The sequence below is a fragment of the Mesorhizobium sp. C268A genome (genome assembly GCF_040324475.1).
In the GTDB taxonomy this organism is placed as follows: Bacteria; Pseudomonadota; Alphaproteobacteria; order Rhizobiales; family Rhizobiaceae; genus Mesorhizobium.
In genome coordinates this window covers 3,680,006-3,795,348 of record NZ_JAMYVX010000001.1, presented here as the reverse complement: position 1 = coordinate 3,795,348, position 115,343 = coordinate 3,680,006, and the positions used below count along the sequence as shown (strand labels likewise).

Genomic DNA, 115,343 nt, shown 5'->3' with positions numbered 1-115,343 from the left:
ATGCTTCAAACCTGATCCCGAGCGTCCGGCTTCTTCTCAAGCGAAGGTCTTGGCGAAGGCGTCGATCTCGGCCTTCAGCTTGGCGCGCAGATCGTCCGACAGCGCCTTTTCCTTGCGGATGCCGTCCAGCACGTCCTTGCCGGCCGAGCGCATATGGCTGAGCAGGCCGTGCTCGAACTTGCCGACCTGGTTCAGCGCCAGCTTGTCGAGATAGCCGTTGACGCCGGCGAAGATCACCGTGACCTGCTCCTCGACCTTGAGCGGCGAGAACTGCGGCTGCTTCAGAAGTTCGGTCAGGCGCGAGCCGCGGTTGAGCAGGCGCTGCGTGGCGGCGTCGAGATCGGAGCCGAACTGCGCGAACGCAGCCATTTCGCGGTACTGCGCGAGCTCGCCCTTGATCGAGCCGGCGACCTGCTTCATCGCCTTGATTTGCGCCGACGAACCGACGCGCGACACCGACAGGCCGACGTTGACCGCCGGACGGATGCCCTGGAAGAACAGGTTGGTTTCGAGGAAGATCTGACCGTCGGTGATCGAGATCACGTTGGTCGGAATGTAGGCCGACACGTCGTTGGCCTGGGTCTCGATGATCGGCAGCGCGGTCAGCGAACCGCCGCCCAGATCGTCGTTGAGCTTGGCGGCGCGCTCGAGCAGGCGCGAATGCAGATAGAACACGTCGCCCGGATAGGCTTCGCGGCCCGGCGGGCGGCGCAGCAACAGCGACATCTGGCGATAGGCGACGGCCTGCTTCGACAGATCGTCATAGCTGATCAGCGCATGCATGCCGTTGTCGCGGAAATATTCGCCCATGGTGGCGCCGGTGAACGGCGCCAGGAACTGCATCGGCGCCGGATCGGAAGCGGTGGCGGCGACGATGATCGAATATTCAAGCGCGCCGCGCTCTTCGAGAACCTTCACGAACTGCGCGACCGTCGAGCGCTTCTGCCCGATGGCGACGTAGACGCAGTAGAGCTTTTCCTTTTCCGGCCCGTTGTCGTGCACGGCCTTCTGGTTGAGCATCGTGTCGAGGATGATCGCGGTCTTGCCGGTCTGGCGATCGCCGATGACCAGCTCGCGCTGGCCGCGGCCAACGGGGATCAGCGCATCGATGGCCTTGAGGCCGGTCGACATCGGCTCGTTGACCGACTTGCGCGGGATGATGCCTGGCGCCTTGACGTCGACGCGCTTGCGTTCGGTCGCCTTGATCGGGCCCTTGCCGTCGATCGGATTGCCGAGCGCGTCGACGACGCGGCCGAGCAGGCCCATGCCGACAGGCGTATCGACGATGGCGCCGGTGCGCTTGACGATGTCGCCTTCCTTGATGTCGCGGTCGGCGCCGAAGATGACGACGCCGACATTGTCGGCTTCGAGGTTGAGCGCCATGCCGCGGATGCCGCCGGGGAACTCGACCATTTCGCCGGCCTGGACATTGTCGAGGCCGTAGACGCGAGCGATACCGTCACCGACGGACAGCACCTGGCCGACTTCGGAGACCTCGGCCTCCTTGCCGAAATTCTTGATCTGGTCTTTGAGAATTGCGGAAATTTCCGCGGCGCGGATGTCCATCAGCCGACCTCTTTCAGTGCAAGCTTGAGCGAATTGAGTTTGGTTTTGAGCGACGTATCGATCAGGCGCGAGCCCATCTTGACCACCAGCCCACCGAGCAGCGACGGATCGACGGTGACGGAGATGGCCACGTCCTTGCCGGCGACGCCTTTCAGCGCGGCCTTGAGTTCGGTCTGCTGGGCAGCCGTCAGTTCATGCGCCGAAGTGACCTCGGCTGATGTCTCACCGCGCTGTTCGGCGGCGATCTTGCGAAAAGCCTTGACCATGCCGGGCACCGCGAAGAGCCGGCGGTTGCGGGCGACGACGCGCAGGAAATTGCCGGTCAGGCCGGTGATGCCGGCCTTGTCGGCGATCGACGCGATTGCCTTGGCCTGGTCCTCGCTGGAGAACACCGGGCTGTTGATGAGGCGCGTCAGGTCGGCGCTGTCATCCAGCATCTTGGCGAAACTGTTGAGGTCGGCCTCGACCTTGGCCACCGAATTCGACTGCAGCGCAAGTTCGAACAGCGAACCCGCGTAGCGTTCTGCGACACCTGAGATTGGCGATGACGATTGAGCCACGGACCGTCTTTTCTCTTGTCTGAGGGGCCGCAGATTGTTGGCGCGAGCAAAAACTCTGGCTAAATCTTTGACCTTACTAAGTTTTTCCAAGCACGGAGGCGCGGCTTCCGCTATCCCCGGCCGAAAGTCGATTGCCGTCTAGCACAGGCATTTTAAGACCGCAATGCGTCGTTCCGCATGCTTTTCGGGCACTATTGTCGCATCCGGCCGTAGAGTTCAACCGAAGCCTTTGGATTGGCTGCCGATTCAGGGCAGAAAGCCGAAGACGAAGGCGAGCGGCAACGCGGCCAGGACGAGTTCGACGACGATCGACGCCCAGTTGAAAGGCGTGTTGGCGCCGTCCGACATCATCGACAGCAAACGGCCAAAAGCGGTGAACAGCCAGGAAAAGCCGAGTGCCATATAGAGCCACGGCTGCGCCAACAGAATGCAGCACAGGCTGACGCCGAGATAGAAGCCCGACATGCGGCCGCGCCCTTCCGCGATTGCCGCTGCCCTTTCGGGCCGGACCTGCAGCCGCAGAATCCGAAATGCCAGCCCTGGCGCGAGGAAAAACAGCAGACCGAGCGCCAAGGTGACGACGGCGCTGGACCAAGCCAGCCATTCGCCCTGGCTGGTCGGCCAAGGAAACGCGAATTCCATCTTGCTTTCATCCCCTCACAGCAATGCCGGATGCATTGAATGTCGCTGCAAAAAGAAGTCAAGCGCGCGGCAGTTTCGGCGCGCAATTCGTGAAGGAGCGGAAGGCTGTTTAGGCCGCGCACGCGTCCGGCCAGCATCGTGGCCAACCTGTATTGTCAGGCGACGCCTCCCTCCTATCTGCAGGACCGGTTTTGCACAGCCAAAGGCCCCGACACCGGTCGCCTTTATTTCCTGACCGGGCACCTCAATCTGGCCGGCACGGAAGCAGATCGATGGAAGCTGAAAGTGGCCGGCAGCGGCAATGTCGCCGTGGCTGCCCAGCCCTGATCCTTGTTTTGACCCTTCAGGGCAGCATGAATGCGACCGCCGCCTCGGCATGGATGCGCGTGGTGTCGAACACCGGAATGTCGAAATCGCGCTCGCCAATCAACATGGTGATCTCGGTGCAGCCCATGATGACGCCATCGATCTTCTCATCGCGCCGCAGACGGGCGACCTCGTCGATATAGGCCGCCTTCGATGCCGCGCTGACGATGCCCCGGCAAAGCTCGTCGTAGATTACCTGGTGCACCATGTCGCGCCCGGCCTGGTCCGGCACCACGGGCTGCAGCCCGTATTTCTCCGTCAGCCGGCCCTTGTAGAAATCCTGCTCCATGGTGAAGCGCGTCGCCAGCAGCGCCGGCCGCTTGACGCCGGCGCCCTTGACCGCGACTGCCGTGGCGTCGGCAATGTGGATAAGCGGGATCGGCACCGCCGCCTGCACCCGGTCGGCGAGCTTGTGCATGGTGTTGGTGCAGATCAAAAGCCCCTCTGCGCCGCCCGCCTCCAGCTTGCGCGCCGCATCCGCCAGCAGCACGCCCGCACTGTCCCAGTCGCCATGATGCTGCCGGTCGGCGATTTCGGCGAAGTCGAAGGAATAGAGCAACAGCTTTGCCGAATGCAGCCCGCCGAGCCGCTCGCGCACGATCTCGTTGAGCAAGCGGTAATAGATGGCGGTCGATTCCCAGCTCATGCCACCGAGCAGGCCAAGGGTTTTCATAGCGTCATTGCTCCGCTGAAAATTGCGCCATCAATCTTACAAAAAGCTCTGCGGGTCGATGTCGACCTGCACGCGGACCGAGCCGCGTTGCTTCGGCCCTTCAGCCAGCATGGTGCGGATGAAGCCTTGCATGTCGGCCCGCCGCTCGCCCTGGATCAGCAAGCGGAAGCGGTGGCGCCCGCCAAGCAGCGACAGCGGCGCCTCAGCCGGGCCGAGCACGAACAGGTCACTGGCCTGGGGTGCTGCGCGGCGCAGGCCGCGCGCATGTCCCTCGGCCTCCGCCCGGGTCACCGCGCTGACGATGACGCCGGCGAGCCTGCCGAAGGGCGGCAGTGCGGCCCGTTCGCGCTCATTGATCTCGCGTTCGTAAAACGCCTCTGCGTCGCCCGACACGATCGCCCGCATCACCGGATGGTCCGGCTGGAAAGTCTGCAGCAGGCCGAGGCTCTTCTTGCCGGTGCGGCCGGCGCGTCCAGTCACCTGGCTGAGCAATTGGAAGGTGCGCTCAGCGGCGCGCGGATCGCCATTGGCGAGGCCGAGATCGGCATCGACGACGCCGACCAGCGTCATGTTGGGAAAGTTATGGCCCTTGGCGACCAGCTGCGTGCCGATGACGATGTCGGCCTCGCCATTGGCGATGGCCTCGAGCTCCAGCCGCAGCCGGCGCACCCCGCCCATCAAATCGGATGACAGGACGATCGTGCGCGCGTCGGGGAAATGCGCCACGACTTCTTCAGCTATCCGCTCGACGCCAGGCCCGCAGGCGACCAGATGGTCGAGCGTGCCGCATTCCGGACAAGCCTCCGGCCGCTTCTCGTTGTGCCCGCAATGATGGCAGACGAGTTGGCCGCGAAAGCGGTGCTCGACCAGCCAGGCCGAACAAACCGGGCAGCCGAAGCGGTGGCCGCAGACACGGCACAGCGTCAGCGGCGCATAGCCGCGCCGGTTGAGGAACAGCAGCGACTGCTCCTTCTTCTCCAGCGTGCGCTGCATCTCTCCAATCAGCAGCGGCGACAGAAACCCCCCGCGCGCCGGCGGCGCGCGGCGCATGTCGATCGATTTGAGATGCGGAAGCGCCGCCTCCGCGAAGCGGGCAGAGAGAACCGCTCTATCGTATTTACCTTGGCTCGCATTGACCCGGCTTTCGACCGACGGCGTCGCCGACGCCAGCACCACCGGAAAGCCGCTGATATGGCCGCGCACCACCGCCATGTCGCGGGCATTGTAGAAGACGCGGTCCTCCTGCTTGTAGGCGGGGTCGTGTTCCTCGTCGACGACGATCAGACCGAGTTCGCAAAACGGCAGGAACAGCGCCGAGCGCGCACCGGCGACGACCCGCACGCCGCCTTCCGCCACCTGTCGCCAGACCTTTTCGCGCATTCTGGGCGGCAGGTCGGAATGCCATTCCGCCGGCTTGGCGCCGAAGCGCTGCTGGAAGCGTTCGAGGAAGGCATGCGTCAGCGCGATTTCCGGCAGCAGGATCAGCACCTGCTTGCCCTGGTCTAGAGCGGCCGCCACCGCCTCAAAATAAACCTCCGTCTTACCCGATCCGGTGACGCCGTCGAGCAGCGTGACGTTGAAAGCGGCAGCCGCGACATTGGCGCGCAGCATGGCGGCGGCATCGGCCTGGTCCGGCATCAGCTCCGGCATGGCGTAGGAGGGATCGGGCGCTGCGACCACCGGTCGCGGCGGGATCATCACCGTCTCGAACACGCCTTGCGCCTTGAGCCCCTCGATCACCGTCGACGACACGCCCGCCGCATGCGCCAGGCCCGAGCGCGTCCAGGCAAGCCCGCCTTCGGCCGTCTCCAGCACGCGCGTCCTGGCATCCGTCATCCGGTCTGGCATGAGAAGGGTCCGCTGCAGGCCCTCGATCCACGGTTCGGGGTCAAAGGCCTCCGGCGCCCTGAGCAGCATGCGCGCCACCATGCCGGGCGGCGACAGCGTGTAATGCGCCAGCCAGTCGACAAAGCGGCGCATGCCGCGATCAATCGGCGGACAGTCGAAAACCTGCTCGATCGGCCGCAATTTCCTGGCGTCGACCTTTTCGACCACGCCGTCCCAGACGATGCCGGCAACCTGGCGCGGACCGAGCGGCACGCGCACGATGGAGCCCGGCACCACGCGCATGCCGGCGGGCACAGCGTAGGTGTAGGGCCGTTCGGCCGGCATCGGCACCAGCACCGGCGCGGCTGCGACAAAGGGCGAATCTTCGATCATCGGGCGTGACCTTGCCCCGACTTTGGTCTAGATCAAAGGGCAACCCCGAATGTGCATGACGTGCACATGGAAATCTTTCAGGAGACCCCCATGAAATTTTTTGTCGACACCGCTGACATCAAGGACATCAAGGAACTGAACGATTTGGGGCTGCTCGACGGCGTCACCACCAATCCCTCGCTGATCCTGAAATCCGGCGGCAAGATCGCCGAGGTCACCAAGCAGATCTGCGACATCGTCAAGGGTCCTGTCTCGGCCGAGGTCGTGGCGTCCGAATACAAGGACATGATGGCCGAGGCCAAGGTCCTGGCCAAGATCGCCGACAATATCTGCATCAAGGTGCCGCTGACGCTGGACGGTTTGCGTGCCTGCAGGACGATCCGCACCGAAATGAACCGCATGGTCAATGTGACGCTGTGCTTCTCGGCCAATCAGGCGCTGCTCGCCGCGAAGGCCGGCGCCTCCTTCATCTCGCCCTTCGTCGGCCGCGTCGACGACACCGGCGCGGACGGCATGGAGCTGATCCAGGAGATCCGGCAGATCTACGACAATTACGATTTCGACACCGAGATCCTCGTCGCTTCGGTTCGCACCGTGAACCACGTCAAGCAGGCAGCCCTGATCGGCGCCGATGTCGTTACCGCGCCGGCCGCGACGCTGAAGGCGCTGGTCAAGCACCCGTTGACCGACAAGGGCCTGGATCAGTTCGCGGCCGACTGGGCCAAGACCGGCCAGAAGATCGGCTGAGATCGGGTTCGATACAAACGAAAAAGGCCGGGAAACCGGCCTTTTTATTGCGGAACTGCTAAAGTCGAGTTGGCAAGGCCACGGAATGCTCAGGCCTTCTTGCCGTGCCTGACCAAGTCCTGGGCGACCGACAGGCTCACCATTTCAGCCAGTTCGCGCGCGGCACGGTTTTCGGCGTCGATCTGCGCCCGGTAGGAGGCGAACTCCTGGGTCGGCTTGTCGAAGGATGACGGGATCGAACGTTTGCCGGTGGCAATGACCGCGCCGGTTTTGGCATCGGTCAGCACATAGTTTGCGGTCAGCGTCACCGTGCCCGCCGTCGGCTCGTCTTCGTCGGTCTGGATCTGCACTTGCGCTGCCGATTCGACCAGTTCGGTGACGCCGAGATCGAGCATGTAGACCGGCGCCGGCGGCTCACCGGCGCCCTGGCCAAAGGCAAAGATCAGATTGTTGCGGACCTGTTGGGCATAGCGCGTCTTGACCGGCTTGACCGCGATCGACGCCATTTCAGCTGAAGCGCTGACGGTCGAGCCTGCCGTCAGCGGCGCGCTGGAATAGAGCGGCCTGACCGTGCAGGCCGAAACCAGCACCATCGAGACGACCATGCCGTACAGCGCTGCGCGGCGCAGCAAACGCGTCGTCTTTTCGAGATCAGGCCCCATCCTTCTGAAGTCAAGCAACGACATTGACGATCCTCTGCGGCACGATGATCACCTTGCGGGGCGCCTTACCTTCCAGCGCTTTCTGCACGAAGTCGAGGGCCAGCACCGCTTTTTCGACCGCACCTTGGTCCGCGTCGCGAGCAATTGTCAAATCGCCGCGCTTCTTGCCGTTGACCTGGACCGGCAGCACGATCTCGTTGTCGACGACGAGCGAGGGATCATAGACCGGCCACGGCCGTTCGGCGACCAGATCGGCGCCGGCCAGCGTATGCCAGCACTCCTCCGCCAGATGCGGCATGACCGGCGCCACCACATGCACCAAGATTTCCACCGCCTCGCGGCAGGCGCCTTTCAGCGCCGCATCGGCCTCGCCCTCGGCAACGTCGTTGAGCGGCGTGGTCAAGGCATTGGCCAGTTCGTAGATGCGGGCGATGGCGCGGTTGAAGCCGAGCTTCTCGATGTCCTCGCCAATGGCCTTCAGGATCTTGTGCGCGGCCTTGGAAACGGCACCCGCCTCGCCCTCCTTCGCCGCCTGCGGCTTGACCCCGTCCAGCGTTTCGGCGGCGATCGACACCAGGCGCCAGACGCGCTGGATGAAGCGATGCGCGCCGGCGGCGCCATCGTCGGTCCATTCGACGTCGCGCTCGGGCGGCGAATCCGACAGCATGAACCAACGCGCGGTGTCGGCGCCGTAGCCGTCGGTGATGTCTTCCGGGCTCACCGTGTTCTTCTTCGACTTCGACATCTTTTCGAGCGAGCCGATTGCCGCCTCTTCGCCGGTGGCGATCTCGATGGCGCGGCGCTTGCCGCCGACGTCCTCGATCCTGACCTCCGCCGGCGACAGCCAGCGGCCATTGTTCGACGCGCCGCCGACGCGGTAGGTCTCGTGCACCACCATGCCTTGCGTAAACAGGCCCTTGAACGGTTCGGCCAGGTCCAGATGTCCGGTCTCGCGCATGGCGCGGGTGAAGAAGCGCGAATAGAGCAAATGCAGGATCGCGTGTTCGATGCCGCCAATATACTGGTCGACCGCCAGCCAGTCATCGGCAGCCTTCGGCTCGGTCGGCTCATTGGCCCAGGGCGCGGTGAAGCGCGCGAAATACCACGACGAATCGACGAACGTGTCCATCGTGTCGGTCTCGCGCCGCGCATCCCTGCCGCATTGCGGGCATTTGACATGACGCCAGGTTGGGTGACGGTCGAGCGGATTGCCGGGACGGTCGAACTCGATGTCGTCCGGCAGCTTGACCGGCAGGTCGGCCTTCGGCACCGGCACCACGCCGCAATCCTCGCAATGGATCATCGGGATCGGGCAGCCCCAGTAGCGCTGGCGCGAAATGCCCCAGTCGCGCAGGCGGAAGTTCACCTTGCGCTCGGCCATCAGCCGGCCGCCGATGGTCTTCTGCTCCAAGAGCTTTGCGACTTCGTCGAATGCCTGCTCCGGTTTCATGCCGTCGAGGAAGCGCGAATTGATCATCACGCCGTCATCGACATAGGCCTCTTCCGTGATCTGGAAGGTCTTTGCGTCGGCATCTTCCGGCATCACCACCGGAATGACCGGCAGGCCGTATTTGTTGGCGAAGTCGAGGTCGCGCTGGTCACCCGACGGGCAGCCGAAGATGGCGCCGGTGCCGTATTCCATCAGCACGAAATTGGCGACATAGACCGGCAGCGTCCATGAGTCGTCGAACGGATGGACGACGCGAATGCCGGTGTCGAAGCCCTTCTTCTCGGCCGTCTCAAGTGCGGCCACCGACGTGCCCATGTGACGGACCTCGTCGATGAACTTGGCCAGCTCGACATTGGTCTCGGCCGCCTTTTTGGCCAGCGGATGGTCGGCGGCAACCGCCATGAACGACGCGCCGAAGATGGTGTCGGGCCGGGTCGTGTAGACTTCCAGTTCGTGCGTGTCGCCTACCGGGGCGGCCAGCGGCCAACGGATCAGCAGCCCTTCCGAGCGGCCGATCCAGTTCTGCTGCATCAGCTTGACCTTTTCTGGCCACTCGCCGAGCCCGTTCAGCGAATCCAGCAAATCCTGCGCGTAGTCGGTGATCTTGAAGAACCACTGCGTCAGCTCGCGCTGTTCTACCAGCGCACCCGAGCGCCAACCGCGGCCGTCGATAACCTGCTCGTTGGCGAGCACCGTCATGTCCTCCGGGTCCCAATTGACCTTGGAGGATTTGCGCGTCACCAGCCCCTTCTCGACGAAATCGAGGAACAGCATCTGCTGGCGGTGGTAATAGTCGACGTCGCAGGTGGCGAATTCACGCGCCCAGTCCAGCGACAGGCCCATCATCTTGAGCTGCTCGCGCATGGCGGCGATGTTGGCGTAGGTCCATTCCTTGGGATGGACCTTGTTCTGCATGGCGGCATTTTCGGCCGGCATGCCGAAGGCGTCCCAACCCATCGGGTGCAGCACGTTGAAGCCCTTGGCCCGCTTGTAGCGCGCCACCACGTCGCCCATCGTGTAGTTGCGGGTGTGCCCGATATGAATCTTCCCCGACGGATAGGGGAACATCTCCAGCACGTAGTATTTCGGCTTCGGGTCGTTGTTGTGCGCTTCGAACAGCTTCTTTTCAGCCCAGGCTTTCTGCCATTTGGGCTCTGACGCGCGCGGATTGTATCGTTCGGTTGCCATCGGATGATTTTCACTTAAAAGCAGGCGCAGACCGCCGGACAAGGCCCGGTGGCCAAGATAAATATCGTCGCGGTGTTCACCATGGATTGCCGGACCCGTCAACTGCGGTGAGCCGGCCAAGACGATTAAAGACAGGCAGGATATAGGCATGGCCAGCGCCGTCGAACAGTTTTTCGCCGTCAGGACGAGGATCACTGCTGCCGAGCGCGAGGCCGGCCGCGGCGCCGGTTCCGTGACACTGGTTGCGGTGTCGAAGACTTTTGAGGCCGACGCCATCCGCCCGGTCATCGAGGCAGGCCAGCGCGTCTTCGGCGAAAACCGCGTTCAGGAAGCGCAAGGTAAATGGCCGGCGTTGAAAGCCGAATTCCCCGACATCGAGTTGCATCTCATCGGCCCGCTGCAGTCGAACAAGGCGAAGGAAGCCGTTGCCTTGGCAGACGTTATCGAGACCGTCGACCGCGAGAAGATCGCCGCCGAACTCGCCAAGGAGATCATGCGCCAGGGCCGGAAACCAAAGCTCTATGTCCAGGTCAACACCGGCTCGGAGCCGCAAAAGGCCGGCATCGAGCCGCGCGACGCCGTTGCCTTCGTCGCCCGTTGCCGCGACGTCCACGGGCTCGCCATTGAGGGCCTGATGTGCATTCCGCCGGCGGATGAAAACCCCGGCCCGCATTTCGCCCTGCTGGAAAAGCTCGGCAAGGAGGCCGGGGTCGCAAAACTGTCGATGGGCATGTCCGGCGACTTCGAGACCGCCATAGCCTTCGGCGCCACCAGCGTCCGCGTCGGCTCGGCGATTTTTGGGAGCCGGTAAGCCAATTTCGACGATATACGATTGGCAGCGGGCGATCGTGCTTTCGTCATCCTATGGCGAAGCAAGGAGCGAAGCGACGCGGCGCAGACCATAGGATCCATGCCGCGACATCTGAGCTCCGCTGCAGTGAAGAATTTCTGCTCCGCCGCGCCCTTTGGTCAGGGTCGCGGCATGGATCCTCGGGTCTTCGCGACGCCGCTCCGCGGCTGCTCCGCCCGTGGATGACGAAGTGAGAAACGTTTCGGCTAATCTCCAACGTTTCCGTTCCGAGCAATTATGATCCACCGGACAACCCCAGCGAATGCCCGGCGTGGCTAAGGTTCCATGATGCCAGACGCGACGCGTCCATTGTGCCACCACTGGAAACGAAACGCACCGTTCCTATTTGCTTGGCGTCATCACCAATCTGCTGGAGCTGCACCCATGCGCTACAACCAACTCGGAAATACGGGGATGTTCGTCTCCGAACTGTGCCTCGGCACCATGACTTTCGGCGCCGCCGGCGAGAATGCCCAATGGGGCCTCATCGCCAGTCTCGACCAGAAGGGCGTCAACGACATCGTTGCCCGCTCCATTGCCGCCGGCGTCAATTTCTTCGACACGGCCGACGTCTATTCCTTCGGTGACTCAGAACGCCTGCTCGGCCAGTCGCTCAGGGATCTCGGCGTCAAGCGCTCCGACGTCGTCATCGCCACCAAGGTTCACGGCGCCATGGGCCAGGGTCCGAATGAACGCGGCTCGTCGCGCGGCCACATCATGGATTCGGTCGAGGGCAGCCTCGAACGTTTGCAGCTCGATCATATCGATCTCTACCAGTTGCATGGCACCGACACGGTGACGCCTATCGACGAGACGCTGCGGGCGTTCGACGATCTCGTCGCCAGCGGCAAGGTCCGTTATGTCGGCGTCTCTAACTGGCAGGCCTGGCGCATCGCCAAGGCACTGGGCATTGCCGAGCGCAAGGGTTTCTCCCGTTTTGAGACCATCCAGTCCTACTATTCGATCGCCGGCCGCGACCTCGAACGTGAGATCGTGCCGCTGATCAACGAGGAGAAGCTCGGGCTGATGGTGTGGTCGCCGATGGCCGGCGGCCTGCTGTCGGGCAAATACGGCCCCGGCGCGCCCGGCAATGGCGAAGGCCGCCGCGCCGCCTTCAACTTCCCACCTGTAAACGAGGATCGCGCCTGGGCAGCGGTCGCCGTCATGCGCGACATCGCCAGGAAGCACGATGTCAGCGTCGCGACGGTGGCGCTCGGCTATGTCCTGGCCAAACCCTTCGTCATGAGTGTCATCATCGGCGCCAGCCGCATGGAGCAGCTGGAACAGAACCTTGCCGCCGCCGAAGTGAAGCTCGACGCCGACGATCTCGCCAAGCTCGATGAGGTTAGCGCCCTGCCTTCCGAATATCCCGGCTGGATGCTGGAGCGCCAGGGCGCCGGCCGCCGCCCTGCGCCGTTCACGCCGAAGAAGTAGTCGCCTTCAATTGGATACTTGGGGGCCCATTGGGCTCCCCAAAATCGTTCAGGCTCTATTTTTGTTTGAGCATGATCTTCTCCGAAAACCGGATTCCACTTTTCGGGATCATGCTCCCATCCGCACGCTTTCGACCAGAAAGTCGAGACAGGCCCGCACCCGTGCCGGCAGATGCCGGCCCTGTCCGACATAGACGGCGTGTGTAGGCTCCTCGTCGCCCGGATTGAAATCCTCCAGCAGCGCCGTCAGCCGCCCCGCCGCAATGTCATCGGCCACATGCCAGTGCGCCAGCCGCGCGATGCCGGCGCCGCCAACCGCCATCAGCCGCATCGACTCGCCATCGCCAACCACTGTGTTTCCCGCAATTGGAGCCATGACGGCATTGCCGGCTGCGTCCACAAACGGCCAGCCGTCGACATGCCTGATAAAGCCGAAAGCCATGCGATTGTGCCGGTCGAGGTCGGCTGGTGTCAGCGGCGTGCCATGCATTACGAGATAGGAAGGCGCGGCCACGACCGCCATCCGGCTTTGTCCAAGCTTGCGCGCCACCAGCCGCGACTCGCCGAGCGGTCCGGCGCGGATCGCGACGTCGGCGCGCTCAGCCATCAGGTCGATGACGCTGTCGGTCAGCACCAGATCAACCGAAATCTCGGGATAGCGTTCGAGGAAGCGTGGCAACAGCGGGATCAGCCGGTGAACCCCGAACGGCACGTAGCTGTTGACGCGCAGCCGTCCGCGCGGCGCCGCGCCCACGGCGGCTTCGCGCTCGGCTGCCGCCATGTCGGCCAGGATGCGCACCCCGCTGTCGTAGAAGGCCGTGCCTTCCGGCGTCATTTGCAGCTTGCGCGTCGAGCGGCTGACCAATCGTGCACCGAGCCGCGCCTCCAGCCGCGCGATCAATTTGCTGACCGCCGACGGCGTCATGCGCAGCGCACGCGCCGCCGCCGAGAAGCTGCCCGCCTCGACGACGCGCACGAACACTTCGATCTCGCCGGAACGGTTGATATCGGGTCTGGCCATTTGTGAATCTATTTCACAGGAAATATGCCCAAGGCAAGTCTGGTTCACAAGGCATGGCAACACGATCTCTGCGGTCGGGGCGCGGGTCTGGTCGCGTTCATCGAGTTCGAACTGGAAACCGCCATGCCTCTTGCTCTCTACGCCCTCGCTGCCGGCGCCTTCGGCATCGGTGTCACCGAATTCGTCATCATGGGGCTGCTGATCGATGTCAGCAAAGATCTCGGAGTCTCGATCTCGGCCGCCGGCCAGTTGATTTCGGGCTACGCGTTGGGCGTCGTCATCGGCGCGCCGCTTTTGACCATCGCCACCGGCAACTGGCCCCGCAAGACCGTCCTTCTGGCCCTTATGGCGATCTTCACGCTCGGCAACCTCGCCTGTGCGATCGCCCCCGACTACTGGACGCTGATGGGCGCCCGCATCATCACCGCCTTTGCCCATGGCACTTTCTTTGGCGTCGGCTCGGTGGTCGCCACCGGCCTGGTCGCGCCCAACAAGAAAGCCTCGGCGATCGCGCTGATGTTCACCGGCCTGACTATCGCCAACATCCTCGGCGTGCCCTTCGGCACTTGGCTCGGCCAGACCTTCGGCTGGCGCGCCACCTTCTGGGCCGTAACCCTGGTCGGCTTGGCAGCCTTTGCCGTCATCCTGCTTCTGGTGCCGCGCAGCAAGGAAGCGCCCGAGAAGACCAATCTGCGCGCCGACCTCGCAGTGCTGCGCCGCACGCCGGTGCTGCTCGGCCTCGCCACCACCGTGCTCGGCTATGCCGGCGTCTTCGCCGTCTTCACCTACATCGCCCCGCTGCTCACCGAGATCACCGGTTTTGGGGAAGCCGCCGTGTCGCCGATCCTGCTCGTCTTCGGTGGCGGTCTTATCGCCGGCAATCTGCTTGGCGGCAAGGTCGCCGACCGCTGGCTGGTGCCGGCGGTGCTCGGCAGCCTCGTGGTGCTGGCGTTGGTGCTGGCCACAATGACCTTCGCCGTCCACAGCCAAATCCTGGCCGTCATCTATGTCGGCCTGCTTGGTGCCGCCGCCTTCGCCACCGTGGCGCCGCTGCAGATGTGGGTGCTGGAAAAGGCGCAAGGCGCGGGCCAGAGCCTCGCCTCGTCCTTCAACATCGCCGCCTTCAACCTCGGCAATGCCGCCGGCGCTTGGCTTGGCGGCGCGGTGATTGCCCATGACCTCGGCCTCGGCTCACTAACCTGGATCGCCGCTTTGCTGCCGGTCGCGGCTCTTGGCGTCGCTGCCCTGGCGCTGCGCCTCGATCGCGCCCCCACAATCGGGGTGCCGGTCTGCGCCCAGTCATGAGCATCACGCGCAATCCTTCTTCGACATCATCAAGGAGCATAAAATGGATTATCGACGTCTCGGCGCATCGGGCCTGAAAGTGCCCGCACTCTCTTTCGGCGCCGGCACTTTCGGCGGCTCCGGGCCGCTGTTCGGGGCCTGGGGCAACAGCGATGCCAAGGAAGCGCGGCGGCTGATCGACATCTGCCTCGAGGCCGGCGTCAATCTGTTCGACACCGCCGATGTCAATTCGAACGGCGCCTCCGAGGAAGTGCTTGGCGAAGCCATCAAAGGCCGCCGCGACGCGGTGCTGATCTCGACCAAGACTTCGCTGCCGATGGGCGACAGACCGGCCGACTACGGCTCGTCGCGCTCGCGGCTGATCAAAGCCGTCGACGCCGCCCTGAAGCGCATGGGCACCGATTACATCGACCTGTTGCAGCTGCACGCCTTCGATGCCGGCACGCCGATCGAGGAGGTGTTGTCGACGCTGGACGACCTCGTGCGCGCCGGCAAGCTGCGCTATGTCGGCGTCTCCAACTTCTCCGGCTGGCAGGTGATGAAATCGCTGGCGGAAGCCGACAAGCATGGCTACCCGCGCTACGCCGCGCATCAGGTCTACTACTCGCTGGTCGGTCGCGACTATGAATGGGAGCTGATGCCGCTCGGTATCGACCAGGGCATCGGCGCGCTGGTGTGGAGCCCGCTCGGCTGGGGCCGCCTGACCGGCGAGATCCGCCGCGGCCAGCCCCTGCCGGAAAAGAGCCGGCTGCACGACACCGCCGATTTCGGCCCGCCGGTCGCGGACGAACATCTCTACCGGGTCATGGATGCGCTTGATGCGATGGCTGAAGAGACCGGCAAGACCGTGCCGCAGATCGCCATCAACTGGCTGTTGCGGCGCCCGACCGTGTCCTCCGTCATCATCGGCGCCCGCAACGAGGAACAGCTGCGCCAGAACCTCGGCGCCGTCGGCTGGGCGTTGACGCCGGAGCAGGTCAAAAAGCTCGACATGGCAAGCGAAGTGACCGCGCCCTACCCGTACTTCCCCTATCTCCGCCAGGAAGGTTTCGCCCGGCTGAACCCGCCTGCGGTGTGATCACACGACGTTGAAGCTGCCAATCTCCCCCCTTGCGGGGGAGATCAGCTATACTGCCGCTCAGTGCAGCACGAACTCCCCATCCACCTTCCGCCATTCGTTCGGCGCGATCAGCTTCTGGTGCGTGTAGCTGATCGAATGCAGCGGCCCGTCGAGCCTGGCCTTCCAGAACTCGATGAACTTGATCAGCACCGGAAACTTCGGCGCCAGATCGTAATCCTGCCAGATGAAGCTCTGCAGCAGATGCGGGTGGTCGGGAAAATGGTACAGAATCTTGGCCGTGGTCAGGCCATACCCCTTGAGCATCAGGTCCATTTCGGAATGATCGCGCATGACAGCCCCTTGGCCTAGTTGATTCTCCATTCCTCCCAACACCGAATTGTGCGCGCCGTTCCTTAACTGTCTATGATTTTCCTGATCCCAGTCGGGTTTTATGCACGAAAACATGCAGTTAGCAGCGACCGCTGCCGAGTGCTGATGCAACCGAAACGGGAGCTGCGGCATCCCGCCACGCGAATCCAACGTCTAATGTTGCCGTCAGCGCGGAACTGTTAATAATGCCGCCGAATTCGCGGCTGCGTCGCCGTGATCCTGGCTGAGGTCAAGCCGGCGGGCTCGTTTGGGAGGAAAGTGAAGACATGTCCGAGGTGAAGATCCACCGCGTCCAGCCGGCGTGGAAGAAGAATGCGCTGATCGACAACGACACCTACCTCAAATGGTATGCCGACAGCGTGAAGAATCCGGACAAGTTCTGGGGCAAGCACGGCAAGCGCATCGACTGGTTCAAGCCGTTCAGCAAGGTCAAGAACACCTCCTTCGAGGGCAAGGTCTCGATCAAATGGTTTGAGGACGGCGAAACCAACGTCTCCTACAACTGCATCGACCGCCATTTGAAGAAGCGCGGCAACCAGACAGCCATCATCTGGGAAGGCGACAATCCCTACGACGACAAGAAGATCACCTACAACGAGCTCTACGAGCATGTCTGCCGGCTCGCCAATGTGATGAAGAAGCACGGCGTCAGGAAGGGCGACCGCGTCACCATCTACATGCCGATGATCCCGGAAGCGGCCTACGCGATGCTGGCTTGCACCCGCATCGGCGCCATCCACTCGATCGTCTTCGGCGGCTTTTCACCGGACGCGCTGGCCGGCCGCATCGATGACTGCAAGTCGACCTTCGTCATCACGGCCGACGAGGGCCTGCGCGGCGGCAAGCCGATCCCGCTGAAGGAAAACACCGACAGAGCGATCGAAATCGCCGCCAAGGCCGGCACCAAGGTCGATAAGGTGGTCGTCGTGCGCCGCACCGGCGGCAAGACCGGCTGGGTTCAGGGACGCGACATCTGGTACCATGACGAGATCGCCACGGTGAAAGGCGACTGCAAGCCGGAGAAGATGAAGGCCGAGGATCCGCTGTTCATCCTCTATACCTCAGGCTCGACCGGCAAGCCGAAGGGCGTGCTGCACACCACCGCCGGCTATCTCGTCTATGTCTCGATGACCCACCAATATGTCTTCGACTACCATGATGGCGATATCTACTGGTGCACCGCCGATGTCGGTTGGGTCACCGGCCACAGCTACATCGTCTATGGCCCGCTCGCCAACGGCGCCACCACGCTGATGTTCGAGGGCGTGCCGAATTACCCCTCGCAGTCGCGCTTCTGGGAAGTCATCGACAAGCACAAGGTCAACATCTTCTACACTGCGCCGACGGCACTGCGCGCGCTGATGGGCGCCGGCGACGAACCGGTGAAGAAGACCTCGCGCAAGTCGCTGCGCGTGCTGGGCTCAGTCGGCGAACCGATCAATCCGGAAGCCTGGGAGTGGTATTTCAACATCGTCGGCAACGGCAAGGTGCCGATCGTCGACACATGGTGGCAGACCGAGACCGGCGGCATCCTGATCACGCCGCTGCCCGGCGCCACCGACCTCAAGGCTGGTTCGGCGACGCGGCCCTTCTTCGGCATCAGGCCGCAGCTGGTCGACGGCGAAGGTAGGGTGCTGGAAGGGGCGGCCGACGGCAATCTCTGCATCGCCGATTCCTGGCCCGGCCAGATGCGCACCGTCTATGGCGATCATGACCGCTTCGTGCAGACCTATTTCTCCACCTACAAGGGCAAATACTTCACCGGTGACGGCTGTCGCCGCGACGCCGATGGCTATTACTGGATCACCGGCCGCGTCGACGACGTCATCAACGTTTCCGGCCACCGCATGGGAACGGCCGAGGTCGAATCGGCGCTCGTCAGCCATGAGAAGGTGTCGGAAGCAGCTGTCGTCGGCTATCCCCACGACATCAAGGGCCAGGGCATCTACAGCTACGTTACCTTGATGAAAGGCGTGGAGCCGAGCGAGGAACTGCGCAAGGAGCTCGTGGCCCATGTCCGCAAGGAGATCGGCGCCATCGCCTCGCCCGACAAGCTGCAGTTCGCACCCGGACTGCCGAAAACCCGCTCCGGCAAGATCATGCGCCGTATCCTGCGCAAGATCGCCGAGGACGATTTTTCCGCGCTCGGCGATACCTCGACACTGGCCGATCCGGCCGTGGTCGATGATCTGATCGCCAACCGCCAGAACAAGAAGGGCTGAGGGGATTTGATGGCTGCACTGGGCGCAGTCACGGAGCTCTGGCGTTACCCCGCAAGTTCGCTTGCCGGCGAACGCCAGGACGCCATTTCGGTCGGCCTTGAAACCATCGACGGCGACCGGCTGTTCGGCCTTGTCGATGTCTCGGACAATGAGATCGCGCGGCCCGACCGCGACGCCAAGTGGCACAAGGTGCCGCGCATCTGCACCCGGCTCACCAACGATCGCGAGCTGGAGATCGCCGTTCCCGACGGCGACTGGCTGGCAGTGCCGGGTGTGGAATGCGACCAAGCCATCTCGGCCTATCTCGGCTTCGCCGCCTCGATCCGGCCGTTCAGCCAGGACAACGCCCCCGGCTACACCGGCCCGCTCACCGCGGCGCGCTACCGCAAAGCGCCGATCCATCTCTTGACCACCGCATCGCTGGCGCGGCTAAAGGCGCTGCACCCCGAAGGCATTCCCGATCCGCGCCGCTTCCGCCCCAACATTGTCGTCGACATGGCGGCGGTCGAGAGCTCGTTTCCCGAGACCGAATGGATTGGCCGCAAGCTTGCCATCGGCGACCTGCTGGTGACCGTCTCGGAGCCGTGCCGCCGCTGCGGCTTCACCATCATCAGCCAGGACGGCTTCGACCACGATCCCGGCATCCTGCGCAATCTGGTCCGCCACAACGCCCATAATCTCGGCGTCTATTGCACTGTGGACAGGCCTGCCGGCGTCGAGATCGGCGCGCCGATGCGGTTCGTGTAGGCCTCTACCGCGAGGCAGCGAATCGCAGACCTTGGAAAGCGTGGGGTTCGGCCCCGAATCCTATCTCTACCGATACAGATCCGCCCGTGTCGGCGGCAGCCCGCTCAGGCCGCGTGCGCGTTTGGTGACGACGGTCTGAAAAATCTGCGCCGAGGCGCGCTCGAAGGTGATCGAGCAGCCGGTGAGATAAAGCAGCCACAGCCGTGCCTTGGCCTCGCCGACTTCGGCGACCGCCTCGTCGAAGCGAGCCTGTAGCCGCTGGGCCCACAGCCGGCAGGTGCGCGCATAGTGCTCGCGCAGATTCTCGACGTCGTAGACCAGGAAGCCATGCGCCTCCAGATTGCCCAGCGTCATGCCGATCGTGTCGAGTTCCCCGCCGGGGAAAATGTATTTGAGCAGCGCCTTGAACTCCGGCCCCTTGCGCAAGGTTTTCTTCAAGTCGCCCTTGCTTCGCCTGGTGATGGCGTGGTGCAGATAGATGCCGCCGGGCTTCAGCAAGCGATGGATGGTCTTGAAATAGGTGGCGTGGTTGGCGAGGCCGAGATGCTCGAACATGCCGATCGACGATATCTTGTCGAAGGAGCCTTTGAGTTCCGCATAGGATTTGATCTCGATGGTGATGCGGTCCTGCAGCCCTTCGGCGCGGATGCGCTCGCGGGCGAGATCGGTCTGCGCCTGCGACAGCGACACGCCATGGCCGACGACGCCGTAATTTTTGGCCGCATGGATCAGCATGGCGCCCCAGCCGCAGCCGATGTCGAGCAGCTTTTCGCCCGATTTCAGCCTGAGCTTGCGGCAGATATGGTCGAGCTTGTCGGCCTGCGCTTGGTCGATGCCATCGGCGAAATCCTTAAAGTAGCCGCAGCTGTAGACCATGCGCTCGTCGAGGAAGAGCCGGTAAAAGGCATTCGAAATGTCGTAGTGATGCTGGATCGCCTCCTGGCTCGACCCGCTGACATAGGGGTTGCGACCCGACAGATCGGTGCGTGCACTCATCTGCTTGCGTGACAGGAGCACCGCCGGCAGGTCGCGCAGGATCGCCAGCTTCGGCAGCGACTTGAGCTTGGTCCTGAGCTTGCCTTGCGACGGCAGTGCATAAAAATCGAAAATCGTCCCGTCTTCGACGTCTATCGTCTTGGAGATCCACATCTCGATCAGCGTCGACAGTGATGGCCGCTTCACCACCTGCCAGACGATGTCCTGGTCGTTGATGGTGAGCACGGGCCCGGTGGCGGGACCGATCCGCTCGCCGGTCCACAGCTTGACCGCAAAACCCGGCTTCAGCGTTTCGATCACCGTTCGCACGATGCGCGCGGCCTTCTCGGCTGCCTCCATGGCCATCCTCCCGAGTCCTGACAATCCACCTTGCATGGATTTTGCCCGCCCTCGCGGCTCTTCGCAACCCGGCGCAAAAGGCGGCTCGCCAGCTATTTCAAATCGGCATCTTGTTTTTTGCTGCAACGCACCCCATCATCTGTGCGTGTTCAACAAATCGAAAGGACGTGATCCGATGTCGAGTGATTTCGTTTTCCAGAACGTGGCCTCAGCGGATTGCACTTTCGGGAAGCAGTCTTCCCGTTAAGGCGCGCGAAGCGCGGCGGGTGACTCCGGTCGCCGCCATTGGCCGCGCCACGGACGGAAACACGGAAGGCCGCCGGCTTCGTCAAGAAGCGGCGGCCTTTTCCATTCCGGATTGTGTGTCGAAGCGGATCAGAATCCGGTCACGCCAGCATCCGCGCGCTCACCGTCTTGTCGACGCCGTGATAGGGCGGGTTGAACAGATTGCCTTCCTGCTCGTAGGTCCAGACCTTGAACAGCGAAAGTTGGTGCGGGCCGAAGCTGTGCAGCAGCGGGACATCCGTGGCATCACGACCGCGCGCGATGACGACGCGGCCTATCCTCGGACGATTATGACGCGGGTCGAACGTGTACCATTTGCCGTCGAGGAACACTTCCATCCAGGCCGAAAAATCCATCGGCGCCGGGTCGGCCGGTACGCCGATGTCGCCGAGATAACCGTTCACATAGCGGGCCGGGATGTTCATGCAGCGGCAGAGCGTGATCGCCAGATGGGCGAAGTCGCGGCATACACCAACCTGCTCCTCATGCGCTTGGGCTGCGGTGCGCGTCGACCGCGCATAGCCATAGCCGAAGGACAGCCGGTTGTGGACATAGTCGACGATCGCCTGCACCCGCGCCCAGCCGGAGGGAACATGGCCGAAAAGCTGCCAGGCCAGACTGCTCAGATGATCGGTCTCGCAATAGCGGCTGCCGAGGAGGTAGCCGAGCACATCGTCCGGCAGTTCCGCCACCGGCACTTCCCTGGCCAGCGTGTTGACCGCGTCAGGCTCCCCGCTGTCCTCGACGGCTGCGTCATAGAGAATGCGGAAACTGCCGGCGGGTGCGGTGAAGCGGCGGCAGGTATTGCCGAACAGATCGTGATAGACCTTGCTCGGCACTGAAGGCGACGTCAGCACGCGCGTCTGCCGTTTGATGTCGGCCTGACGATCCCTGTGGATATCAAGCAGCGAGATGACCGGCGTGGCGCCGACGCATTCAATGGCGATTTCGTAGCCGAGCCGGATCAGCACAATGATTGCCCCTTCGATCCCGTGGAAAACAGTATGCTCAAAACGCCAGAGGCGGGACCATGGTTCCCTGGAACTATCGAAAAGGCTCTCGCGCGGCTTCCCAGGCAGGCGTGGCGACGTTACGGTCGCACGACATGTTTCGACCCTCCCGAAACGATCCCTAACCCCATGGAAAATCGGATGTTTGCAGGCAGAAAATTCGCCGCGTTCCTGTTCGATATGGATGGCACGGTGCTCAATTCGATCGCCTCGGCCGAGCGCGTCTGGGCGGCGTGGGCGCTTAAGCACGGTCTCGACGTCGAAGCCTTCCTGCCGACGATCCATGGCGTGCGGGCGGTCGAGACCATCACCAGGCTGGCGCTTCCCGGCGTCGACCCTGTTCATGAGGCGTTTGTGCTGTTGCAGGCCGAGTCGGACGATGTCGAAGGCGTGCTGCCGATCGCTGGCGCCGTGCCGTTCCTCAACGCTTTGCCGCCAGAGCGCTGGGCGATCGTCACCTCGGCGCCGCGCCCGTTGGCGCTGCTGCGCATGCGGGCCGCCGGCATCCCGGTTCCCGCCTTGGTGGTCGCGGCCGAGGATGTGTCGCACGGCAAGCCGGCGCCCGACTGTTTCCTGCTGGCGGCAAAACGGCTCGGCGTCGATATCGGCGACTGTCTGGTCTTCGAGGACGCACCGGCCGGTATCGCGGCGGCGGAAGCAGCGGGCGCGTCGGTGATGGTGATCAGCGCCACTCACCAGCATCCAATGACGACTCAGCACAACTCGATTGGCGGCTACGAAACCGTCTCCATCACGATCGATGACAGCGGCTGGATGACGTTGGGGGCACAGCGCAGCGCGGCCTGAGAACTGGAGAACTGGAGAACTGCTGTGCGCCTTTTTCTTCAACTCTTCAGCTCACCAGTTCCCCAGTTCTTCCGTTCCTGAACCCCTAGAAATCGCTAGCCAGTCCCTTCACTTCCCAGTCGCCGTAGCGGCCGGGTTCCTTGCCGCCGCGGCCGCCGATTTCCTTCGGCAACGCAGCTTCCTTCTGGCGATACGCTTCACGGCGCGCCTCGGCTTCAGCCAGCGCTCGGCTGGCCGCCGGCGTCAGGTCCTTCTCCCGGTCGGCATCGGCTTTGCTGGGTTGGTCGGTCATGCGATAGTCCGGGCGGATTGAAACAAAGGGCGGCGTTTCCCATCATATAGCCATGAGTTCACCCCGATCGACCTTTTTTTGCCACGGCCGCACAGGGAGCAGATGATGAGCACGCTACGCACCACCATGCTTCTGGCCGCGATGACGGCGCTGTTCATGGGCGTCGGCTTTCTGATCGGCGGCACCGGCGGCATGATGATCGCCTTCCTGGTCGCCGCGGGCACCAATCTGTTCAGCTACTGGAATGCCGACAAGATGGTGCTGTCGATGAACCGCGCCGTCGAGGTCAACGCGAAGAACGCGCCCGAATTCCACGCCATCGTCGAGGCGTTGGCCCAGCAGGCCGGCCTGCCGATGCCCAAGACCTATCTGATCGACAATCCGCAGCCGAACGCCTTCGCCACCGGCCGCAATCCCGAGAACGCCGCGGTCGCGGCCTCGACCGGGCTGCTGGAGCGCCTGTCGCATGAGGAGGTGGCGGCAGTCATGGCGCATGAGCTGGCCCACATCCAGCATCGAGACACGCTGACCATGACCATTGTCGCGACACTCGCCGGCGCCATCTCGATGCTCGGCAATTTCGCCTTCTTCTTCGGCGGCAGCCGCGACAACAACAACCCGTTCGGCTTTGTCGGCGTGCTGGTGGCGATGCTGGTCGCGCCCTTCGCCGCCATGATCGTGCAGATGGCGGTCAGCCGCACCCGCGAATACGAAGCCGACCGGCGCGGCGCCGAAATCGTTGGAAATCCGCTTTGGCTGGCATCAGCGCTTGACAAGATCGCCCGCGGCGCCGAACGCATCCGCAACCCGGATGCCGAACGCAATCCCGCGACCGCGCATCTCTTCATCATCAATCCCCTTCACGGCGAGCGAATGGACAGCCTGTTTTCGACCCACCCGAACACCGACAACCGCATCGCCGCGCTGCAGGCGATGGCGCGCGACATGGCAGGCCGCCAGCCGGCGCCGCGCCAGGCGCCGACGCCAGAGCAAACAGAAGAATTCCCGGCCGATGTCGAGCAAGGCCCGTGGGGCAAGGCAGCACAACCCACGCCGCCGACCAAACCGGCCAAGCCGAAAGCCAATCCGTGGGGCCGCAACCCGACCGGACCCAAAGGTCGGTGGTCGTGAGCGGCGCCAGACCCCGGCCCGCACATTCAGGCGTTCGCGAAAACAGCTCGGACGAATTCGTCGCCGGCCTCGCCGCGCGCAAGGCAGCGGCGCGGCTCCTGGCCGCCGTTATCGACGCCAAAACGCCGCTCGACGGGCTGACGGACCACGAGAACGGCCATCCGCAATACAAGGTGCTCGACCTGCGCGACCGCGGCCTGGTGCGCGCCATACTGGTGACCGCGCTGCGCTACCGCATGACCATTGCCGGGCTCCTCGCCCGCCGCCTTGAAAAGCCGCTGCCGCCCAACGCCACAGCTTTGTCGCACATCCTGCATGTTGCGGCGGCGCAGATCCTGTTCCTCGACATCCCCGACAGCGCCGCCGTCGATTTGGCTGTGACCCACGCCAAGTCGGACCCACGCACGCAGCGCTTTTCCGGCCTCGTTAATGGCGTGCTGCGCACTTTGGTGCGCGCCAAGGAGACCGAACTGCCGGCAGCTCTTGCCGCCACCGACGAGGCGCCAAAATGGTTCTCCGACCGGCTGAAGGCCGCCTATGGCGCCGAGATGACCAGACAGATCCTGGCGGCGCATCGCGTTGAGGCGCCGGTCGATTTCACGGTCAAGGCCGATCCCGAATTGTGGGCCGAAAAGTTCGGCGGCATCGTGCTGCCGACCGGCACGGTGCGAGTGGAAAAGCTCAGCGCCTCCGTCACCGAACTGCCGGGCTTCAGCGAAGGCGCATGGTGGGTCCAGGACGCCGCCGCCAGTTTTCCGGCGCGGCTGTTCGGCGATGTCAAAGGATTACGCGTCGCCGACCTCTGCGCCGCCCCCGGCGGCAAGACCGCTCAGCTTATCCTTGCCGGCGCCAAAGTCACCGCCTTGGACACCTCGAAGAACCGGCTGGCGCGGCTGACGCAGAACCTCGAACGGCTTGGGCTGTCCGCCGAGATCGTGCAGGCCGATCTGCTGAAATACCAGCCGGCGGAGCTTTTCGACGCCATCCTGCTCGACGCGCCCTGCTCTTCCACCGGCACGGTTCGGCGCCACCCGGACGTGCCATGGACCAAGACGGTAGCCGACGTCGAAAAGCTAGCCGATCTGCAAGCAAAGCTGCTCGCCCGCGCCGTCACTTTGGTCAAACCGGGCGGCCGGATTGTTTTTTCCAACTGTTCGCTGGACCCGATCGAAGGCGAGGATCTGTATCGCGCCTTTCTGGCCGGCAACAAGACCGTCGCCGACGATCCGCTGCAGCCCGGCGAAATCGCTGGCATCGACGCCTTCCTGACCCCGCAAGGCACGCTGCGCACCACACCCGCCGATCTTGACCTTGGTTCGCCAGGGGTTTCCGGCCTGGACGGCTTCTTCGCCGCCCGCATGCGACGTGTCGCCTAGGATTTTGTCGGCAGAGCCGCAGCCCTTCGTGACTTCGTCATCCACGGGCGGAGCAAGGAGCGTAGCGACGCAGCGCAGACCCGAGGATGCCATGCCGCGACACATGAGCGCCGCTACGACGCAGAATTCTGCTCCGCTGCAACCCACGGCCAAGGTCACGGAATGGATCCCAGGGCCTCCGCGACGGAGCTTCGCTCCTGCTTCGCCCTGGGATGACGAAGTGCGAATGCCTCGACTAATCCCGAACGGCTGCGCCCCCTAAAGCATGTCGTCCAGGGACCAGTGCTTCCCCCACCTTGCATCGATCTCATCATCGACATTCTGGTAGCGGATATCGGTGGAGAGCCGGATACGCCCCTCCGCACTCTGGTTGGTCGTCGAGGCGTGGATCATGTAGGGCGAGTGGAGGACGACATCGCCGGCCTCGAAGTCCGCGATCAGCCAGCGTGTATCGAACCGCTCCGCCATGTCGGGCAGGTCCTTCGACACCCAGCCGCCCTCGCTCATGTTCCTGTTGTAGGCGCTGATGCGCTCCTGCGGGCTCAGCCCGGCATTGTCCCTGGCGAACCGGGCCTCCATGTCGAGGCCGATGGCGTGCGATCCCTCGAGATAAACCAGGCCGCCCATGTCGACGGGAACGTCGCCGATCGGGATCCAGGCCGTGACGATGCGGCTGGTGCCGCCGCGAAGATAGACGAGATCGTAATGCGCCGGCGTCGCCACGGTGGTGCCCGGTTGGGTGAAGCGCATGATCTTGCGCTTGTGCAAATAGGACAGCCCGCCGACGAACGCATCCATCAGCCGGGCCATCCGGGGCTGTGCGCAGAACCCTTCATAGGCGGTGGAGCGAACCAGCGCCATCAACCGGCGATCGGCGAGCTGACGGTCGAACGTGCCGGCCGCCAGGCCAAGCGCGGGATCGGACCCGGGCTGCAGCAAGCCGGTGTCGGCCAGATACGAAAACACCCAGCCGCGAAAATCTATGACGTCGCGGCGCGGCAGGATACCTTTCAGCCAGACATAGCCTTGCTCGGCAAGGAGGCCTCGAATGGCATCGATGCCGATCCCGGCGTCGGTTGGCACGAGATGACCCAACCGGTTCGGCGCCATCGATAATGTCTTGCCGTTGGCGTTCAGATCGATTGACGCAACAGGACTCCGTCGTTGCATGCCACCTGTTGAGCTTGACATTTCAGCCACCTGCGATTTTCCATCCTTAGCTGGAAATGCCATACTGTTTGCACACTCGCCCATGGACGTAACGAAGCCATGGACTTTTCGCTCATGAACGATCTCTCTTACGCACTCTACAGATCCGCACCGGCCGCGGCCGGCGGCCTGTCGGTTACAGGGATTGGTCGGCATCGCGTCACGCAGGCGATCCAAGCGCGCAAATTGCCGGAATTCGCCGTGGTGCTGATTGAGAACGGTCAAGGCTGGCTTGAAACCAGGACTGCCGGCATGCAGACGATCCAAGCGCCGGCCCTGTTCTGGCTGCTTCCCGGGAGAATGCATTCCTACGGGCCGGACGCATCGGGCTGGCTCGAACGCTGGGCGCTCTTCGACGGGGCCTTGATACGCGATTTCACCCGGCTGCGGCTGATCGCCGAGGACGCCCCTGTCGTCCCCTTGCGCGACCTCGGCAAAATGCAGCGGCTGTTCGACAGGCTGCACGGTGAGCTGTCGCTCGATACGATGCTGAGCCAGGCAGAAGCCGCCGCCACGATGCATCGCATCGTCGTGCGTGCTGCCCGCCAGGCAATGGATTGGAACAACCGTCAACGAAATCCCGGCTTCCAGCATGCCGACATGCAGCCCATCATCGACGAATTGCGCCGCTGCGCGTGCGACCCGGTGGATCTCGATGCCTTCGCCGCGAAATTCTCGATGTCGCCGGCAACCTTGCGGCGCAGATTTGCGCGGGCAGCCGGCATGTCGCCCAAGGCCTTCCAACTGCGCACGAGGCTCGACCGCGCCAAACAGATGCTGGCCGCCTCCGATTCGCCCATCGAGTCCATTGCGGCCGCCGTCGGCATCCACGACGCCTTCTATTTCTCCCGTCTGTTTCGCGACCGCGAAAACTGTTCGCCCAGCGAATTTCGGTCTCGCCACAACCGCAAGTGAGTGCCGGATTGCCGGGCTTAAGCCCGCGAAGCGCTTGACTTTTTTCGGGGTGGGTCGGTGGCCGGCAGCGTGAGGCGCTTCACGTCGGCGGAATTCGACTTCGCATAAGTTCTTGAATCATATAAGCTTGTGCTGGGGTACCGGAACATGATGCCGAAAAGTGTGACGCGGTTTTCGGGCGACAGCATGCTCTATCTCCAGGCGACGAGGAGGGGTTTTGGCACTGGCTGCCGGCAGCACGACACGTCTGTGGACGCTTGTCGCTAAGGAGTTTTGGCGCAAGACGCGCCGGCGCCTTCGCGCGGGGCCAGTTTATCGCTGGCGCTATTCCGGGCGCACGCCCGAACGCGTCCTGATTGCACCGCCCGACCTCAGGCTCGCCGATCCGCAGATCGCGCTCGAGATCTACTATGGCCGCTATCCGCTGTCGGGACATCTGGTCGAGACCGGCGGCAAATCGCCATTCCAGATCGATGTCGCCAATCGCGGCTGGGTGAAGACGCTGCACGGCTTTCGCTGGCTGCGCCATATGCGCGCCGCCGGCACCGAGCTGGCCGCCGCCAATGCACGCGCGCTTGTCTCCGACTGGATCGCCATGCATGGCAACCAGATTTCCGGCATAGCCTGGGAGCCCGGCACCACCGCCAAGCGAGTCATTGCCTGGTTGCAACACTCCTCGGTTGTCCTACAAGGGGCCGAATTTCCGTTCTATCGCGCCTTCCTGAAATCGCTCGCCGTGCAGATCCGCTATCTCCGCTCGATGGCGCGCGAGATGCCGGACGGCAAGGACAGGCTGCGCGCTCGTATCGCGCTTGCCTTCGCCGCGCTGTCGCTGCCGGCGCCGGCCTCGGCACTGCGCGGCGCCACCCGCAACCTGGCGGAAGAACTCGACCGCCAGATCCTTCCCGATGGCGGCCATATTTCGCGCAACCCGATGGCGGTGCTCGAATTGCTCGCCGATCTCCTGCCGCTGCGTCAGACCTATGCCAACCAGGCCGAAACGCCACCGGCCGCCCTGATGGGCGCCATCGACCGCATGCTGCCGGCGCTGCGCTTCTTCCGCCATCAGGATGGCAGCCTCGCCCGCTTCAACGGCATGGGCGCCACCATCCACGACCGTATAGCCACCATCTTGCGCCACGACGACACCGCCGGCGCGCCGCTGTTGCACGCGCCGCATTCCGGCTATGAGCGCCTGTCGATGGGCGGCGTGACGGTGATTGCCGATACCGGCCCGTCGCCGGCCGTCGATGTGTCCAACGCCGCGCATGCCGGGTGCCTGGCCTTCGAACTCTCGTCCGGTCGCCAGCATTATATCGTCAATGCCGGCATCGACACCTATGGCGCTGCCGAGTTCCGGCCGCTGGCCCGTGCCACCGCGGCGCATTCGACCGCCACCATCAACGACACCTCGTCGGCGCGGTTTTCCCATTCGCTGCGCGTCAACGACCTGCTCGGCTCACCCTTGCTCGGCGGCCCGCAGCATGTGCCTTGCAAGCGCATCGACCAGAAGGGCACGCAAGGCTTCATCGCCCGCCATGACGGCTATATGCAGCGCTTTGGCTTCCTGCATGAGCGCGAGCTGAAACTGTCGAGCGAGGGCAATGTGCTCGCCGGCAGGGATCGCTTCCTCCGCCCGGGCGGTGCGGCGATCCGCAACAATGGCCGCGACTTCGTCGTGGTGCGCTTCCACATCCACCCTGATATCAACCTTTTGCAGGACGAGCATGACCGCCTGGTGCTGACCGCCGACCAGGCCGACACATGGGTGTTCACCTGCACCGAAGTGGTGCCGGAGGTCGAGGAATCGATCTATTTCGCCGGCCTTGGCGGCCCGCGCCGCAGCCGCCAGATCGTGCTCGCCTTCAAGGCCTCGGAGATCGCCGAGGTGCATTGGCAGCTCACGCGCACCGGCATCGCCGGCTATCCCGAGAACAGCTGAGCGTCGTTGCCGGCGCCGGCTTGATCGAGCTTCCGGCTTGATTTCCTGACCTCATGTGCTACGGCCCGGCAACGCTCTCCAATCAGCCCTGAAAGGCCGCCAGCCCATGGCCGTCGCCGCCAAGAACATTCCGGCACCCGACCTCCTTCCGGTCCGCCGCGCCCTGCTTTCCGTCTTCGACAAGACCGGCCTGACCGACTTCGCCAAAGGGCTGGTCGCGGCCGGCGTCGAGCTGGTCTCGACCGGAGGTACGGCAAAGGCGATCGCCGAGGCGGGGCTGGCGGTGCGTGACGTCTCGGAACTGACAGGCTTTCCCGAGATCATGGACGGCCGCGTCAAGACGCTGCACCCGTCGGTGCATGGCGCACTGCTCGGCGTGCGCGACGATCCCGAACACGCCAAGGCGATGCACGATCACGGCATCGAGCCGATCGATCTGCTCGTCTCCAATCTCTACCCGTTCGAGGAGGTCCGCCGCTCCGGCGCCGACTATGCCGCTGTTGTCGAGAACATCGACATTGGCGGCCCGGCGATGATCCGCGCTTCGGCCAAGAATCACGCCTATGTCGCCATCGTCACCGATCCCGGCGATTATGCCTCGGTGCTGAACGCGCTGGAGATGAACATCGGCTCGCTGTCGCTGGATTTCCGCCAGAAGCTGGCGGCCAAGGCCTTTGCCCGCACCGCCAGCTACGACGCGGCGATCTCCGGCTGGTTCGCCGAAACGCTTGAGATCGAGCACCCGACCTGGCGCGCCTTCGGGGCAGGCTGGAAAGTGTCATGCGCTATGGCGAGAACCCGCATCAGAGCGCCGGCTTCTATGTCAATGGCGACAAGCGGCCGGGGGTCGCCACGGCGCGCCAGCTGCAGGGCAAGCAGCTGTCCTACAACAACATCAACGACACCGACGCCGCCTTCGAGCTGGTCGGCGAGTTCGACCCCAACCGCTGCGCCGCCGTTGCCATCATCAAGCACGCCAATCCGTGCGGCGTCGCCGAGGGCGCTTCACTGGCCGCGGCCTATGCCAGGGCGCTGGCTTGCGACCCGGTCTCGGCCTTCGGCGGCATCGTCGCCATGAACCGCATCCTCGACGCCGAAGCGGCGGAAGAGATCGTAAAAACCTTCACCGAGGTGATCATCGCGCCGAACGCGTCGGAGGACGCTGTCCGCATCATCGCCGCCAAAAAGAATTTGCGCCTGCTGGTCACCGGCGGTCTGCCCGATCCGCACGCCGGCGGCATCACGGTGAAATCCGTCGCCGGCGGCATGCTCGTCCAGGGCCGCGACAACGCGGTGGTCGACGATTTCGAACTGAAGGTGGTGACCAGGCGCGCGCCGACGGCGGCCGAGATGGCCGACCTCAAATTCGCTTTCCGCATCGCCAAGCACGTCAAGTCGAACGCCATCGTCTATGCAAAAGACGGCGCTACCGTCGGCATCGGCGCCGGCCAGATGAGCCGCGTCGATTCCTCGCGCATCGCCGCCCGCAAGGCGCTCGACGCCGCCGAGGCGGCGGGCTTGGCCGAGCCGCTGACGCAAGGCTCGGTGGTCGCCTCCGACGCGTTCTTCCCCTTCGCCGACGGGCTTATATCTGCGATCGAAGCCGGCGCCACGGCGGTGATCCAGCCCGGCGGCTCGATGCGCGACGAAGACGTCATCGCCGCCGCCGATGCGCATGGCATTGCCATGGTGTTTACGGGCGTAAGGCATTTCAGGCATTGACTGTGTGGCAGGTTAGTTAGGAAGGGCCTCACTCAGCTTTGCGGCTATCTGCGCAACGTCCGCCAGTCAAGGAGATTGCCTATACGGGTATTGATCGTGGAACTCGCGTCCGCAGTACCACCATCCTCTTCATGATTCCAAAGGGCCCGACGGCGCCCGCCTCCCATAAAGTATTCCACTTTATGTTCGTTGAGGTCGCGGAGCCGCTTGATATTCGCCGCGTGGGCGTTGAGTTCGGTCGTGAGGGCTGCGTCAAGCGCACCAACATGGACCGCCCATTCGGCATGCTCCAATAGTTTAAAGGCAGCAATCAGAAAACAGTGGCGATTTACCTCAAACGCTTGGCGCAAAGCTCTGAAGTCTGTTGCGGACGCAGACAAGTCAATTAGAAATTGGTCACATTCGGCAGCGAAGTGAACTGTACCTGATGCCCAGGTGCGCGTTCCTTCGAGCGCCATAAACCTTTGGTTTTCGATTTCCATATTTCGAACGGCTCACTCCATCGGCTGATCCGCCGGGTACGGCGTCCAGATCAAGATCGCGATCCCCACGCCGAGGAACAGCACGATGGCAGCCATGCCGAGCCGCGCCGAGCCGCTGGCGAGCGTGATCGACGCCACCATGAACGGCGCCAGGAAACTCGTGGCCCTTCCGGCCAGCGCATAGATGCCGAAATAGCGGCCGGATTCGGCTGCGGTCACGCTGCGCGCCATGTAGGAGCGTGACGACGCCTGCACCGGTCCGAACGCCAGCCCGATTAACAGGCCATAGAAAATGTAGGCCTTTTCCGCCGCCGTGCCGAACAGGCCGCCACTATCGGCTCCCGGCATCATCCAGGCGCCGAACAACGTGTAGCCTGGCCCGGTCGAAACGATGCCGATGGTGGCGATGCTGAGCAGGACGAGCGAAATCATCACGATGGTCTTGGAGCCAAGCGCGGTGTCCAGCCATGCGGCAACCAGGCAGCCGACGATGGCGACGACGTTGAGGATAATGCCGAACATGCCGATCTCGGTGATCGACCAGTGGAACATCGCTGCCGCAAATGTGCCGCCCAAAGCGAGCAGCGCATTGACGCCGTCCTGATAAATCATGCGGGCGACAAGGAAGCGGAAGATGCCTTTGCGCCGGCGCACTTCAGTCAGCGTCGACTTCAGTTCCGACAGCCCCTCGCGCACCGCCGGCCCGATCGGAATGCCTTTGATGGCGTCCGGCGTAAAGAAGAACATCGGCAGGATGAACAGGAAATACCAGCCCGCCGACAGCGGCCCGGTGGCGCGCGCGTCCTCGCCGAGTTTCGGGTCGAGCCCAAAGAGCGGGTCGATGCCGATGATCGTCTTGCCGGTCTCCGGCGAACCCGCCAGACAGGCGACGACAAAGATCAGCGCGATCATGCCGCCGAGATAACCAAGTCCCCAGGCAATGTTGGAGACGTGGCCGATCTCGCTCTTCGGCACCAGGCGCGGCATCATCGAATCGTTGAACACGGTCGAGAATTCCGCCGCGACCGAAGCGAGAGAAAAGAACAGCACCACCAGGAAAAGGTTCGAGCCGGGAGCGGCGAACCATAGCAGGCAAAGGCTGATGATCTTGATCGAGGCGAAGAACGCAATCCACGGCTTGCGCGGCCCGGTCTGGTCGGCAATCGAGCCGAGGATGGGAGACAGCACGGCAATGACCAGGCCAGCAACAGCGATGCCGTAGCCCCAGGCCGCCTGGCCTGAGACCGGATCGCTCGCCATGCGCGAGACGAAATAAGGCCCGAAGATGAAGGTGGTGACAACGGTGAAAAACGGCTGCGCCGCCCAGTCGAAGAACATCCATCCCCAGATGCCGCGCCCGGATGCCCGCTGCACTGTTTCTACCGCCGCCATCATGATTCCCCCGGGACACCGCGCTTGTCGGACGCCATGTCTGCATGTTTCGAATGCTCATGCAAACCGCCAAAGATTCGCGCTGCCCCTCACCTGGATGTCGCCGCTGTCTACCTGCATAGAGACGCGAAGAAAGGCGCCGCGCCCCTACCTCCCCCATGTGGGGAGGTCGGACCGAAGGTCCGGGTGGGGGTCGGTGCCGCACCCCCACCCCGCTGCTTCGCAGCGACCCTCCCCACAAGGGGGAGGGTAAAGTCCCGAGCCTCACATCCCCGTCAGATCGCTCATCAACCCCGAAGCCACCGACAGCCTGGACACGGTGATATCCCCGCCTTCGGTCAGCACCTGCAGCCGCTCGCGAATGCGCGCCACGCGCTCGCCGCCGGCTTCCAGCCAGGCCGCCACAGGATCCGCCGTCCCGGCATGGCCGGCGAGAGCCGCCACCGCGATGCCGCGCCGCGCCGCGCCGATCGTGTCGGTGGCGCGCGACAGCGCCAGCTGGTCGTAATAGTCCGACGGCGTGATTGAACGCGCCGCCTCTTCGACGCGCGGAATGCGGAAGGCATCGCTGACGGCGAAGAACGCCTTGGCCGAGGCGACGACGTCGGCATTGGCCGTGCGCGCCGTCAGTGCGATGTCGGGGATCAGTCCCGCCACATCGGCCATTGCCAGCTGCCCGGCGAGCTTTTCCGGGGCGCCGGCCTTGAACAGGCCATACCGCCTCTCCTCGACCCGCTCGCGCGAGAAGGCCGGCAGCAGCGAGAGCAGCTTCGGCTCCAGCGCCATGCGCGCCTCTTGCAGTTCGGCAATGCGCTGGCCGAGCGCTGCGGTGCCGGCATCGTTCTTCAGATACCAGCCGCTGGTCACGAAGATAAGCCGGCTGACGGACTGGTAGAGATCGAGCTGCGCCTGGCCGTCGATGTGGCTGTCCAGCGCATCGATCTCCCGATAGAGCGCCGGCAACGCGAAGCCGTCGCGCACCACGGCAAAGGTGCGCACCACGTCGGCCGCGCTGCGCCCCGTGGCTTCCTGCAGCCGGTTGACGAATGACGGTCCGCCGCGATTGACGAGATCGTTGGCGACGACGCGGGCGATGATTTCGCGGCGCAGCCGGTGGCCATGGATCTCGGCCGCATATTTCTTCGCCATCCGGTCAGGGAAATAGCCCATCAGGTCGCGGTCGAAATGCGCGTCGTCAGGCACGTCGCTGGCGACGATGTCGGAAAACAGCACGATCTTGGCATAGGCGAGCAGCACGCCAAGCTCCGCCCGGGTCAGCGGCTCGCCACGCGCCTCGCGCTCGGCAAGGGCGGCCGGCGACGGCAGCGTCTCGACAGCGCGGTCGAGCAGGCCCCGAGCCTCCAGCGCCGCCATGAACCGGCTCTGGTGCGCGATGTCGGCAAGGCCGCGCTTGCGGGCGATGGAGAGCGCCAGCGTCTGTTCGTAATTGTTGGACAGCACGAGGCCGGCGACCTCGTCGGTCATCTCGGCCAGCAGCTTGTTGCGCGCCGGCCGGGTCAGCGATCCCTTGCGCATGGCGGACGCCAGCGCGATCTTGATGTTGACCTCGACGTCGGAGCAGTTGACGCCGCCGGAATTGTCGATGGCATCGGAGTTGCAGCGACCGCCATTCATGCCGAATTCGATGCGGGCACGCTGTGTGACGCCGAGATTGGCGCCCTCACCAATCACTTTGGCCCGCACATCGAGCGCGGTGATGCGGATGGCGTCATTGGCGCGGTCGCCGACTTCGGCATTGGTTTCGCCCGAGGCCCGTAAATACGTGCCGATGCCGCCGAACCACAGAAGGTCGACGTTCGCCTTGAGGATGGCGGTCATGATCTCGGCCGGTGTCGCGGTGGTCTTGGCGAGGCCAATCGCCGCCGCCGCTGCCGCAGGCAGCGTGATCGACTTCTGGCTGCGCGAGACGATGACGCCGCCTTCCGACAGTTTGGTCTTGTCATAGTCCTGCCAGGACGAACGCGGCAGCGCGAACATGCGCTCGCGCTCGGCCATCGACGCCACTCTGTCTGGATCGGGATCGATGAAGATGTCGCGATGGTCGAAGGCGGCGATCAGCCTGGTCTGCGGCGACAAGAGCATGCCGTTGCCGAACACGTCGCCCGACATGTCGCCGACGCCGACGACGGTGAAGGGGGTGGCCTGGATGTCGCGGTTGATCTCGCGGAAATGCCGCTTGACCGCTTCCCAGGCGCCTTTGGCGGTGATGCCCATCTTCTTGTGGTCGTAACCGGCCGAGCCGCCGCTGGCGAAGGCATCGTCGAGCCAGAAACCGTGTTTCTCCGAAATGGCATTGGCGGTGTCGGAGAAGGTTGCCGTGCCCTTGTCGGCGGCGACGACAAAGTAGGGGTCGTCAGGATCGCGCCTGACGACGCCGGCTGGGGGTATGACGCCATCGAGGCCGATATTGTCGGTGATCGACAGCAGGCTGGAAACGAAATTCTTGTAGGCCGAGGTGCCGGCCTCGAAGATGGCGTCGCGGCCGGCGCTCATCGGCAGCTTCTTCGGATAGAAGCCGCCCTTGGCGCCGACCGGCACGATGACGGCGTTCTTGACCTGCTGCGCCTTGACCAGGCCGAGCACCTCGGTGCGGTAATCCTGGGCGCGGTCCGACCAGCGCAGGCCGCCGCGCGCAACCGGGCCGAAGCGCAGATGCACGCCTTCGACCTCGGAACCGTAGACGAAGATCTCGCGCCACGGCCGCGGCGCCGGCAATCCTTCGACCGCTTGCGAGTCCAGCTTGATCGCCAGTGACTGGCCCCGCGCCTTCGTTCCCGCAACGAAATGATTGGTGCGCAACGAGGCTTCGATCAGGTTGAGATAGCGGCGGATGATGGTGTCGTCATCAATGTTAGGGACTTCCTCCAGCGCGTCCTTGATCTTGGCCTTGAGGTGCTTGGCGGCGATGACGCCTTCCGTCTCGGCGGTCGGGCCGAGACGAGCGACGAACAGTGCATGCAGGCCGCGCGCAATGTCGGGATAGCGGTTGAGCGCGGCCGCGATGAAATCCTGGCTCTGCGGGATACCGGCTTGCTGCAGGTAGCGGCCATAGGCGCGCAGAATGCTGACTTCGCCCGCCCACAGGCCGGCGGTCTGGGCAAGCCCGTTATAGCTGTCATTGTCGATGTCGCCGCGCCAGACCGACAGGAACGCGTCCTCGAACAGCGCGCCGCCATCGCTGAGGTCGATCGGCTTGCCGTAGCTGTTCTCCAACTCCATGTCGTGGACGAAGACGGTGTCGCCGCCGTCCTCGCCAACCTCGAAGGTGCGCTCGCTGATGACGCGGAAGCCGATGTTTTCCAGCACCGGCACGCGACGCGACAGCGCTACCGGGCTGCCGTGGTGGTAGATCTTCAGCGCTGCCTGATGCGGTTTCTGCTCGGCATGGCGGTAATAGTCGATGGCGATCGGGTTGGCGGTGCTGATGCCGGCGATGCGCCCCGCATCCTTCAGCGCGATGGCCGCGCTGAAGGAATCGCGATAGCTCTCAGGCAGACGCGCGGCGATCGCCTTCAGCGATGGATCGCCGCCGACGGCTTCCGCGGCTTCGGCCAGCGCGTCGTCCCAGGTTCGCACGATATCGCGGATCGCCGCTTCGATCGCCGCCTGCTCGACCTTCGGCGTCTTGCCGCCCGAGCGGCCGATGATGAAATGCACACGCGCCAGCCCGCCCTCCGGAAACGCCGGATAATAAGCCGACAAACGGCCCTCGAAGACGGTCTTGAGATAGGTGCCGATCTTCTCGCGCACGACGCTGTCATAGCGGTCGCGCGGCACGAAGACGAGGATCGAGACGAAGCGGTCGAACTGGTCGGCGCGCACCAGCGCCCGCACCCGCGGCCGCTCGACCAGGCCGAGAATGGCCGCGGCGTGCTTCTTCAGGATCGGCACCGGCACCTGGAACAGTTCGTCGCGCGGATAGCTCTCCAGAACGTTGATCAGTGCCTTGCCGGAATGGTCGTGCCGGTCGAAGCCGGACTTGGCGATGATGGTCTCGGCCTTTGACCTCAGATACGGGATTTTCATCACCGAGCGCGTGTAGGCAGTCGAGGTGAACAGGCCGACCATGCGCAACTCGCCGGCAAGCGTGCCCTTGGCGGTGTAGGTTTTGACGCCGATATAATCGAGATAAATGCGGCGGTGCACCAGCGACTTGGCGTTGGCCTTGGTAACGATCAGCGGCTCCGGCCCATGCAGGAAGGCGCGGATTTCGGGCGTCGTCGTCACCGCCTCGGTGCCGCGCCGGAGCACCAGCACATCCGGGTCGGCGAGGATGCCGAGACCGGGTTTGTCGGCGCGCTCCAGATTGCCGCTCTCCGCGCCGCCGGAATATTTGAACTCGCGCATGCCAAGGAAAGTGAAATTGTCGTCGCGCAGCCATTCAAGGAAGGCGATGGCCTCGGCAACGCTCTTCTTGTCGAGCGGCACGGCGGAATAGCGGAATTCGGAAATCGCCTGGTCGAGACGGGCGAGCATCGGCTTCCAGTCGCTGACGGCGGCGCGCACCTGGTTGAGCATCTTGCGCAGGCGGTCGGCCAGCGCGTCGGCCTGCTCCGCCGTCAGGCGCGGAATATGGACATGGACGACGCTCAGGCGGTCGTGATTGCCATCGTCCTTGAGGGCGCTGCCGTCGCCGAGGATCTCGTCGACGCCGGCCTTGCCGTGACGCACGACGATGACCGGATGGGTGACCAAAGTCGGTTCGCCGGCAGTTTCTGTGATCTCGCCGAGGATCGAATCGAACAGGAACGGCATGTTGTCGTTGACGACGGTGATGATCGTCATCGGGCGGCCCTCGCGGGAGACGCCCGACCCGGCATCGACGGCGACGACACTTTGGCCCTTCTTGTGGGCGGCGACCGCACGTCCTGCCAGGTCGGCGGCTCGCTCCAGGTCGGCGGCGTCATAGGCGGCAATGTCTTCGACCGGCGCGCGGGCCAGCAGATAGTCGGCGAGCCTGGCCGGCTTCCCGTCGGGTTTCACCCCGGCAGTGGCTGTTTTCTTCGGCTTAGCTGCGGATTTCACGCTCGCCATGTTGTCCTCCCGTCACATGCTTTTACGACTATGGTAGCAGATGACCGCTGTTTGGCGACAAAGGTTTGACGGCTCGATAAGAATTACAGGAATTCGACGGTCAGGCGGCGGTGAACCAGGAGGGAGACCCCATGTCCGGCAAAATCAGCGCACTTGACCTCGGTATCGCAGAACTGAGCGAGGCGACAAAAGCCTATTTCGCCAAATGCGAGGAAAAGCTCGGCCTGGTTCCCAACGTGCTTCTTGCCTATGCCTTCGACGAGAAGAAGCTGCGCGCCTTTACCGACACCTACAATGATCTGATGCTGGGTGAATCCGGCCTGTCGAAGCTGGAACGGGAGATGATCGCGGTCGTCGTTTCCTCGATCAATCACTGCTATTATTGCCTGGCCGCGCATGGCGCGGCGGTGCGCCAGCTCTCCGGCGATCCGGCTCTCGGCGAGATGATGGTGATGAACTTCCGCGCTGCCAATCTTTCACCGAAACAGACGGCGATGCTCGAATTCGCGGTCAAGCTGACGGAAGAGCCGGCAAAGATCGTCGAGGCGGACAGGGCAGCACTGCGCAACGCCGGCTTCACCAACCGCGACATCTGGGACATCGCCTCGACCGCCGCCTTCTTCAACATGTCGAACCGCGTGGCGGCGGCCATCGACATGCGGCCGAACGACGAATACCACGCCATGGCGAGGTGAAAGTTTCCTTCTCCTCGTAGGAGAGGTCAACGCGCCGCGATGGCCCCGGCAGCGCCGGCCATCGTCGTGGCGCTGATTCGGTTGGCGATCTTCATGGCGCGCCTGCTTTTGAGCAGCTTGCGCGCCTGTGAGGCCGCGACGACCCAGGCGAGATCGATGGCGATCAGAACCACCGCCATCGTCGCCGTCAGTTCGACCCAGCCGATGACACTCACCGAAGCGAGGTCGATGATCGTCGGCAGCAGCGCCAGATAGAACATCATGATCTTGGGATTGCCGAGCGTCACCGCCATGCCGGCAAAGAACAGCTTTGTCGCCGAATCCTCGCGCGGCATCTCGCCTTCTTTTGCGTCGACAGGTGCGGTCCACATCTTGAAGGCGAGGTAGCCGAGGTAAGCGACGCCGATCCATTTCACGACGACGAAGGCGAAATGGAAGGTCTGCGCCACGACCGCCAGCCCAAACACCGCCAGCGACAGCCAGATGCCCTCGCCGATCCACATGGCGAGCAGGAACGGGAACACGTCGCGAAAGCCTTTCGAGATGACGCGGGCAACAAGTGCGGCGATCGACGGGCCGGGCGAACCGGCGGCGACGAACAAGGCGGCGGCGAAGATCAGGAGCGAAGTGAGGTGCATGACGGAGCCTTCGAGCGTTGGATGGCAAATGATATCCGATCGGCGTCAATTTGGCACCCTCGGGCTGATGGGCCAACGAACGCGACACCATTCTGAGATCGGACTTGCCCGTGCCAGCGGTTTGAGAAAGGATCGCGGCCGTGAAATCAATCGTCATCCACGCCGCAAAAGACCTGCGCATCGAAGAGACCGATTCGGGCGCGCCTGGCGCCGGACAGGTCGAAATATCGGTCGAGGCCGGCGGCATCTGCGGCTCGGACCTGCACTACTACAATCATGGCGGCTTCGGCGTGGTGCGCCTGCGCGAGCCGATGATCCTCGGACATGAGGTCGCCGGCACGGTGAAGGCGCTTGGCGCCGGCGTCTCCAGCCTCGCCGTCGGCGACCGCGTCGCTATTTCGCCCAGCCGGCCCTGCAATGCGTGCCGGTACTGCCTGCAGGGCGTGCAGAACCAATGCCTCAACATGCGATTCTACGGCAGCGCCATGCCCATGCCACATATACAGGGCGCCTTCCGCCAGTGCCTCGTCGCCGAGGCCTGGCAGTGCCACAAGATCGCCGACCATGTCTCCATCAACGAAGCCGCCTTTGCCGAGCCGTTCGCGGTAACGCTGCATGCCGTCAACCGCGCCGGCTCGCTGCTCGGCAAGCGGGTCTTGGTCACAGGCAGCGGGCCGATCGGTGCGCTCAGCATCCTTGCCGCACGTGTCCACGGCGCGCGTGAGATCGTCGTCACCGATGTCATGGACGCGGTTCTGGCCAAGGCCAACGAGATCGGCGCCGACCGCACCATCAATGTCGCCACAGATGCCGACAAGCTCGCTGGCTACAATGTCGAGAAGGGCAGTTTCGACGTCATGTTCGAATGCTCCGGCAATGAGCGCGCGGTGCGAGCCGGGCTCGATGTGCTGAAGCCGCGCGGGGTGCTCGTGCAGCTCGGCCTAGGCGGCGACATGTCGCTGCCTCAGAATCTCATCGTCGCCAAGGAGATCGAAATGCGCGGCTCCTTCCGTTTCCACGACGAGTTCGCGCTGGCCGTCGATCTGATCAACAACCGTCGCGTCGACGTCAAGCCGCTGCTGACCGGCATCTATCCAATGGACGAGGCGGTTGCGGCTTTCGAGATCGCCGGCGACCGCAACAAATCGATGAAGGTACAGATCGCCTTCGCCTGAGCAGGGCGAGACACCCTATGAACCTTGCCCGCTCGGCATCTTGCCGCTAGAAGAACCGTCCCGACATTCATTTCGAGCTTCATTTTGCCTCAGTAACCGCCGGTCTCGCCAACTCCCCTGATCACACTTGGCAGGGCGCCGCATTAAGCGGTGCCTGCTCCATTTCACGTGTTCCTCAGGCGGCGGTTCGAGACCGGTTTGGCACTGCTGAACCGTTGTCGCGCGCTTTGCCGCCCGTGACAGCTGATTTCCGACATAGCTAGCTCTCGCCACGCCGTGCCCGCATGGGCATCTCGCCATTGCCGACCTGAAGAACTTCCACACTGGAAGGTCTTCCGGCTTGTCCCAACATCTCGCTATCCACTGGGCAATCACGCCCGAAATCGCGCCTCGACCCCTGGTCCACTGCAACCGCTGCAGCGCCGTGAAAGCCTATCGCTGCAGCGACAAATTCCGCGTCAACGCCAATGGCAAACGCATTGATGTCTGGCTGATCTATCGCTGCATCGACTGCGACAATTCGTGGAATTTCGGCATTTTCGAACGCTGCAACCGCCGCGACATCGAACCCGCGCTGCTGGCAGCGCTCGAAAGCAACGATCCGGCCCTCGCCCGCCGCCATGCCTTCGATGTCGTGGCTTTGCGAAACCGGGTCGGCCGCGTCGAGGAGTTTCCCGATGTCGCCGTTCACAAACACCGGCTCGGCGGCGAAGGCCGACCCGCAGCCGCGCTTGAAATCAGGCTTGGGCTGGAAATGCCGACATCGCTGCGGCTCGACCGTCTGCTCGCCGGCGAACTCGGCATCTCCCGATCAAGGCTTCAGGCGCTGGAGGAGAAACGATTGCTGGTTGTTGTTCCCGAAGGCGCCAGAGCTTTGCGCAAGCCGGCCCGCGACGGCACGGCGATTCGCATTGACCTGGCCGACGAGCCGGAACGTGAAGCCATCATTTCGGCTGCCGTGGGTGAATGACAAGAGGGGCGAAGCACCGGTGCTTCGCCCCTCTCGAATTTAGACAATCAGACGATTACGCCGCGCCCACAACCTTGGCCGACTTCTCGAAGCGCTTGCGCTCGTTCGGGTCGAGATAGAGCTTGCGCAGGCGGATGGTCTTAGGCGTCACCTCGACCAGCTCGTCGTCCTGGATCCAGGCCAGCGCGCGCTCCAGCGTCATGCGGATCGGCGGCGTCAGCTTCACCGCCTCGTCCTTGCCGGCGGCGCGGATGTTGGTCAGCTTCTTGCCCTTCAGCACGTTCACTTCGAGGTCGTTGTCACGGCTATGGATGCCGATGATCATGCCCTGATAGACCTTGACGCCCGGGTCGATGACCATCGGGCCGCGGTCTTCGAGGTTCCACATGGCATAGGCCACTGCCTCGCCCTGTTCGTTGGAGATCAGCACGCCGTTGGTGCGGCCCGGCAGTTCGCCCTTGTAGGGCTGGTAGGCGTGGAACAGCCGGTTCATCACGGCGGTGCCGCGCGTGTCGGTCAACAGTTCCGACTGGTAGCCGATCAGTCCGCGCGTCGGCGCGTGGAAGACGATGCGCTGACGGTTGCCGCCCGAAGGCCGCAGCTCGACCATCTCGGCCTTGCGCTCCGACATCTTCTGCACAACGATGCCGGCGTGCTCCTCGTCGACGTCGATGACGACTTCCTCGACCGGCTCCAGCAATTCACCGTTCTCGCCCTTCTGCATGACGACGCGCGGACGCGACACGGCGATTTCAAAGCCTTCGCGGCGCATCGTCTCGATCAGCACGGCCAGCTGCAATTCGCCGCGGCCGGAAACGAAGAACGAATCCTTGTCGGGCGATTCCTCGATCTTGAGCGCGACATTGCCTTCGGCTTCTCGCAGCAGGCGGTCGCGGATGACGCGGCTGGTCACCTTGTCGCCTTCGGTGCCGGCGAGCGGCGAATCATTGACCAGGAAAGACATGGTCACGGTCGGCGGATCGATCGGTTGCGCATGCAACGCCTCGGTCACCGCCAGGTCGCAGAACGTGTCGGCGACAGTGCCCTTCGACAGGCCGGCAATTGCCACGATGTCACCCGCCTGCGCCTCTTCGATCGGCTGGCGCTCGAGGCCACGGAACGCGAGGATCTTGGAGATGCGCCCGGTTTCGATCTGCGTGCCGTCATGGTGGAGCACCTTGACCGCCTGGTTGGACTTCAGCGTGCCGCTCTCGATACGGCCGGTAATGATGCGGCCGAGGAACGGATTGGCTTCCAGGATGGTGCCGATCATGCGGAACGGGCCGGGATGAACGGTCGGCTCCGGCACATGCTTGATGACGAGGTCGAACAGCGGCGCCAGGCCCTGGTCCTTCGGGCCTTCCGGATTTTCCGAGACCCAGCCATCGCGGCCAGAACCGTAGAGGATCGGGAAGTCGAGCTGCTCGTCGGTGGCGTCAAGCGCTGCAAACAGGTCGAACACCTCGTTGACCACTTCGACGTGGCGGGCGTCCGGACGGTCGATCTTGTTGATGACGACGATCGGCTTCAGGCCGACCTTGAGCGCCTTGCCGACGACGAACTTGGTCTGCGGCATGGGGCCTTCGGCGGCGTCGACCAGCACGATCGCCGAATCCACCATCGACAGGATGCGCTCGACCTCACCGCCGAAATCGGCGTGGCCGGGCGTGTCGACGATGTTGATGCGGGTGTCCTTCCAGTCGACCGAGGTCGCCTTAGCCAGGATGGTGATGCCGCGTTCCTTTTCGAGGTCGTTGGAATCCATGGCGCGCTCGGCGACGCGCTGATTGTCGCGGAAGGAACCGGATTGCCGCAGCAATTGGTCGACGAGGGTGGTTTTTCCATGGTCGACGTGCGCGATGATCGCGATATTACGAATTTTCATTTTGTGGTCTCGGGAGCGTTGCAGGCAGCAGGCCAAAAGGCGCCGCCTCTTTCGGTTGGGCGGCTCATACAGGGTTTTTCGCAATTGCGAAAGAGGAGGCGCACCACCAAATACTCATCAAATCTTAAGCATCTCGGTGTGAGATGGTTTTGTTAACCAAGGCGGGAACCTTTCTGGGCCCGGGTAGTTCGAAATTCATGACCGACAAACTCAACCGATTTTGGCCCCTCATCGCTTCGGTCGCATTCGCTGCCGTGCTGGCGGCCAATGCCGCTCAATCGGCCGCCACGGTGAAGGAAGCCAATCCGGCTTCGTCGTCCGACCGGACGGCCGAGCAGATGTTTGCCGACGCCCCTGATGGCGTCGACCCAATGGTCACTGGCCCGGTCAGCGCCTCTTTCAAGCAGAGGCAGCAGGTTGCAGGTTGCGACAGCGCGGTTTGGCCGAAGATTCCGACGGTTTGCTACCCGGACTGACGGCTGCCCATTCCAGGCGTAGCGATCCTTCGCGCCGACCCAAAGGCTTACGCCGACCGCACCGGATCGAGCGTCACCAGCGGGAGATTAGTACCGCGCCTTACGCCGCTTGCGGCTCCGGATCGAAAGCCGGCCTGCTCGTATTGATCAGCAGCGACAGACACGCAGCCACGATCGCCGTCATGCCGGCGATCAGGAAAGCCAGTTCGTAATTGCCCTGCAATTCGCGCATGGTGCCGCCGAAGGCGGCGGCGGTGGCGGCGCCGACTTGGTGGCCGGCTACGATCCAGCCGAACACGATCGGGCCGCTGCGGTCACCGAAGGCCTCGTTGGCGAGCCTGAGCGTCGGCGGCACGGTGGCGATCCAGTCGAGACCGTAGAGCATCGCGAAGATGATCAGGCTGGTCGCCGAGAAGCCGGAATAGGGCAGATAGATCAGCGCCAGACCGCGAATGCCGTAGTAGACGCCGAGCAGCTTGCGCGGGTCGAAACGGTCGGTGAGCCAGCCCGAGAGCGTCGTCCCGATCAGGTCGAAAATGCCCATAAGCGACAGCAGGCCCGCGGCCTGTACCTCGGGGATGCCCATATCGCCGCAGAAGGAGATCAGATGCGTGCCGACCAGCCCGTTGGTGGTGAAGCCGCAGATGAAGAAGGTGGCGAACAGATACCAGAAGACGCGGGTGCCGGCAGCGCGGCGCAGCGTGTTCAGCGTATGCGCCAGAAAATTGCCTTGCGATGCCGGCGAAACCGGCGGCACGTCATCGGCCCCGGCGCCATAGCGCACCATGCCGATCGAAGCGGGACGCTCCGGAACCAACAGCCAGACCAGCGGCAGAAGACAGGCGGTGGCGATCGAGACGGCGGTAGCGACGGGCTGCCAGCCGCCCGACTGGGCGAGCGATGCCAGCAGCGGCAGGAACACCAAGAGGCCGGTGGCGCTGGAGGCCGACATCAGCCCCATCACCAAGCCGCGATTGGTCTTGAACCAGCGGTTGACGATGGTGGCGCCGAGCACGGTGGCGACCGCGCCGGAGCCGACACCTGAAAACACGCCCCAGGTGAGGAACAGATGCCATGGCTCGGTCATCAGCAGGCTGAGCGCGGTCGAGCCCGACATGATCACAAGCGAGGCAAGCAGCGTGCGGCGCAAGCCGATACGCTCCATCAATGCGGCGGCAAACGGCCCGGTCAGGCCGTAAAGGAAGATGCCGATCGCGGCGGCAATCGAAACCGTATCGCGCCCCCAGCCGAAGCTTTTATCCAACGGCAGCATCATCACCGAGGGTGCGGAACGAAGCCCGGCCGCGATCAACAAGCAGAGGAAGATGACGCCAACCACGACGAAAGCGTAGCGCTGGCCAAAGGGACGGGATTGAGCTATCATGTTACTGACCGGTACGTTGCAGGGTGAGGACATGTATACGTACCGATCGGTAACACGTCAATCGAGTCATACCATGCCAACGGACAAAAATATTGAACTGACCATCAAAGACGGTCATGCAGCCGCACCGCCCAAGGCTGCCAAGAAAATCCTCGACGTGGCGTACGACCTGTTCTACCGCCGCGGCATCCGGGCGATCGGCGTCGACGAGATCGTCAAGCGCGCCGGCGTCACCAAGCCCAGCCTCTACCGCAGCTTTCCCTCCAAGGACGAGCTCGCCGCTTCCTATCTCAGGCAATATGACCGTGAGTATTGGGAGCGTTTCGACGAAGCCGTGGCTGCCCATCCCGGCGACCCGCGGGCACAGCTCAGGGCTTTCCTGACTCGCGTCGGCAAGCGCACGCAAAGGCCGGACTATCGCGGCTGCGGCATGACCAACGCGGCGGTGGAATATCCCGAACATGGCCATCCGGCGCGTGTCGTCAGCGAGGCCAACAAGCAGGAGCTGCGCCACCGCCTGCGCGCCATGGCCGCAGCGATGGGCGCTGAAGACCCTGACACGCTCGGCGACGGCCTGCTGCTGTTGATCGAAGGCGCCTATATCAGCGGCCAGCTCTTCGGCCTCGGAGGCCCGGCGGCAGCGGTGGCCCGCAACGCCGACCTGCTGATCGAGGCGAGCTTGAAGAAATAACATTTCGAACGTTGGCGCCGCCCCTCACCTGCCGGCATCCTTTCCCGGAAATGGGGCGAGGAACGCTCTCATCACGATTTCGCCAATTGCCAGCGTTGCAAGGTTGTCGCCAGCGGCGCAGCCGGCCACTTTCTCCCGTTCAGGGGGAGAATTGCCCGGCAGGGCGATTTGGGCGGCGCCAACGTTGAGATTGGCACGCTAGGCCGGCCGCAGATTTGGCGATAGGCTGGGGCGAACTTCACGGGAGACGTCCGCATGCGAACCCTGCTGCTTGTTCCATTCGCCCTCGCCGCCCTATCCCAAACCGCCCATGCCGACGGAATATCCAGCGTCTACACCGACCTCGACTCGCAAAAGGATTGCGTCACCTATGCGCAGGCCGAGGAAGGTGACGGCGACTGGGCCGAACTCGCCTGCTCCGGCTATCGCGGCTATCCCGTGCTGATCGCCTACGACGATGCGCGTGAATCGCTATTCTACGGGTTTCCGCCCGGCGGCGAGATGACCTCGGTCTGGGAGAGCTTTTCTGGCTTCAACTCGTCCGGCGCCAAGGTCGAATGGCGCATCGAGACCAAGGGCGACGTTGCCGTTCCCTTCGCGGTGATCCACCGCCGCTCGATCAGCAATCCCGAGGATGAGAACAAGCCGACCGAAGTGCTGCTCGTCGCCAAGGTCGCCCAGATGGAAGCCCGCGACGGCTGCACCATCGGCCTCGTGCTCGCCACCGGCAACCCTCAGGCCAACGACCAGGCGCGCAAGCTGGCGGACGAAAAGGCGAAGAGTTTCGCCTGTGGCAAGGACAAGCACACCGTCATCGGCAACGTGCCGGCGTTTGGTCGGGTGGATAACTAGCCACGTGGGTGCAAGGCACCCCCCTCTGCCATGCCGGGCATCTCCCCCTCAAGGGGGGAGATTGGCAGCTTCGCTGGCGGCGCTTTTCTTTCGGCGCTGAAAATTGACGAAAGCCGTTGCGACATCCGATCTCCCCCCTTGAGGGGGAGATGGCCGGCAGGCCAGAGGGGGTGCCTCGCGCTGGCGTTTGCCGCTTACTTGAACGAGACGCAGGCCTCTCTCGGCGCTACTTTGCCGCCTTCGCCCGTGCGATCGCGTCGACGATCATCTTCTTGGCGTATTTGGAATCGTGCCAGCCTTCGATCTTGACCCATTTGCCGGGCTCGAGATCCTTGTAGTGCTCGAAGAAGTGCTGGACCTGGTCGCGGGTGATCTCGGGCAGCTGCGTGTATTCGGTGACGTTTTCGTAGCGCAGCGTCAGCTTCGGCGACGGCACGGCAATGACCTTCTCGTCCTGGCCGGCATTGTCTTCCATCACCAGCACGCCGATCGGCCGCACATTGATGACGCAGCCCGGCACCAGGGCGCGCGTGTTGCAGACCAGCACGTCGATCGGGTCGCCGTCGCCCGACAGCGTGTGCGGCACGAAACCGTAATTGCCGGGGTAGCGCATCGACGTATGCAGGAAACGGTCGACGAACAGCGTGCCGGCCTCCTTGTCCATCTCGTACTTGATCGGCTCGCCGCCGATCGGCACCTCGATGATGACGTTGATGTCCTCGGGCGGGTTCTTTCCGATGGCTATGGCTTCGATACGCATGCTTAAATCCCTCTCTCGATGTCCAAGATCGATAGCGGGCGGCGCGGCATGGTGCAATGCGGCGATTGGTGCGAAGCGCTAACGGAAGCGCACGGTTTATGATGATTTGTAACCGAGGCCGGTCATTCCCAGACGAAGGCGACCTTCTTGAGCGCCCTCTGCTCGAAAATCTCGACGCCTTCGGCGACGTCACGGCCACCCGCGCCGGCATAGAAGGAAAGTGCGTTCTGGTTGTCTTCCAGCGCCCACACCACCATTCCCTTCAGCCCGTGGTCGGCAAGCCGCGCCCGCGCCGCCTTGAACAGCCGGCTGCCGAGCCCGATGCCTTGATATTCCGGACGCAGGTAAAGTTCGTAGATTTCGCCCTGTTGCTTCAGCTCGCGGGCGCGGTTCTTGCCGATCGTGGCATAGCCGGCGATGGTGCCGCCGATCTCGACCACCAGAACGGTGGCGGCGCGGCGGATGGCGTTGGCCCACCAGTCGGCGCCGCGGCGGTTGATCATGGAGGTCAGCGAGCGATGCGGGATGATGCCGGAATAGGCGCCCTCCCAAGCCTGCTGGTGCACGTCCGCAATGGCGCCAGCGTCGCGCGGTTCGGCTTTCCTGATGTCGATGCTCAGCGTATTCATGATTTGTTAACCATAAACCCGGATCGGCCATTTGCAAGAGTCGAGGTCAGCCCGCCGACCGCTTTCTCACAGCCGATCGCGACACTGCTGACAATGGGCAAAGCCTGCCTGATAACGCGCTCAGCCGAGGCGAATGGCGTGGGTTTTCGAGAACCGGAGCGGAGCGTACTTTTTGTACGTGAGCACCGGAAGCGCAGAAAACCCGCGTCAGGCGTCCGGCTGAGTAGCTTTGCAGGCAGGCTTTTCAGATCTCGACGAGATGATCGTCCAGTTCATTGGCGTCGCCCGACGTCACCGGGAAATGCTCGGCCAGCACCGCGCCGACCTGCCCGATCGCCTTGACGAAGCCGTCGGCGAGTTGGTCGTCGCCGGCATGCTGCAGGAGATCGCGCACCACGCCGTCCCAGACATGCTGGCCGACCTTGCTGTCGATGCCCGAATCGGCGACCACTTCGGCATAACGCTCGGCGATCGACACGAAGACCAACACGCCGGTGCGCGCCGTGGTGCGGTGGACATTGCGGGCGAGGAACTGCCTGAGCGCATTGTCATGTGCCGCCTGGTAACGCTGCCGGCGCGGCACCAGATGGATGCGCAAGCCGGGCAGCGCCCACAAAAGCACCAACACCGAGGCCAGTGCCAGCAGTTGGACAATGACGAGATGCGGCAGCCGGATCGACAGCCACCAGGCTTCCAGCCCATAGGCGACGGCGAGGCTGGCAATCAGCATGCCTGATGTCGCCATGAAGGCGGCGGGAAAGAAATAGCCGTCGCTGGCATGCGCAACGACGCAGTAGATCTCGCCGTCGGTTTTGGCCTCGGCCGCGCGGATCGCGGTGGCGATGCGCTCATGGTCCTGTGGGCTGATCGGTCGTGTTGCCATCTTCTCTCACCAGCTCCCTGAAGACCCGCCACCGCCGGACGAACCGCCGCCGCCAGAAAACCCGCCGCCGCTGCTTGAGCCCGAAGCCCAGCTGCTGCCCGAACTTCCCGATGACCATCCGCTGCCCGGCGACGAACTTGTTGTCCAACTGCTGGAGCCCGAGGACGATCCGCTCGGCCCCTGGCCGTAGCGAAAGGTCATGCCCAGCCATTTATACACGCCCGGCGACAGCTTGGTGCCGAAGATCGGCGGCAGGAAGGCCATCGCCAGGCCGCCGAAGAACATCGCCGCCCACAGGATCAGGAAGACCGCGACTATAGGATCGACGGGCGTGCTGTGGTCGGCCGGGTTGCGCTTGCCGCGCGCCTCCAGCTCTTCCGGGTTGCCTTCCAGCACCATGACCATGTCGTCGACGGCCTTGGAAATGCCGCCGGAGAAATCACCGGCGCGGAACGCCGGCACCATGTCATTTTCGATGATCAGTTTGGTGTGCAGGTCGGTCAGCGTGCCTTCCAGCCCGTAGCCGACCTCGATGCGCATCTTGTGGTCGTTCTTGGCCACCAGCAGAAGCACGCCGTTGTTTTCGCCGGCCTGGCCGAGTTTCCAGAAGCGGAACAGCCGGTTGGCGTAGGGTTCGATCTCCTCGCCGTCCAGGCTGGGGATGGTGGCGACGACGATCTGGTCGGAGCCTTTGGTCTCGAAATCCGCGAGCTTCTGCGTTAGTGCCGCCTTGGTCGCGGCGTCGATAATACCGGCATTGTCGACCACCCGCCCGGTGAGTGCCGGCAGGTCTGCCGCCAAGGCTACGAACAGCATGGCGAGCATCGTCAACAAGGCGATGCCGATCGTCGCGGCTGCGCGGCCAGGTTTTGGCGGATTGAAGACGCGTACTGTCATGCCGTCACCAGCTCCCCTCAACCACCATGACCGTCCTCGATCACCATGATCATGTCGTCGACCGCTTTGGAAATACCGCCGGAGAAATCCCCGGCGCGGAAGGCCGGCACCATGCCTTCAATGATCCGTGTGGCGTGCTGGTTGGTGAGCGTGGCTTCCAGCCCGTAGCCGACCTCGATGCGCATCTTGCGGTCGTTCACGGCCACCAGCAGAAGCACGCCATTGTTCTTGGCCTTCTGGCCGAGCTTCCAGGCGTTGAACAGCCGGGTGGCGTAAGGCTCGATCTCCTCGCCGTCGAGGCTGGGAACCGTCGCGACGACGATCTGGTCGGAGCCTTTGGTCTCGAAATCGGCCAGCTTCTGCGTCAGCGCCGCCTCGGTCGCAGCGTCGATGATGCCTGCATTGTCGACGACACCACCGGTGAGGGCGGGCAGTTCCGCCGCCAGCGCCGCGAAGCTGACGAGCAAGACCAGCAAGGCAGCGCCGGTCATCGTGGCGAAGCGGCCATGCCAGGGATTGGCGATGCGTGTTGTCATCTCGTCACCAGCTTCCCGAGGAGCCGCCGCCGCCGGACGAACCGCCGCCGCCGGAAAAGCCGCCACCACCGCTTGAACCCGACGACCAGCCGCCCCCGCCCGAAGACCAGCCGCCGCTGGACGACCGCCGGCCCGGCTCGAATGTCATGCCGAGCCAGCGATAGCGGCCGGGACCGAGTTTTTGGCCGAAGATCGGCGGCAGGATGGAGGCGGCCATGCTGCCGAAGAAGATGATTGCCCAGATGCTGATGAAGACGCCGAAGAACAGATTGTCGGTATTGATGGGCGGCTTCTGGTTGCGCTCGCCGCGCGCCTCCAATTCCTCCGGATTGCCTTCCAGCACCATCACCATGTCGTCGACGGCCTTGGAAATGCCCCCGGAGAAATCGCCGGCGCGGAACGCCGGCACCATGTCGTTTTCGATGATCAGCTTGGTGTGCAAATCGGTCAGCGTGCCTTCCAGCCCATAGCCGACCTCGATGCGCATCTTGCGGTCGTTCGGCGCCACCAGCAGCAGCACGCCGTTGTTTTCCTTGGCCTGGCCGAGCTTCCAGAAGCGGAACAGCAGGTTGGCGTAAGGCTCGATCTCCTCGCCGTCGAGGCTGGGGATGGTTGCGACGACGATCTGGTCGGAGCCTCTGGTCTCGAAGTCGGCGAGTTTCTGGGTGAGCGCGGCTTTGGTGCCTGCATCGATGATCCCGGCATTGTCGACGACGCGGCCGGTCAGCGCGGGGAGGTCGGCGGCGAAGGCGGTGAGGGGCAGGAAGACGGCCAGAAAGGCGAGAAGAACACCAAGGTTGGCGTTCCTTCGCGTCCCCCTCTGTCCTGCCGGACATCTCCCCCTCGAGGGGGGAGATTGGCAATCTCGCTGCCGACGCTCAGCCGGCAACGCTGATATTTGGCGCAAGGACAGAAGACAGCTGATCTCCCCCCTTGAGGGGGAGATGTCCGGCAGGACAGAGGGGGGTGTGAAGGAACGCAAGGCTGGCAAAGGCCAAGCTCACCCAGACGTCATCACCCGCCCTGCTTCGTGCCGAAATCGACCTTCGGCGGCTGCATCTTGTCTTCTTCGACGGTGAAGTTGGCGAAGGGCTCGTTGCTGCGGAACCAGAAGGTTGCCCATAGCACCGACGGAAAGGTCCTCAGCGTCAGATTGTAATCCTTGACCGCCAGGATGTAGTCGCGCCGCGCCACGGCGATACGGTTCTCGGTGCCTTCGAGTTGCGCCTGCAGCGCCAGGAAATTCTGGTTGGCCTTGAGGTCGGGATAGGCCTCCGACACCGCGATCAGCCGCGACAGCGCGCTGGTCAGCCCTGATTGCGCATCCTGGAACTTCTTGAGCGCTTCGGGGTCCTTCAGCGTTTCCGGCGTCACCGTGATCTGCGTCGCCTTGGCGCGCGCTTCGACCACCGCATCGAGCGTGTCCTTTTCATGCGAGGCATAGCCCTTCACCGTCTCGACCAAATTGGGAATGAGGTCGGACCGACGCTGATACTGGTTCAGCACCTCGCTCCATGCCGCCTTGGCGTTTTCCTCCGCCGTCGGGATGGTGTTGAAGCCGCAGCCGGCGAGCAGAGGCAGCACGACGGCCATCATCAGCACGGCCGGCAGACTGCGGAAAGGGAAGGCAAGGCGCTGGGCAAACATGGTGAGGTCCCTCGACAGAAGTTGCATGCGAAGCATTAGCACAATCCGCGCTCAAGAAAATGTCTGCCGCTGGCGCGCATTCATGCGCCGGCGAGGCCCTGTGATTGATCGCGCGAACACGGTATGGTTGCCGGCAAACAGGACAGGATCATGGCGGAACGCCACGACGATGACAGCGAATCGCGCCGCATTATCGAGCGCGTGGCGAACGAGGGCGGCCTTGGCGGCGCATCGCTGGTGTCACGGGCAGCGAAAGGCGCGCGCGATCATGTTACCGCAGCGGAGGCCGACCGATCCGATCCGATCGAGGTCTGGGGCACCCGCATCGGTCGCGCACTTGGGCTCATCGTCGCCCTCGGCCTTTTGATCTGGCTCGTGTACTACGTCTCCCGGGGCAGCTAGAGCATGATCCTGAAAAGTGGGAACCGGTTTTCTCGGACAAGCGGGAACCGTTTTGTCCGGAGATCATGCTCCAACCAAAGAGATAGATCAGGATGACGATTCAACGAAAAATTATCCGTATCTAGGATTTTCCATGAACAGCGAAAAAGCCGACGCGCCGCGCGCGGTCATCGTCATTTCCAGCCATGTCGCCCGCGGCTCGGTCGGCAACCGCGCCGCCGTGTTTGCGCTGGAGACGCTGGGCTTTCCGGTGTGGGCGGTACCGACGGTCATCTTGCCCTGGCATCCGGGCCATGGCCGCGCCACGCGCATCGTGCCGCCGCTCGACCAGTTCAAGGCGCTGATGGCCGATCTCGAGCGCGCGCCCTGGCTGGGTGAGGTCGGCGCGGTGCTGTCGGGCTATCTTGGCGAGGCCGGCCAGGCCGAGGCCGTCGCCTCGCTGGTTGCGGCGGTCAAGGCCAAGACGCCGGACGCGATTTATATATGCGATCCGGTGATGGGCGATTCCGGCGGGCTCTATGTGCCCGAGCCGACGGCCGCCGCGATGCGCGACCGGCTGATGCCGATCGCCGACATCGCCACCCCCAACCGCTATGAGCTGGAGTGGATGGCCGGCGCGCCTTTGCCCGATCTGAAATCGGTGATCTCGGCCGCCCTCCATGCCGGACCGTCAACAATGCTGGTGACGTCGGCACAGTCGATGATGACCGGCGGCACCGGCAATCTGCTGCTTGACGGCACCCAGGCGCTGCTGGCCGAACACCGCCTCATCGACAAGCCGCCGAATGGCCTCGGTGACCTGACTGCGGCCGTCTACCTCGCCCGCATCCTGTCGGGGCAGCCGCCGATCAAGGCGCTGCAATCGACCACCGCCGCCGTCTACGAAATCCTGGCGCGAACCGCCAAGCGTGGCGGCGACGAGCTGCAGCTTGAAACCGATGCCCAGAGCCTGTCGCATCCGATGGCGATGGTGCAACTGCGCCACCTCACGCATCCGGGGCGGGACCGCCGGGCGTGACCTCGACCGTGGTCGTCGGCGTCGACGGCTGCAAGGCCGGCTGGATCGCCGTCCGCCGCGATCTGGATGCCGCGCCGTCAGTCCGCGTCTTTCCCAGCTTTGCGACCCTGCTCGACGCCTTGCCCGCCGATGCGACAGTGGTCGTCGACATGCCGATCGGCCTGCCGGACGTCTCGAAAAGAGGCGGGCGCGGGCCGGAGACCTTGGTACGGCCAATGCTCGGAGCACGGCAATCCAGCGTCTTCTCTATCCCGTCCCGCCCGGCCCTCTACGCCGACACCAGCGGCTTCACCACGGTCGAGGCCTGGTATGAGGCACATCGGCGCGCCAGCGAGGTGGCCAAGGCGACCTCCGATCCGCCACGCGGCGTCTCGATCCAGGCCTTCGGCATCTTTGCCAAGATACGCGAGATCGACGCGCTGCTGATCGCACGTCCGCAACTGCGCCGCCGCGTCTTCGAATCGCATCCCGAAGTGGCCTTCTGCCGGCTGAACGGCGAAAAACCGATGACACTGCCGAAGAAGATCAAGGGCGCCGTCAATCCGGCCGGGATGGAAGAACGCAAGGCACTGCTCTGCCGGCACGGCTATACCAGAGCTTTCCTTGACCAGCCGCCGCAACGCGGTGCTGCCGCCGACGATTTCCTCGACGCCGCAGCGATGATGCTGATTGCCGGACGCATTGCCGGCGGGGAGGCAACGCCGTTTCCCGACCCGCCGCTTGCCGACCGTTTCGGCATTCCCCTGGCGATCTGGGCGTGAGGCAAGCGGCGCCATGCGTGCGGCATGGCGATTTGCGACGAAGCCATCCGCAATTCGGCATTGCCCGCGACGGGCATTTGCCGTTAGAGCCTTTCTAACTTGAAATGAGCTGCCGTCGCTAACCCCGAAAGGCTTCATCCCTAGCCCATGCCCCATCTCCCCGAACATCTTTGGACCGGCTACCGCAACTTCATGAATGGCCGCTATCTCACCGAGAGCGGACGCTATCGCGAGCTTGCCCGCGAGGGGCAGGCGCCCGAAACCATGATCGTTGCCTGCTGCGATTCCCGCTCTGCCCCCGAGGCGATCTTCGACGCCGGTCCGGGCGAACTGTTCGTCCTGCGCAATGTCGGCAATCTGGTGCCGCCCTATGCGCCGGACGGCGAGTTCCACTCGACCTCGGCCGCGCTCGAATTCGCCGTGCAGAGCCTGAAGGTGAAAAACATCGTGGTGATGGGCCATGGCCGCTGCGGCGGCATCCGCGCCGCGCTCGACACCAATTCGGCGCCGCTGTCGCCCGGCGACTTCATCGGCAAATGGATGAGCCTGATCGCGCCGGCGGCCGAAACCGTTTCGTCCAGCACGTTCATGACGACAACCGAACGGCAGACGGCGCTGGAGCGGATTTCCATCCGCTATTCGATCGCCAATCTCAGGACCTTCCCTTGCGTCTCCATCCTCGAAGGCAAGGGGCGGCTGTCGCTGCATGGCGCCTGGTTCGACATCTCGACCGGCGAGCTCTGGGTGATGAACAAGGACACCGGCGACTTCGAGCGGCCGGATTTGACGTAGACCCATGATCCCGAAAAGTGGGAACCGGTTTTCGGATAAGGGCATGGTCAAATAAGAGGAGGCAAGAATGCGGGTTTGGCCTGCGATCGCTTTCGCCGTAGCGGCGCTGCTGATTTCGCTCGTCCCTGCCCGCTCCGATGACGGCGCCATTATCGACCGCTGGTATTCGGCGCTGCTGGTCGCCGATCGCACCGAATTGTCGGACCTGCTCGCCGACGATGTCCGCATCAAGCTCGACGATCTCGGCGTGGTACAGTCGAAGCAGGAGTTCATCGCGTCGATCGACGAATGGAAGGGCGCGGTCGCCGGCGCCGCAATCCGGCATCGCGTCGAAAAGAGCGAGGCCGGCGTCACAACTGTCATCGCCTGCTATGATTTCCCCAACAATGACATGCTGATGCAGGAGACGTTCGCCGTCACCGGCAACCGCATCACCGCCAGTTCGCAAGCGGCGATCGCGGAAAATTGCGACGGCTTCTGACGCGGGCTTGAACGGCCGCGCTGTTGCGCCGCGCCAGTCATCGCCCTACATCGGTCAGCAAGCTCCGCCAATCATCGAAAGATCCCCCATGCCGTCCACGAAAACCGTCGATCTCGCCGCCCATCCGCTGACCAAATGGCAAGGGCCGCTCGGCCTGCCGGATTTTGCCAGCATCGGCGACGACGATTTCTCCTCGGTGTTCGACGCGGCGCTGAAGGCACATGAGGCCGAAATCGATGCGATCGCCGGCAACAAGGATGCGCCGACCATCGAGAATACGCTGGCAGCCCTCGAGCTCGCCGGTGAGCCGCTCGACCATGTCTCGTCGATCTTCTGGTGCCGGGCCGGCGCCCACACCAACGATGCGATCCAGGCGCTGGAGCGCGATATCTCGCCAAAAATGTCGAGGCATTTCTCGGCGATCTCGATGAACGAGAAATTGTTTGCCCGCGTCGACGATCTCTACCAGCGCCGTGAGACGCTCAAACTCGACGTCGAGACGCTGCGGGTGCTGGAGAAGACCTGGAAAGGCTTTGTGCGATCGGGCGCAAAACTCGACGCCGACGGCAAGAAGCGGCTGGCCAACATCAGCGAGGAGCTGTCCTCGCTCGGCACGACCTTCGGCCAGAACGTGCTGGCCGACGAGCGCGACTGGGCGCTTTTCCTCGACGAGGCTGATCTTGCGGGCCTGCCGGACTTCGTGAAGAGTTCGATGGCCGAAGCCGCCGAGACGCGCGGCCAGAAAGGCCGCTACGCAGTCACCTTGTCGCGCTCTATCTATGAGCCGTTCACGACCTTCTCCGAACGCCGCGACCTGCGCGAGAGCGCCTTCCGCGCTTTCACCATGCGCGGCCAGAATGGCGGCGCCAGCGACAACACCGCAGTGGTGCGCGACATGCTGAAACTGCGCGCCGAAAAGGCCAGGCTGCTAGGCTATGCCTCGTTCGCCGCGCTGAAACTCGACGACACCATGGCCAAGACGCCGAAGGCGGTGCACGACCTCCTCGACCCGGTCTGGGAGAAAGCGCTGGAGAAGGCCGCCGCCGACCAGAAGGAGCTGGAGCGGCTGGCGACCAAGGCAGGCAGCAACGAAAAATTCGCCGCCTGGGACTGGCGCTTCTACCAGGAGAAATTGCGCGCCGAAAAATTCGCCTTCGACGAGGCGGAACTGAAACCCTATCTGCAACTCGACCGCATCATCGACGCCTGCTTCGACGTCGCCACAAAACTGTTCGGCATCACTTTCGAGGAGAAGAAGGGCATCGCCGCCTGGCATCCCGACGCGCGCGTCTTCGTGGTGAAGAACGCCGATGGCAGCGAGCGCGGCCTGTTCCTCGCCGACTATTTCGCCCGGTCCTCGAAGCGCTCCGGCGCGTGGATGAGCGCGCTGAAGTCGGGCTACAAGCTTGGCGATGGCTCCAAGCCGGTGATCTACAATATCATGAACTTCGCCAAGCCGCCGGCCGGGGAAGCAGCGCTGTTGTCGGTCGATGAGGCCAAGACCCTGTTCCACGAGTTCGGCCATGCTTTGCACGGCATGCTGACCGACGTCACCTGGCCGTCGGTGGCGGGCACCTCGGTTTCCCGCGATTTCGTCGAACTGCCTTCGCAGCTCTACGAGCACTGGCTGACGGTGCCCGCAGTGCTGGAAAAGCATGCGCTGCATGTTAAGACCGGCAAGCCGATGCCGAAGTCGCTGCTCGACAAGATGCTGGCCGCCCGCACGTTCGGCGCCGGTTTCGCCACGGTCGAGTTCACAGCGTCGGCGCTGATCGACATGGCGTATCACGCGCGGCCGGATGCGCCGGCGGAACCGCTGCGTTTCGAAGCCGAAACGCTGGAAAAGCTTGATATGCCCGACACCATCGCCATGCGTCATCGCACCCCGCATTTCGGCCATATCTTCTCCGGCGACGGTTATTCAGCCGGCTACTATTCCTACATGTGGTCGGAAGTGCTCGACGCCGACGCCTTCGCCGCCTTCGAGGAGACCGGCGATCCCTTCAACCCGGCGCTGGCGGAACGGCTTCGGAAGAATATCTATGCCGCTGGCGGGTCGAAGGATCCGGAGGAGCTGTACACGGCGTTCCGCGGCAAGATGCCTTCGCCGGAAGCGATGATGGTGAAGCGGGGATTGCTATAGCGCCGCCTTATCTCCCCCCTCGAGGGGGAGATCACCAGCGCCAAGGATCCGCCACCCGTGGCCACACCGGCCGCGTCAGCTTCCTGTAATCCGTCACCGCCGGATTGCTCGGATACGAGCTCGGCGCCGAGACATAGATGATCTCCGCCGCGATCGGTTCAAAGCCGGCGTAGAAATGGTTGGTCGACTTGATCAGCAATATGTCCTTCGACAACGGATCGACACCGATGTTGGAGAAGACATCCGGCTCGAAGGTCTGCGTGCGGTTGGTGTTGAGGATGATGTCGATTTCGGTGCCTTCGAGCCGCACCAGCGCCGTCGGTCCGAGCGTCACCCGGCTCGGCCCGAAGCTCTGCCAGCCCTCGGGGACGGCTTTCAACACCTTGACGCGCGCATCGATCGGTTCGCCGGCCAGCGGCCCGGCCTTGCCGCCGAAGCGCAGGTCGATGACGGCGCCTTCGCCTGCCGCCTGGCAAAAGGTGACAGCGATCGGGTCCCAGATCGTCGCCACGCCAAAATTGTCCACGCCCCGTTCCAGCATGGCGCGCAGCACGACCGTACCGTCGCCGGCGACGCCACCGCCGGGATTGTCCCAGATGTCGGCAATCACAACCGGCTTGCCGGGATTTTCCTTGCGCACGGCCAGTGCCCGCGCGATGCCGTCCTCGGTGTTCAGCATCGTCATCGCCGTCCTTTCGCGCATGGCGTAAAGCTCGTGCCCTAGCCTCTCCGCCAGCGCATCGCCCTTGGCCTTGTCATTGTCAGTGACGACCAGGATGCGCGTGCCCATTTCGGGCACGTCCGCGGCCATGAAGCCATGGATGACCGAGACCGACAGCACGCCGTCCTTGCCGTGCAGCGCCTTGATGCGGTCGACGAAGGAGCGCATCGGCTCGCGGCTGGTCGGCAGCACCTGGATCATGCGGCAGTCGAACGTCGAGATCACCGGCTTGATCTCGTCGCGCGCCGCCGCCAATCCAAGCTCGACGACATGTTCGCCGCGCTCATAGAAGTCGGTGTGCGGGAATTCGAGGAAATAGGCCATGACATTGCATGCCGCGACGCGCTTTGGGGTCAGATGACTGTGCGGGTCGAGCTCGACCGCGATCACCACGTCGGGCCCGACGATTGCGCGAACCCGTTCCAGCAGATCGCCTTCGCAATCGTCATAGCCTTGCGCCACCATGGCGCCGTGCAGGCCGAGGATGACGGCGTCGACCGGCAAGGCTGCCTTCAACTGGCCGAGAATCTCGTCGCGCAACGACTCATAGGTCTGCCGCTGCACCAGCCCGCCCGGCTCCGCCCAGGTGGCGGTGCCTTCGATGACGGTCAGCCCTTCGGCAGCCGCACGCCGGCGCAGCGCGACCATCGGCGAGGAGCACAAGGTCGGCGTGTCTGGATGCTTGCCCGGCCCGGCATAGAACGCCATCTCGAACGACGCCCGGTCGGTCGGCACCGGCGAGAAGGTGTTGGTTTCGGTCGCCAGCGAGGCGGTGAAGATGCGCATGAAAGCTCCGTTGTGAATGGCGCCGTTATTTGACCGCCCCGAGCGCCAGCCCGCGGACGAGATAGCGCTGCAGCCAGATGAACAGGATTGCCACCGGCAGCGTCGCCAGCAGCGTCGCCGCCATTACATGGTGCCATTCGATCGTGTAGCGGCCGGCGACCAGCGAGAACACCTGGATAGGCAGCGTGTAACTTTCCTGGCTGCGCAGCATTGTGAGCGCAACGACGAACTCATTCCATGCGTTGATGAAGGTGAAGATGGCGGTCACCGCTATTGCCGGCAGGCAAAGCGGCAGAAACACTTTTCGCAAGGTCAGCCATCGGCCGGCGCCTTCCATCCACGCTGCTTCCTCGAGATCGCGCGGGATGGTGTCGAAATAGCTTTGCAGCATCCACACGGTGAAGGCGACGTTGAAAGCCATGTAGATGACGCCGAGCGCGGTCGTGGATTCGATCAGACCCCAGGCCGCCATCAGCCGGAACAGGCCGAGCACCAGCACGATCGGCGAGATCATCTGCGAGATCAGCAGGAACTGGCGGAAGGCGCCATAGCCGGCAAAGCGAAACCGCGACATGGCATAGGCGGCCGGCACCGAGATCAGGATGGCGCCGACGGTGGCGATAACAGAGACATAGAGCGAATTGGCCAGCGCCTGGCCAAAGCCGGTCGCCACCCACATGTCGGCAAAATTCGACCAGTGGAATTCGCTTGGCCACCAGGTCGGCGACAGCACCTCCTGCCGCGGCTTGACCGCGGTCAAAAACATTACCGCGAAGGGGAAGATCGTCACCACGAGCAGCGGCGAAAGCAGCAGCCAGGCGATGATCGTACGCTTCAGCTTGGGCGTCATGTGCGCTGCTCCCGCATGGCAAGCCGCACATAGATCATGGTGAAGATCAAAAGGATGGCGAACATCAGCAGCGACACCGCCGATGCTTCACCCAGTTTGCCGATGCGGAAGGCCAGCTTGTAGAGATGGGTGACCAATATGTCGGTCGAGTTGGCCGGCCCGCCCTGCGTCATCACCCAGATGATCGGGAAGGAATTGAAGACGTAGATGGTGTTGAGCACGATGGCGATGTTGATGAACGGCTTCAGCAGCGGAAAGGTGATCTCGCGGAACTGCTGCAGCGGCGTCGCCCCCTCCAGGGCCGCCGCCTCGTAGAGGTCGTCGGGGATCGACGACAGGCCGCCGAGGAAGATGGTCGTGGTGAACGGTACCGTCACCAATATGCCAATCAGCACCTGCATCGGGAATGCCGTCTCGGCGCGCGCCAGCCACTGGATGTTTTCATGGATCAGGCCGAGCCCGATCAGCGCCGAGTTCAGCATGCCGCTTTCACCGTTGAGCGCCCAGCGCCAGACCACCGCCGTCATCGTCAGCGACACCGCCCAGGGCAGCATGATGATGACGCGGGCAATGCCGCGGCCGTAGAAATCGGTGTTGAGGATCATCGCCACCGGCACCGACAACAGCAGCGCGCCGCCGACCACCAGCAACGTCCACAGGCCGGTGCGCCAGAGTGCCGCCAGGAAATCGGGATCGGCGAGGAAGGCTGAATAATTGGCGAAATCGTTGAAGTCGCGTAGCTGGCCGAAGCGGCTGACGTCATGCGTCGAGATCTGGATCAGGTCCCAGACCGGCCAGAAGATGACGACCGCCGCCAGCAACAGGCTGGGCAAGGTCAGCAGATAGGGCAAGAAGCGATTTTGCATCGGCCGGTTTTGTACCGTGGTTCTGTGGCGCTGGCACGCCAGCTCGGATCAATCTTGCATATCGGTCTTTAGCAGCCCTTCAGAAGAATGCCTTTCCTCTCCCCCGTCGATCAGGGGAGAGGTGTCGAGCGAAGCTCGGGGGGTCGACCCTTGGGGCGCAAGGCGAGGTGATGTTTGCCCCTATTGCCCTTCCTATGTCCGTTCGCGGCGGTTGCCAGGTGGTTCCCCCACTCCGTCTCGGCTTCGCCGAGCCACCTCTCCCCCTCCGGAGGGAGAGGAAAGTGTGGCGCGCCCCGATCTCAGGGGCGCGCCGGGCGCAGGGAGATACGCCCTATTTCTTGATCACGGCGTTGGCCTTGGCAGCCGCTTCCTTCAAGCCTGCCTCGGGGTCGCCGCCGAGATAGATCTTCTGCATGGCATCCGAGGTGATCTGGGCGACTTCTTCCCAGCCGGGGATGACCGGCGCAAAGCGGGCGTCGGGCAGCAGCGCGGTGAACGCTGCCAGATCGGCATTGTTGACGTAATAGTCCATCTTGGCCTCTTCCTTGTTCACCGGCAGGAAGCCTTCCCCTTGCGTGAACTTGGCGCGCTGTTCGGTGGTGAACAGGAAGTCGAGCAGCTTCCAGGCCTCATCCTTGTTCTTGGAATTCTTGAACATGATGATGGAATCGGTGACGCCGTACGTGCCGCGCGCGCCGGTCGGTCCGGCGGGGATAGCGGCCACGCCGTATTTCAGGTTCGGCGCCTCGTCCTTGATCTGGTTGGACAGGAAGGGCGCGGTGATCATCATGCCGACCTTGCCCTGCTTGAACAGGTTCTGGACGTCCTCGCGGTTGTTGGAGGTGACGCCGGGTTCCGTCAGGCCTTCGTCGATCATCGACTTGTAGAGCTTGGCGGCTTCGAGCGCGCCCGGCGTGCCGAGGCCCGACGTGCCATCCTTGTTGAGAATCTCGGTGCCTTGCGACCACATCGCATAATAATAATAGACGTCGGTCTCGATCTCCTTGCCCTGCAGGCCGAAGCCGAACGTGCCGGTGCCCAGTGCCTTGATCTTGCGCGCATCCTCCTGCAACTCGGTCCAGGTTGCCGGCGGGTTGGCGATTCCGGCCTTCTCGAACAATTCCTTGTTGTAGTACATGGCGCGCGCCGAGGCCGCGATCGGCAGGCCATAGGTCTTGCCCTCCATGATCGACGGCGACAGGAAGGTGTCGATGAAGCGGTCCTTGAACTCCGGCTTGATGTAGGCGTCGAGCGGCTCGGCGACATCCTGCTGGACGAAATCGATCAGCCAGCGGGTGCCGATGATCGACAGGTCGGCATTGGTGCCGGCCGTGATGTCGGTGGTCAGCTTCTGCAGCAGCACGTCCCACGGCACAACTTCGAACTTGACGGTGATACCCGGGTTGGCTGCCTCGAATTCCTTTTTCACCGCTTCGAAATACGGGCCGGTCTTGGCGCTGTATTCGGCGACGGTGACGCGCACCTCGCCGGCGTCTGCCTGCGCCGTCAGCGCCAGCAGGCTCATTCCGGCCATCAGGCCGACAGTCCATTTTGCAAGCTTCATTCGATCTCTCCCATTTGATTGGCGCCTGCGCTCTTGCGGCTTTCAGGCGGCCAAGGCTTTATGTGACTTTCCTACATTATCCTTCATTTCACGCCGTGCAAGCGGATTATCCTGTTGCTTAATTACATTTCTTAAAATAGCGTTTTCCGACTATGTAGATCCCAAGGAGGCGCGCAGCGTGGTTTCAAAGGCCGAATTCGCAGGCAAGACCGTGCTGGTGACCGGCGCCGGCGGCGGCCTAGGCTCCGCCATCGTGGCGCTGCTGGCCGAACGTGGCGCGCGCGTCGTCGGCTGCGACCAGTCGCAAGACCAGCTCGGCAGTCCGCATCTGGCGTCGCGCCACGTCTTCGACCTTCTCGACCGGATCTCCACCGATGCCGCGATCACGGCGATCCTCGAGAAAGACGGCGTGCCCGACATCTTGATCAACAATGCCGGCTGGACGCGCGCCGAGACTCTTGCAGCGCTGACCCCCGACAAGATCACGCATGAGCTCGACCTCAATCTGACCGGGGTGATGCTGTTCGCCGATCCGCTGATCAAGGCGATGGCCGCGCACGGTTCGGGCAGCGTCGTCTTCATCTCTTCCGTCAACGCCATCGCCCATTTCGGCAACCCGGCCTATGCCGCGGCCAAGGCCGGCATCAATGCCTATGCCAAATCGGTCGCTGTGGAACTCGGCCGCAACGGGCTGCGCGCCAATGTCGTCTGCCCCGGCTCGATCCGCACCGCCGCATGGGACCATCGGCTGGCCAAGAACCCGGATGTTCTCGGCAAGCTCAAGCGGCTCTATCCGCTCGGCCGCATCGTCGACGCCACGGAAGTGGCCGAAGCGGTGGCCTTCCTTGTTTCGGATCGCGCATCGGGGATAACCGGCGCGGTGGTGCCGGTCGACGCCGGACTGACCGCCGGCTTCCTGCCCTTCATCGACGACATATTGGGAGCCTGACCATGACCGATGTCGAGTTCCGCGACCTGTCGAAATCCTTCGGACGCCATAAGATCCTCGAAAACATCAGCCTCGACATCAAGAGCGGCGAGTTCGTCGTGCTGGTCGGCCCTTCCGGCTGCGGCAAGTCGACCTTGCTGCGCATGCTGGCCGGGCTGGAGCCGATCACCTCAGGCGACCTCTTGATCGGCGGCGTGCGCGCCAACGATTTGCCGCCACAGCAGCGTAACATCGCGATGGTCTTCCAGTCCTACGCGCTGTTTCCGCACCTGAAAGCGGCCGACAATATCGGCTTTGGCCCAAAGATCCGCGGCGAAAGCCGCACGGCAATAGACGCCAAGGTGAAAAAGGCCTCTGGCGTCCTCAACCTGTTCTCCTATCTCGACCGCTATCCCCGGGAGTTGTCGGGCGGCCAGCGCCAGCGCGTCGCCATGGGCCGCGCCATCGTGCGCGAACCCTCGGTGTTCCTGTTCGACGAACCGCTCAGCAATCTCGACGCGCAATTGCGCGTGCAGATGCGCACCGAGATCAAGGCGCTGCACCAGCGGCTGAAATCGACCATCGTCTACGTCACCCACGACCAGATCGAGGCCATGACCATGGCCGACCGCATCGTGGTGATGGACCACGGCAAGATCCAGCAGGTCGGCGCACCGCTGGAACTCTACGACCGTCCCGCCAACAAATTCGTCGCCTCATTCATCGGCTCGCCGTCGATGAGTTTTGTCTCCGGCGCCCTGAAGACGACGCCCGAGAAAAGCTGGTTCGAATCGGCCGGCGGAGGGCGACTGGCGCTCGGCAGCAAGACGGTGCCGGCTGGCAGCACGGTCGAGGCCGGCATACGGCCCGAACACTTCGTCATCGGCGAGGCTGTCGACGCGATGGCGATCAAGGTCGATGTCGTCGAGCCGACCGGCTCGGAAACCCATGTCTATGGCGCCATCGGCGCTGACACGGTGCGCGCCGTATTCCGCGACCGGGTTCAGGTCAAGCCCGGCGAAATGCTGCCGGTCTCCGTCGCGCCGGGCAACATTCATCTGTTCGACACGGCAACAGGCCTGCCGCTATGAAGGCAGCGCTATGAAGACGAAACCTCTGAAATGAAAACGCCGGCCGACATCATCACGCGCCTGCAGCTGATGTCGCAGGACGGCACCAAATCGGACCGCCGCCTGGCCGGCCTCGTGCTGACCGATCTCGACTTCGCCTCCAAGGCGGCAATCTCCGAGATTGCCGCGCGCGTCGGCGTCAGCGAGCCGACAGTCACCCGCTTCTGCCGCAATCTCGGCTGCGAGGGTCTGCGCGACTTCAAATTCTACCTGGCGCAGGCGATTGCCATTGGCGGCCAGTATTTATCGCCCGAACCGCTGAACCGGGACGCGCGCGAGCAGCGCATTGCGTCGGCCATCACCGAAGCGGCAATCGCCGCCATCCAGCGCGCCAGCGAAAACCTCGACATGAAGACGCTGGTGGGCGTGGCCGCGCGCATCGTCAGTTCGGGCAATGTGCTGTGCATCGGCTCCGGTGGCATTTCCTCGATGATGGCGACCGAGATGCAGAACCGGCTGTTTAGGCTGGGCGTGCCGGTGCTGGCGCAGATCGACGGGCAGTTGCAGCGCATGTATGCCGCGGTCGCCACATCGGAGACGACGTTGATCGCGTTCTCGGTGTCCGGCTATGCGCGATCGGTCATCGACGCCGTGCAGGTCGCCCAGCAATATGGCGCCACCACCATCGCCGTAACCCCGCCGGAATCAGCGCTCGCCAAGGCCGCCGATACCGTCATCCAGTTCCAGTCGCTGGAGGACGGCAACATCTACAAGCCGACCTCGTCGCGCTATGCTCTGCTGTCGATCGTCGACATGATCGTCACCTCCGTGGCCGAGACGCGCGGACCCAGGGTTCTCGAAAACCTGCGCCGCATCAAGCAGAGCGTGAACACGCTGAAGGTCGACGATCCGAAGCTGCCGCTGGGGGACTGAGGATTATTCGGCGGCCAGTGCCTCGATGCTCTTCACCAGCGTCGATGGTTCGCCAACCACACGCACCGTCTTCAGCCGCGCCGTGCCGCCTGCAATGACCGACACGACCGATGCCGGAACGCCCAGCGCCTTGGCCACCAGCCGTTCCAGCGCCGCATTGGCCGCGCCATTCTCCGGCACGGCGCGCACGCGCGCCTTCAAATGGCTGCGCCCGTCGGCCGATACCTCGGCGCCTTCGAGCCTGTCCACCGAAGACTTCGGCGTCAGCCGGATAAACAGGTCGATGCCGTCAGCGCGCAAGCGGAATGGCGCGTTCATGCCATCGTCGGGTTCACAGGACCAGCGGCGCTATCGTGGTGAGAATGAGCTGCCTGAGGAAGAACAGGAGCAGAAGCAGGATGATCGGCGAGATGTCGACGCCGCCAAGGTCGGGCATGAACCGACGGATTGGACGCAGCGCCGGCTCGGTCAGCCGGTAGAGCATGTTGCCGATGCTGCCGACGAACTGATTGCGCGAGTTGACGACGTTGAACGCATAGAGCCAGGAAAAGATCGCCGAGGCGATGATGACCCACCAGTACAGGTCCAGCGCCATGACGATTGTTTGAATGAGGGCTAGCATGCCGGTCTCCGATTGTTGCCGACATGTAGCCATTGAGCGCGAAACCGGCAAGGGCCGGTCGCCTACAAGCATCGGGCACAAGGGATTTCGGCAAAACCCCGCCTTGACAGGAAACCGCAGCCTTCGATAAATGCGCCATCCGCTGGACGGGGCTGTAGCTCAGCTGGGAGAGCGCGTCGTTCGCAATGACGAGGTCAGGAGTTCGATCCTCCTCAGCTCCACCAGCGGAATTTTCCTGCCTGTCGACACATCTGAGTTCCGAGACGTCTCGTCAAAGCCCCGCCTTCGCTGCGAGATAGGGCGCCAGGGCAAGCGAGTAGCTGGCGGTCAGATGATGACTGTCCCGCCAGACGATGATGTTGCCGACAACTGCCGGGCATAGTTGCGGCCCGCAAATGGCATCGAGCATATCGATGGCGCGCACATTTTTCTGTCCTTCCGCGGCCAGCGCCAACACGTTGCTCCGCTCAATATCGCTCAGTTTGGTGACGCATTTCGTTGGGGTCGAACTCAGGCATTCGCCCGGGTCGAATTTCATATAGGGCGTGTTGCGGATGGCAACGATTTGCGAGCCGGCGTCCGTCAGCCCGCCCCAGAGACTTCGCAGCCCCTCGATCATCACGTCTTGCTGAACCGCTCCGTAATTGGACTGGCTGGTGAAGATCAGATCCGGTTTCAGCTTTAGGATCTCGGCCAGCACCTTTTCGTGCCACTCCGCGCACAAGACGTTGGGTTTGCCATCCGCCGTGATGGCCACGCGGGTGAATGGGCAGGCGGATTTTGTAAAGGTCACCAGTTTGAAGTTGCGGTCCTTTGCGATCTTGTCCAGAGCCGGCACCCACTGGGCTGCATGAGAATCTCCCACCAGAACCATTGTTTTCGCACCCGTGGGATCGCCTAGAGAGCATCGTTTGGGCTCCGAGCTTTCCTCCTGGTGGCACTTCCTTGCATACACGACCGGCACGTCGCGCCTCAGCCGGGCCAGCGGCGGCAGAAGGTTCATACCGTCCGGGACCACGGCGCCTGAGACGAGAGCGGCGGGCCCAGGGTAGGAAGGCGTGCCGATCAGCGCGGTGTCGATGCGTTCGGTCTTCAGAAAGAGCAGCAGGCTGCCGGATGCGGCCACGCATGTGAGAACTGCCGCGGTGCCGTATCCCAGCGGCTTCCACCAGGCGCCGCCCCGAGCTTGCCGGTAGCGCTGCTCAACATATCGATAGGACAGATCCGATAGAAACAGGGTCGCCGCAATCAGGCCGAAACCGCCGGCAAGGGTCAGCGAATGACCCTGCGCCTGGCAGATGGTGATCAGCGGCCAATGCCATAGATAGACCGAGTAGGAGCGATCGCCGATGAAACGAAGTGGCAACGAATCGAGCCCACGAAACCGGCCGACTTCAACCTCGCCAGCCAGGATGACCAGCACTGTGGCCAAGGTCGGCAACAACGCACTGACGCCGGGAAATGGAGTTGCAGCGGAAAACAGCAAGGCGGACGCAACGATGCCCAGGATACCGGCGATCGCCAGCCACTGTCTAGTGAGTGCCGCCAGTCGAAACTGGTGTTCGGTCAGCACCAGCAGACCACCCAGCGCCAATTCCCACAGGCGGGTATGGCTGACGAAATAGGCCTGGGCCGGATCCGTCGCCGTCAAAACGACAGAGGCAACAAGTGATGCCGCGAAAATGAGCGACAACGCCCCGATCAGGCAGGCCCTCAGCGGAAGGTCACGGCGGCGCGCCAGCCAGATCACGCCGATCATCACCAACGGCCAGACGATGTAGAACTGCTCTTCGATGGAAAGCGACCAGTAGTGTTGCACCGGGCTCGGCAAGGTGTCGGCCTCGAGATAGCTGACCGCAATCGAGGCCAGCCGCCAGTTCTCGACATAAAGAGCGCTCGCCACGATCTGGTTGCCTATTTCCTCCCAGCGCGCCTTTGAGATGAAAAGCAGCGTGCCCAGCAATGCCACCAGCAGCACCAGGGTTGCTGCCGGCAACAACCGTCGCACCCGTCGCGAGTAGAATTCGATCAGTGAAATCCGGCCGTGGCGCAACGCCATCTGCGCCAGCAGGCCGGTGATCAGATAGCCCGAGATGACGAAAAAGACGTCGACGCCGACATAGCCGCCGGGCAGCACAGCCGGCCACAGGTGATAGACCACGACAAGCGCGACGGCCAGTCCGCGCAACCCCTGTATTTCGGGCCGAAACCGGCGGTCTTGATCGATTGTCACCGGGTATCCCCCAACAGTCTCAGCCGGCCTGGATCAACCGGCCAGTCCCCGCCACGATCTTCATAAGGGCAGAGTGCCTTGAGGCAAGAGCCGATCGCAGCAGTTCATTCCCTTTCCGTCTCCAGCCCGCTCACCAGCGTGTCGACGAAACCTAGCAGCTCACCTTCGAGATCAGTCGGCGCCAGGCCGATGAAACGGTCTTCGAGCGAGATGGCGACGATCCCATGCACGGCGGAGAACAGCGTGCGCGCGCGGGCCAAAAGCTCCGGCGTTGCCGCCGCCGGGAGCAGCGCCGCCAGCGGCTCGACCAGATGCTGGATCAGCACGGCATGTTCGGCCAGATGCCATCCGGGCACCGCCACGCCTGGCGCCATGCGATGCTCGAACAGCGCCTTCCACGCCATGCGATTGCCGCGGGCGAAGCCGAGATAGGCCTTGGCCAGTGCCTTCAGCTTGGCCCTTGGCTCGGCGGCGGCGGTCGCCTCCTGTTCCAACGCCGCCCCAAGTCTTGCCAGCGTGATCGAATTGACGTGCAGGATGAGCTCGTCGAGGTCGGCGAAGGCGGTGTAAAGCGCGCCGAGCGCGCAGCCGGCATCGGCCGTGATGTCGCGTGCGCGCAGCCCGGCGAGGCCCGAGGACTGGATGCGCGCTTGTGCGGCCTCGATCAGCCTGCCTTTGAGATCCTCGCGTTTGGCGTCTCGTTTTGCGGCCATTAACCTTCCTTATGCGCAAGTCATGAACAAGGTTCATTTTCTTCTTGAACGCCGTTCACAATGTGCTACGTTGCGTCATGAACAACGTTCATAGGGGAGAAACGGAAATGTTGAAACAGTTTTTTGCTCTCGTTCGCGGCCGAAGCTACGAAGCCGCCGAGGCGATCGTCGACCGCAACGCGCTGATAATCCTGCGCCAGCAGATCCGCGATTGCGCCGACGCTATCGCGGCCGCCCGCCGGGCGGTTGCAATTGCCATCGCCCAGAATGAACAGGAAGTCGCGCAGTACAAGAAGCTTGTCCTCCGCATCGACGATTTGGAGAAGCGCACGATCGCCGCGATCGAGCAGGGACAGAATGAACTGGCCCGCGAAGCCGCCGAAACCATCGCCATGCTGGAAGCCGAACGCGACGCCTCCGCCGAGGCGCAGAAAAGCTTCGGCACCGAGATTGAGCGTCTCAGGCGGATTATTCGCGCCTCCGAAATGCGCCTGCGCGAATTGCAGCGCGGCCAGCGCATCGTTGCCGCGGTCGACTCGACCCAGCGCCTGCGAGAAAGCGCGCCCGGCTCCAGCCTGTCGGCACTCAGGGACGCAGAGGAGACGCTGCTGCGCCTGCGCACCAGGCAGAAGCAGATCGACGCCACCGCGGCCGCCATGACCGAGATGGAACAGTCGGGCGATCCTGCCGCGGTCTCAGAGAAGCTTGCGGCCGCCGGCTGCGGTGCGCCGCTGAGAAGCAGCGCCGACGCCGTGCTCGAACGGCTCACGAAGACCATGACCAAGCCGGCCTGATCGTACCCGGCCTGATTGTTATCCAGTCTGATTGTATCCAGCCTGATTGTATCCAGCCTGATTGTATCCAGCCTGAAACAGACCCACGCCCAACCAACCTAACCTTGAAACGAAAGGACCATATCGATGACCCCGAACACCTATTCCCCCAAGGACTCAAGCGCCTGGAAGACCTTCACCATGGCCAGTTTCGCCGTTGCCGCCACAATGATGGCCGGCGGCATCTACTTCATGGAGGCGAGCTTCGCCGCCAAGGGGTTTTATGCGATGGCCGCCATCATGCTCGTGCACACCTCGATCACCATCACCAAGACGCTGCGCGACTCGGAAGAGGCAAGCCGCTTCATCAACCGGCTGGAAGACGCCAAGACCGAGAAGTTGCTGATGGAAGTCAGCCGCAGTAACGAAGTGTAACCGGGTTCCCGCTAAACAAGGCTCAACGCGCAAGACCGCTGATCAATCCAGCCAGGATTTTAATCGGTCTTGCCCAATGGAAGTCGCCGCTATGGAAATCGCCCCGATCAACCGACCGACAGCTCATCTGATGACGTCCAGGCGCTTTGCGCCCTTGTTCTGGACGCAGTTCCTGTCCGCCTTCAACGATAATTTCCTCAAGAACACGCTGGTGTTCCTTATTCTGTTCACGCTGGCGGCGGACCAGGCGGCATCACTGGTCACCTTGGCGGGCGCCGTCTTCATGGCCCCCTTCCTGCTCCTGTCGGCGCTCGGCGGCGAGCTCGCCGACCGCTTCGACAAGGCTCTCATAGCCAAGCGTCTGAAATTCGCCGAGATCGCCGCGGCGGGTGTCTCCGTCGTCGGCATCGCCCTGTCGTCCATTCCCGTGCTGATGACGGCGCTGTTGATGTTCGGCGTTATCTCGGCGCTGTTCGGACCGATCAAATACGGAATCCTGCCCGATCACCTCGAACGCAAGGAACTGCCCAAGGCCAACGCCTGGATCGAGTCAGCCACGTTTGCCGCGATTCTCGGCGGCACCATAGCCGGCGGCGTCGTTTCCGCCGATGGCATCGGCGTCGCGGTGTTCGGACCGATCATGATGGCGCTCGCCGTCGGTTGCTGGCTCGTCAGCCGCTATATCCCGTCCACCGGTTCGGCGGCGCCCGACCTTGTCATCGACAAGAACATCTTCCGCTCGACCTGGCGCCGGGTCGCCGAATTGCGCACCGACACGCGCATCTGGCGCGCCGGCCTGATGACGTCGTGGTTCTGGCTGATCGGCGCCATCGTGCTCTCGCTCCTGCCGGTCCTGATCAAGGATTCGCTCGGCGGCAACGAAATGGCCGTCACCGTCTACCTCGCCGTGTTCGCCGTCTCGATCGCCATCGGTTCGGCCATCGCCGCCTGGATGTCGCAGGGCCGCATCGTGCTGTTGCCGGCACCGGTCGGCACGGCGCTGCTCGCCCTGTTCGGCCTGCATCTCGCCTGGACCATCTCCGGCATGACGCCGTCGCCCCAGGCGGAAACCATTGGCGCATTCTTCGCCGGCCCAAACACGATCCGCGTCGCCATCGACCTCGCCGGCATGGCCATTGCAGCCGCTTTCCTGGTGGTGCCGACCTTCGCCGCCGTGCAGGCCTGGTCGCCCGAAGCGCGGCGCGCCCGGGTCGTCGCCGCCGTCAGTATCGTCAATGCCGGTTTCATGACTGGCGGCGGCATCATCATGGCCCTGATCCAGACGAAGGTCTCGACCGGCGGCATCCTGTTCGGCCTCGTCGCGGCCAATGCGATTGCCGCCTGGCTGATGCTGAAATATTTGCCGACGAACCCCTTCCGTGACTTCGTCTCCATCCTGTTCCGCGCTTTCCTGCGCCTCGAAGTCGAGGGTATGGAAAACCTCAAGGCGGCCGGCAAGGCGCCGATCCTGGCGCTCAACCATGTCAGCTTCCTCGACGGTCCGCTCGCCTTGACGCTGACCGATGAGGAGCCGGTCTTCGCCATCGACTACACCATTGCCCAGGCCTGGTGGATGAAGCCGTTCATGAAACTTGCCCGCGCTTTGCCGCTCAACCCGGCCAAGCCGATGTCGACCCGCACGCTGATCAAGATCGTGCAGGGCGGCGATCCGCTGGTGATCTTCCCGGAGGGACGCATCACCGTGACCGGCGGCCTGATGAAGGTCTATGACGGCGCCGCCATGGTTGCCGACAAGACCGGCTCGATGGTTGTGCCGGTGCGCATCGACGGGCTGGAGAAGACCTACTTCTCGCGGTTGAGCTCGCAGCATGTGCGCCGCCGCCTGTTCCCGAAGGTCAAGGTGACCATTCTGGAACCGGTCAAGCTCGAGGTGCCGCAAGAGCTGAAGGGCCGCAAGCGCCGCGCCGCGGCGGGTTCCGCGCTCTACCAGGTGATGTCGGATCTCGTTTTCCGCACCCAGGACATCGACAAGACCGTACTGGAAAAGATCATCGAGACGGCGAACGAACGCGGCATGAATCAGCTCGCAGTTCAGGATCCGGTCACCGGTTCTCTCAGCTACAGCAAGCTGCTCACGGCTGCCGCCGTGCTTGGTGAGAAGTTCCAGAACCTTTATGCCGACCAGCAGACGCTGGGCATCATGCTGCCCAACGCCAACGGCTCTTGCGCGACGCTGCTCGGCGTCATGTCCGCCGGCAAGGTTCCGGCGATGATGAACTTCACCGCAGGTGCTGCCAATATTCTGTCCGCCTGCAAGGCCGCCGAAGTCCGCACCGTGCTGACGTCCCGCGCGTTCGTCGAACAGGCAAAGCTCGGCGCTGTAGTCGAGGAACTCGGTCGCTCGGTCGACATCGTGTGGCTCGACGATCTCAGAAAGACCATCAGTCTCAAGGATAAGCTGCTCGGCTTGCTGCGCAAGTCGACGCCGCGCGCGAAACGCAAGCCCGGCGATGCGGCGGTGATCTTGTTCACCTCGGGTTCGGAAGGCACGCCGAAGGGCGTCGTTCTGACCCACCGCAACATCCTGGCCAACGCCGCCCAGGCGGCGTCGCGTATCGACTTCCATTCGGGCGACAAGGTGTTCAACGTGCTGCCGATCTTCCACTCCTTCGGCATGACCGCGGGCACGGTGCTGCCGTTGATCTCCGGCGTGCCGGTCTATTTCTACCCCTCGCCGCTGCACTACCGCCTCGTGCCGGAACTGATCTACGGCTCGAACGCGACGATCATCTTCGGCACCGACACCTTCCTCTCCGGCTATGCCCGCACCGCGCACCCCTACGACTTCCGCTCGATACGCTATTGTTTTGCCGGCGCGGAGCCGGTCAAGACAGCGACGCGCATGACCTATATGGAGAAGTTCGGCGTCCGCATACTCGAGGGCTATGGCGTCACCGAGACGGCGCCGGTGATCTCCATCAACACGCCGATGTACAATCGCTCTGGAACCGTCGGCAAGATCATGCCCGGCATGGAATACCGCCTCGGTCCGGTCCCCGGCGTCGACGAAGGCGGCCGGCTGTTCGTGCGCGGCCCCAATGTCATGGCCGGTTATCTCCGGGCCGAGAAGCCCGGCGTGCTCGAACCGCTGGAGGACGGCTGGCATGATACGGGCGACGTCGTCGCTATCGACGAAGGCGGCTTCATCACCATTCGCGGCCGCGCCAAGCGCTTCGCCAAGATCGGCGGCGAGATGATCTCGCTCGCCGCTGTCGAAGCGCTGGCCGGCGAATTGTGGAAGGGCTCGCTGTCGGCGGTCGCCACGGTGCCCGACGCGCGCAAGGGCGAAAAGCTGATCCTCATCACTGAGGCATCCGGCGCCACACGAGCGGAATTCCTCGCCTACGCCAAGGCCAACGGCGCCATGGACCTGATGGTCCCGGCCGAAGTGCGGGTGGTCTCAAAGGTACCGGTCCTTGGCTCCGGCAAGCTCGACTTCGCCGCCGTGACAAAAATGGTGCGCGACGAAGAAGCCTCGAAGACCAAGGCCGCCTGACCCGGCTACGGCAACGGGCCGACGCAAGAGCCGGCCCGTTCAGTATGATCAACCCTTCGCATGCCGCTGCGAGATCAGCATCGCCATGCGCTGGACTGCCCGCAGCTCTATTTCCACGCCCGGCGACGATGCCAGCGCCGGCATGTTGAGCGCCACCACGGTCAACGGCTCGAGCGTCGCCAGCAGCACATGGGTCGCCTCAAATTTCTCGAACAGCCAAGCCAGCTGCTCGCGTATATCCTGGTCGACTGGCGCCCCCGGCTGCGTATCGGCGAGCGAGCGCACGGGCTCCTGCTCTAGTGCACGGGCCAGCACCTTCAGGTCGAAATCACCGAGGTCGGCTGCCGGCAGGATCAGCGCACCGTCGACAAGAATATGGCTCTGCAGGCCGCGCAGGAAGCGCGCCGAATCGGTGAGGTCGCCCTCGGCCATATGCTTCAGCAACGAGTCGCGGCGCTTCTCCGCGGTGAGGCTGACGCTGTCATTGTAGATGACTGCCAGCAGCGTCGCCGAAAGCACGATCACCACGCCCTGCACACTGCCGCGCCAGCCGAGATCGTCGATGCCGCCCAGCGCCAGCCCGGCGAAAACCGAGCTCAGCGTAATCACGGTAAAGGCGCCGATCGTGTCGCGATGGCCGAGGCTCGCGCGTCCAAGGCCGATCGTCAGCCAACACAGGAACAGGATGGCGATGCCGCCAAGCCGAACCGGCACTTCGAACAGGCCGGGCCGGTAGTCGGTGACCATGAACGGAATGATCAACAGCAGCGACAGCGCCATGCGCTCGACCGTGCGGTTTTCGGCCGCCGACAGGCTGTCGCGATCGCGCGTCATCACCAGCCAGCCGATGGCGAGAAAACCTCCGAACTGGAAGGCAAGTAGTACCGCCATCCGCCATGGCTCGGCAAAGCGTTCCGGGATCGGCGCCAGCAGTAGAAACAGCAGGGCGCCGCCGGCGGCAAAGAACTTTAGCGCAAACGGCGCATGCCGGCGCAACAGCCCCTCGGTCAGCAGCAGTGCGGCCAGCGGCAGCAGGCCCGCCGCCGCGATGGTGACGAAGCGGAAGAGTGCGAGGCCGGTAGTCCAGTCGAGGATGCGGCAGGCGAGCAGAACCGTCAGCACCCGCAAACCGAACAGAAAACGCCGCGACAGCGGATCGCCGGTGTCGCGCCCGCCGACGACCGATATCACGATCAGCAGCCCGAACAGCGCCGCCAGCGAGGTGATGGTGTCGGCCACGAGCGTGTCGTCGAGGTTCATCGGTCAGCGCCCATCAGCTCACACCCAGGCATCATCACGGATGAAGCCATCAGCGTGTCCATGGTCTAAGCACATTCCATTGGCGGCTGCTATCCGCCCAGTGTACCACCGGCAAAACCAGCCGCTGCAGCGTGGCCACCGCACCTGCTACCGCAAGGGCGGCAAGCGAGCCGCGCGGAACCGCGTCGGCGAGATAGGTGCGCGCGGACTGGAAACTCATCTGGCCGATCTGCAGCACATCGTCGCCGCGCCCGTAGTCGAGTTCCTTGCGGCAGAACTCGTTAAAGGTCTCCTCGCGGTGCTTGGCCGCCTCATCGAAGGTTTTCTTCAGATCGTCCGAGCCGCCCGTATAGGCATTGGTGATGACGAAACGCTCTTCGTCGAAACCCGCTTCGGGGCCGACGCCGAAGACATGGCGGTGCCGCGCCATGATCTGCCGCGCCAGAAGCACATGGGTCAGCGAGCGCCGCGCGCCGGCATGCGGTCCGGGAAACACATTGCTGAACGCCTCCGCGACCATGCCGACGACCGCCGGCACCTGGCTGACGTTGGAGATCCAGATCGGCCTGAACTGGTTGCGCAAAAACATCAGGAAGCAGGTCAGGCCGTAGAGGATCCAGCTGAGACCGCGGCTGCGCTCGTCCGGATCGATCATGACCAGACCGAGGTGCAAGACTTCATAGGGCTTGCCGGCCAGCGAAATCTCCATCAGCGCCAGCGCGTTGAAGGCGATCGGCCGCCCGTCGCTGCGGCGATAGACGATGGTGATGATGGAATGTTCCAGCCGGCTGCGGTCACCGGAAAACACACCGTAGGTCAGGCTGCCGACTTTCAGCGTCTTCGACGCCACCAGCCGCAGATCGCTGCTCAACTGCTCCAGCTCGGCCGCCTTCATCCAGCGCCCGGGCCGCTCCACGACACGCGTCTCGTAGTCGGCGGACACGCGCATGCGCACATCCATGAACCGACCCGGCAGCAGCTGCAGAACCGCCTTGAGCACTATTTTTCCCCGTGGCAAGAACTCCGACCGTATAGTGGCCGCCGTCCACCTAAGACGCGGTAAACCCGAGACGGCAGTTCTTGGTTGTACTCAACAAAGTAAAAGAACAGCTGCCAGCCAGTGCGGGCTCAGCTTTCCGCAGCAACCAGATGGCCGCCGCCGACATCGTTCAGCGCCAGCTTCAGCGGCGCCTCCCCGATCCTGCGGGTGGCGCTCGGGATTTCCTGGTCGAGGCGCGCGAAGCGCGTTCTGCGCTGCGCCGGATCGGGCACCGGCACCGCTTCGATCAGCCGCCTCGTATAGGGATGGAGCGGGTTGGAAAACACCTGGTCGCGCGTGCCCATTTCGACGATCTGGCCGAGATACATGACGGCGACGCGGTCGGAAATGTTCTCGACCACCGCCATGTCGTGCGAGATGAAGAGATAGGCGACGCCGAATTCGCGCTGCAATTCCTTCAGCAAATCGAGCACACGCGCCTGCACCGAGACGTCGAGCGCGGAGACGCTTTCGTCAGCGATGATCAGTTTTGGTCGTAGCGCCAGCGCTCGGGCGATGCAGACGCGCTGGCGCTGGCCACCGGAGAATTCGTGCGGGTAAAGCTCCATCTGTTCGGCCGACAGGCCGACACGCTCGAACAGCGCCGCCACCCGTTCCCGGCGCTCGTCCTTCGAAGCGATGCCATGGATCACCAGCGGCTCGGCAACGAGGTCGCCGACGCGCATGCGCGGATCGAGCGAGGCGAAGGGATCCTGGAAAATCATCTGGACGTCACGGCGCACCGCCTTGCGTTCGTCGCGGCCAAGACCGGAGAGATTGCGCCCGCCAATGACGATGTCGCCGCTATAGGGCGCCAGTCCGGCCAGCGCCTTGGCGGTGGTCGACTTGCCGCAGCCGGATTCGCCGACCAGAGCGAGCGTTTCGTTGGGCGCGATCGAGAAGCTGACGCCCTCGACGGCGTGGACGCGGCGGGTGACCTGGCCAAAGATGCCGCCACGCAGATCGAAGCGGACATGCAGGTCGTTGACCTCGGCGACATTGGCCGGCTCCAAGACGTCAATCGCATCCCTGGATTTCTGTCGACCGACACCACTGCCGATGCGCGGCACGGCAGCCAGCAGTTCGCGCGTATAGTCGGCCTGCGGGCGGGCAAAAATATCCGATGTCGTGCCTTCTTCGACCATGCGGCCGTCGCGCATGACGATGACCCGGTCGGCCATTTCGGCAACCACGCCCATATCGTGGGTGATCAGGATGACGCTGGTGCCATGCTGGCGCTGCAGGTCGCGCAACAGCTCCAGCACTTCGCCTTGCACGGTGACGTCGAGCGCCGTCGTCGGCTCATCGGCGATCAGCACGTCGGGCTCGAGCGCCAGCGCCATGGCGATCATCACCCGCTGGCGCATGCCGCCGGAGAGTTCGTGCGGAAACTGCTTTAGCCGGCTTTCCGCCTCCGAAATGCGCACCGCCTTCAACGCCTCGATCGCGCGCTGGCGGGCTTGCGCCGACGACAGGCTGGTATGCGCTTCGATGGATTCGGTCAGTTGCCGGCCGATCGACAGCACCGGATTGAGCGAGGTCATCGGCTCCTGGAAGATCATGGCGATGCGGTCGCCGCGAATGCGCCGCATCTGGCGTTCGTCGAGGGTTGCTAGGTCGGTGTCGCCCCGATTCCCATCCCGAAGACGGATCATGCCTGACGATATGCGCGCCGCCGGCTGCGGCAAAAGCTGCATGATCGCCAGCGCGGTCATCGACTTGCCGGAGCCGGATTCGCCGGCAATGCAGAGCGTCTCGCCGCGCGCCAGCGTCAGCGACAGGTTGGAGACGACATCGCGCTCGCCGTCCTCGCCGCGCACGCTGACGGAGAGGTTGGCGATGGAGAGGACGGGGGTGTCGGCGAGGGTCATTGTGGGTGGAGCCCTGCGACGGATTGGTTCCGTCGCACCATTCGCACAAACCTTGGCGCTGACCCCCACCCGGACGTCCGGTCCGACCTCCCCACAAGGGGGAGGTAGGGCGGCAGCGCTTTACCCTCCCCCTTATGGGGAGGGTCGCTGCGAAGCAGCGGGGTGGGGGTGCGGCGCCGACGTACCGTCATTCAAACACGCAACGCGGAAAATAGAACGACACCACCCAGTTCGGCATGTCGACGATCTCGCTGATGCGCAGGTCCCCGCACACCGAGGCCAGCATATAGGCCTCGACCGGATCGATCTGATACCGCCCAGCAAGCAGATCGACCATCTGCGCCACCGCCTCCTTGGCGCCGGTCATCAGGTCCGGCCCGATACCCGTCGTCACCTCATAGCCCTTGGCGTCGAGATGGCGCGTCACCGGACCGGCGGTGGTGAAGCGCGGCGTCTTCAGCCTGGCGTCCTTGACAAGGTCGAGCTTGAGCACGACGTCCATCGGGCTCTCGATCGCCGTGCCGCAGACCTCGCCATCGCCTTGTGCGGCGTGCGTATCGCCGACCGAGAACAGCGCGCCGGCCACCTCAACCGGCAGATAGAGCGTCGTGCCGGCAGCGAGATCGCGGATGTCGAGATTGCCGCCGACCCGCCGTGGCGGCACCACCGAGTGAAGCCCCATCTCAGCCGGCGCATTGCCGATGGTGCCGGCGAACGGCTTCAGTGGTACGCGCGCGTTTTTCCCGAACAGCGCCGGTTCGAGCGCGGCTGCATCGTATTTCCAGATGTTCAGCGCCGGTTCCGTGAAGTCGTCGGCGAGCAGGCCGAAACCCGGAATGTTCGCCGTCCAGCCGAAGCCGGACGGTTTGAACATCTCGATCGTCACCTTGAGCGCGTCACCCGGCTCGGCGCCCTCGACGAAGATCGGCCCGGTCACCGGGTTGACCCCGGCGAAGTCGAGCTTGGCGATTTCGGCAACCGTGCTGTCGGCGTTCAGCTGGCCGCCGGCGGCATCGAGGCACTGGAACTCGATGGTCGCGCCGGGCGCCACCCGCTCGGCCGGGACAAAGGAATTGTCCCAGCCGAAATGGTGGTGGCGCCCATGGATGGTGTAGTCGCAGTTATTGCACATCTTTTACGTACACATTGTCGTAGTTGATCGGGATATGGACCGGGTCGACATAGAGGTTGTCGGCGCCGCCCATGCGCGCGGATTTCATGGTGAAGCGCTGTTCGTTGAAGACCGGCGCCCAGGGCGCGTCTTCCATCACCTTGTCGTAGATGGCGCTCCACATCTTGTCGCGTTCGCCGGCCTTTGCCGGGTCGACCACCGAATCCGCCTCGGCCGCCTTGGCGTCGAGATCCTTGTTGCAATACCACGACCAGTTCCAGCCGCCGGGCACCGCGCCGGCGCAGCCGAGGATCGGGCCGTAGAAATTCGACGGATCGGGGAAGTCGGCGATCCAGGCCATGCCGCCCGACCAGATCATCGGCGCGCCGGCCTTGTCACCGCCGGCGGCGATGACATTGGCCTGCGCCAGCGACTGGATGCTGGCCTTGATGCCGATCGCCGCCAGGTCCTGCTGGATCGCTTGGGCAATGCGCGGGTTGGGATCGGTGTTCATGGCGAACAGCTGCGTGTCGAAACCATCGGCATGACCGGCCTCGGCCAGCAGCGCCTTGGCTTTGGCTACGTCATAGGGATAACCCTTGTATTCCTTGTCGTAGCCCGGCATCGACGGCGGCAGCGGCTGGTTGGCCGGCACGGCGCGGCCGTTGATGATCTGGATGATGCGCGCCTTGTTGAGCGCCATGTTGACGGCCTGACGCACCTTAACATTGTCGAACGGCGCCATGGTGGTGTTCATGGTGACGTAGCCGGTGTGCAGCTGACCGCCTTCGACGACACGCGCCTTCTGCTCGGGATCGGCCATCACCTCCTGGAACTTGGCCGGCGGAATGCCGTCGCCGGGAACATCGATCTCGCCCTTCTGCAAGCGCAGCAGCGCCACGATCGGCTCCTGGCCGATCTCGAAGGTGATCTTGTCGAGATGCGGCAGGCCCTTGTGCCAATAGTCCGCATTGCGCTCGAAGACGATGCGCTGTCCCAGCGTCCACTCGGCGAGCTTGAAGGCGCCGGTGCCGACCGGATGCTTGCCGAAATCGGCGCCATATTTCTCGACCTCTTCCTTCGGCACGACATGGGCGAAATTGATGGCCATGACATGCAGGAAGGTGGCGTCGGGCCGGGTCAGTTCGAACTTGACCGTGTAGGGGTCGACGACGGTGACACCGGACAGGCCTTCGGCCTTGCCGGCGGCGACATCGTCATAGCCCTTGATCGAGCCGAAGAAGCCGGCGCCGGGGCTCTGCGTCTTCGGATTGGTGACGCGGTCGAGCGAATATTTCACGTCGTCGGCCGTCATCTCGCGGCCATTGTGGAATTTCACGCCATGGCGCAGCTTGAAGGTGAAGGTCTGGCCGTCGGGCGAAATCTCGTAGCTTTCTGCCAGATCGGGCTTCAAATTGGTGGTGCCCGGCTCGTAATCCATCAGCCCATCGAACAGGCTCTTGATCATCGACCAGTTCTGCCAGTCATAGCCGATCGCCGGATCGAGGGTCGCAACATCGTCCTTGTAGGTGATGGTGATGGCGCCGCCTTGCTTGGCGTTGGGATCGACCGTGTCTTCGGCGCGGACGCTTGTCATGCCGAGCATGAGGGCCAAGGCCGATGCCGCGACTGTGGATGCGAGAAACTTTTTCATTGTTGTGTTCCCTTTCTCTGTTTCATTTTCATCTGAGCTTGATGCGGGGATCGATGAACGGCGCGATGATGTCGGCGAGCAGATTGCCGAGCACGATGGCGAAGGCCGAGACCAGCGTGACGCCCATGATGATCGGAATGTCGACGCGCTGGATCGCCTGCCACGCCAGCTGACCGATACCCGGCCAGCCGAACACGCTTTCGACGACGACGATGCCGCCCATGAAGATGCCGATGTCGATGCCGATCATGGCGATGACCGGCAGGATGGCATTCGGCAGTGCGTGGCGGAATATGATGGCGCTGCGCGCCAGGCCCTTGGCCCGCGCCGTGCGGACATAATCCTGGCGCAGGACGTCAATCATCGACGAGCGCATCATGCGCGCGTACCAGCCGGCGCCGAGTATGCCCATGGTCAGCGACGGCAGCACCAGATGGCGCCATGTGCCGTAGCCGCCGATCGGAAACCAGCTTAGCCGCACGGCAAAGACGTAGAGCAGCAACAAGCCGACGACGAATTGCGGCGCCGAGACGCCGACGAAGGAGGCCACCATCAGGGTCTGGTCGGTGGCGGAGCCGCGCTTGACGGCGGCGATCAGCCCCATCGAGAGCCCGATCAGCAATTCGCAAAGGATGGCGCCGACCATCAAAAGCAGGCTGGCCGGCAGCCGCGAGACGATGAGTTCGGTGACCTCCGAGCGCTGGATGTAGGAGCGGCCGAGATCGCCGCTGAGTAGCTTCGTCAGATAGTGCCAGTACTGGACCACGAAAGGCTGGTCGAGGCCGAGTTGCTGGCGGATGTTTTCCACCGTCTGCGGCGTGGCACTGCGGCCGGCGATCTGCCGCACCGGGTCGGCCGGCAAGAGGTAGAGCAGCGCAAAAGTGATCAGCGAGACGCCAAGCAGGATGAGCAGCGACTGGATCAGCCGGCGGCCGAGATAGGCGATCATGACCGGCCCCCCATTATTCCCGGCCCCTTTGCGTCGGATCGAGGATGTCGCGCAACGCGTCGCCGATCAGATTGAAGGCCAGCGCCAACGCGAGGATTGCGGCGCCGGGGAAGAACACCAGCCAGGGCGCGGCCTGGAAATAGGTCTGGTTCTCGAAAATGATGTTGCCCCACGACGCGGTCGGCGGCTGCACACCGATGCCGAGGAAGGAAAGCGTCGCCTCGAGCAGAACCGTGGTCGAGATGCCGAGCGTGCCCCAGACGATGATGGTCGGCAGCAGATGCGGCAGGATGTGGCGAAATAGGATGCGCGGCGCACTCGCCCCGATGCTGCGCTCGGCATCGATGAACTCGCGCTCGGCCAGCGATGAGGTCTCGGTGTAGATGACACGCGCCGTCTGCACCCAGTTGACCAGCGCGATGACCATGGCGACGATCCACAGACTCGGCTGAAACACTGCCGCCAGGCAGATGGCGAGCAGCAGCGCCGGGAACGCCATCATCAGATCGGTGAAGCGCATCAGCGCACTGCCGATCCAGCCGCGGAAATAGCCTGCGGTGACGCCCACCAAAGTGCCGATCAAAAGCGCCACGCCATTGGCGACGATGCCGATGATCAGCGAGGTGCGGGCGCCGTAGAGGATGCGGGTCAAGAGGTCACGTCCGAGCAGGTCGGTGCCGAGCCAATACTGGGCGCTGGGCGGCAGCGGCGAGCCCTCGATGGTCAGGCCGTCGAACATCTGCTCGTTGGGATCGTAGCCGGTCAGCCGGGGCGCCAGCACGGCGCCGGCGACAACAATGGCGACGATGACCAGCCCGAGCAGCGCCAGGCGGCGTTTGACCAGCCGACGCCAGACGCCGGCGCGCGGTTTTGCCGGCATGCGTACCGGGAGATCAGGCGCGATGGGACTGGTCATCGCCGCCTTCCTCATCCGTCATTGCCACGATCCTGCGCGCGGCATCCTCGACGCTGATCTGCCAGCTCATCGCCAGCGATCGCAGTTGTGCATAGGCACGCTCGTCATCGCTGCCTTTCGACAGCGCCGTCACCGCGCGCACAATGGTCTGGCGCTCGGCGACGCGCTGGCGCAGCGACGCTATCTCGCCGGCTAAATGCTTGCGTGCCTCGAAGCTCTGCCTTGCGATCAGCAATGCGCTGTACACACCGGCATTGCCGACCGGCTTCAGCAGCTGCGCATCGGCCTTGTGCGACAGCGCCCATTCGATACGCCCCGGCGCCTCGGAACCGATCAGCGCCACCAGCGGCATCGGCGCCTCACCGGCTTCCCACGGGAACTGCTCGTCGAAACCGAGATCGGCATCGAAGAAGACGAAATCGGCGGCGAGAGCTTCCGGCGGCAATTCCGGCCAGCAGTCGATCGTAGCCAGGCCGATGGCCGACAATTGCCTGGTGATGGCCTGCACCGTCGGATGCGGGCGATGCAGGATGAAAGCCCGCGCGCCGCCGAGATTGGGGATGCGCGTCCGCGTCATGACACCACCCTCAGACGCGGACGGCCGAATGTCTTGGCGGGGTCGTAGCGCGACAGATAGGGATCCGGCGCGACCTCATCCTCCTGGCTGACGACCTCGAAGAAGCCATCGGCGATCCGGCCGATGATCACTGGCAGCGTCGCGTGCTGGGAGTGGGCGTCGATGGCGATCGGCCCGAGCCGGGTGGAGAAGCGCCGCTCGGCGAAGGCCTTGGAAAATTCCGCCGGGCCGGCATCAGTGTTGCGCGACAGCACGTCGGCCATCACCTGCACCGAGGCATAGGCGGAGGCCTCGAAGGACGAAGCGAAGGCAGCCGGCCGGGGCGCGAAATAGGGCCCGACCGACAGATGCCCTTTCCCTGTCTCGCCGATCGCCGGCAACTCGCCTTCCGTGAGGTTGCAGGAGATGACGGGGCAGTTTTCCGGCCTGAATGCCGCATCCTCATCGCCCAACTCGCGGTAAGCCGCCAGGAAGGCATACGACGAGGTGCCGATCAGATTGTTGAGGATGAAGCTCGGCCTCGTCGCCCGGATTTCCGCGATCAACCGCGACACGTCGGTCTCGCCGATGCGCAGATAGCGCTCGCCCAGCACTTTGCCGCCGGCATCCGCGATCAGGTCGCGCGCCACGCGGTTCATCTCCCAGCCCCAAATGTAGTTCGAGCCGAGCAGGAAGCCGTTGGCGCCGAAACGCGGCACGACATGCGCCATCAGCGGAACCAGATGCTGGTTGGGGCAGGCGTGCATGTAGACGACATGCTCGTTGGCCTCGAACCCTTCATAGGGGCAGGCATACCAGAGCATGCCGCCGGCCTTCTCCAGCACCGGGATGGTTTCCTTGCGGCTCCACGAGGTGACGCAACCGACGACATGGCGCGCGCTGCTGGTCCTGAAAATGTCCTCGCACAAAGTCGCGTAGCGATCGGCATTACTTTGCGGATCGCGCTCGACCGGAACCAGTTCGATGCCATAGCTCCGATCGGCATTGATGTCGGCGATGGCGCGCGTGGCGCCCATCCGGCACGCATCGGAGACCAACTGGTAGCTGCCCGAGCGGGAATACAGGATGCCGATCTCGATACGCCGTTTCAAACCGATCCTCAGAAATGACAATGCCCCGCAGCCAGCGCCGGAGGGCGAGGCATACGAGGCATATTTGCCGCCCGGCGACCAAGGCCGGTATTTTGCGCTAGCGTATTCGGTCCGGCGGGTCAGTCAAGCGGGAAAGTACGTGGTCATGGGATCGGCCTTGTCCGGCTGCTTCTAGTTCCGCAGCGTGAACATCAAAGGCGCCACGACAGCCGTACCGGCCTTCTCAGGCGGTGGCGCGGGCACCGTCGCACCCTGCAGAATGCCGAGCGCGGCGCGATCGAGATCGGCGTCCCCCGAAGATCGGGTCAGCCGGACGGAGGTCACCTTGCCCGAAGCGCTGACGACGAAGGTCACATTTGCGGTACCCACGGCGCGCCGCGACCTTGCCGCGCTCGGGTAGCGCTTGTGCCGATTGATCCATCCGATCAGCTGGGAGTTCCATTTGCTTGCACTGACTGATGATCCTCTCGATTGCGAAGCCTTCGGCGCCGACGCCTTCGCCGCTGCCTTTTGATCGACACTGGCGGTCACGACCGCTTTCGCCGGCGCGGCCTTTTCCTTCTTCTCTTTCGGTTTCGGCTTGGGTTTTTCGGCAGCCTTCTTCGCCTTCTCGATCGGCTTGGCCTCCACCGGCTTGGTCTCCACCGGCTTGGTCTGGGGCGGCGGAATGACCACATCCGGCGCTGTGGTCGGGACGATGTCGGGCACCACCTCATCCAGCGGCGGCGATTGATCGGGCTGCTCGGCCGCTGCCGTCTCGATCGGAGCGGTCTTATCGAGTTGAGCCGCTTCCCTCTTCTCGGTGACCGGCTCCGGCTTACCGGGCTCGGGCTCTACGACGGGCTTCAGTTCGGCAACCGCCTCCTCAATCTGGTTCGGCGGCTCGGGCGTCACCACGTCGGCCGCTGAGTCCACCCGCACCGCCGGCGCCACCATCATCGGCGACAGCTCGATAGCCACAGCCGGCGGCGGGCCGCCATCGGCCATGTTGGCCAGGCTGAAGCTCTGCACGGCATAGGCGATCGCGACATGCGCGCCGACAATGACAATGGCCGCAGCCGCCCACAAACCGATCTCGCGCGCGCCGGCGCGCGGCGGGTCGGCGGTGGGAACGGCCGCGGCCAGTTGCGTCATGGGGCGGCGCCCGGGTGCGGCGCGGATGCGTCCGCCGGCACCGTCTCCAGCCCGACCAGCGCGATCTTCAGATAACCGGCGCCGCGCAGCAGGTTCATCACCTCCATCAACTCGCCATAGCCGACCGCCTTGTCGGCACGCAGGAAGATGCGGGTCTGCTTATCGCCCTTGGTTCTGCCGTCTAGCACGGAGGCAAAAGCCTGGCGCGGCACGCTGTCATTGCCGATCGCGAGCGTCAGATCGTCCTTCAGCGTCAGGAACAGCGGCGTTTCCGGCCGCGGCGCCGGTGTCGCGGTCGAACCCGGCAGATCTACATTGACGTCGACTGTCGCCAAGGGGGCAGCGACCATGAAGATGATCAGCAGCACCAGGATGACGTCGATGAACGGGGTGACATTGATCTCGTGGTTTTCTTCGAGATCGCCGTCGATAGTCTCGCGAATTCTAGCCGCCATGGCCCATCACTCCGCCGCCAGCGCGGGCGCCTGCGGCACCGTGCGGAAATCGAGATCGCGGCTGACCAGCCGTTCGACCCCGGCCGAGGCATCGGCAAGAAGCTGCCGGTAGCCGGCTATCGACCGCGCAAAGACGTTGTAGATGACCACTGCGGGAATGGCCGCGACCAGGCCCATCGCCGTGGCGAGCAGCGCCTCGGCGATGCCGGGCGCGACGACCGCGAGGTTGGTGGTCTGCGCCTGCGAGATGCCGATGAAGGCGTTCATGATGCCCCAGACGGTGCCGAACAAGCCCACGAAGGGCGCCGTCGAGCCGATCGTCGCCAGCACGCCGGTGCCGCGCGACACGCGCCGCGCCGCCGCCGCCTCGATGCGCGACAGGCGCGACGTCACGCGTTCCTTCAGCCCGTCGCCGGTAACATGGCCGAGCGCACCGGCCGAAAGGGCAGTCTCTTCCTCGGCCGCCCGCACCAAAAGCGCACCGGGGCCGCCACTGTTGCCAAGCGCGCGCCCGGCCTGGCGCAGCGTGGCGGCATTGCCGATGGCGCGCGCAGCGCGACGGGCGCCGAGCTTGCCGAAGAGAATCTCCAGCGATTTGGCCAGCCACACCGTCCAGGTGACCAGCGAGGCGAAGGCCAACCCGATCATCACCGCCTTGACGATGATGTCGGCGGCCATGAACATGCCCCAGGGCGACAGATCGTGCGGCAGCGTCAGCGATATTGCCGAAGGCTCGGTCTGCGCGGATGCACCGGGCTGGGTTGCCGGCTGTGGCGCGGTCGGCGCCGCCTGCCCGGCAGTTGGCGAAGCCGGCGCGACAGGCGCAGCCGGTGCGGGCCGTTCGACTGCGACCGGGGAAGGCTGGGCCGCCGACCGGGCAGCTGCAGCGGGTTCCGTCGTCACCCTGGGCTGCGTGTTTGGCTGCTCTTGCGCAGTAGCGCTGCCGGCCGACAGCATGACCGCGGCCAGCGCCGCCAACAAACCATTTCTGGACACGCTTCGTCCTCGCTTCGTCATTGCACGTACCGATCGGCTGGTCGGTGACGGGATGCGGGAACACCCCGATCTCGACCCCGAAAACTCCAGCCACGGATTCTGGCTTCTCTCAAACGCGGCACAGCCGCTGGAAACAATTCAGGCGGCCGAGTGCCCCTGCTTGACTATAAAACATGAGTTTAGTAGTCAACAAACAAGATGGCTTTTTTGGCCAACGATTGTGGGCGCGATGTCTCAACGGCACATCGTCCTGGCATCGGTCTACCTGGTGTCGTCGCACTGAGGGATGGACGGCCGCAGGGTTGCTGGGCCACGATACCGGGCAGCAATTGAGGCAGGCTGCGATGATCAAGGCGATACCGTTCGATTTCCCCTATGACGGCCGGCTGGTGCCAGCAAACACCGCGCTGCTGGTCATCGACCTGCAGGAGGATTTCCTTTCGCCGACCGGCTATTTCGCCAGGAAGGGTTATGACCCCGCGCCGCTGCGCGCCATCCTGCCGACAGTCAACCGACTGATATCAGCGGCACGTGCGGCCGGCCTCACCATCATTTACACCAGGCAGGGATATCGCGGCGACATGGCCGACATGACGCCGTACGAGAGATGGCGCCGCAAGCGGGCTGGTCTCGAAGGCACCGACGTGCTGCTGCGCTCCGGCCCCGGCTTTCAGATCGTCGCCGAGATCGACGTCGCGCCGCACGACATCATCGTCGACAAGACCTGCAACAGCGCCTTCACCTATACGGATCTGGAGCTTGTGCTGCGCGCACGCGGCATCACCCATCTGATCTTTTCCGGCTGCACGACCGATGTCTGCGTGCACACGACGCTGCGCGAGGCCTGCGACCGCAATTTCCAGTGCCTGACCATCGCCGATGCCTGCGCCAGTGGCGACCAATACGCGCATGACGCGGCGCTGCATATGGTGACGGTGGAGGACGGGGTATTTGGTACGCTGACGGAATCTGACGCGGTGCTGGTGGCGCTGGCAGTGCTGAGTGGTGATTAGACGCTGGCGGGACAGCACCCCTCTGCCCTGCCGGGCAGAGGGGGGTGTGACGGAACGCTACGAAATAGCTTTTCATTCCACCCGCAAATTCACCCTGCGTGAATGTCCCCACCCGCCCGCGCAAACGCGCCGGGCTGCGGCACCTCAGCCTCACGGCGTGCCAGCGAGTTGCGCAAGAGCGCGATCGTCTCGCGGCCGACGCTGGCGATCTCGCGCGGCCGGTCGACACCGACGATCATGAACTCGCTGATGCCCAGCGCTGCATAGGGCAGCAGCGACAGGGCGATCTGCGCCGGTGGTCCGGAAAGTTCGACCGCCTTGTGTCCGACGGTAGAGGCGCCACCCTCCGAGCGGACCCGGACCGGAAGCGCAAAACGCAGCTTGCCGGCGCGGCCATGCTCGGCGGCGGCGCTGCGCGCCCGTTCCATCAGCTGGCGGATCTCGTCGAGCGAACCAGCCGTGAGTTCAAACACGTCGGCATGGCGGCCGGCGACCTTGAGCGCGGTGCCGGACTGGCCACCCATGCGGATGATCACGTCGACGCCATGCGGCCCCTTGCGCGGCACATAGCCACCCTTGATGCTGTAGAACGCACCTTCATGGTCGAAGGGCCGGTCGTTCGACCACAGCCGCTTCAGCAGCACCAGATATTCGTCGATGCGCTGCCAGACCACGGTGTGGCCGACCGGACGCGTCTCGGCATCGTCGTCATCCAGCGGCTCGCTCAGCATCCTCAGCGCCAGCCGGCCGCCGCTCCTGGCGTCGAGCGCCGCCAGTTGCCGCGCCGCAACGGCTGGCGCGATCACGCCGGCCCAGTGCGTCAGCACCACTTCCAGCGACGAGGTGCGGTCCAGCGCCTGGGCGGCGATGTCCATATTGGTCAACAGCCCGGCCGGGTCGTCGACGACGATGTTCTGGAAGCCGGAATCCTCAATCAGCGACAGCTTGGTCGCCGTCTCGACGAAATCATAGAAGAACGGTACGGCCGAACCGGCATCGGCGGCGTGCGTTTTACCGGGAACATGCGTGAACTCGATCGGCATTGCCATCTCCTCCATCACGTTGGATGTATGTCGCCCCCGGTTTTGAGACGACGACATGCGTAAAAACAAGCATCAGCGCCAAAGCGCGTCCGCGTTCGGTTCATCAACTCCGGTCACTCACTGAAAGCGCTAGGTCGCCACCCTTTCGGCCTGATCGGTCAGGGAATCAAGCCGAGCACGACTGCCCCGGTGAACACGAACGCAAGGGCAAAGACGAGATAGGCGAAAGCGCCGGCATAGGCCGGGCGGAAAGCCTGGCTATTGGCCAGCCTCTGGCTGGTGCGGTCCGTCTCGGCGTTCTGGATATAGGACATATCGACCTCCGTCTTGCGGATTAATCTATAAAATCAGTAGACTTTGTCGAGTGCTATTTTTTGGCGATATGTAGAACGATTTTCTCAGTATTCCTTATTATTTGGTTTGGGATTGCTGGGAGACCCCTGTTGGCGACAAGCGAGCGACAAGCTTGGCCGACATCTGCATAGGCGATAGCATCGCCATTCCGGCGTAAATGCGGATCATTTCGATTGGGAACGGGGAACAGAACATGGGTACAAGACTAGCCGGCAAGATTGCAATCATCTCGGGCGGCGCGACCGGAATGGGCGGAGCTGCCTCGGAATTGTTCGCCGCCGAGGGCGCCAAGGTGGCGATCATCGACCGCAATGGCGAGGCGGCGGCAGCCACTGCGGCGGCGATACGCGCGCGGGGACATATCGCCGAACACTGGGTGGCCGACGTCTCGGACGAGGCGCAGGTCGAGGCCGCAGTGAAGGCGGCGACTGCCAGGCTCGGCCCGGCCACGGTGTTGTTCAACCATGCCGGCACCATCGTGATAAAGCCGTTCCTGGAGACGACAGTGCAGGAATGGGACTGGCTGCATGCGGTCAATGTCCGCTCGATGTTCCTGATGACGCGCGCCGTGTTGCCGGGCATGATCGCTGCCGGTGGCGGTTCGATCGTCTGCACCTCGTCGATCTCGGCTGTGGCGGCCACACCCATGGAAGTGCTCTACGACACCACCAAGGGCGCCTGCCACATGTTCGCGCGCGCCATCGCAGTCGAATTCCGCGACCGCAACATACGCTGCAACGCCGTCTGTCCCGGCTTCATCCGCACGCCGCACGGCCTGCGCGAGGTCGCCGATCTCGGCAAGCTCGGCGTCGACGTGTCGGACGCCGCATTGGCCGCACAGCAGGGCCGCATCGGTGAGCCTGAGGAAGTGGCCAAGGCAGCGCTGTACCTCGCCAGCGATGAGTCCAGCTTCGTTAACGGGACGCATCTGTTTGTCGATAATGGTTTTACGGCGATGTGAGTATCCCAGGCTTGGCGCCCTTCCTCTCCCCCGTCGATCGGGGGAGAGGAAGGGCGCCAAGTCCTACTCGCTTACCGCTCTTCTCGTCGAAACGGCTTCAGCAGCGCCGACGGCGCAACCGCGTTGCGTGACATCACGGCCATCGCGACGATGGTGAAAATGAACGGCAGCATCAAGAACGTCTCATAGGGAATATGCCCGAGGCCGCTCGCCTGCATGCGCAATTGTAGCGCATCGACGAAGGCGAACAGCAGCGCCGCGCCCGCAGAGCGCCACGGGTCCCAGCGGCCGAACACGACCAGCGCGATCGCCACCCAGCCACGGCCCGACACGACACCAAAGGTGAAGGCGTTGAACTGTGCCATGGTGAGGAAGGCGCCCGCAAGCCCCATCAGCGCACCGCCGAGGATGACCGCCTGGAAGCGCGTGGCGATGACGCTGACCCCAGCGGAATCAGCGGCGCGCGGGTTCTCGCCGACCATCCGCACCGACAGCCCCCAAGGCGTGCGGTAGAGCACGAAAGCAGCGAGCGGGATGGCAATGATTGCCAAGTAGACCAGCGCGAACTGGTTGAAAACCGCTGACCCCAGAACCGGAATATCCGACAGCAGCGGGATCGGCACCGTCTGAAAACCCTTGATGCTGGGCGGCACCGATTGCTGGCCGAAGGTCAGACGGTAGAGGAAATAGGCAAGGCCGGACGAGAACAAAGTAACGCCGATGCCGCAGACATGCTGGCTGAGGCCGAGCGCCACGGTGAACAGCGCATGCAGCGCACTCATCGCCATGCCGGTCAACACCGCGGCCAGCACGCCGAGCCACAGGCTGCCGCTGAGGCTGGCGGCGGTGAACCCGGTCATCGCGCAGAGCAGCATGATGCCTTCGATACCGAGATTGAGCACGCCGGCCCGCTCGGAGAACATCTCGCCCAGCGTGGCAAATGCCAGCGGCGTGGCGATGCGGATAATGGCGGCGAGGAAGCCGACCTGAAAGATCTGTTCGAACACCGCGCTCATAAGGCGGCACCGACGCGGCGGATGCGATAGGCCGTGAACAGCAGCGCCACCAGCATGGCGAGCAGCGCCGTGCCCTGGATGACATCGCTGAGGAACGCCGGTACGCCGGTGGCGCGCGACATCGCTTCGGCGCCGGTCATCACGGCGGCCAGGAAGATCGCCGCCGGTACGACGCCGAGCGGATTGAGCCTGGCCAGCATGGCAACGACGATGCCGGAATAGCCATAGCCCGGCGAAATGTCGCTCATCACCTGGAAATGCACGCCGCCGACCTCGCCGACGCCGGCAAGCCCGGCCAGCGCGCCCGACAGCAGCGCCGTCGAGATCAGCACCCGCTCGACATGTATGCCGCCATAGCGGGCGGCTTCCGGGCTTTCGCCGGTGACCCTGATCCGGAAGCCGAGCGTGGTGCGCACGATCAGGAACCAGATCAACGGGGCCCCGATCAACGCGGCGATGACACCCAGATGCAGCCTTGTGCCTTCGAGCAGCACCGGAAAATTCGCCGAATCCTCGATCGGCGGCGAGATCGGATAGCCGCTGAACGAGTCCTTCCACGGCCCCTCGATCAGCGCCATCAGCGCATAGTAGATGACCGAGTTGAGCAGCAGCGAGCTGACGACGTCATCCACCTTGAATTTGACCCTGAGCGTCGCGGGCACCAGCGCTACCGCGGCACCGGCAGCAGCGCCCGCCAGCGCCATCGACAGGATCGCCAGCGCGCCCGGCATCGGGATGGCGCCGACGAAGCAGCTGGCCACGGCGCCGGCCAGCAATTGGCCCTCGGCGCCGATGTTCCAGAATTTGGCCCGGAAGGCGACGGCCACAGCCAGCCCGGTGAAGATCATCGGGGCGGCGCGCACCAGCGTTTCGGTGATGGCATAGCTGTCGCCGAACGAGGCCGACAGCATCACGCCATAGGCCTCAAGCAGGCCGGCGCCGGCCAGCGCGATGAGGCCGCTGCACAGGGCAAGCGTGGCGCCGATGGCCAGCAGCGGCAAAGCGAGATTGAACCAGGCGGGGGTGGAACTGCGGGCTTCGAGGCGGAACATCAGCTATGCCCCTCCGCCGCCCAGACGGTCGCGCCGCCCCTCATCCGCCTGCCGGCATCCTCTCCCCGTATAGACACGGGGAGAAGGGATCTGGGCCCTATGGCAACTCCCCTCTTGCAGCTGTGGCGATTGGCGAAACCATGGGTGAGAGCCCCTCTCTCCGTCTCTATACGGGGAGAGGATGCCGGCAGGCAGGTGAGGGGCAGCGCTGACGCTTAAAGTCAGCCAAAAGCGGGCAGTATTATTTGAGGTTTCTGCGAGGAACCGAGTGAGAAAGTCCATCTAGGCTCTGCCCTCCGCCCCGGTCATCAGCAGCCCAAGCCGCGCGATGGTCGCATCGGCGCTGTCCAGCGTGCCGGCGATGCGGCCCTCATACATCACCGCGATGCGGTCGCAGAGCACCAGCAGCTCTTCGAGATCCTCGCCGATGACGATGATCCCGCAGCCCTTGGCACGCATGTCGAGGAATTTTTCGTGGATGAAGCGGGCGGCACCGATGTCGAGGCCGCGCGTCGGCTGCGAGACGATCAGCACCTTCGGGTCGAAAGCCAGTTCGCGCGCCAGCAGCGCCTTCTGCAGATTGCCGCCCGACAGCGCGCCGGCGCGGGTCATCGGCCCGGGGCACCTGATGTCATAGGCCTTGATCTGTTCTTCGGCGAAGGCGCGGATCGCATCTGGCTTGAGCAGGCCCCGGCTGCTGAAAGCCGCAGTACCAATGCGCGGCAACACCATGGAATCGGCGAGCGGCAGATTGGTGACCAGCCCGGTCGTCATACGGTCTTCCGGGATGCGGCCAAGGCCGAGCGCCTGCACCTCGCGCGGCGAGAACCGCGTAACAGGTTTGCCGGCTATCGTCATCGCGCCGGCGTCGGGCGCGCGCGTGCCGGAAATCACCTCGGCCAGCGCCCGCTGGCCATTGCCGGAGACCCCGGCAATGCCGAGGATTTCGCCCGCGCGAACGGCAAGCGATACATCGCGCAGCGGCGTCCCCGAATGCCGTGAGGTGGAAATACCGTCGAGCGTCAGCACCGCCGCGCCTGGGGTCGAAGGTCCTCTTGCCGGCGGCACGATCTCATGGCCGCACATCAGCTGCGCCATTTCTGCCGATGTCGTGTTCGCCGGATCGTCGACACGGCCGGCGACGCGGCCGTGCCGCAACACGGTGCAGCGATGGGTGAGCGCCCGCACCTCGTTCAATTTATGCGAGATGAAGATGATGCCGAGCCCCTGCGCCGCCATCGAGCGCAGCGCCGAAAACAGCCCGTCGACCTCGCTCGGCGCCAACACCGCCGTCGGCTCGTCGAGGATCAACAGCCTGGCGCCGCGAAACAGCGCCTTGACGATTTCGAGCCGCTGCTGCTCGCCGACCGACAGCGCGGAGACAGGCAGGTTGGGGTCCAGCGTCAGCCCATACTGACGGCTGATGTCGGACAACCGGGCAAGTCCGCCGGCGCGGTCGATGCGGCCGGATTTGCCGGGAATGCCAATCAGAAGGTTTTCCAGGACCGTCAGCCTTGGCGCCAAATGAAAATGCTGGTGCACCATGCCGATGCCGGCGGCCAGCGCATCGGCCGAACTGGTGATCCGCACGGTCTTGCCCTGGATAAGAATTTCGCCGGCATCGGGCGCATAGGCGCCGAACAGCACATTCATCAGCGTCGTCTTGCCGGCGCCGTTTTCGCCCAGCAGGCCGAGGATCTCACCTGGGGCGACGCTTAGATCGACAGCCTCATTCGCCTTGACGGCGCCGAAGCTCTTGGTGATGCCGCGCATTTCGATGAGAGGGGCGGACAAGGATGCTCCTGCGGAGATACCCCTCCCCCTCGAGGGGAGGGTGCCGAGCGAAGCGAGGCGGGTGGGGTCACCTCAACTGCCTCAACCCATGACTTAGCAGGATGGAGCACTTCGCGGAGGACCCCACCCGGCCCTGCGGGCCACCCTCCCCTCAAGGGGGAGGGTACGCCGAGCTAATCCGAAACCGGCGTGTTCTCATCCACATCCACCCGGAAATTGCCTTCCAGGATCTCGGCCTTCTTCTTCTCGACCAGATCCTTCACATCCGCCGGCAGCGTCTTGTCGAATTTATGGTAGGGCGCCAGGAACGACCCGCCCTTGGCCATGCGCGAGAAATCGCCATAATCCTGCGCGGTGAAGACACCGGCCTTGACCAGCTTGATCGCCTGCTCGACCGTCGGATACATGTCCCAGACCGGCCCGGTTATGACCGTGTCGGGGCCGAGGCTCGACTGGTCGGACATGTTGGAGATGGCGAGGATCTTCTTGTCCACCGCCGCCTCGATGACGCCGAAGCGCTCGGCATAGATGACATCGACGCCGGCATCGATCTGGGCGACCGCCGCTTCCTTGGCCTTGGGCGGATCGAAGAACGAGCCAATGAAGGCGACCTTCTTCTTGATGTTGGGATTGACCTCCTTGGCGCCGGCAAAGAAGGCGTTGACCAGCCGGTTCACTTCCGGAATGCCCATGGCCGCCACCGCGCCGATCGTGCCCGACTTCGACATCTTGCCGGCGATCATGCCGGACAGATAGGCCGGCTCGTGGATCCAGTTGTCGAAGACGCCGAAATTGGGCTCGGCCGGGCCGGCGCCCGAGCCGAACAGCCATGCCGTCTTCGGGAACTGCTTTGCCGTGCGGCGCGATTCACGCTCGGCGGCGAAGGCGTCGCCCAGCACCAGCTGGTACCCGCCTTGCGCATATTCGCGCATGACGCGGCTGAAATCGGCGGTCTGCACCTTTTCCGACCATTTGTATTCGATGCCGAGTTCCTTCTCGGCCTTCTGCAGGGCGACGTGGATCTGGTTGTCCCACGGCTCCTCGATCGGCGTGGCGAAGATCGCCGCCACCTTCAGCTTCTTGTCCTTGGCGAGGGCTGCACCCGGCAGCATGGCTGCGGCCAGGCCAAGTGCGCCGAGTTCCAGCACGTCGCGCCGCGACAGGCCGGTCGATTGCGATTTGTTTTTCCGGTTTTCCATCTAGTGCCCCTCTGTTTGACAGCCGTGTCGAGCCGACTGTTCCGAAATCAGACGCGGAACTATGGAACGGGTGCGGACTTTTGTCCACATGGTCAAATTTGGCGGGACTGCTGCCGGGCTCACGCCTTTTAGCGCAGCGCTTTCTCGCCGCCGGCTACGGTGATGACGCCGACGATGATCAGCCCGGTCAGCAACAGCCGAACGCCGGCGCTGACGCCGAACGTGTTGAGCATGGTCAGAAGCAGCACCAGGAACAGCGCCGCGCCCCAGACACCGGGAACATTGGCCTTGCCACCGGCGACCGAGGTGCCGCCGATGACGACGACGGCGATCGAGGCCAGCAGGTACTCGTTGCCGATATCGACATTGGCGCCGCGGAAATAGCCGGCGAGCAGCGCCCCGTCCATGCCGCCGAGCGCGCCCGACAGCGTGTAAGTCAGGAAGCGGGTGCGGCCGACATTGACGCCGGCAAGCCACGCGGCGCGGATGTTCTGGCCGATCGCCAGCACCGAGCGGCCATAGATCATGCGCTGCAAGGCGATGGCCGCACCGATGCTGAACAATACGGTAAGGATCGCCAGCACTGGAATGCCCAGGATTTGCCAGTTCGCAAAATCGGCAAAGCCGGGCGGCGGCTTGATCTGCAGGCCACGCCCATAGCTGATGTCGATCGACTGGATGATGAAGCTGGCCGACAGAGTGGCGATGATCGGCGGGATCCTCAGCGCCCAGATCAGGAGATAGTTGACGGCACCGATGGCGGCGCCGCAGGCGAGCGCGGCGAGCAGCCCGACCACGATCATGGAATCGCTGCCGCCCATGACCTTCATGGCGACGGCACTGGCGAGCCCGATATTGGCCGGCAGCGACAGGTCGACATTGCCTGGCCCGAGCGTGATGACGAACATTTGGCCGACTCCGACGATGACGGTGAACACCGCCAGCGACAGTGCCGCCGTGACCATGCCACCGCCGCCATAGCCGCCGGTGAAAGCGATGGTCGCCAGCCAGACGAACATCGCGCCGATGAACGACCATATCCAGGGTTTGGCGGCCAGCGATTTAACCAGCGTCATCGCTACCTCTCCCTGCGGCTGATCAGGACGCGGGCTGCCAGCACGATGATCAGGATGGCGCCGTTGGCCGCGACCTGCCAGTCCGGCGGAATGTGCATGAAGGTGAGCAGAGGCGATGCCGCCAGCGCCAGTGTCAGCGCGCCGAGCACGGCGCCGATCGGCGACACCCGGCCGCCGACGAACTCGCCGCCGCCGAGAATGACGCCGGCGATCGCCAGCAGCGTGTAGCCATTGCCGATATTGGCGTCGGCCGAGGTGGTGATGCCGATCAGCGCCATGCCGGACAGAACGCCGAATAGGCCGGTCAGCGCAAACAGCACGATCTTGGTTCGAAGCAGCGACCAGCCAGCGCGCCTGAGCGCCGCCGGATTGCCGCCGGATCCCCGCAGGATGACGCCATAGGAGGTGCGCATCAGCCCAAAATGCACCACCGCTGCGATCGCCAGCGCGGCGATGATAGGGAACGGAATGAAGGGCGGCTTGAAGGCCATCAGCGACAAGAGCCAGTCCGGCGCCTTGCCACCGGGCTTGGGCAGCACCAGAATGGCAAGTCCCTGCCAGACGAAGCTCATGCCCAGCGTCACCACGATCGACGGCAGATTGCGCAGATGGATCAGTGCGCCGAGCAGCGCATAAACGCCTATGGAGCCGAGCAGGATGATCACGCCGAGCAGCGGCGCGTCCTTCAGCCAGGTCGCGGTGACGCAGCCGACAAAGCCGACAAAGGTGCCGATCGACAGATCGAGCTCATTGCCGGCGATGACGAACATCTGGGCGATCGTCGCCAGCGCGATCGGAATAGCGAGGTTCAACATCAAGCTGAAGCCGAAATAGCTGATGGCGCGTGGGTTGAGCCAGGCGATGGCGATAACCACCAGCGCCAGCGACAGCGCCGGCAACAGGCTGCGCAGCAGGCGCGCGCGGGCCGCGCTGCTGCGCGGCGAGGACGTAGGGCCGGGAGCGACTGCCGTCATCTCAGGCCGCGTCGCCGAATGAGGACTGGATGATCTTTTCCTCGGTCAGCTCGTCGCGCGTGAGATTGGCGACGATGCGGCCGTTCTTGAAGACATGGATGTGGTCGCAATTGTCGAGCTCTTCGGTCTCGGTGGTGTACCAGAGGAAGGTCCGGCCCTTGGCCGCCTCCTCGCGCACGAGATCGTAGACCTCGAGCTTGGTGCCGATGTCCACGCCGCGCATCGGATCGTCCATCAGCACGATCTGCGCATCGGAACCCAGTGCGCGGGCAAACAGCGCCTTCTGCTGGTTGCCGCCGGACAGCGAGAAGATGTTGTTGGTCATGTCAGGCGTGCGGATGCCGATCTTCTGCTTCCAAAACTCAGCAAGCTCGGCCTCGCGCTGCGGCGAGATCAGCAACCCTTTGCGCAGCCGCGCCAGCGAGCGGATGCCGATGTTTTCGGCAATAGACCATTGCGGGAAAATGCCGTCCGATTGGCGGTCTCCGGCCACCAGCGCCACCGGGGCGGTCACCTCGATATCAAGCCTTCTACGCGTCGCGGCGGCAAAGATCGCCAGCAACAGGTCGGTCTGGCCATGGCCGGCAAGCCCGGCAAGCCCGATGATCTCGCCGGCGCGAGCGACAAGCTCCTTGCCGTCCTGCTGCCGCTCGGGCCGCGCCCGCACCCTGAGCGGGCCCGCCGCCGGCCTGGCGGCGATCTCCGCCGCGATCTTCTCGCGCGCTTCCGCGCCGCCCATGGTGGCCACCAGCCGGTCGCGGTCGAACGCTTTTGCAACGTCCGTGGCGACCACCTTGCCGTCGCGCATGACCACGATGCGGTCGGCATTCTGCAGCACCTCGCCCAGCACATGCGAGATCAGGATGCAGCTGCCCCCGGTGGCTACGAAACGGCGCACGAAGGCAAGCAGCTGGCCCGCAGTATGCGCGTCCAGCGAAGAGGTCGGCTCGTCGAGAATGACCAAGTCGAGCGGATCGCGCGTCACCGTGAAGGCGCGCGCCACCTCGACCATCTGCCGCCGGCCGATGGAGAGATCGCCGGCAATGTCGTCTGCCGAGATGCCGTGATCCGGAAAGATTTCGTCCAGCTTGGCGGCAATGAGAGCAGCCGCCTTGCGTCGCCAGCCGAAGCCGGTGAGCGCCGGATGGTTGATGCGCGTATTCTCCGCGATACTGAGGTTAGGGCAGAGCGACAGTTCCTGGAACACGCAGCGTATGCCGAGTTTCAGCGCGCGCGCCACCGAGTAGTCGGTTTCGGCATTGCCACGCACCGCGATCTCACCGCCATCGGGCTGCAGCGTACCGGCCACCATATGCATCAGCGTCGATTTGCCGGCTCCGTTGTGGCCGACCAGCCCCACGCATTCGCCTGATACAACATGGAAGTCGACGCCGTTAAGCGCCCGAACGGCGCCGAAATGTTTTTCGGCGCCGTTCAGCCTGATGATGTCCAAATGGGCGGCGCCGAAATGTTTTTCGGCGCCGCCCAGTCTGATGATGTCCGTATTGGCCTCAGGCATGCTCAACGATATCCGGTCGGTCATGCCGCTGGCAATGAATGCAATGCATCACTTGATATTGGCTTTGATCGCCGCGATTGCGTCTTCCTGGCTGTATTCGTGGGTGGCGACGCCGCCCTCCTTGATTTTCGGCAGCTCGGTCTCGAAATTGTCCTGGGTAAAGGCGAGATACGGCACCAAAAGGTCATGCGGAATGTCCGTGCGGCCGTCGAGCACCTGCTGCGCCACCCAGAAGGCCAGCGACGACACGCCGGGCGCTATCGAAGCCGACCAGGTCTGGTAGCCGTCCTTGTCCTTCTGCTCCTTCCACCATTTCAGCTCGTCCTGGCGGTTGCCCATGATGATGGTCGGACGCGGCTTGCCTGCGGCGGCAAAGGCTTGTGCCGCGCCATAACCGTCACCGCCCTGGTCGACGATGCCGACGATGTCGGGCAGCGAAGGCAGGATCGTCGCGACTGCCTTCTGCGCCGTCGTCTGGTCCCAGTCGCCGGTCACCGAACCGACGATCTTGAACTCGGGATGGGCGGCGACGCCTTCGAGGATGCCGGCATGGATGGCATCGTCGATCGAGGTGCCGGCAAGGCCGCGGATTTCCAGGAGATTGCCGCCCTTGGGCTGGAATTTGGCCATCTGCTCGACTTCCTGCTTGCCCATGTCCTTGAAGTCGACGACGACGCGGTAGGCGCAAGGTTCGGTGACGGTCCCGTCGAAGGAGACGACGACGATGCCGGCATCGCAGGCCTGCTTGATGGCGCCGTTCAGCGCATCCGGCGAGGCGGCGTTGATGACGATGGCGTCATAGCCCTGCAGGATCAGGTTCTGCACCTGGGCAGCCTGCGTCGGCACTTCCTTGTCGGCGGTGGTGAAGATGTCGGCGGCGCCGACGATCTTATCCTCAACCGCCTTCTTGGTGACGATGCCGTAGCTGTCGAGCATCGCCTGACGCCACGAATTGCCGGCGTAATTGTTGGAGAAGGCGATCTTCTTGCCGCTGGTGTCGGCAAGCGCCGTGCCCGAGGCGAGCATCGCCGCCAGAGCGCTCAGGACGAGCAGTTTCTTCATGTCATAATCCTCCCATGGATTGTCGGCCCCGCCGACTGTTGCTGATGGTTTTGGCGTTGGCTGCCTGTTTTTTATCTATTGTCAGACAAATGCAGATGAGCTCGCTTGTCAACTGCGATCGGTTACGCTTTGGCGATCAACTTCAGGTGCGATGATTGAAAAGCCTTCGCCTGCTGGTCTAGGGAAGGGCCCAGGAGACCATGCATGGCAGCGACGCCGCCGACCCTTCCCCCCAGTGCACCCAAAAGAATGGGCGCGCCCGGAATTCCGGCGCGCTGGACGTCAAGCGCCAAGAGCGGCGTAGGTGCCGCGCTTTCGCCGGCGAGCCGCGTCTGGTTCACGCTCAGCCATGGCATCGTCAATGAAGTCTACTATCCCGGCCTCGACAGCGCCTGCACGCGCGACATGGGACTGCTGGTCACCGGTCCCGGCGGCTGGTTCTCCGAGGAGAAGCGTGACGCCACGCATGCCATCGAGCCGTTCGAGGACGGCGTGCCCGCCTACCGGCTGATCAACGCGACGGCGCGTTACCAGATCGAAAAGCGCATCCTGGCGGATCCGGCGCGCCCGGCCTTGCTGCAGGAAACCAGCTTCACGGCACTCGAAGGCGTGGCCACGGACTACCGCGTCTACGCCCTGCTGGCGCCGCATCTGGTCAATGCCGGCATGGGCAACACCGCCTGGACCGACGAGCACAAGGGGAGGCCGATGCTGTTCGCGTCCGGGCGCGGCACCTGCCTGGCGCTTGCATCCTCGCTGCCCTGGGGTGATTGCTCGGCCGGCTATGCAGGCTTTTCCGACGGCTGGCAGCAACTCAGCCGCGCCGGCCGGCTCGATCCGGCCTGCCAAAGGGCGGAGGACGGCAATGTCGCGCTGACCGGCGAGATCGGCTTTTCCTTACGCAACAGCAAAGCCTTGCTTGCGCTTGGGTTTGGGGCAACGCCGGATGAAGCGGCCGAAAACGCCGCCGCCAGCCTGAAACGCGGGTTTGAGCCGGCGGCAAAGGCCTATGTCGCGAAATGGCGGAAATGGCAGGCAGGCCTGACGGCGCTCGACCACCATGATGCATCCGGCCTCAACACCTACCGCGTCAGCACAGCGGTGCTGGCGACACACCTGTCGCTGGCGAGGCCCGGTGCGGCCGTCGCCAGCCTGTCGATCCCTTGGGGGTTCAGCAAGGGCGACGACGACCTTGGCGGATATCATCTGGTCTGGCCGCGCGACCTCGTCGAAACTGCGGGCGGCTTCCTCGCCGCCGGCGATCCGGCGCAGGCGCTTGAGATCCTCGCCTATCTCCGTTCCATCCAGCAGCCGGACGGCCACTGGCCACAAAATGTGTGGCTCGACGGCTCGCTCTATTGGCCGGGCATCCAGATGGACGAATGCGCCTTCCCGCTGCTGCTTGCCGATGCGCTGCACCGCGCCGGCCACCTGCCGCGCGCAAAGCTCGTCGCCTTCATGCCGATGGTCGAGAAAGCAGCGTCCTATATCGTGCGCAATGGCCCCGTCACCGGGCAGGACCGCTGGGAAGAGGACGCGGGCTACAGCCCATTCACGCTCGCCGTCGAAATATCGGCACTGCTTGGCGCCGCCGATCTGTTCGACGTCAACGGCAAACCCGAGCCGGCTAACTATTTGCGCGAGGTCGCAGATTGCTGGAACGACCAGATCGAGCGCTGGACCTATGTCAGCGGCACACCGGAGTGCCACGAGGCTGGCGTCGACGGGTACTACATCCGCATCGCGCCGGCCGACGCTTCAGGGGCCGCATCGCCGAAGGACGGCTTCGTACCGATCAAGAACCGTCCGCCGGGCGATACCGACAAGCCGGCCGAAGCGATTGTCAGCCCGGACGCGCTGGCGCTGGTCCGCTTCGGCCTCAGGGCCGCGGACGATCCGCGCATCGTCGGCACGGTCAAGATCATAGACGCGCAACTGCGCTGCGACCTGCCGCAAGGGCCTCTCTGGTATCGCTACACCAGCGACGGTTATGGCGAACACGCCGACGGCGCGCCCTTCGACGGCAACGGCCAGGGCCGGCCCTGGCCGTTGCTGGCCGGCGAACGCGCCCACTACGAGCTGGCCGCCGGTAACAAGGACAAGGCGGCAAGCCTGCTCAGGACATTCGAGGCTTCGGCTGGCGTGGGCGGTCTGCTGCCGGAACAGGTCTGGGACCGCGCCGACATACCGGAGCGCGAATTGTGGCTGGGCAGGCCGTCGGGCAGCGCCATGCCGCTGGTCTGGGCGCATTCGGAACACATCAAGCTGTTGCGCTCGCTCCGCGACGGCGCCGTCTTCGACATGCCGCCGCAAGGCGTCAAGCGCTATGTCAGGGACAAGACCGGCTCGCCGCTGAGGATATGGCGCTTCAACAACAGGCTGCGCACCATGGAAGCCGGCAAGACGCTGCGGGTTGAACTGCTGCAGCCGGCACTGATCCGCTGGAGCGGCGACCAGTGGCAGACCAGCCATGAAATCAACACTTCCGTGAATGTCTTTTGCGTCCATCTGGCGGATCTGCCGGTGGCCGATATTCCGCGAGGTAATACGATCGTCTTCACTTTTTTCTGGCCCGACGGCGACCGTTGGGAGAATGTCGACTTCACCGTCGGCATTGAGAACTAACTCGCCAGCAATTTTCTTTCCTCAAGCGACTAGGACAAGACCATGCAGATCGGAATGATGGGACTAGGCAGGATGGGCGCCAACATGGTGCGCCGCCTGATGCGCGACGGCCATGAATGCGTCGTCTACGACATCAACCCGGCAAGCGTTGCCGGCCTGGTTGCCGATGGCGCCATCGGCGCCGCATCGATGGAGGAGTTCGTCGGCAAGCTTTCCAAGCCGCGCAGCGCCTGGCTGATGCTGCCAGCGGCGATCACCGGCAAGATCGCCGACCAGGTGGCGGCGCTGATGGAACCCGGCGACATCATCATCGACGGCGGCAATTCCTATTATCACGACGCGGTCGACCAGGCGGCCGAACTCGCGGCCAAGGGCCTGCACTATGTCGATGTCGGCACCAGCGGCGGCGTTTGGGGCTTGGAGCGCGGCTACTGCCTGATGATCGGCGGCCCCGATACGGCGGTCAAACACCTCGATCCGATCTTCGCCACGCTGGCGCCCGGCGCCGATGCCGGCGCCACGCCCGACAAGGCGGGCGGGACCGCACCCTTTGGCTACCTGCATTGCGGACCGAGCGGCGCCGGCCATTTCGTCAAGATGATCCACAACGGCATCGAATATGGTGTCATGGCCGCCTACGCCGAAGGCATGAACATCCTGAAATCGGCCAATGCCGGCAAAAGACAGCGCACTGCCGACGCCGAGACCAGCCCTTTGGAAAACCCGCAATACTATCAGTTCGACATCGACCTGCCGCAGGTGGCCGAGGTCTGGCGCCATGGCAGTGTGATCGGCTCCTGGCTGCTCGACCTCACCGCCGGCGCTCTGAAGAGCGACCCGGCATTGGCCCAGTTCGGCGGCCGCGTCTCCGATTCCGGTGAAGGCCGCTGGACGCTGAAGGCGGCGATCGACACCGGCGTGCCGGCGCCGGTTCTGTCCTCGGCTTTGTTCGACCGCTTCTCCTCGCAGGGCGAATCCGAATTCGCCGACAAGCTGCTGTCGGCCATGCGCTATGCCTTTGGCGGCCATGTCGAAAAGCCGAAGGCCGGCAAGTGAAGGCCGCAGGGGAGACTCGCAAGATGAGCCCGGAACGGTCCGACACGCTGGTGCTCTTCGGAGCAACCGGCGACCTTGCCCACAAGAAGATATTTCCGGCCCTCTACCAGATGGTAGCCAAGGGGACGCTGACCGAGCCGGTGATCGGCGTCGCCTTCGATGCCTGGGACATCAACCAATTGCAGGCGAGGGCCCGCGACGGCATCGTCAACGCTCTCGGCAAGATCGACGAAAAGATCTTCGCCAAATTCGCCAGTCTGCTGCGCTATGTCAGCGGCGACTACCGCGACGGCGCGACCTTCGAGAAGCTGAAGACGGCGCTCGGCTCGGCGCAGCGGCCTCTGCACTATATGGCGGTGCCGCCGACCATGTTCGAGACCGTCGTCCAGGGGCTGGAGCAATCCGGTACCGCGCATGGCGCGCGGCTGATGGTGGAAAAGCCGTTCGGCCACGATCTCCAATCGGCGCGCTGGCTGAACCGCGTGCTGCATCTGGTGTTCGAAGAGCAGTCGATCTTACGCATCGACCACTATCTCGGCAAGGAGGCGATCCAGAACCTGCTCTATTTCCGCTTTGCCAATTCCTTTCTCGAGCCGATCTGGAACCGCAACTTCGTCGAAAGCGTACAGATCACCATGGCCGAGGACTTCGGCGTCGAAGGCCGTGGCAAATTCTATGACGATGTCGGCGCTATCCGCGATGTGATCGAGAACCATCTGCTCAACATCCTTTTGCTGCTCGCCATGGAACCGCCGGTCGGCCGCTCGGCCGACGATCTGATCGACGAGAAGGTGCAGGTGCTGCGCGCCATCCGCACGCTGACCAAGGACGACGTCGTGCGCGGCCAGTTCACAGGCTATCTCGCTGAACCCGGCGTGAAGCCGAACTCGCCGGTCGAAACCTTTGCCGCGGTGCGCTTCATGGTCGACACCTGGCGCTGGCAGGACGTGCCCTTCTTCATCCGCACCGGCAAGAACATGCCGGTGCATGTGACCGAAGTGATCGTGCGGCTGAAGCGGCCGCCGCTGGACGTCTTCGATCCGATCAAGCCCAGCGACGCCAATTACGTGCGCTTCCGCATCGACCCGCAGGTGGCGATCTCGATCGGCGCGCAACGCAAGGCACCCGGCGACGACATGGTCGGCGAGCAGGTCGAGCTCACCGCGCTCGACGATTCGAAGGGCGACATGCCGCCCTATGAGCGGCTGATCGGCGATGCCATGAACGGCAATGGCCAATTGTTCACCCGCCAGGATGCCAGCGAGCTTGCCTGGCGCATTGTCGGCCCGGTGCTCGGCGACACCACGCCGCCGCATATGTATGAGCCGAAGACCTGGGGGCCGGCCGACGCCATGGCCAGCTTCGGGCCGCCCAACGGCTGGATCAATCCGAGTTGAGCAATTCAGGAAGGGTGCGAGCGGTTTTTCCGTCCGGAATTGCGTAAAAACAAAGAGTTGGAGCATTCCCCCGTTCCCTGAAACGGGGGAATGCGCCAAGTGAGCGGAGGAAACGACATGGCCAAGGCAGCCAGGCCCGCGAAGGCCAAGGCCGAACCGATCGTGCTGACGATCGATGTCGGCGGCTCGCATGTGAAAATCCTCACCAGCGCAGGCGGCGAGATGCGCCGAGCCGATTCCGGACCGGACCTGACACCGCAGCAGATGGTCGCCACGGTGAAGACGCTGGCCGAAGGGCTGGCCTATGACGTGATCTCGATGGGCTATCCCGGCCCGGTCAAGCACAACAGGCCTTCGCTCGATCCCGCCAATCTCGGCAAGGGCTGGGACGGCTACGATTTTGCCGCCGCCTTCGGCAAGCCGGTCAAGGTCGTCAACGACGCGCTGCTGCAGGCGATCGGCAGCTACGATGGCGGGCGCATGCTGTTCCTCGGCCTCGGCACCGGCCTGGGCGCGGCGATGATCCTCAACAATGTCGGCCAGCCGATGGAACTGGCGCATCTGCCGTACCGCAAGGGCGGCAGTTTCGAAGATTATGTCGGCGAGCGCGGCCTGGAGAAATACGGCAAGAAAAAATGGCGCAAATACGTTTTCGACGTCGTCGGGCGGCTGCGTGCGGCGCTGCAGCCCGATTATGTCGTCATCGGCGGCGGCAATGTCGACAGACTGGATGAATTGCCCGCCACATCCAGGCGCGGCGACAATACGCGTGCTTTCGAGGGCGGTTTTCGACTATGGCGCGACAAGGTGCTGATCGTCTGATAGTATTAAAATTCAGTATAGTTGTTCAAAATGACGTGTGGCGCGATACGAAGTCATTGCGTTACGCAGATTTGGCGATTAGATCGGTGGCACCGGATGGAATCATCTGGCGCAACCGCACATATGCGGCAAGACAAATGACTAGAGCGGATTTCCGGCTCCGCTGGGACCGCTCTGGGAGTTTCCGCCACCCCCCTAGCGACGGAGAGATAAATTGGCCGACGACAGCAACGACTCTGACAAGGACATCGACCTGCTCGAGCTTACCGCCCATATCGTGTCCGCTTACGTCGAGAAGAACCGCTTGCCCGTTGCCGGCCTGAGCGATCTCATCGCCAGCGTTGCGGCGTCGATCGGAGGGCTCAGCCAGCCGCCGGCCCCAGTGGCGGCGCCGCAGATCCCGGCCGTCAATCCCAAGCGGTCGGTGACGCCGGACTACATCATCTGCCTCGAGGACGGCAAAAAATTCAAATCGCTGAAGCGCCATCTCGGCGTCCATTTCAACCTGACGCCGGAAGCCTATCGTACCAAATGGGGCCTGCCGGCCGACTATCCGATGGTTGCCCCCAACTACGCGGCGTCGCGCTCCGAGCTGGCCAAGTCGATCGGCCTCGGCCGCAAGGTTGCAGTGGCCGCGCCGGCGAAAGCCAAGGGTCGGAAGGCCAAAGTTCCGGCCTGAGTGGGATCAGCGCCTCGGCCCTGAGCCAATCGTTTGGACGGCTGAAACAGAAGCCTGCCGGCAATGAGCCTTGGCAGGCTTCGTGCTTTTGTGCTTGTACCTCTGAGTGTCAGGACTTTGGGGGAGCAGCCATGAACTACGCCAGAATGGTGATCGAGAAAGAGGCGCCGGAGGAATACGGCTACGATCGCATTCGGTTCAATCTCTCCGAAAGCTCGATCGCCGATCAGAAACTCTCCGACGTCGGCCTGTCGCTGCCGGATCTCACGCTGTTCTACGGCGAGCATCGCGGCGACAAGGAGTTGCGGGCGCTGATCGCGGCGCAAGACAAAGGCATCTCCGCTGACGATGTTCTGGTGACCGCCGGTGCGGCGGGCGCGCTCTTCATCATTTCGACCTCGCTTCTGTCGGAGCGCGACCATCTTGTCGTCGTCCGGCCGAACTACGCCACCAACATCGAGACCCCCAAGGCGATCGGCTGCGCCATCTCCTATGTCGATCTCGATTTCGACGCAGGCTTTGCCATCGATTTCGGCCGCGTCGCCGCCAGCATGCAACCGAACACCAAGCTGATCAGCGTCACCTGCCCGCACAACCCGACCGGCACGATGATGGGCCGGGCCGATCTCGACGCGCTGATTGCGCTGGCCGAAGCGAGCGGCTGCCATCTGCTGGTCGACGAGACCTATCGCGACCTCTCCTATGGACAGCGCCTGCCGGCGGCGGCTTCTCTCAGCCCCAAGGCGATCAGTGTCTCGTCGCTGTCGAAAGCCTTCGGCATTCCCGGCATCCGCATTGGCTGGCTGATCACCAGCGATGCTGAACTGCAGGAGCGCTTCCTCGCCGCCAAGGAGCAGATCGGCATTTGCGGCAGCGTGATCGACGAAGGAATTGCGCGCGGCATGCTGGAGCGCCGCGACGCTTTCTTGGCCGCGCTGCTGCCCGAGATGGCGAAACGCCGCGACATCGTGCAAGCCTGGATTGACCGCGAGCCGCTGGTCGACTGGGTGCGGCCACAAGGCGGCGTCGTTGGATTTCCAAGGCTCGTTGTCAGTCCAGACTTCGACCTCGACCGTTTCTACGTCAATCTGCTGGAAGGCCACGGCACCTATGTCGGTCCCGGCCACTGGTTTGATATGCCCAAGCGCTTCTTCCGCGTCGGTTTCGGCTGGCCGAAAGAGGCGGAATTACAGGGCGGCCTCGACGCCATCACCGCCGCGCTGAGGCAGTAACGTCCGCGTGCAATCGGGCGAGCGGCTGGAAAACCGCTTGATCCAGGCCCGATTTTCACGCATACGCGCCCCGAACTTTGATAAGTTTCATTGGCCGGAACAGCGCCCATTTCCGGGAAGTGCCCCGCCGGCCAATGCAAGCAACGGGGCCTGTATCCATGACATCCCATTCCCATACACCGCCTGACCGGCGTTACGCCGCCTTCCGCCATCGCTCCTTCCTGAGCTATTGGGCGGCGCGTTTCCTGACCACCTTCGCCACCATGATCGTGTCCGTCGCCGTCGGCTGGCAGATCTATGATCTGACGCGCGATCCCTTCGATCTCGGCATTGTCGGCATCGTCCAGTTCCTGCCGTCGCTGCTGCTGGTGCTGGTCACCGGCGTTGTCGCCGACCGTTTCGGCCGCCGCCTGATCATGGCGCTGGCGACGGTAGTCGAGGCAGGTTGTGCGCTTGTCCTGTTGTACTTCACGCTGCGCGGTCTCGTCAGCCCGCTGCCGATCTTCATCGTGCTGGCTATGTTCGGCCTGGCGCGCGCTTTTTATGGGCCGGCCTCGTCGTCGCTGTTCGCCAACCTTGTTCCGCCGGAAGATTTCGGCAATGCGATCGCCTGGAACTCGTCCGCCTGGCAAACGGCGACCATTGTCGGCCCGGTCGCCGGCGGCCTGCTCTATGGCGTCTCGGCCGAAGCCGCTTACGCCGTTGCCTCCGTGCTGATGCTGGTGGCCGGTCTGCTGATCTTCACCATTCCGAAACCGGCCCAGCAGAGCGCCACCGACAAGCCGACGATGGAGACGCTGTTTGCCGGCTTCCGATACATCTGGAGCGAGAAGATCGTCCTGGGCGCCATCTCGCTCGACCTCTTCGCCGTGCTTCTGTCCGGTGCCTCGGCGCTGCTGCCGGTCTATGCCCGCGATATTCTGGAACTCGGCCCGTGGGGCCTCGGCCTGCTGCGCTCGGCGCCCGGCATCGGCGCCATCTGTGTCGCGGTCTGGCTTGCCGGGCATCCGCTGCGCGACAGTGCCGGCAAGATCATGCTCGGCTTCGTCGCCGGGTTCGGCGCCTTCACCGTGCTGTTCGGCGTCTCGACCATCACCTGGCTGTCGATCCTGGCCCTTGCCGGCCTCGGCGCCACCGACATGTTCAGCGTCTATATCCGGGAGACGCTGATCCAGCTGTGGACACCCGACGAGGTGCGCGGCCGCGTCAACGCCGTCAACCAGGTCTTCGTCGGCGCCTCCAACGAAGTCGGCGAGTTCCGCGCCGGCACCATGGCGGCGCTGATCGGCACCGTGCCGGCGGTGGTGATCGGCGGCGTCGGTGCGATTGCCGTCGCCGGACTGTGGGCGGTGCTGTTTCCGCAACTGCGAAGGGTGCGGCATCTCAACAGCCGCAACTGATCGAGTAAGCCGCAGGATCCGGCGCTCGGTCCAAATCAGCTTGCGCCGATGACGGCTGAGATGGGCCGGAAGCGGATGGGCCGGTTCTGGGCGAACTAGCCAGATGGCGGGGCAGCCACAGGGTGGACATTTTAGTCCATATGGAAAATGATTATGTTGCCATGCACAATACTGCAGTGCTCTGGTCTCGACGAGAAACCTTAAATATAGAAGAGAACCACCCGACCTCCGGGTCCAGCTAGCGGGGACGCAAATGGACACTTCAGGGAATCGGCAATCGCATCGCGACGCAAGCGGGCGACCCAGCCGATCGGTCGGCTGGCTGGCCCGCTCCGCCGTCCCAGTGGCATTCCTGCTCGGTATGGCTTTCAGCAGCAACGCGTTTGCGCAGGACCAGCAGCTGCCGGTGGTGACGGCGGCCAAGCCGGTGGTGCGTGAAATCGTCGAAGACGACGAGTTCGTCGGGCGCTTCGAAGCCGTCGACGAGGTCGCCATCCGTTCGCGCGTCAGCGGCTATCTGGACAAGATCAGCTTCCAGGACGGCGCACTGGTCAACAAGGGCGACCTGCTCTTCACCATCGACCAGCGTCCGTACCAGGCGGCCTACGATGCCGCCAAGTCGCAAGTAGACGTCGCCAAGTCCCTGCTCGAATTCTCCAAAATGCAGCTGGATCGCGCCGATGAACTCGCCAAGACCGGCAATATCTCGGCCGCGACGGTCGACGACCGCCGGCGGGAATACCTTTCGGCGCAGGCGCAGATGCAAGGCGCGACGGCTGCGCTGACGACGGCCAACCTGAACCTGGAGTTCACCGAGATCAAGGCGCCCTTGTCCGGCCGCATCGACCGCCGGCTGGTGTCGGTCGGCAACCTCGTGCAGCCGGATTCCACCTTGCTGACGACCATCGTCACGCGCGATCCGATCGACTTCTATTTCGACGTCGATGAGCGCCTGTATTTCAGCTACGCCCGCGACGCGAAGGAGCGCGGCGGCAGCATGCAGGAAGGCGCCGGCGGGCTCGAGGTGGTGGTTCGCGTCGCCGACCGCGCGGAGGCGGTATTCAAGGGCAAGCTCGATTTTGCCGAGAACCGGATCGACAACGCGACCGGCACCATGCGGGTGCGTGCAAGGTTTGCCAACGCCGACGGCGTTCTCCAGCCAGGCATGTTCGGGCGCATCAACGTGCCGGGGTCGCTGCCGCATAGCGGCGTCCTAGTGCCCGACGAGGCGGTCGGCGCCGATCAGGATCGCCGCATCGTGTACCTGGTGGATGAGGCTGGGATGGTGTCGGCGAAGCCCGTGCGCACCGGCCCGCTTCTCGACGGCTACCGGGTGATCCGCGCGGGCCTGACCGGCGACGAGACGATCATCGTCAATGGGCTGATGCACGCCAGGCCCGGCACCAAGGTGAAAGTCGAGATGGTGACGTTGCCGCCCAAGGTCGACACCGCCGGGTTGCAGCAATGAGGTTCGCCCATTTCTTCGTCGACCGTCCGATCTTCGCATCGGTCGTTTCGATCGTCCTGCTGATCCTCGGCGGGATTGCCTATACCCAGCTGCCGATCGCGCAATATCCCGAGATCGCGCCGCCGACCATCGTCGTTCGCGCCCAGTACCCGGGCGCCGACGCCGAGACGGTCGCAGCGACGGTGGCAACGCCGATCGAGCAGGAGATCAACGGCGTCGAGGGCATGCTTTACATGTCGTCCTATTCGTCGGGCGACGGAGCGATGGCGCTGACCATCACCTTCAAGCTGGGCACCGATCTCGACCAGGCGCAGGTGCTGGTGCAGAACCGCGTGTCGGTCGCCGAGCCGCGCCTGCCCGAAGAAGTCCGCCGCCTCGGCATCACCACCATCAAGAGCTCGCCCGACCTGATGATGGTCGTGCACATGCTGTCGCCCGACAATACCTACGACCAGCTCTACGTCTCGAACTACGCCCGCTCGCGGGTGCGCGACATACTGCTCAGGTTGGACGGCGTCGGCGACCTCATCATCTTCGGCGAACGCGAATATTCGCTGCGCATCTGGCTCGATCCGGAAAAACTGTCCGCCCTGGGGATGACCTCGGGCGATGTGGTGCAGGCGCTGCGCGACCAGAACGTCCAGGTGTCGGGCGGCTCGATCGGCGCGCCGCCGACCAATACCGGCACGGCGTTCCAGTACACGGTCACCACGCAAGGCCGCTTCAACGACGCACGCGACTTCCGATACGTGATCGTCAAATCGGCCGAAGACGGCCGCCTGATCCAGCTGCAGGACGTGGCGCGCATCGAGCTCGGCGCCAAGGATTACGTCACCAACTCTTATCTCAACGGCAAACCGGCGGTGGCGCTCGCCATCTTCCAGCGGCCAGGCACCAATGCGCTCGCCGCAGCCGCGGAGATCCAGGACAAGATGAAGGAGCTTTCCCAGGACTTCCCGAAGGGATTGAGCTACGACATCGTCTACAATCCGACCGAGTTCGTCGCCGAGTCGATCCAGGAGGTCTACAAGACGATCCTCGAGGCGATGGTTCTGGTCATCATCGTCATCATCGTCTTCCTGCAATCGTGGCGCATGGCGATCGTGCCGATCGTGGCGATCCCCGTGTCGCTGATCGGCACGCTGGCGGTGCTTTACGCCGCCGGCTTCTCCCTCAACATGCTGACGCTGTTCGGCCTCGTGCTGGCCATCGGCATCGTCGTCGACGATGCGATCGTCGTGGTCGAGAACGTCGAGCGAAATATTGCCAGCGGGCTGGCGCCCAATCCGGCGTCGCATCTGACCATGGACGAAGTCGGAACGGCGGTCATCGCGATCTCGCTGGTGCTGATAGCGGTGTTCGTGCCGACAGCCTTCATTCCCGGCATTTCCGGGCAGTTCTACCTGCAGTTTGCGATCACCATCGCGGTGTCGACGGCGATCTCGGCATTCAATTCGCTGACGCTCTCGCCGGCCTTGGCCGCGCTGCTGTTCAAGCCGCACCACACTGCTGCGGCGCCGCCGCGCTTTTTCCTGGCGCGGTTTGGACGGGCGCTCGCCGACGGCTTCAATCGCGGCTTCGACAAGGTCGCCCATTGGTATTCGAGCATCGTGCGCGTGTTGGTCGGCTCGCGGATAGCGATCGCCGCCACGCTGGCCGTTTTCGCGGCCCTCATCTACGCCACGGTCTATATGGTTCAGACGGTGCCGCGCGGTTTCATTCCGTCGCTCGACCAGGGCTATGCGATCGTCGTCGTCCAGTTGCCGGACGGCGCCTCGCTATCGCGGACCGATGCCGTCATCCAGCAGGCGTCGCAGATCATCCAGAAAACGCCGGGCGTCGACTACGCGGTCGCCTTCGCCGGCTTCTCCGGTGCCACCTTTACCAATGCCAGCAACGCGGGCGTGATCTTCGCCAGGTTCAAGCCGTTTGACGAGCGACTGGAAGCCGGCCAGTCCGCGACCCAGGTCATCGGCAATTTGTTCGGCAGCCTGCAAAGCATCAAGGAAGCCTTCATTATCGCACTGCCGCCGCCGCCGATCCGCGGCGTCGGCAATGCCGGCGGCTTCAAGCTGCAGATCCAGGAGCGCAACAGCGCCGACATGCGGCAGATCCTGGCGCTTGCCTATGAAATTGCCGGCAAGGCCAACAAGACGGCGGGGCTGACCGGCGTGTTCACCACCTTCTCCGCGTCCAGCCCGCAATTCTTCCTGGCGATCGATCGCGACAAGGCGCGCATCCTGAACGTGCCGATCCCCAACATCTTCGAGACGCTGTCGATCAATCTGGGCACCGCCTACGTCAACGACTTCAACGCTTTCGGGCGCGTCTACCAGGTGCGCGCGCAGGCCGACCAGGCGTTCCGCCTCGATCGCGCCGACATCTTGAAACTGAAGGTGCGCTCGGCGACCGGCGCGCTGGTTCCGCTGGGCACGTTGATCGAGATCCGCGACGTCACCGGCCCGGCGCTGGTCCAGCGCTACAACATGTACGTCTCCGTGCCGCTGCAGGGCAACGCCGCGCCCCGGTGTTTCCACCGGCGATGCGCTTGCCAAGATGGAAGCAATCACGGCACAGACGTTGCCGGCCGGTACCTCCTACGAATGGACCGAACTCGCCTATCAGGAGCGCAACACCGGCAATGCCGCTGTCTATATCTTCGGACTGTCGGTGCTGTTCGTGTTCCTGGCGCTGGCGGCGCAATATGAAAGCTGGGTGCTGCCGTTCGCCATCGTGCTGGTGGTGCCGCTCGGCGTGCTCGCGGCGTTGCTCGGCGTGTCGTTCCGAGGGCTGGACAACAACATCCTCGTGCAGATCGGCCTCATCGTGCTGATCGGACTTGCCGCCAAGAACGCGATCCTCATCGTCGAATTCGCGCGGCAGGCGCAGGAACGCGGCCTGTCGGCCGCCGAGGCTGCCGTCGAAGCCTGCCGGCTCAGGCTGCGGCCGATCCTGATGACCGCCTTCTCGTTCATCCTCGGCGTCGTGCCGCTGATGATCGCGACGGGCCCGGGCGCGGAAATGCGCCAGTCGCTCGGCACCGCGGTGTTCTCCGGCATGCTCGGCGTCACCTTCGTCGGCCTGTTCCTGACGCCGGTGTTCTACGTCACGCTAAGGTCGCTGTTTTCACGGCGCAAGCCGCATGCCGAGGCCGAGCCTTCGGCACCGGCAGAGGTGCCGTCGGAGACGGCCGCCGAGTAGTGTTACACGGGCAGTTCGTGGCGCTGCCGACTATTTCGTTTTGGTGTTGAATTCACGGTTTGCGGCATAGTCGATAGTGAAGGTGCCCGCAGGAGCGCGAACGCCCTGCTTCACGTTGGATATGGTGACTGTCGAGGTAAGGCCCCTCTCGTCAGTCAGGGTCCATCTGCGTAGATCGAGCGATTCCCTGTCAAACACCATAGTGATATTCGAATTGCCGAAGGCCGACTTGTCGGCCAGCCTGATGATCACCTGGGCGCCATCGTCCTTGATACTTTTGAGGCGATTGCCGGAAAAGTTGACCTGATTGTCGAGGAGCAGCTTGAGCGGCGTCTTCGAGAGAGCATAAAGCCGCGATGTCTTGAGCTTCTTGTTATAGACCACCAAGGATTTTCCATCTGCAATTACGCTGACCCCTGATTGGCCTGCATAGTTGAACCGGATCTTGCCCGGCCGCTGGAGGAAAAATTTCCCTTTGGTCCTTTCCGCTCTTGGGCCCGACTGGACAAAGTCCCCGGACATGGACTTTACCGATGAGAAGTGATCGGCAATCGTCTTCGCTTCTACAGGTGCGGCCAAGGCCGCGGTCGAAAGTTCGGCGTTTATCGCGACAGCGCTGACAACGGCGAACCAGAAAGCCCGCAGTCTTTTGCTGTTATATGCCATTCAGTTATCCTACCCGAAAAGACGCGTGATCGAAAGAGATCACGCGTCTTTGAGATCAGTAGCCGTCCGGGCACTGAGCAACGTAAACTCGACCGTTCCGACCGCGATATCTGCACTGGCCGGCTTCGCTGGCGTGCCCGATGACCGCCCCGGCCAGCGCTCCGACCGCCCCGCCAACAACCGCCCCTTTTACCGGGTCGCCGGCCACTGCTGCGCCTACAGCTGCGCCACCCAAACCACCGACGGCAGCGCCTTGTTCGGTGCGGGAGCATGCCGCGAGCGGAATGAGTAGGCTCAAAATGAGCAGCGTCTTCTTCATTGGTTCTCTCCTGGGGCCGTTATTAGCCGAAGCTTAAATGCGCCACGGAGTTTTTCGATCCATCGGAGTGTTTGGGGCGCAATCCAAATCTGCGGGAACGGGCTAAGGTCCCGGATCCATCGTACACGCCTCCCAGAGGTAAGTCGTCTTTGGGCAAGCTCGGCCGTTCAGAGTAGTTGGATCTTGCTCTATCCCTCAGTAGGCTTGCCGAAGATCAGGCTCAAAAATTCGCTCAGCCAGCGCTTGAGGTGCATATCCCAGATCAGCCGGCCGCCGAGATGGTCGCGGCCGGGCTGCGCGCCGGGCAATTCGAAACGGTGCGCGCCGCGCACCACCCAGCGCTGCATCATCAACCGGGTCAGTTCGCCATGGAACTGGATGCCCCAGGCATTGTCGCCATAGCGAAAAGCCTGGTTGGGGTAGGTTTCCGCCGTCGCCAGCAGCGTCGCATCCCTGGGCAGCGAAAAGCCTTCGCGGTGAAACTGGTAGACCATGTCGGGCCAAGGCAGCAGCTTCTTGCCGGCTTCGGTCGGCTTCAGCGGATACCAGCCGATCTCGACCAGCCCCTCGCCATGCCCCTC

General features: G+C 63.8%; 100 protein-coding genes, 1 tRNA gene and 3 pseudogenes (2 of these 104 running past the window's edge). 44 read left to right on the top strand and 60 right to left on the bottom strand.

The features are described from left to right. The 4 genes from NKL06_RS18455 to NKL06_RS18440 all read right to left on the bottom strand — a co-directional run. Positions 1–2, bottom strand: a 2-nt sliver of a protein-coding gene (locus NKL06_RS18455) for a F0F1 ATP synthase subunit gamma (RefSeq protein ID WP_023668672.1). 883 nt of this gene lie to the left of the window's left edge; a 2-nt sliver of its 885-nt coding sequence is all that appears in the window; only part of the start codon is in view: it crosses the left edge, with 2 bases visible at positions 1–2; its stop codon lies off the left edge, out of view. Positions 3–36: 34 nt separating this feature from the next. Next, on the bottom strand, positions 37–1,566 hold the full coding sequence (gene atpA / locus NKL06_RS18450; protein ID WP_023684101.1) for a F0F1 ATP synthase subunit alpha: 1,530 nt from the start codon (positions 1,564–1,566) through the stop codon (positions 37–39). Then, positions 1,566–2,126, bottom strand: a complete 561-nt coding sequence (locus NKL06_RS18445) for a F0F1 ATP synthase subunit delta (RefSeq protein ID WP_023693180.1) — start codon at positions 2,124–2,126, stop codon at positions 1,566–1,568. The genes atpA and NKL06_RS18445 overlap by 1 nt, the downstream gene beginning before the upstream one ends. Before the next feature lie 246 nt (positions 2,127–2,372). Then, a complete protein-coding gene (locus NKL06_RS18440) occupies positions 2,373–2,768 on the bottom strand; it encodes an AGROH133_08824 family phage infection protein (protein WP_023684099.1) in 396 nt (131 codons plus the stop codon). A gap of 138 nt (positions 2,769–2,906) precedes the next feature. Here NKL06_RS18440 and NKL06_RS18435 point away from each other — a divergent pair, with 138 nt between their 5' ends. Next, a complete protein-coding gene (locus NKL06_RS18435; protein WP_023693181.1) occupies positions 2,907–3,095 on the top strand; it encodes a hypothetical protein in 189 nt (62 codons plus the stop codon). A gap of 16 nt (positions 3,096–3,111) precedes the next feature. On the opposite strand, the gene NKL06_RS18430 is transcribed toward NKL06_RS18435, so the two are convergent. Then, positions 3,112–3,807, bottom strand: coding sequence for an aspartate/glutamate racemase family protein (locus tag NKL06_RS18430; protein ID WP_023693182.1), 696 nt, complete (start codon positions 3,805–3,807; stop codon positions 3,112–3,114). A 36-nt stretch (positions 3,808–3,843) separates the two neighbouring features. After that, positions 3,844–6,027: a primosomal protein N' gene (locus NKL06_RS18425; RefSeq protein ID WP_023693183.1), complete on the bottom strand. Its 2,184-nt coding sequence runs from the start codon at positions 6,025–6,027 to the stop codon at positions 3,844–3,846. A 90-nt stretch (positions 6,028–6,117) separates the two neighbouring features. Between NKL06_RS18425 and fsa the strand changes: the two genes are divergently transcribed. Continuing rightward, the gene (fsa, locus tag NKL06_RS18420; RefSeq protein WP_023693184.1) at positions 6,118–6,774 is read left to right on the top strand and encodes a fructose-6-phosphate aldolase; all 657 of its coding nucleotides are present in this window, start codon (positions 6,118–6,120) and stop codon (positions 6,772–6,774) included. Positions 6,775–6,863: 89 nt separating this feature from the next. On the opposite strand, the gene lptE is transcribed toward fsa, so the two are convergent. Together lptE and leuS are read right to left on the bottom strand one after the other, a co-directional pair. After that, complete coding sequence (gene lptE / locus NKL06_RS18415) at positions 6,864–7,460, bottom strand: LPS assembly lipoprotein LptE (RefSeq protein ID WP_023693185.1); 597 nt, start codon at positions 7,458–7,460, stop codon at positions 6,864–6,866. After that, positions 7,447–10,074, bottom strand: a complete 2,628-nt coding sequence (leuS, locus tag NKL06_RS18410) for a leucine--tRNA ligase (RefSeq protein WP_023693186.1) — start codon at positions 10,072–10,074, stop codon at positions 7,447–7,449. Before leuS ends, lptE begins: the two co-directional genes overlap by 14 nt. A gap of 148 nt (positions 10,075–10,222) precedes the next feature. On the opposite strand from leuS, the gene NKL06_RS18405 reads away from it, so the two are divergent. Both NKL06_RS18405 and NKL06_RS18400 read left to right on the top strand, forming a co-directional pair. Continuing rightward, positions 10,223–10,885, top strand: a complete 663-nt coding sequence (locus tag NKL06_RS18405; protein WP_023693187.1) for a YggS family pyridoxal phosphate-dependent enzyme — start codon at positions 10,223–10,225, stop codon at positions 10,883–10,885. Positions 10,886–11,308: 423 nt separating this feature from the next. Further along, positions 11,309–12,358, top strand: a complete 1,050-nt coding sequence (locus tag NKL06_RS18400) for an aldo/keto reductase (protein WP_023693188.1) — start codon at positions 11,309–11,311, stop codon at positions 12,356–12,358. Positions 12,359–12,466: 108 nt separating this feature from the next. Here the strand turns inward: NKL06_RS18400 and NKL06_RS18395 are convergent, their stop codons facing one another. Beyond that, positions 12,467–13,378 (bottom strand): LysR family transcriptional regulator, encoded by a 912-nt coding sequence (locus tag NKL06_RS18395; protein WP_023693189.1) that lies wholly within the window; start codon positions 13,376–13,378, stop codon positions 12,467–12,469. Between the two features lie 123 nt (positions 13,379–13,501). On the opposite strand from NKL06_RS18395, the gene NKL06_RS18390 reads away from it, so the two are divergent. Both NKL06_RS18390 and NKL06_RS18385 read left to right on the top strand, forming a co-directional pair. Next, positions 13,502–14,683: an MFS transporter gene (locus NKL06_RS18390; protein ID WP_286458483.1), complete on the top strand. Its 1,182-nt coding sequence runs from the start codon at positions 13,502–13,504 to the stop codon at positions 14,681–14,683. Between the two features lie 43 nt (positions 14,684–14,726). Beyond that, a complete protein-coding gene (locus NKL06_RS18385; protein WP_023693190.1) occupies positions 14,727–15,761 on the top strand; it encodes an aldo/keto reductase in 1,035 nt (344 codons plus the stop codon). Between the two features lie 60 nt (positions 15,762–15,821). Here the strand turns inward: NKL06_RS18385 and NKL06_RS18380 are convergent, their stop codons facing one another. Continuing rightward, positions 15,822–16,094, bottom strand: coding sequence for an usg protein (locus NKL06_RS18380; protein ID WP_023668649.1), 273 nt, complete (start codon positions 16,092–16,094; stop codon positions 15,822–15,824). 305 nt (positions 16,095–16,399) lie between these two features. Between NKL06_RS18380 and acs the strand changes: the two genes are divergently transcribed. Both acs and NKL06_RS18370 read left to right on the top strand, forming a co-directional pair. Then, positions 16,400–18,355 carry an acetate--CoA ligase gene (gene acs / locus NKL06_RS18375; protein ID WP_023693191.1) on the top strand — a complete coding sequence of 652 codons (1,956 nt, stop codon included), beginning with the start codon at positions 16,400–16,402 and terminating at the stop codon, positions 18,353–18,355. 9 nt (positions 18,356–18,364) lie between these two features. Further along, positions 18,365–19,102 carry an MOSC domain-containing protein gene (locus tag NKL06_RS18370; protein ID WP_023693192.1) on the top strand — a complete coding sequence of 246 codons (738 nt, stop codon included), beginning with the start codon at positions 18,365–18,367 and terminating at the stop codon, positions 19,100–19,102. Positions 19,103–19,168: 66 nt separating this feature from the next. Here NKL06_RS18370 and NKL06_RS18365 read toward each other — a convergent pair whose 3' ends face one another. Together NKL06_RS18365 and NKL06_RS18360 are read right to left on the bottom strand one after the other, a co-directional pair. After that, positions 19,169–20,437: a class I SAM-dependent methyltransferase gene (locus tag NKL06_RS18365; protein WP_023693193.1), complete on the bottom strand. Its 1,269-nt coding sequence runs from the start codon at positions 20,435–20,437 to the stop codon at positions 19,169–19,171. Positions 20,438–20,823: 386 nt separating this feature from the next. After that, a complete protein-coding gene (locus NKL06_RS18360) occupies positions 20,824–21,693 on the bottom strand; it encodes a transglutaminase-like domain-containing protein (protein WP_023693194.1) in 870 nt (289 codons plus the stop codon). A 180-nt stretch (positions 21,694–21,873) separates the two neighbouring features. On the opposite strand from NKL06_RS18360, the gene NKL06_RS18355 reads away from it, so the two are divergent. Further along, a complete protein-coding gene (locus NKL06_RS18355) occupies positions 21,874–22,539 on the top strand; it encodes an HAD-IA family hydrolase (protein WP_023693195.1) in 666 nt (221 codons plus the stop codon). An 85-nt stretch (positions 22,540–22,624) separates the two neighbouring features. Here the strand turns inward: NKL06_RS18355 and NKL06_RS18350 are convergent, their stop codons facing one another. Beyond that, positions 22,625–22,831 (bottom strand): DUF1674 domain-containing protein, encoded by a 207-nt coding sequence (locus NKL06_RS18350; protein ID WP_023688862.1) that lies wholly within the window; start codon positions 22,829–22,831, stop codon positions 22,625–22,627. 105 nt (positions 22,832–22,936) lie between these two features. Between NKL06_RS18350 and htpX the strand changes: the two genes are divergently transcribed. Both htpX and NKL06_RS18340 read left to right on the top strand, forming a co-directional pair. Beyond that, on the top strand, positions 22,937–23,962 hold the full coding sequence (gene htpX / locus NKL06_RS18345) for a zinc metalloprotease HtpX (protein ID WP_023693196.1): 1,026 nt from the start codon (positions 22,937–22,939) through the stop codon (positions 23,960–23,962). Beyond that, positions 23,953–25,338, top strand: coding sequence for an RsmB/NOP family class I SAM-dependent RNA methyltransferase (locus NKL06_RS18340; protein ID WP_023693197.1), 1,386 nt, complete (start codon positions 23,953–23,955; stop codon positions 25,336–25,338). Before htpX ends, NKL06_RS18340 begins: the two co-directional genes overlap by 10 nt. A gap of 258 nt (positions 25,339–25,596) precedes the next feature. Here the strand turns inward: NKL06_RS18340 and NKL06_RS18335 are convergent, their stop codons facing one another. Beyond that, a complete protein-coding gene (locus tag NKL06_RS18335; RefSeq protein WP_460221630.1) occupies positions 25,597–26,448 on the bottom strand; it encodes a phytanoyl-CoA dioxygenase family protein in 852 nt (283 codons plus the stop codon). Positions 26,449–26,607: 159 nt separating this feature from the next. On the opposite strand from NKL06_RS18335, the gene NKL06_RS18330 reads away from it, so the two are divergent. The 3 genes and pseudogenes from NKL06_RS18330 to purH all read left to right on the top strand — a co-directional run bounded on the left by NKL06_RS18330 (position 26,608) and on the right by purH (position 31,126). Further along, positions 26,608–27,462: a helix-turn-helix transcriptional regulator gene (locus NKL06_RS18330; protein WP_023835206.1), complete on the top strand. Its 855-nt coding sequence runs from the start codon at positions 26,608–26,610 to the stop codon at positions 27,460–27,462. 217 nt (positions 27,463–27,679) lie between these two features. After that, the gene (locus NKL06_RS18325; RefSeq protein ID WP_023693200.1) at positions 27,680–29,404 is read left to right on the top strand and encodes a heparinase II/III family protein; all 1,725 of its coding nucleotides are present in this window, start codon (positions 27,680–27,682) and stop codon (positions 29,402–29,404) included. Between the two features lie 106 nt (positions 29,405–29,510). Further along, positions 29,511–31,126: pseudogene (gene purH / locus NKL06_RS18320) on the top strand (bifunctional phosphoribosylaminoimidazolecarboxamide formyltransferase/IMP cyclohydrolase). A 44-nt stretch (positions 31,127–31,170) separates the two neighbouring features. On the opposite strand, the gene NKL06_RS18315 reads toward purH, so the two are convergent. The 3 genes from NKL06_RS18315 to NKL06_RS18305 form a co-directional block, all read right to left on the bottom strand. After that, complete coding sequence (locus NKL06_RS18315) at positions 31,171–31,608, bottom strand: hypothetical protein (protein ID WP_352580705.1); 438 nt, start codon at positions 31,606–31,608, stop codon at positions 31,171–31,173. 12 nt (positions 31,609–31,620) lie between these two features. Beyond that, positions 31,621–33,000 (bottom strand): MFS transporter, encoded by a 1,380-nt coding sequence (locus NKL06_RS18310; protein WP_032998951.1) that lies wholly within the window; start codon positions 32,998–33,000, stop codon positions 31,621–31,623. 264 nt (positions 33,001–33,264) lie between these two features. Continuing rightward, positions 33,265–38,055 carry an NAD-glutamate dehydrogenase gene (locus tag NKL06_RS18305; protein ID WP_023693204.1) on the bottom strand — a complete coding sequence of 1,597 codons (4,791 nt, stop codon included), beginning with the start codon at positions 38,053–38,055 and terminating at the stop codon, positions 33,265–33,267. A gap of 131 nt (positions 38,056–38,186) precedes the next feature. Between NKL06_RS18305 and NKL06_RS18300 the strand changes: the two genes are divergently transcribed. Next, positions 38,187–38,750, top strand: coding sequence for a peroxidase-related enzyme (locus NKL06_RS18300; RefSeq protein WP_023693205.1), 564 nt, complete (start codon positions 38,187–38,189; stop codon positions 38,748–38,750). 26 nt (positions 38,751–38,776) lie between these two features. Here the strand turns inward: NKL06_RS18300 and NKL06_RS18295 are convergent, their stop codons facing one another. Further along, the gene (locus NKL06_RS18295; RefSeq protein WP_023693206.1) at positions 38,777–39,388 is read right to left on the bottom strand and encodes a LysE family translocator; all 612 of its coding nucleotides are present in this window, start codon (positions 39,386–39,388) and stop codon (positions 38,777–38,779) included. Positions 39,389–39,528: 140 nt separating this feature from the next. Between NKL06_RS18295 and NKL06_RS18290 the strand changes: the two genes are divergently transcribed. Beyond that, positions 39,529–40,563 (top strand): L-idonate 5-dehydrogenase, encoded by a 1,035-nt coding sequence (locus tag NKL06_RS18290; RefSeq protein ID WP_023693207.1) that lies wholly within the window; start codon positions 39,529–39,531, stop codon positions 40,561–40,563. 340 nt (positions 40,564–40,903) lie between these two features. Beyond that, positions 40,904–41,533, top strand: a complete 630-nt coding sequence (locus NKL06_RS18285) for a DUF1062 domain-containing protein (RefSeq protein WP_023693208.1) — start codon at positions 40,904–40,906, stop codon at positions 41,531–41,533. A 55-nt stretch (positions 41,534–41,588) separates the two neighbouring features. Here the strand turns inward: NKL06_RS18285 and typA are convergent, their stop codons facing one another. Beyond that, entirely contained in the window at positions 41,589–43,418 is a 1,830-nt protein-coding gene (typA, locus tag NKL06_RS18280) for a translational GTPase TypA (protein ID WP_023681424.1), read from the bottom strand. Positions 43,419–43,615: 197 nt separating this feature from the next. On the opposite strand from typA, the gene NKL06_RS18275 reads away from it, so the two are divergent. Beyond that, complete coding sequence (locus NKL06_RS18275) at positions 43,616–43,894, top strand: hypothetical protein (protein ID WP_245260088.1); 279 nt, start codon at positions 43,616–43,618, stop codon at positions 43,892–43,894. A 100-nt stretch (positions 43,895–43,994) separates the two neighbouring features. Here NKL06_RS18275 and NKL06_RS18270 read toward each other — a convergent pair whose 3' ends face one another. Continuing rightward, positions 43,995–45,278: an MFS transporter gene (locus NKL06_RS18270; protein ID WP_031208508.1), complete on the bottom strand. Its 1,284-nt coding sequence runs from the start codon at positions 45,276–45,278 to the stop codon at positions 43,995–43,997. A gap of 73 nt (positions 45,279–45,351) precedes the next feature. Between NKL06_RS18270 and NKL06_RS18265 the strand changes: the two genes are divergently transcribed. Beyond that, positions 45,352–45,969, top strand: coding sequence for a TetR/AcrR family transcriptional regulator (locus NKL06_RS18265; protein WP_023693211.1), 618 nt, complete (start codon positions 45,352–45,354; stop codon positions 45,967–45,969). Between the two features lie 255 nt (positions 45,970–46,224). Further along, a complete protein-coding gene (locus tag NKL06_RS18260; protein ID WP_023693212.1) occupies positions 46,225–46,821 on the top strand; it encodes a hypothetical protein in 597 nt (198 codons plus the stop codon). Positions 46,822–47,047: 226 nt separating this feature from the next. Here NKL06_RS18260 and ppa read toward each other — a convergent pair whose 3' ends face one another. The 7 genes and pseudogenes from ppa to NKL06_RS18225 all read right to left on the bottom strand — a co-directional run bounded on the left by ppa (position 47,048) and on the right by NKL06_RS18225 (position 52,173). Next, a complete protein-coding gene (ppa, locus tag NKL06_RS18255) occupies positions 47,048–47,581 on the bottom strand; it encodes an inorganic diphosphatase (protein ID WP_023668623.1) in 534 nt (177 codons plus the stop codon). A 122-nt stretch (positions 47,582–47,703) separates the two neighbouring features. Beyond that, positions 47,704–48,210: a GNAT family N-acetyltransferase gene (locus tag NKL06_RS18250; RefSeq protein ID WP_023668622.1), complete on the bottom strand. Its 507-nt coding sequence runs from the start codon at positions 48,208–48,210 to the stop codon at positions 47,704–47,706. Between the two features lie 244 nt (positions 48,211–48,454). Then, complete coding sequence (locus NKL06_RS18245) at positions 48,455–49,093, bottom strand: TPM domain-containing protein (RefSeq protein ID WP_023693213.1); 639 nt, start codon at positions 49,091–49,093, stop codon at positions 48,455–48,457. Positions 49,094–49,099: 6 nt separating this feature from the next. Then, positions 49,100–49,990 (bottom strand): TPM domain-containing protein, encoded by an 891-nt coding sequence (locus NKL06_RS18240; protein ID WP_023693214.1) that lies wholly within the window; start codon positions 49,988–49,990, stop codon positions 49,100–49,102. Between the two features lie 35 nt (positions 49,991–50,025). Continuing rightward, positions 50,026–50,481, bottom strand: a pseudogene (locus NKL06_RS18235) (TPM domain-containing protein); the annotation flags it as partial. Positions 50,482–50,530: 49 nt separating this feature from the next. Continuing rightward, positions 50,531–51,301, bottom strand: coding sequence for a TPM domain-containing protein (locus NKL06_RS18230; RefSeq protein WP_196814105.1), 771 nt, complete (start codon positions 51,299–51,301; stop codon positions 50,531–50,533). 239 nt (positions 51,302–51,540) lie between these two features. Beyond that, complete coding sequence (locus NKL06_RS18225; RefSeq protein WP_023681434.1) at positions 51,541–52,173, bottom strand: LemA family protein; 633 nt, start codon at positions 52,171–52,173, stop codon at positions 51,541–51,543. Between the two features lie 150 nt (positions 52,174–52,323). Here NKL06_RS18225 and NKL06_RS18220 point away from each other — a divergent pair, with 150 nt between their 5' ends. The 6 genes from NKL06_RS18220 to NKL06_RS18195 all read left to right on the top strand — a co-directional run bounded on the left by NKL06_RS18220 (position 52,324) and on the right by NKL06_RS18195 (position 57,770). Then, positions 52,324–52,575, top strand: a complete 252-nt coding sequence (locus NKL06_RS18220) for a hypothetical protein (RefSeq protein ID WP_023693217.1) — start codon at positions 52,324–52,326, stop codon at positions 52,573–52,575. 133 nt (positions 52,576–52,708) lie between these two features. Then, the gene (gene pdxY / locus NKL06_RS18215) at positions 52,709–53,593 is read left to right on the top strand and encodes a pyridoxal kinase PdxY (protein ID WP_023668615.1); all 885 of its coding nucleotides are present in this window, start codon (positions 52,709–52,711) and stop codon (positions 53,591–53,593) included. Then, positions 53,590–54,354, top strand: a complete 765-nt coding sequence (locus NKL06_RS18210) for a DUF429 domain-containing protein (RefSeq protein WP_023693218.1) — start codon at positions 53,590–53,592, stop codon at positions 54,352–54,354. Before pdxY ends, NKL06_RS18210 begins: the two co-directional genes overlap by 4 nt. A gap of 147 nt (positions 54,355–54,501) precedes the next feature. Next, positions 54,502–55,146 carry a carbonic anhydrase gene (locus tag NKL06_RS18205; RefSeq protein WP_023668613.1) on the top strand — a complete coding sequence of 215 codons (645 nt, stop codon included), beginning with the start codon at positions 54,502–54,504 and terminating at the stop codon, positions 55,144–55,146. Positions 55,147–55,213: 67 nt separating this feature from the next. Further along, positions 55,214–55,627, top strand: coding sequence for a hypothetical protein (locus NKL06_RS18200; RefSeq protein ID WP_023688839.1), 414 nt, complete (start codon positions 55,214–55,216; stop codon positions 55,625–55,627). A gap of 88 nt (positions 55,628–55,715) precedes the next feature. Further along, positions 55,716–57,770 (top strand): M3 family metallopeptidase, encoded by a 2,055-nt coding sequence (locus NKL06_RS18195; RefSeq protein WP_023693219.1) that lies wholly within the window; start codon positions 55,716–55,718, stop codon positions 57,768–57,770. A gap of 31 nt (positions 57,771–57,801) precedes the next feature. On the opposite strand, the gene NKL06_RS18190 is transcribed toward NKL06_RS18195, so the two are convergent. The 4 genes from NKL06_RS18190 to NKL06_RS18175 all read right to left on the bottom strand — a co-directional run bounded on the left by NKL06_RS18190 (position 57,802) and on the right by NKL06_RS18175 (position 62,557). Further along, positions 57,802–59,277, bottom strand: coding sequence for a M81 family metallopeptidase (locus tag NKL06_RS18190; protein ID WP_023693220.1), 1,476 nt, complete (start codon positions 59,275–59,277; stop codon positions 57,802–57,804). Positions 59,278–59,302: 25 nt separating this feature from the next. Further along, positions 59,303–60,127, bottom strand: coding sequence for a carbohydrate ABC transporter permease (locus tag NKL06_RS18185; protein WP_023668609.1), 825 nt, complete (start codon positions 60,125–60,127; stop codon positions 59,303–59,305). Next, positions 60,124–60,993: a carbohydrate ABC transporter permease gene (locus NKL06_RS18180; RefSeq protein WP_023681441.1), complete on the bottom strand. Its 870-nt coding sequence runs from the start codon at positions 60,991–60,993 to the stop codon at positions 60,124–60,126. Before NKL06_RS18180 ends, NKL06_RS18185 begins: the two co-directional genes overlap by 4 nt. Before the next feature lie 331 nt (positions 60,994–61,324). Further along, on the bottom strand, positions 61,325–62,557 hold the full coding sequence (locus tag NKL06_RS18175) for an ABC transporter substrate-binding protein (RefSeq protein ID WP_023693221.1): 1,233 nt from the start codon (positions 62,555–62,557) through the stop codon (positions 61,325–61,327). Positions 62,558–62,735: 178 nt separating this feature from the next. Here NKL06_RS18175 and NKL06_RS18170 point away from each other — a divergent pair, with 178 nt between their 5' ends. Genes NKL06_RS18170 through NKL06_RS18160 form a run of 3 tightly spaced genes read left to right on the top strand, consistent with a single transcriptional unit; the run spans position 62,736 to position 65,488 of the window. Beyond that, positions 62,736–63,506: an SDR family oxidoreductase gene (locus tag NKL06_RS18170; RefSeq protein WP_023693222.1), complete on the top strand. Its 771-nt coding sequence runs from the start codon at positions 62,736–62,738 to the stop codon at positions 63,504–63,506. 2 nt (positions 63,507–63,508) lie between these two features. Then, positions 63,509–64,576 (top strand): ABC transporter ATP-binding protein, encoded by a 1,068-nt coding sequence (locus NKL06_RS18165; protein WP_023693223.1) that lies wholly within the window; start codon positions 63,509–63,511, stop codon positions 64,574–64,576. A 30-nt stretch (positions 64,577–64,606) separates the two neighbouring features. Continuing rightward, positions 64,607–65,488 (top strand): MurR/RpiR family transcriptional regulator, encoded by an 882-nt coding sequence (locus NKL06_RS18160; protein WP_023681445.1) that lies wholly within the window; start codon positions 64,607–64,609, stop codon positions 65,486–65,488. 3 nt (positions 65,489–65,491) lie between these two features. Here the strand turns inward: NKL06_RS18160 and NKL06_RS18155 are convergent, their stop codons facing one another. Continuing rightward, positions 65,492–65,806: a DUF167 family protein gene (locus tag NKL06_RS18155; protein WP_023693224.1), complete on the bottom strand. Its 315-nt coding sequence runs from the start codon at positions 65,804–65,806 to the stop codon at positions 65,492–65,494. Positions 65,807–65,819: 13 nt separating this feature from the next. Continuing rightward, complete coding sequence (locus tag NKL06_RS18150) at positions 65,820–66,110, bottom strand: YggT family protein (protein WP_023668602.1); 291 nt, start codon at positions 66,108–66,110, stop codon at positions 65,820–65,822. 148 nt (positions 66,111–66,258) lie between these two features. On the opposite strand from NKL06_RS18150, the gene NKL06_RS18145 reads away from it, so the two are divergent. Beyond that, positions 66,259–66,334, top strand: a tRNA-Ala gene (locus NKL06_RS18145). Positions 66,335–66,381: 47 nt separating this feature from the next. On the opposite strand, the gene NKL06_RS18140 is transcribed toward NKL06_RS18145, so the two are convergent. Both NKL06_RS18140 and NKL06_RS18135 read right to left on the bottom strand, forming a co-directional pair. Next, positions 66,382–68,343, bottom strand: coding sequence for an acyltransferase family protein (locus tag NKL06_RS18140; RefSeq protein WP_081725477.1), 1,962 nt, complete (start codon positions 68,341–68,343; stop codon positions 66,382–66,384). A 104-nt stretch (positions 68,344–68,447) separates the two neighbouring features. Continuing rightward, positions 68,448–69,056: a TetR/AcrR family transcriptional regulator gene (locus NKL06_RS18135; RefSeq protein ID WP_023693226.1), complete on the bottom strand. Its 609-nt coding sequence runs from the start codon at positions 69,054–69,056 to the stop codon at positions 68,448–68,450. A gap of 107 nt (positions 69,057–69,163) precedes the next feature. On the opposite strand from NKL06_RS18135, the gene NKL06_RS18130 reads away from it, so the two are divergent. The 3 genes from NKL06_RS18130 to NKL06_RS18120 all read left to right on the top strand — a co-directional run bounded on the left by NKL06_RS18130 (position 69,164) and on the right by NKL06_RS18120 (position 73,781). Further along, the gene (locus tag NKL06_RS18130) at positions 69,164–69,850 is read left to right on the top strand and encodes a PspA/IM30 family protein (RefSeq protein WP_023693227.1); all 687 of its coding nucleotides are present in this window, start codon (positions 69,164–69,166) and stop codon (positions 69,848–69,850) included. A 126-nt stretch (positions 69,851–69,976) separates the two neighbouring features. After that, the gene (locus tag NKL06_RS18125; RefSeq protein ID WP_023668598.1) at positions 69,977–70,264 is read left to right on the top strand and encodes a YiaA/YiaB family inner membrane protein; all 288 of its coding nucleotides are present in this window, start codon (positions 69,977–69,979) and stop codon (positions 70,262–70,264) included. A 91-nt stretch (positions 70,265–70,355) separates the two neighbouring features. Further along, on the top strand, positions 70,356–73,781 hold the full coding sequence (locus NKL06_RS18120; protein WP_023693228.1) for an acyl-[ACP]--phospholipid O-acyltransferase: 3,426 nt from the start codon (positions 70,356–70,358) through the stop codon (positions 73,779–73,781). 48 nt (positions 73,782–73,829) lie between these two features. On the opposite strand, the gene NKL06_RS18115 is transcribed toward NKL06_RS18120, so the two are convergent. The 12 genes from NKL06_RS18115 to exbB form a co-directional block, all read right to left on the bottom strand. Beyond that, positions 73,830–75,041 (bottom strand): hypothetical protein, encoded by a 1,212-nt coding sequence (locus tag NKL06_RS18115; RefSeq protein WP_023693229.1) that lies wholly within the window; start codon positions 75,039–75,041, stop codon positions 73,830–73,832. Between the two features lie 49 nt (positions 75,042–75,090). Beyond that, positions 75,091–76,041, bottom strand: coding sequence for a hypothetical protein (locus NKL06_RS18110; protein ID WP_031208500.1), 951 nt, complete (start codon positions 76,039–76,041; stop codon positions 75,091–75,093). A 128-nt stretch (positions 76,042–76,169) separates the two neighbouring features. After that, positions 76,170–77,951: an ABC transporter ATP-binding protein gene (locus NKL06_RS18105; RefSeq protein WP_023693231.1), complete on the bottom strand. Its 1,782-nt coding sequence runs from the start codon at positions 77,949–77,951 to the stop codon at positions 76,170–76,172. Between the two features lie 187 nt (positions 77,952–78,138). Then, positions 78,139–79,083 (bottom strand): acetamidase/formamidase family protein, encoded by a 945-nt coding sequence (locus NKL06_RS18100; protein WP_023693232.1) that lies wholly within the window; start codon positions 79,081–79,083, stop codon positions 78,139–78,141. Continuing rightward, a complete protein-coding gene (locus tag NKL06_RS18095; protein WP_502903789.1) occupies positions 79,073–80,668 on the bottom strand; it encodes an ABC transporter substrate-binding protein in 1,596 nt (531 codons plus the stop codon). The genes NKL06_RS18100 and NKL06_RS18095 overlap by 11 nt, the downstream gene beginning before the upstream one ends. Before the next feature lie 76 nt (positions 80,669–80,744). Then, positions 80,745–81,665, bottom strand: coding sequence for an ABC transporter permease (locus NKL06_RS18090; RefSeq protein WP_023693234.1), 921 nt, complete (start codon positions 81,663–81,665; stop codon positions 80,745–80,747). A 13-nt stretch (positions 81,666–81,678) separates the two neighbouring features. Then, on the bottom strand, positions 81,679–82,581 hold the full coding sequence (locus tag NKL06_RS18085; protein ID WP_023693235.1) for an ABC transporter permease: 903 nt from the start codon (positions 82,579–82,581) through the stop codon (positions 81,679–81,681). Next, positions 82,559–83,158 (bottom strand): ANTAR domain-containing response regulator, encoded by a 600-nt coding sequence (locus tag NKL06_RS18080; protein WP_023693236.1) that lies wholly within the window; start codon positions 83,156–83,158, stop codon positions 82,559–82,561. Before NKL06_RS18080 ends, NKL06_RS18085 begins: the two co-directional genes overlap by 23 nt. Then, the gene (locus NKL06_RS18075) at positions 83,155–84,249 is read right to left on the bottom strand and encodes a transporter substrate-binding protein (protein ID WP_023693237.1); all 1,095 of its coding nucleotides are present in this window, start codon (positions 84,247–84,249) and stop codon (positions 83,155–83,157) included. Before NKL06_RS18075 ends, NKL06_RS18080 begins: the two co-directional genes overlap by 4 nt. Before the next feature lie 171 nt (positions 84,250–84,420). Further along, entirely contained in the window at positions 84,421–85,383 is a 963-nt protein-coding gene (locus NKL06_RS18070; RefSeq protein ID WP_352580692.1) for an energy transducer TonB, read from the bottom strand. After that, positions 85,380–85,838: a TonB system transport protein ExbD gene (gene exbD / locus NKL06_RS18065; protein ID WP_023693240.1), complete on the bottom strand. Its 459-nt coding sequence runs from the start codon at positions 85,836–85,838 to the stop codon at positions 85,380–85,382. The genes NKL06_RS18070 and exbD overlap by 4 nt, the downstream gene beginning before the upstream one ends. Before the next feature lie 6 nt (positions 85,839–85,844). After that, positions 85,845–86,834, bottom strand: coding sequence for a tonB-system energizer ExbB (exbB, locus tag NKL06_RS18060; protein ID WP_352580690.1), 990 nt, complete (start codon positions 86,832–86,834; stop codon positions 85,845–85,847). A 344-nt stretch (positions 86,835–87,178) separates the two neighbouring features. Here exbB and NKL06_RS18055 point away from each other — a divergent pair, with 344 nt between their 5' ends. Continuing rightward, a complete protein-coding gene (locus tag NKL06_RS18055; protein WP_023694452.1) occupies positions 87,179–87,847 on the top strand; it encodes a cysteine hydrolase family protein in 669 nt (222 codons plus the stop codon). Between the two features lie 89 nt (positions 87,848–87,936). Here NKL06_RS18055 and NKL06_RS18050 read toward each other — a convergent pair whose 3' ends face one another. Together NKL06_RS18050 and NKL06_RS18045 are read right to left on the bottom strand one after the other, a co-directional pair. After that, positions 87,937–88,890 (bottom strand): LLM class flavin-dependent oxidoreductase, encoded by a 954-nt coding sequence (locus tag NKL06_RS18050; protein WP_023715880.1) that lies wholly within the window; start codon positions 88,888–88,890, stop codon positions 87,937–87,939. Positions 88,891–89,048: 158 nt separating this feature from the next. Beyond that, positions 89,049–89,204 (bottom strand): hypothetical protein, encoded by a 156-nt coding sequence (locus tag NKL06_RS18045; protein ID WP_023670454.1) that lies wholly within the window; start codon positions 89,202–89,204, stop codon positions 89,049–89,051. Between the two features lie 233 nt (positions 89,205–89,437). On the opposite strand from NKL06_RS18045, the gene NKL06_RS18040 reads away from it, so the two are divergent. After that, a complete protein-coding gene (locus NKL06_RS18040; RefSeq protein ID WP_023686096.1) occupies positions 89,438–90,205 on the top strand; it encodes an SDR family NAD(P)-dependent oxidoreductase in 768 nt (255 codons plus the stop codon). Between the two features lie 71 nt (positions 90,206–90,276). Here the strand turns inward: NKL06_RS18040 and NKL06_RS18035 are convergent, their stop codons facing one another. From NKL06_RS18035 to NKL06_RS18000, 8 genes are all read right to left on the bottom strand, one after another. Continuing rightward, positions 90,277–91,221: an ABC transporter permease gene (locus NKL06_RS18035; protein ID WP_023694455.1), complete on the bottom strand. Its 945-nt coding sequence runs from the start codon at positions 91,219–91,221 to the stop codon at positions 90,277–90,279. Continuing rightward, on the bottom strand, positions 91,218–92,273 hold the full coding sequence (locus NKL06_RS18030; RefSeq protein ID WP_023694456.1) for an ABC transporter permease: 1,056 nt from the start codon (positions 92,271–92,273) through the stop codon (positions 91,218–91,220). Before NKL06_RS18030 ends, NKL06_RS18035 begins: the two co-directional genes overlap by 4 nt. Positions 92,274–92,555: 282 nt before the next feature. Further along, complete coding sequence (locus NKL06_RS18025; protein ID WP_023807701.1) at positions 92,556–94,067, bottom strand: ABC transporter ATP-binding protein; 1,512 nt, start codon at positions 94,065–94,067, stop codon at positions 92,556–92,558. Between the two features lie 173 nt (positions 94,068–94,240). Further along, positions 94,241–95,266, bottom strand: coding sequence for a BMP family protein (locus NKL06_RS18020; protein WP_023694458.1), 1,026 nt, complete (start codon positions 95,264–95,266; stop codon positions 94,241–94,243). A 128-nt stretch (positions 95,267–95,394) separates the two neighbouring features. Then, positions 95,395–96,342 carry an ABC transporter permease gene (locus tag NKL06_RS18015; RefSeq protein ID WP_023694459.1) on the bottom strand — a complete coding sequence of 316 codons (948 nt, stop codon included), beginning with the start codon at positions 96,340–96,342 and terminating at the stop codon, positions 95,395–95,397. A 2-nt stretch (positions 96,343–96,344) separates the two neighbouring features. Further along, positions 96,345–97,316, bottom strand: a complete 972-nt coding sequence (locus tag NKL06_RS18010; RefSeq protein WP_023694460.1) for an ABC transporter permease — start codon at positions 97,314–97,316, stop codon at positions 96,345–96,347. 1 nt (position 97,317) lies between these two features. Then, entirely contained in the window at positions 97,318–98,835 is a 1,518-nt protein-coding gene (locus NKL06_RS18005) for a sugar ABC transporter ATP-binding protein (protein ID WP_023732918.1), read from the bottom strand. Between the two features lie 48 nt (positions 98,836–98,883). Beyond that, on the bottom strand, positions 98,884–99,897 hold the full coding sequence (locus tag NKL06_RS18000) for an ABC transporter substrate-binding protein (protein ID WP_023683930.1): 1,014 nt from the start codon (positions 99,895–99,897) through the stop codon (positions 98,884–98,886). 204 nt (positions 99,898–100,101) lie between these two features. On the opposite strand from NKL06_RS18000, the gene NKL06_RS17995 reads away from it, so the two are divergent. The 9 genes and pseudogenes from NKL06_RS17995 to NKL06_RS17955 all read left to right on the top strand — a co-directional run bounded on the left by NKL06_RS17995 (position 100,102) and on the right by NKL06_RS17955 (position 113,777). Further along, on the top strand, positions 100,102–102,522 hold the full coding sequence (locus NKL06_RS17995) for a glucan 1,4-alpha-glucosidase (RefSeq protein ID WP_023807700.1): 2,421 nt from the start codon (positions 100,102–100,104) through the stop codon (positions 102,520–102,522). A gap of 42 nt (positions 102,523–102,564) precedes the next feature. After that, entirely contained in the window at positions 102,565–103,578 is a 1,014-nt protein-coding gene (gene gnd, locus NKL06_RS17990; RefSeq protein WP_023694463.1) for a phosphogluconate dehydrogenase (NAD(+)-dependent, decarboxylating), read from the top strand. Positions 103,579–103,601: 23 nt separating this feature from the next. Then, a complete protein-coding gene (gene zwf / locus NKL06_RS17985; RefSeq protein ID WP_023807699.1) occupies positions 103,602–104,975 on the top strand; it encodes a glucose-6-phosphate dehydrogenase in 1,374 nt (457 codons plus the stop codon). Positions 104,976–105,092: 117 nt separating this feature from the next. After that, positions 105,093–105,797, top strand: a complete 705-nt coding sequence (locus NKL06_RS17980; protein ID WP_031210734.1) for an ROK family protein — start codon at positions 105,093–105,095, stop codon at positions 105,795–105,797. A 214-nt stretch (positions 105,798–106,011) separates the two neighbouring features. Further along, on the top strand, positions 106,012–106,476 hold the full coding sequence (locus NKL06_RS17975; RefSeq protein WP_023694466.1) for a Ros/MucR family transcriptional regulator: 465 nt from the start codon (positions 106,012–106,014) through the stop codon (positions 106,474–106,476). A 131-nt stretch (positions 106,477–106,607) separates the two neighbouring features. After that, positions 106,608–107,708: a pyridoxal phosphate-dependent aminotransferase gene (locus tag NKL06_RS17970; protein WP_023807697.1), complete on the top strand. Its 1,101-nt coding sequence runs from the start codon at positions 106,608–106,610 to the stop codon at positions 107,706–107,708. A gap of 158 nt (positions 107,709–107,866) precedes the next feature. Then, positions 107,867–109,108 (top strand): MFS transporter, encoded by a 1,242-nt coding sequence (locus NKL06_RS17965; RefSeq protein ID WP_023670472.1) that lies wholly within the window; start codon positions 107,867–107,869, stop codon positions 109,106–109,108. A gap of 361 nt (positions 109,109–109,469) precedes the next feature. After that, positions 109,470–110,576 carry an efflux RND transporter periplasmic adaptor subunit gene (locus NKL06_RS17960; protein WP_023694469.1) on the top strand — a complete coding sequence of 369 codons (1,107 nt, stop codon included), beginning with the start codon at positions 109,470–109,472 and terminating at the stop codon, positions 110,574–110,576. Continuing rightward, a pseudogene (locus NKL06_RS17955) lies at positions 110,573–113,777 on the top strand (efflux RND transporter permease subunit). Before NKL06_RS17960 ends, NKL06_RS17955 begins: the two are co-directional and overlap by 4 nt. A gap of 30 nt (positions 113,778–113,807) precedes the next feature. Here NKL06_RS17955 and NKL06_RS17950 read toward each other — a convergent pair. From NKL06_RS17950 to NKL06_RS17940, 3 genes are all read right to left on the bottom strand, one after another. Further along, entirely contained in the window at positions 113,808–114,443 is a 636-nt protein-coding gene (locus NKL06_RS17950) for a LolA family protein (RefSeq protein WP_023687739.1), read from the bottom strand. A gap of 55 nt (positions 114,444–114,498) precedes the next feature. Further along, positions 114,499–114,762 (bottom strand): YMGG-like glycine zipper-containing protein, encoded by a 264-nt coding sequence (locus tag NKL06_RS17945; protein WP_023670477.1) that lies wholly within the window; start codon positions 114,760–114,762, stop codon positions 114,499–114,501. Positions 114,763–114,950: 188 nt separating this feature from the next. Beyond that, positions 114,951–115,343: the 3' portion of a glutamine amidotransferase gene (locus tag NKL06_RS17940; protein ID WP_023752685.1), read on the bottom strand. Its footprint extends 324 nt past the window's final position; 393 of the gene's 717 nt are visible here — the last part of the coding sequence; its start codon lies off the right edge, out of view; its stop codon occupies positions 114,951–114,953.

Excerpts from the sequence above, each read along its gene's own strand:
- atpA (WP_023684101.1), bottom strand. The coding sequence starts at position 1,566 with ATGGACATCCGCGCCGCGGAAATTTCCGCAATTCTCAAAGACCAGATC.
- NKL06_RS18440 (WP_023684099.1), bottom strand. The coding sequence starts at position 2,768 with ATGGAATTCGCGTTTCCTTGGCCGACCAGCCAGGGCGAATGGCTGGCT.
- NKL06_RS18430 (WP_023693182.1), bottom strand. The coding sequence starts at position 3,807 with ATGAAAACCCTTGGCCTGCTCGGTGGCATGAGCTGGGAATCGACCGCC.
- NKL06_RS18425 (WP_023693183.1), bottom strand. The coding sequence starts at position 6,027 with ATGATCGAAGATTCGCCCTTTGTCGCAGCCGCGCCGGTGCTGGTGCCG.
- fsa (WP_023693184.1), top strand. The coding sequence starts at position 6,118 with ATGAAATTTTTTGTCGACACCGCTGACATCAAGGACATCAAGGAACTG.
- lptE (WP_023693185.1), bottom strand. The coding sequence starts at position 7,460 with ATGTCGTTGCTTGACTTCAGAAGGATGGGGCCTGATCTCGAAAAGACG.
- leuS (WP_023693186.1), bottom strand. The coding sequence starts at position 10,074 with ATGGCAACCGAACGATACAATCCGCGCGCGTCAGAGCCCAAATGGCAG.
- NKL06_RS18405 (WP_023693187.1), top strand. The coding sequence starts at position 10,223 with ATGGCCAGCGCCGTCGAACAGTTTTTCGCCGTCAGGACGAGGATCACT.
- NKL06_RS18400 (WP_023693188.1), top strand. The coding sequence starts at position 11,309 with ATGCGCTACAACCAACTCGGAAATACGGGGATGTTCGTCTCCGAACTG.
- NKL06_RS18395 (WP_023693189.1), bottom strand. The coding sequence starts at position 13,378 with ATGGCCAGACCCGATATCAACCGTTCCGGCGAGATCGAAGTGTTCGTG.
- NKL06_RS18390 (WP_286458483.1), top strand. The coding sequence starts at position 13,502 with ATGCCTCTTGCTCTCTACGCCCTCGCTGCCGGCGCCTTCGGCATCGGT.
- NKL06_RS18385 (WP_023693190.1), top strand. The coding sequence starts at position 14,727 with ATGGATTATCGACGTCTCGGCGCATCGGGCCTGAAAGTGCCCGCACTC.
- NKL06_RS18380 (WP_023668649.1), bottom strand. The coding sequence starts at position 16,094 with ATGCGCGATCATTCCGAAATGGACCTGATGCTCAAGGGGTATGGCCTG.
- acs (WP_023693191.1), top strand. The coding sequence starts at position 16,400 with ATGTCCGAGGTGAAGATCCACCGCGTCCAGCCGGCGTGGAAGAAGAAT.
- NKL06_RS18370 (WP_023693192.1), top strand. The coding sequence starts at position 18,365 with ATGGCTGCACTGGGCGCAGTCACGGAGCTCTGGCGTTACCCCGCAAGT.
- NKL06_RS18365 (WP_023693193.1), bottom strand. The coding sequence starts at position 20,437 with ATGGAGGCAGCCGAGAAGGCCGCGCGCATCGTGCGAACGGTGATCGAA.
- NKL06_RS18355 (WP_023693195.1), top strand. The coding sequence starts at position 21,874 with ATGTTTGCAGGCAGAAAATTCGCCGCGTTCCTGTTCGATATGGATGGC.
- NKL06_RS18350 (WP_023688862.1), bottom strand. The coding sequence starts at position 22,831 with ATGACCGACCAACCCAGCAAAGCCGATGCCGACCGGGAGAAGGACCTG.
- htpX (WP_023693196.1), top strand. The coding sequence starts at position 22,937 with ATGAGCACGCTACGCACCACCATGCTTCTGGCCGCGATGACGGCGCTG.
- NKL06_RS18335 (WP_460221630.1), bottom strand. The coding sequence starts at position 26,448 with ATGGCGCCGAACCGGTTGGGTCATCTCGTGCCAACCGACGCCGGGATC.
- NKL06_RS18330 (WP_023835206.1), top strand. The coding sequence starts at position 26,608 with ATGGACTTTTCGCTCATGAACGATCTCTCTTACGCACTCTACAGATCC.
- NKL06_RS18315 (WP_352580705.1), bottom strand. The coding sequence starts at position 31,608 with ATGGAAATCGAAAACCAAAGGTTTATGGCGCTCGAAGGAACGCGCACC.
- NKL06_RS18310 (WP_032998951.1), bottom strand. The coding sequence starts at position 33,000 with ATGGCGGCGGTAGAAACAGTGCAGCGGGCATCCGGGCGCGGCATCTGG.
- NKL06_RS18305 (WP_023693204.1), bottom strand. The coding sequence starts at position 38,055 with ATGGCGAGCGTGAAATCCGCAGCTAAGCCGAAGAAAACAGCCACTGCC.
- NKL06_RS18300 (WP_023693205.1), top strand. The coding sequence starts at position 38,187 with ATGTCCGGCAAAATCAGCGCACTTGACCTCGGTATCGCAGAACTGAGC.
- NKL06_RS18295 (WP_023693206.1), bottom strand. The coding sequence starts at position 39,388 with ATGCACCTCACTTCGCTCCTGATCTTCGCCGCCGCCTTGTTCGTCGCC.
- typA (WP_023681424.1), bottom strand. The coding sequence starts at position 43,418 with ATGAAAATTCGTAATATCGCGATCATCGCGCACGTCGACCATGGAAAA.
- NKL06_RS18275 (WP_245260088.1), top strand. The coding sequence starts at position 43,616 with ATGACCGACAAACTCAACCGATTTTGGCCCCTCATCGCTTCGGTCGCA.
- NKL06_RS18270 (WP_031208508.1), bottom strand. The coding sequence starts at position 45,278 with ATGATAGCTCAATCCCGTCCCTTTGGCCAGCGCTACGCTTTCGTCGTG.
- NKL06_RS18265 (WP_023693211.1), top strand. The coding sequence starts at position 45,352 with ATGCCAACGGACAAAAATATTGAACTGACCATCAAAGACGGTCATGCA.
- NKL06_RS18260 (WP_023693212.1), top strand. The coding sequence starts at position 46,225 with ATGCGAACCCTGCTGCTTGTTCCATTCGCCCTCGCCGCCCTATCCCAA.
- ppa (WP_023668623.1), bottom strand. The coding sequence starts at position 47,581 with ATGCGTATCGAAGCCATAGCCATCGGAAAGAACCCGCCCGAGGACATC.
- NKL06_RS18250 (WP_023668622.1), bottom strand. The coding sequence starts at position 48,210 with ATGAATACGCTGAGCATCGACATCAGGAAAGCCGAACCGCGCGACGCT.
- NKL06_RS18245 (WP_023693213.1), bottom strand. The coding sequence starts at position 49,093 with ATGGCAACACGACCGATCAGCCCACAGGACCATGAGCGCATCGCCACC.
- NKL06_RS18240 (WP_023693214.1), bottom strand. The coding sequence starts at position 49,990 with ATGACAGTACGCGTCTTCAATCCGCCAAAACCTGGCCGCGCAGCCGCG.
- NKL06_RS18225 (WP_023681434.1), bottom strand. The coding sequence starts at position 52,173 with ATGTTTGCCCAGCGCCTTGCCTTCCCTTTCCGCAGTCTGCCGGCCGTG.
- NKL06_RS18220 (WP_023693217.1), top strand. The coding sequence starts at position 52,324 with ATGGCGGAACGCCACGACGATGACAGCGAATCGCGCCGCATTATCGAG.
- pdxY (WP_023668615.1), top strand. The coding sequence starts at position 52,709 with ATGAACAGCGAAAAAGCCGACGCGCCGCGCGCGGTCATCGTCATTTCC.
- NKL06_RS18205 (WP_023668613.1), top strand. The coding sequence starts at position 54,502 with ATGCCCCATCTCCCCGAACATCTTTGGACCGGCTACCGCAACTTCATG.
- NKL06_RS18200 (WP_023688839.1), top strand. The coding sequence starts at position 55,214 with ATGCGGGTTTGGCCTGCGATCGCTTTCGCCGTAGCGGCGCTGCTGATT.
- NKL06_RS18195 (WP_023693219.1), top strand. The coding sequence starts at position 55,716 with ATGCCGTCCACGAAAACCGTCGATCTCGCCGCCCATCCGCTGACCAAA.
- NKL06_RS18190 (WP_023693220.1), bottom strand. The coding sequence starts at position 59,277 with ATGCGCATCTTCACCGCCTCGCTGGCGACCGAAACCAACACCTTCTCG.
- NKL06_RS18185 (WP_023668609.1), bottom strand. The coding sequence starts at position 60,127 with ATGACGCCCAAGCTGAAGCGTACGATCATCGCCTGGCTGCTGCTTTCG.
- NKL06_RS18180 (WP_023681441.1), bottom strand. The coding sequence starts at position 60,993 with ATGCAAAATCGCTTCTTGCCCTATCTGCTGACCTTGCCCAGCCTGTTG.
- NKL06_RS18175 (WP_023693221.1), bottom strand. The coding sequence starts at position 62,557 with ATGAAGCTTGCAAAATGGACTGTCGGCCTGATGGCCGGAATGAGCCTG.
- NKL06_RS18165 (WP_023693223.1), top strand. The coding sequence starts at position 63,509 with ATGACCGATGTCGAGTTCCGCGACCTGTCGAAATCCTTCGGACGCCAT.
- NKL06_RS18160 (WP_023681445.1), top strand. The coding sequence starts at position 64,607 with ATGAAAACGCCGGCCGACATCATCACGCGCCTGCAGCTGATGTCGCAG.
- NKL06_RS18155 (WP_023693224.1), bottom strand. The coding sequence starts at position 65,806 with ATGAACGCGCCATTCCGCTTGCGCGCTGACGGCATCGACCTGTTTATC.
- NKL06_RS18150 (WP_023668602.1), bottom strand. The coding sequence starts at position 66,110 with ATGCTAGCCCTCATTCAAACAATCGTCATGGCGCTGGACCTGTACTGG.
- NKL06_RS18135 (WP_023693226.1), bottom strand. The coding sequence starts at position 69,056 with ATGGCCGCAAAACGAGACGCCAAACGCGAGGATCTCAAAGGCAGGCTG.
- NKL06_RS18130 (WP_023693227.1), top strand. The coding sequence starts at position 69,164 with ATGTTGAAACAGTTTTTTGCTCTCGTTCGCGGCCGAAGCTACGAAGCC.
- NKL06_RS18125 (WP_023668598.1), top strand. The coding sequence starts at position 69,977 with ATGACCCCGAACACCTATTCCCCCAAGGACTCAAGCGCCTGGAAGACC.
- NKL06_RS18120 (WP_023693228.1), top strand. The coding sequence starts at position 70,356 with ATGGAAATCGCCCCGATCAACCGACCGACAGCTCATCTGATGACGTCC.
- NKL06_RS18115 (WP_023693229.1), bottom strand. The coding sequence starts at position 75,041 with ATGAACCTCGACGACACGCTCGTGGCCGACACCATCACCTCGCTGGCG.
- NKL06_RS18105 (WP_023693231.1), bottom strand. The coding sequence starts at position 77,951 with ATGACCCTCGCCGACACCCCCGTCCTCTCCATCGCCAACCTCTCCGTC.
- NKL06_RS18100 (WP_023693232.1), bottom strand. The coding sequence starts at position 79,083 with ATGTGCAATAACTGCGACTACACCATCCATGGGCGCCACCACCATTTC.
- NKL06_RS18095 (WP_502903789.1), bottom strand. The coding sequence starts at position 80,668 with ATGCTCGGCATGACAAGCGTCCGCGCCGAAGACACGGTCGATCCCAAC.
- NKL06_RS18090 (WP_023693234.1), bottom strand. The coding sequence starts at position 81,665 with ATGATCGCCTATCTCGGCCGCCGGCTGATCCAGTCGCTGCTCATCCTG.
- NKL06_RS18085 (WP_023693235.1), bottom strand. The coding sequence starts at position 82,581 with ATGACCAGTCCCATCGCGCCTGATCTCCCGGTACGCATGCCGGCAAAA.
- NKL06_RS18080 (WP_023693236.1), bottom strand. The coding sequence starts at position 83,158 with ATGACGCGGACGCGCATCCCCAATCTCGGCGGCGCGCGGGCTTTCATC.
- NKL06_RS18070 (WP_352580692.1), bottom strand. The coding sequence starts at position 85,383 with ATGACGCAACTGGCCGCGGCCGTTCCCACCGCCGACCCGCCGCGCGCC.
- exbD (WP_023693240.1), bottom strand. The coding sequence starts at position 85,838 with ATGGCGGCTAGAATTCGCGAGACTATCGACGGCGATCTCGAAGAAAAC.
- NKL06_RS18055 (WP_023694452.1), top strand. The coding sequence starts at position 87,179 with ATGATCAAGGCGATACCGTTCGATTTCCCCTATGACGGCCGGCTGGTG.
- NKL06_RS18050 (WP_023715880.1), bottom strand. The coding sequence starts at position 88,890 with ATGCCGATCGAGTTCACGCATGTTCCCGGTAAAACGCACGCCGCCGAT.
- NKL06_RS18045 (WP_023670454.1), bottom strand. The coding sequence starts at position 89,204 with ATGTCCTATATCCAGAACGCCGAGACGGACCGCACCAGCCAGAGGCTG.
- NKL06_RS18040 (WP_023686096.1), top strand. The coding sequence starts at position 89,438 with ATGGGTACAAGACTAGCCGGCAAGATTGCAATCATCTCGGGCGGCGCG.
- NKL06_RS18035 (WP_023694455.1), bottom strand. The coding sequence starts at position 91,221 with ATGAGCGCGGTGTTCGAACAGATCTTTCAGGTCGGCTTCCTCGCCGCC.
- NKL06_RS18030 (WP_023694456.1), bottom strand. The coding sequence starts at position 92,273 with ATGTTCCGCCTCGAAGCCCGCAGTTCCACCCCCGCCTGGTTCAATCTC.
- NKL06_RS18020 (WP_023694458.1), bottom strand. The coding sequence starts at position 95,266 with ATGGAAAACCGGAAAAACAAATCGCAATCGACCGGCCTGTCGCGGCGC.
- NKL06_RS18015 (WP_023694459.1), bottom strand. The coding sequence starts at position 96,342 with ATGACGCTGGTTAAATCGCTGGCCGCCAAACCCTGGATATGGTCGTTC.
- NKL06_RS18010 (WP_023694460.1), bottom strand. The coding sequence starts at position 97,316 with ATGACGGCAGTCGCTCCCGGCCCTACGTCCTCGCCGCGCAGCAGCGCG.
- NKL06_RS18005 (WP_023732918.1), bottom strand. The coding sequence starts at position 98,835 with ATGCCTGAGGCCAATACGGACATCATCAGACTGGGCGGCGCCGAAAAA.
- NKL06_RS18000 (WP_023683930.1), bottom strand. The coding sequence starts at position 99,897 with ATGAAGAAACTGCTCGTCCTGAGCGCTCTGGCGGCGATGCTCGCCTCG.
- NKL06_RS17995 (WP_023807700.1), top strand. The coding sequence starts at position 100,102 with ATGGCAGCGACGCCGCCGACCCTTCCCCCCAGTGCACCCAAAAGAATG.
- gnd (WP_023694463.1), top strand. The coding sequence starts at position 102,565 with ATGCAGATCGGAATGATGGGACTAGGCAGGATGGGCGCCAACATGGTG.
- zwf (WP_023807699.1), top strand. The coding sequence starts at position 103,602 with ATGAGCCCGGAACGGTCCGACACGCTGGTGCTCTTCGGAGCAACCGGC.
- NKL06_RS17980 (WP_031210734.1), top strand. The coding sequence starts at position 105,093 with ATGGCCAAGGCAGCCAGGCCCGCGAAGGCCAAGGCCGAACCGATCGTG.
- NKL06_RS17970 (WP_023807697.1), top strand. The coding sequence starts at position 106,608 with ATGAACTACGCCAGAATGGTGATCGAGAAAGAGGCGCCGGAGGAATAC.
- NKL06_RS17965 (WP_023670472.1), top strand. The coding sequence starts at position 107,867 with ATGACATCCCATTCCCATACACCGCCTGACCGGCGTTACGCCGCCTTC.
- NKL06_RS17960 (WP_023694469.1), top strand. The coding sequence starts at position 109,470 with ATGGCTTTCAGCAGCAACGCGTTTGCGCAGGACCAGCAGCTGCCGGTG.
- NKL06_RS17950 (WP_023687739.1), bottom strand. The coding sequence starts at position 114,443 with ATGGCATATAACAGCAAAAGACTGCGGGCTTTCTGGTTCGCCGTTGTC.
- NKL06_RS17945 (WP_023670477.1), bottom strand. The coding sequence starts at position 114,762 with ATGAAGAAGACGCTGCTCATTTTGAGCCTACTCATTCCGCTCGCGGCA.